The sequence below is a fragment of the Serratia sp. CC22-02 genome (genome assembly GCF_900182895.1).
Classification (GTDB): Bacteria; Pseudomonadota; Gammaproteobacteria; order Enterobacterales; family Enterobacteriaceae; genus Serratia; species Serratia nevei.
Genome location: NZ_FXUD01000006.1, coordinates 57,071 through 169,537 on the forward strand (window position 1 = coordinate 57,071; position 112,467 = coordinate 169,537).

Here is a 112,467-nt window from a genome sequence, read left to right on the forward strand (position 1 = left end):
GCGAACATCGATATCTGATGCGTTAATGGCTGTGAAAATCCGCGCTGGGCGACCCGCGCGGATTTTTTTACGCCTTTTTTGGCGCTGACAGCCGAGGCTGAAACGCGTTAGCATGAGAAAAAACCACTGGGAGAAGCGTTGAATGGCTATTGAACTGATTGCGATCGACATGGACGGCACGTTGCTGGATCCGCAGCACCAAATCACGCCGGCGGTAAAGCAGGCTATCGCGGCAGCGCGGCGCAAAGGGGTGCACGTGGTGCTGGCCACCGGGCGGCCTTATGTCGGCGTGCAGGACTATCTGCGCCAGTTGGACATTCAGGGCCCCGGCGATTTTTGCATCACCTATAACGGCGCACTGGTGCTGCGTGCGGTCGACGGCGCTTGCATCCTGCAAGAAACGCTGGACTTCGAGGACTATCTGCACTTCGAGCAGATGGCGCGCGAGTTCGGCGTTCACTACCAGGCGTTTGATTTCGACACCCTGTATACCCCGAACAAGGACATTGGCAAATACACCATACACGAGGCGGCAATGACCGGTATTCCGCTGAAATACCGCAGCGTGGAAGAGATGGATCGCCAGATGCGTTTCCCGAAAGTGATGATGATCGACGAGCCGGAGCTGTTGGACCGCGCTATCGCGCGCATCCCGGCGGAAACGCGCGAGCGTTACACCATTCTGAAAAGCGCGCCTTACTTCCTCGAAATCCTGCATAAGAACGTCGATAAGGGCGCCGGGGTGAGAATGCTGGCCGAGCACCTCGGCGTGGCGCGGGAAAACATCATGACGCTGGGGGATCAGGCCAACGATACGGCGATGATCGAGTATGCCGGCGTCGGCGTGGCGATGGGCAATGCCATTCCCGAGCTGAAAGCGGTGGCGCAGTTTGTCACCAGCGCCAATACCGAAGACGGCGTGGCGCGCGCCATCGAGAAGTTCGTGCTCAACGGCTGATAAAATGGGGCGCTGCGGCGCCCCTTTATATTGCCGCCAACACCCCTTTGGCGATCTGCAGATCCTGAATCGCCAGCCCGGTAAGATCGGCGATGGTGATGTGCTGCGACTCGCTTCGCAACCGCCCGCCCTGCGCCAAGAGGGCGCCCATTTCGACGATTGGCGTTGAAGTGAGCCTAGTTTGCCGATAAGCCGTCGCGATCTCGCCGTAGTCAGCACATTGCGCCAGCGCATCGACCAGCAGCGCGTCCGCATTGGCCACCAGATCGGTCGCCAGCTCCTGCTTGCCTGGCGCGTCGGCGCCCACGGCGGTGATGTGCGTGCCGGGCCGGATATCCGCCGCCTGCAAGATCGGTTCGCGGCTGGGCGTGGTGGTCACGATCAGCTGACAGTGCGCCGCCAGTTCCGCCGCGTCCTGCGTGGTCAGCACCCGAAAACCTTCTGCCTCGGCATCGCGCCGATACGCCGCCAGCGCCTGTTCGTTGCGGCCCCACACCCACACCTCGCGGCAATCGGTCACCGGTTTCAGGCATTGCAGCTGTAGCCGCGCCTGCAGGCCGGTGCCGACCATGCCGATCGCCTGAATATGCGGCGGCGCGCACAGCTCGGCGGCGATGCGGCCGGCCAGTGCGGTGCGCAGCGCGGTCAGCCAGCCCTCATCCTGCAGCAGCGCCCGGGGTTCGCCGGTCTGGGCGGAGAACGCCATCACCAATCCCTGATTGCTGGCCAGGCCGCGTTCGGCGTTGCGATAGAAACCGGCGGACACCTTGACCACGAACAGCTCGTCGCCTTCCAGCCAGGCGGATTTGATGCAGCAATCGCCGGCGGCCTGTTCGAACAGGAAATGCTGCACCGGCGGCTGTTGCACCTGCCGCTGCGAATAGGCGATAAACCCCTGCTTCAGCAGCGCGGTTATGGCCTCGGCGTCGAACGCGGCGAGGATTTGCTGCTGATTAAGGATGCGCATCGGCGATGGCCTTAAGGTATTTCTCCAGCACGATATTTTTGCCGCACAGCACCACCGCCACTTTTTTCCCCTGATATTCCGGCGCCAGTTTGATCGCCGCCGCCAGCGCCACGCCGGCCGCGCCTTCGATAATCCACCGATCGCTGGCGGCGATCCGGCGCATCGCGTGTTTGATCTCTGCCTCGCTGACCAGCACTTTACGGTCGATCAGCTGCTGGCACAGGGGAAAGGTCACGGCGCCCGGTTCGACGCCGCCGGCGGTGCCGTCGGACAGCGTTTCTTGCTCTTCCACCGGGAAGATATGGCCCGCTTCCAGCGCGCTGTACATGCTGGTGGCGTTTTCCGGCCAGCAGGCGATAAGCTGCGTGTTCGGCGACAATTGCCGCAGAACGGTGCCGATACCGGCGATATAGCCACCGCCACCCACCGCCACGAACACGGCGTCCAGACCGGTGAGCTGTTCAACCAGCTCCATGCCGCAGGTGCCCTGGCCGGCGATCACCTGCTCGTCGTTATACGGCGAAATATAGGTTTTTCCCTGTTCGCGGGCGGCCTGTTCCCCGGCCAGTTCGGCGTTCAGCGCATCGCCCGGCACCAATTCCACGGTGCCGCCCAGCGCGCGGATGGTGTCTAGCTTGATGCTCGCGGCCGTCTCTGGCGCATAAACCGTGACGCCAACGCCCATCAACTGCCCCGCCAGGGCGACCGCCTGGCCGTGGTTGCCGGTTGAGGCGGCAATCACGCCGCGCCGGCGTTGCTCGCTATCCAGCAACCGCAGCTTGTTGCTGGCGCCGCGAAATTTAAAGGAGCCGGTGTGCTGCAGATGGTCGCATTTCAGATACAGCTCGCAGCCGAGCTGCTGCGAAAGCAGCACGCTGCGCTCCAGGGGCGTGACCCGTACCTGAGGGCGCAGTTGCTGATGGGCAGAAACAATGGCATCGAAGAGGGGATTCATACCGGCTCCAGAGTATTTGGACTTAAAAATCCAGTTTGTACTTTTTTGTATTGATTGTAAACCCCGTCGCCCGACCGCCGGGCAACCCGGCCCGCCAGCGGCAACGGCCGGGGAAGAGCATCGCGTTGGCGTTGAAAATAATCATTAACCTGTCGTTTAGCGACACGATTTTTTATTTATTTGCGTTAAGGAAGGTGCTGCCGCTGATTTATTTTGATGAAGGAAATGAGAATGAAAAAAATAGCGCTCGCGGCATCCGCCTATACGGCATGGGCGCCGTTGAGTTTCGCCGCCAGGAATGCGAATGCCTAATCGGCCGCTTATTTCCTGCCGACGCCGTCGTTCGGTTTAAATGATAAGACGCTGAAAAATAATTGCGTCATTTCGAACCGAAAAATCCTCCCGCCTTACCCGCGCAGGCCATGTGAAACGCTGTCGCCGATCCGGTAAGATGGCGACTCAGTGCCGGCATGCGCAGGAGAACCGCCATGAGCCATCGGGAAAAACAACTGACTTTCGACCCTCGCGGGCATCAGTTAACCAATATCAACGTCTGGACGCCGGACAGCCAATGGCTGGCTTATGACGTGCGCCCGCGCGGCGCCTCTTTCACCGGTCTGAGCATCGAGCGGGTCAACGTTGCCAGCGGCGCGGTGGAGGTGGTTTATCGCGCCCAGCACGGCGCCCACGTCGGCGTGGTCACGGTCAGCCCCGATGCGCCGGCGCGCTATGCCTTTATCCACGGCCCGGAGCACCCGGACAGCGCCTGGCAGTATGATTTTCACCACCGCCGCGGGGTGATCGTCAGCGAACCGGATCGCGAGTTGGCCATCACCCTCGACGCGCTGGATATCACCGCCCCCTACACGCCCGGTGCGCTGCGCGGCGGCAGCCATGTGCACGTTTTCAGTCCGGACGGCAGCCGCCTCAGCTTTACCTACAACGACCACGTCATGCACGAACGCGATCCGGCGCGCGATCTGCGCAACGTCGGGGTGGCCGTGCCGCTGCACGGGGTCAATCCGCCGAAACAGCACCCGCGCGAGTATGACGGTAGCCACTATTGCGTGCTGGTCAGCGAGACGGTGCCGCAGCCGCAGCCGGGCAGCGATCAGATCAATCGCGCTTACGAAGAAGGCTGGATCGGCCGCGAGGGTTACCGTAAGGCCGATGGCAGCCGGCAGCGCTGGGCGTTGGCGTTCATCGGCGATACGCTGTCCGCCGCCGGCGAGAAGCTGCCGGAGGTGTTTATTGTCGATCTGCCGGAGAACGATGCCGATTACGCCAGGGCGGGCGCTTTGCCGTTGCAGGGGACGGAAAGCGAGTTGCCGGCGCCGCCGCAGGGCGTCAGGCAGCGGCGGGTAACCTTTACCGGCGATCGTCGTTATCCGGGCGTTGCCGGTGCGCCGCGCCATTGGCTGCGCAGCTCGCCGGACGGCAGCCAAATCGCATTTTTGATGAAGGACGACGGCGGCGTGGTGCAGCTGTGGACGGTGTCGCCGAACGGCGGGGAGCCGCGCCAGGTGAGCCGCAGCGAGCATGACATCCAGTCAGCGTTCAGCTGGCACCCGCAGGGCGGGGCGATTGCCTTGGTGTGCGACAACAGCGTGATGCTGTGCGAGGTCGCCGGCGGCCGCCTGCAGCGTTTAACGCAGCGCAGCGCGCAGCCGCCGTCGGCGGATGCCGTGGTGTTTTCACCGGATGGCAAGAAAGTGGCGTTTATGCGCGAGATAGCGGGGTTCAACCAGATCTTTGTGGTTGAGGTGTAAGGCGGGCCTGGCGGCCCGCTGCGTGCGCGATTAGTGGGTGGCGGTGCTGTCGTTGCCTTCGCCGGGATTGCCGGTTGCCGCCAGATTCTGCTGCTCGCTGCGCAGGATGCGCGCTTTTGGCGAGTCTGCGGTGGCGTCGTTGCCGGAACGCAGATAGTCGTAAGGCAACAGTACGGTGTCCATCACCGCTGAGAACGGCAGATCCAGCGCCACCAGCGGCATCATCGCCCAGCTGGTGTTGTCGTCCTTCAGCATGTCCACGCTGGCGCGGGTGCCGGGGTAGTAACCCTGATTCGGGCCGGTATGGCTCATCACGCTGGAGCAACCGCTGGTCGCCAACAACATGCAGCCCGTCGCTATCGCTTTCATCGTCGTCATTAATCCATCCTGCAGGGTTGCTGTTCCCCTAAATTAAGCTGATTTATAACATCCTGTTGCTGCTTTTAAAGAAGCAAAATCCCGCTCTGTGGCGGCTCTCTCACTTTAGTGTAAGTGGTAAAAAAACTTTCGCCTAATCGGTACGAAGTTTTTTTGATCCTCGCCTGTTGAATTGATGAAATCAACCCCCATTTTATCATCAGAGCCGAATTGAGAATTCGCCGTAAGGGAATTCTGGCTTAATTAGCCTGTCCAGAGTGGAAGGCGTATTTATTTCAACCTCGCTGAAGTGCCTTAGGAGGCTGTTTTATGCGTAATTTTGATCTTTCCCCGCTATACCGTTCCGCCATTGGTTTCGATCGCCTGTTCAACGCGCTGGAAGCCGGTCAGAGTCAGGGCAACGGCGGTTATCCGCCTTATAATGTCGAGCTGGTGGACGAAAATCATTACCGCATCGCCATCGCGGTAGCCGGGTTTGCCGAGCAGGAGCTGGAGATCACCACGCAAGATAATCTGCTGATCGTGCGCGGGGCGCACAATAACGAACCGGCAGAAAAAACCTATTTATACCAGGGCATCGCCGAGCGTAATTTCGAGCGTAAATTCCAGCTGGCCGAACATATTCAAATTAAAGGCGCCAAACTGGAGAATGGCCTGTTGTATATCGACATGCAACGCATCGTGCCGGAAACATTAAAACCGCGCCGCATCGAAATTAAATAAATTTCCGTTTCGCCGGCAGGTACGCTGCCGGCAAATAATACCTAGCCTGCCGTCAGGGGGCTGAATAAACACATCTCGCTTAATGAAAGGAGTTGTTCCTATGCGTAATTACGATTTATCCCCGCTTCTGCGTCAGTGGATTGGTTTTGATAAATTGGCCAGTTCAATGGGGGGCCAGGAACCCCAGGGGTTCCCACCGTACAACATCGAGAAAAGCGATGACAATCACTACCGCATTTCTCTGGCGCTGGCCGGTTTCCGGCAGAGCGAACTGAATATCGAGGTGGAAGGGCCGCGGCTGACCGTCAGCGGTAAACCTACGCCGCCGGAAAAACAGGTCGAATACCTGCATCAAGGCCTGGTGTGCAAAGAGTTCCAGCTGACCTTCACCCTGGCGGAGCATCTGCAGGTGTCCGAGGCCAAATTTGAAAACGGCCTGCTGCACATCGATCTGGTGCGTCAGGTGCCGGAAGCCTTGCAGCCGCAGCGCATCGCCATCGGTGCGACGCCGGAGCTGGAAGCCAAATAACCGACTGAAAAACGGTCATCATCATGCGGGGGAGATCCAGACGGATCTCCCCCGCTGCGTTATGTGGCGCACGCCACAGTCCCCCTGTCTGTCCGATGTCATAATCCTTGTTAATTGTGTGCTTTTAATCGCGAATTCCCGCTTCAACTTTGGCAAGGATGTGACCTATGAGCGATATCGCCCTGACCGTCAGCATGTTGGCGCTGGCGGCCGTCATTGGGTTGTGGATGGGGAACTGGAAGCTGTACGGCGTCGGACTGGGCATCGGCGGCGTGCTGTTCGGCGGCATCCTGGTCGGTCACTTCGCCCAGAGCGGGCAAATCAGCCTGAACGGGGACATGCTGCACTTTATCCAGGAGTTCGGCCTGATCCTGTTCGTCTACACCATCGGTATTCAGGTCGGCCCCGGCTTCTTCTCTTCGCTGCGCGTCTCCGGTCTGCGCCTCAACGCCTTCGCGGTGCTGCTGGTGCTGACCGGCGGCGTCGTGGCGGCGGCGGTGCACAAGCTGTTCGACGTGCCGCTGCCGATCATCCTCGGCGTGTTCTCCGGCGCGGTCACCAACACTCCGGCGCTGGGTGCCGGTCAACAAATCCTGACCGATCTCGGTTCCGATCCGGCGTTGGTGGACGGGATGGGCATGGGCTACGCCATGGCCTATCCGTTCGGCATTTGCGGCATCCTGCTGGTGATGTGGCTGATCCGGCTGTTTTTCCGCATCAACATCGAGCGCGAGGCGCAGGCGTTTGAAAGCAGCCTGGGCAATCAGCGTGAGCTGCTGCACGCCATGAACGTGGCGGTGCGCAATCCCAATCTGCAGGGCATGGCGATCAAGCAGGTGCCGCTGCTCAACGGTGAAGCGATCGTCTGTTCGCGCCTCAAACGCGGGGAGCTGCTGATGGTGCCGGCGCCGCACGAGCGGCTGGAGCTTGGCGACTACCTGCATCTGGTGGGCAAACGCGAAGATCTGGAAAATGCCCGGCTGGTGATCGGCGAAGAGGTGGACGCCTCGCTGTCGACGCGCGGCACCGCGCTGCAGGTGGTGAGGGCGGTGGTGACCAACGAGCAGGTGCTGGGCAAGAAAATCCGCGATCTGAACCTGAAGCAGAAGTATGACGTGGTGATTTCACGCCTCAACCGCGCCGGCGTGGAGCTGGTGGCCGGCAGCAACGTGACGCTGCAGTTCGGCGACATTCTCAACCTGGTCGGTCGACCGGAGGCCATCGACGCGGTGACGGCAATCGTCGGCAACGCCCAACAAAAACTGCAGCAGGTGCAGATGCTGCCGGTCTTTATCGGCATCGGGCTCGGGGTGCTGCTCGGCTCCATTCCGCTGTTCGTGCCCGGCTTCCCGGCGGCATTGCGGCTGGGGTTGGCCGGCGGGCCGCTGGTGGCCGCGCTGATCCTGGGGCGCATCGGCAGCATCGGCAAGCTGTATTGGTTTATGCCGCCGAGCGCCAACCTGGCGCTGCGCGAACTGGGCATCGTGCTGTTTCTGGCGGTGGTCGGATTGAAGTCGGGCGGCAACTTCATCGATACGTTGTTGCACGGCGAAGGGCTGACGTGGGTCGGGTACGGCGCGCTGATCACCGCCATTCCGCTGCTGAGCGTCGGTATTCTGGCGCGCACGGTGGGCAAGATGAACTACCTGACGCTGTCCGGCATGCTGGCGGGATCGATGACCGATCCGCCGGCGCTGGCCTTCGCCAACGGTCTGCATCCGACCAGCGGCGCCGCCGCGCTGTCTTACGCCACCGTGTATCCGCTGGCGATGTTCCTGCGCATCATGTCGCCGCAGCTGCTGGCGGTGCTGTTCTGGACGCTGTAACGCTGCCCGACTACAGCCGGTAAGGCATTAACACGCCGTTGTCAGTGCCGAAATCTTTGGGGTTGCGGGAGATGAGCGTCCGGAACCCCACCTGCGCGGTGGCCCAGATAATGGCGTCCGGCAGCTTCACATGCTGTGAGTGGCGCAATTCTACGGCGCGTTCGGCAACTTCATCGGTAATAGGCAGCAGCAGGAATTGCCCTAAAAACTGGCGCGTTTTCAGCTCCAGCGCCGGCCCCTGTTTTTTGGCACCCACCATCACTTCCATCCAGGTGATGGCGCTAATAGCCGGGTTGATGTGGTATTCGGTCAGAACGTCTTTGGCTTGAGGAATGCCGTTGAGATAATCGATCAGGATATTGGTGTCGAATAGCGCCCGTTGAACCACCATTATTCCCACTCCTCGCGCTGACGATTTTCGTAGTCTACGCCATCGCCCATCGCCCCGGACCAGAGCCCGAAAGCATTGCTGGGATCTTCAACGTGGTTCTCCGTCAGATAACGGGAGACGGCCTGACGGATGATTTCGGCCCGTGGAACGTGGCGGATATTTTTCAGATTGTCGAGCTGCCGCAGGTCTTCTTCAGGTAAATCGATCACGATGCGGGTCATCGCTAGCCCTCCAAAAAAAAGATATACGATATATGCATCGTATATCTTTATCGGTCGATTTTCAATCAGCTGGCGTTAGCCTTCCTGATGCGCGCGTTCGATCTCTTCCGCCAGGATCGCCACGCCTCGCTCGATTTTCTCCGGGTCGGGCACGTAGTTCATGCGCATGCACTGGTGGGTGTGCGGCCAGTCGTGCTCCAGCCCCGGGAAGAAGTAGTGGCCCGGCACCATCAGCACGCCGCGTTTTTTCAGGCGCTGATACAGCACTTCGGTGGTGATCGGCAGATCTTTGAACCACAGCCAGAGGAAGATAGCCCCTTCCGGTTTGTGGATCAGGCAGCGCTCCGGCGACAGGTAGCGGCGGATAATCTCGATGGTGTGCTCGACGCGCTGTTTGTAGAACGGGCGAATCACCTCGTTCGACAGGCGCAGCAGATCGCCGCGTGCGATCATTTCTGTCGCCATCGCCGGCCCCATGCTGCCCGGCGACAGGCTGATGATGCCGTTCATGTTGGTCAGCGCGGTGATCACCTTCTCGTCGGCGATCACGATGCCGCAGCGCGAGCCCGGCAGGCCGAGCTTGGACAGGCTCATGCACAGGATGGTGTTCGGGTTCCACAGCGGCGTGGCGTCGCTGAAGATGATGCCGGGGAACGGCACGCCGTAGGCGTTGTCGATCACCAGCGGAATATCGCGCTGCTGTGCCAGCAGGTCGAGCTTCATCAGCTCTTCGTCGGTGATCACGTTGCCGGTCGGGTTGGTCGGCCGTGAAACGCAGATCATGCCGATGTCGTCGCCGATGGTGAGGTGTTCGAAATCAACGTGATACTTGAACTGGCCGTCCGGCAGCAGCTCGATGTTCGGCTTGGCGGAGACGAACAGCCCTTCGTCCAGCCCGGCGTCGGCATAGCCGATATATTCCGGTGCCAATGGGAACAGCACGCGGCGGCGCGAACCGTCGGCGTAGCGGCCGGCGAACAGGTTGAACAAGTAGAAAAACGCGCTTTGGCTGCCGTTCGTCAGTGCAATATTCTGTGGCGAAATCTCCCAGCCGAGCTCGTCGCGCAGCAGATTGGCCAGCGCTTTCAGCAGCGCGTCCTTGCCTTGCGGGCCGTCGTAGTTGCACAGCGCTTCGGTCAGTTTGCCCTGATCGAGCATCTCCTGGCACAGCTGTTTGAAGTAGGCTTCCATCTCTGGGATCTGCGCCGGGTTGCCGCCGCCGAGCATGATGGCACCGGGGGTGCGCAGGCCTTCGTTCAGGTCGTCCATCAAACGGGTAATGCCCGCATAACGGGTAAATTTTTCGCCGAAAAGTGAGAAAGTCATAGGTGCAGCAGTACTGTTTCTTAGCAGGTAATCCCCCACCATACCGCCAGACAAATCCCGCTGCAACGCGGCCGACAAATCGACCAATGGGCACAAACTTCGCCCATTGGCCGATTAGCAGCATATTACGCTGGATTATTGTGACCGTTCGCCGGCCCACACCACCATCACCTTATCGTCGCCGAGCCGGCGGCTGAAGGCGTAGTAGGCGGCGTGCGGCTGCGGGGTTTGCACGCCGCCGCCGATCGCCGGGTGGCGAGCGCGGAACTGCCCCAACCGTTGCCAGTGGGCCAGCAGCGGGGCTTTTTCCCCCTGCAGCTCGCGCCAGTTCATGTCGGAGCGGGTGCCCTGCAGCGGATCGGAACCAGTTGGGCCGAGCGGGCGGCCGCTTTCATCGCCGTAGTAAATCTGCACCGCGCCCGGCGCCAGCAACAGCAGGTTTGCCGCCCGCTGTTGCAGCGGCAGCGAGCCTTTGGCGTCGCTGGCGAAGAACAGCCGGGTGTCGTGCGAAGAGAGGTAGCTCAGCACGTTGAAATCCTGCAGCCGCTCGGCCATCTGCCGGTAGGTGGCATCGATGTCGGCAAAGCAGCCCAATGCCTGCGCCGCCTGGTCCTGGAAGTCGAAGTTGATCATCGCGTCGAAGCCGTTTTGGTAATAGTCGCTTTTCATCACCCCGTGGCCCCAGGCCTCGCCGGTCATCCAAAACGGCGCGTCATCCAGCGCCTGCTGCGGATGCTCCGCTTTCCACGCCGCCAATGCCGCCGTGGCGCGCTGCTTCAACAGCGCCAGCGTCGGTTTTTCCACGTGCTTGGCGGTATCGACGCGAAAACCGTCGATGCCGTAATCGCGCACCCACTGGCTGAGCCAGACGGTCAGGTAATCGCGGGTGGTGGCGCCGGGCATGTCGCGCGCGGCGGTGTCGGGTTTGTGGCGATAGAACAGCGGCAGGCCGCTGGCGCCGGGCGCTTCGGTTTTGATGTCCGGCAGGAAGGCCAGCGACATCGTCAGGTCGTCATAGCCCGGTGAGTCATAGTCGCCGATGTCGGTGCGGATCCAGTTTTTCCCCCACCATTGGCGCCAGCCCGCTTTGTCGCTGAAGTTGATGTAGTCGTTGAAGCTGTGCCAGTTTTGCCCCGGTCCGGGGCGCCAGTCGCTCCAGTTTTTCCCCAGGGTTTTCTCCACTTCTGTACCCTGCAGATACAGCGAGCCGAAGTGGAACGTCTGCATATCCGCCAGCGTGGCGTAGCCGACGTGGTTCACCACCACGTCGAACAGAATGCGAATGCCGCGCCGATGCGCCTGCTCGACCAGCGTGCGCAGCTCCTGTTCGGTGCCCATGTTGGCATCGAGGCGAGTCCAGTCCAGCGCGTAATAGCCGTGATAGGCGTAATGCGGGAAATCGCCTTTGGTGCCGCCGCCAACCCAGCCGTGGATCTGCTCCAGCGGCGAGCTGATCCACAAGGCGTTGACGCCCAGCTGCTGCAGATAATCCAGTTTCTGCGTCAGGCCGGCCAGATCGCCGCCGTGAAAGGTGCCTATTTCCTGCAGGCCGTCGCTGCGGCGCCCGTAGCTGTGGTCATTGGCCGGGTTACCGTTCTCAAAGCGATCGGTCAGCACGAAGTAGACCGTGGCGTTATGCCAGCTGAACGCCGCCGGTTTCGCCGTGGCGGCGGATTCCAGCAGCAACAGGCCGCCGCTGGCGGCGGCGGGTTGCAGCGTTATTTTCCCCTGGCTCACCTGCGCCGTTTGGCCGGAATAGAAATCGCGCAGCGTTTCGCCTTCGGCGAAGGTGGAGGCGACGTCGACCGTGACCGGCTTGCCGTCCCAGCGCGGGCAGCTGCGGACGGCAACGGTGGTGCTTTCCGGCGCGCTGCTCAGGCTGAGCTGCAGCGTCGGCGTGCCGCTGCGGGTGTCGATGCGCACCTGATAATCGCCGGCGCGGAACTGCCGCCAGTTGACCGGCGGGTGAGTGCCGCAGGGCTGCAGCGACAGCGTCTGGTTAAGCTTCACTGCCTCGGCCGGCTGCCAGCAGTGGTTATCCTGATACAGCCGCAGCGGCAGCTGGCCTTTGGGCAGCGCGGCCTGGCTGGCGAACAGCCCGGCGGCCGTTTCGTCGAAGGCCGGGAAGCCCGGCAGCGTCCAGCCGGCTAGCGCCGAAGGCGACAGCAGCATCAACAAGGGCAGGGGTAAAAGCTTCATGGCTCTCCTTACGCGCGGCAGGAAGCGTTTTTTCGCAGGGTAGCGCCCAGTGTGGCAAACGGTGGAAAAATGGCCTCCTCCCTGCGGGGGTTTTTCGGGGAGGAGAGGAAGGGCGGAGCGTTTTCGGATTGATTCGGCTTGGCTTTGCGCGCGCGCTGCGGCAGATTAAACGATGAACATCAAAGGAGGTTAGCGATGACGGACAAAAACTGGCGAGAAGAGATCGTTCAGGCAATTCAGGATGCCGAATTGCAGCACTTCGCCGAAGAACATCAGCTGCAGGCGCTGTTCGCACCGCAGCAGGAAGATCAACACGGCCGGTTATCCGCAGAGCACCGGCCGCGCTGAGTTATTTCCGCAACAGCTGCGGGTTGACGCAGTTTTCTTTCACCGTGCCGGTCAACGCGGCGATCAAATTATCCACCGCGCAGGCGGCCATGCCGTAGCGCGTTTCATGGGTGGCGGAGCCGATGTGCGGCAACGCCACCACGTTCGGCATGCTGAGCAGCGGCGAGTTGGCCGGCAGCGGCTCTTTCTCGAACACGTCCAACCCGGCGGCGTGGATCACGCCGTTTTGCAGCGCTTCGATCAGCGCCTGCTCATCCACCACCGGCCCGCGGCCGGCGTTGATCAGAATGCCGCTTTTCTTCATTTTCGCCAGCTGTTCGCGGCCGATCATGTGGAAGGTTTGTTCGGTCAGCGGCAGCGTGATGCAAACGAAATCCGACTCGGCCAGCAGGGTGTCCAGATCGCAGCGGCGCGCGTTGAAGCGCTGTTCCGCCTCTTCATGCGTGCGGCGGGCGTTGTACAGCACCGGCATGCCGAAACCGAAATGCGCGCGCTGCGCCAGCGCCAGGCCGATGCGCCCCATGCCGAGGATGCCGATGGTTTTATGGTGCACGTCGACGCCGAACCAGTCCGGCCCGATGCTGCCGCGCCATTCGCCGGCCTTCACCCGCTCGGCCACTTCCACCACCCGGCGCGCGGTCGCCAGCACCAGGCTCATGATGGTGTCGGCGACGGTTTCGGTCAGCACCGTCGGGGTGTGCATCAGCAGCACGTTATGGGCGTTGAGCGCCTCGACGTCGAAGTTGTCGTAGCCGACGGAAACGGTCGAGGCCGCGCGCAGTTTGGGCGCCTGCTGCAGGAAGGCTTCGTCAATTTTACCGCCGGAACCGATGATCCCTTCGGCCTGCTGCAGCGCCTGGCGCAGTTCGTCGCGGTTCTCCGGCTGCAGGCCGTTGAAGGCGTGCACGGTGAAGTGCTGTTCCAGACGTTCACGCAGATCGGCAGGCAGGCTTTTGTACAATACGATAGAAGGCTTCATCACGAACTCCAGCTGGGCCAAAGGGGGCATGGCGCCCCCCCGGTTGGGTTAACAGATAAAAAGTATAACCGGATCAAGCCAATTGCGGCTGGATCTCGTTGCGGGCGGGTTTGACGATCAGCGTCAGCACCACCGCCACCACCAGTGCGATGGCCATAAACATGTAAGAGGCCGCCGGGCTGCCGGTGGCGCCATTCAGATAGCCGACGAACCATGAACCGAAGAACGACCCCAGCGCGCCCATGCTGTTGATCAGCGCCATGGCGCCCCCGGCGACGTTTTTCGGCAGCATTTCCGGAATGATGGCGAAGAATGGCCCGTAGGGGGCGTACATCGCGGCGCCGGCGACCACCAGCAGGCCGTAGGAGATCCAGAAGTGGTTGGTGCCGACGGCGTAAGAGCCGAAGAACGCCAGCGCGCCGATCAGCAGCAGCGGCCAGACGAACAGCTTGCGGTTTTGCATTTTGTCCGACGCCCAGGAGACCACGATCATGGCGATGGTCGCCGCCAGGTAAGGCACCGCCGACAGCCAGCCGGCTTCCACCATGCCCATCTGCATGCCGCTGCGCAGGATGGAAGGCAGCCACAGCACGAAGCCGTACACGCCGATGCTCCAGGCGAAGTACTGCACGCACAGCAGGATCACGTTGCGCGAACGGAAGGCTTCGCCGTAGTTGCGCACGGCCTTGATGCCTTTCTGCTCTTCGTCCAGCTGCTGTTGCAGCGCCAGTTTCTCCTCGGCGCTCAGCCAGCCGGCCTGCGCCGGTTTGTCTTTCGCCAGCACCCACCAGCAGAACGCCCAGATAACCGCCGGAATGCCCTCGATGATGAACATTTCGCGCCAGCCGAAAGCGTGAATGAGATAACCGGACACCACCGACATCCACAGCACCGTCACCGGATTGCCGAGGATCAGGAAAGTATTGGCGCGTGACCGTTCCGATTTAGTGAACCAGTTGCTGATGTAGATCAGCATCGCCGGCATCACTGCCGCTTCCACCACGCCGAGGATAAAGCGGATGGCGGCCAACATCGGGATATTGCTGACCACGCCGGTCAGCGAGGCGCAGCCGCCCCACAGGATCAGGCACCAGAAGATCAATTTTTTGACGCTGCGGCGTTCGGCGTAGATGGCGCCGGGAATTTGGAAGAAGAAATAACCGAGGAAAAACAGCGCGCCCAGCAGCGAGGCCATGCCTTTGGTGATGCCGAGATCTTCATTGATGCCGGCGGCAGAGGCGAAGCTGAAGTTGGCGCGATCGAGATAGGCCAGGCTGTAGGTGATAAACACGATGGGCATGATGTACCACCAGCGTTTGGCCGCGACAGTCGCTTTGTTCATGTTCAGTATCCTTCAGTGGTGTTGCATCCCCTTTGCCCGGCACGCTGGGCATGCAAGACAAAGGGGCAGATGCTCTCCCGACGCGTCCCGGTTGTAGGGCCAGAGGCTGACGTCATGCGGAGAAGTCGTTTTTTTTATTGTTATTCGGCCAGCGCCGCGCGGGTTGGCAGGCCTTCGCTGTCGCCGATGGCCTGGATCGCCAGCGAACCGATTTTGTTGCCGCGCTGCACCGCCTGTATCAGCGTTTTGCCTTCCAGCAGGGCGCTGAGGGTGCCGACGGCAAAGCCGTCACCGGCACCGACGGTATCCACCACGTTGTCGACCTTCACTGCGGCCACTGCCGCCTTGTCGCCGGCGGCGGTTTTAAACCAGGCGCCGTCCGGGCCGGTTTTGATGATCACCGCCTGCACGCCGCGTTCCAGATAGAAATCGGCGATGCCTTCCGGCGTCGATTGGCCGGTGAGGATCTGCCCCTCTTTCAGCCCCGGCAGCACCCAGTCGGCGGCGAACGCCAGCTGGTTCAACTGCTCGATCATCACCTCGCGGCTGGGCCACAGCACCGGGCGCAGATTGGGGTCGAACGAAATGGTTTTGCCCATGGCGCGCATCTCGCGCGCCGCATGGTGGCACAGCGCCAGCGACTCGCTGGACAGCGCCGCTGCAACGCCGCTCAGGTGCAGGTGGCGTGCGGAACCGAAATACTCAGGGTCGAAATCGGCGACCGACAGGTGGCTGGCCGCCGAGCCTTTGCGGAAGTATTCCACGCTGGGATCGGTACCATCGGTGGTTTTGGATTTCACCTGAAAGCCGGTCGGATAGTGGCCGTCGACCGTCACCTGCCGGTAGTTGATGCCTTCTTTTTTCAGCTGCTGCAGGGTGAAGCGGCCGAACGAATCGTTGCCGACGCGGCTGACCCAGCCGACGTTCATGCCCAGACGCGCCAGGCCGATCGCCACGTTAAGTTCAGCGCCGGCGATGCGTTTGGTGAAGGTTTCCACCTCAGCCAAATCGCCGGTTTGCGCCGCCACGAACATCGCCATGGCTTCGCCCAGCGTGACCACATCCAGGGGCGCCTGCTGCGCCGTCGTTGCCGTTAACGTTGTCATCATGGGGCTACTCCGCACGCAAAATATTGACGTAATGGCGGGTGACGGCTTCCAGGTCATCGCCCTGCAACGGGAATTCGATGCCGCGCGGCGCATCGTGCGGCAGGCGGGCCAGCAGATCGCGCCAGCTGCCGTCGGTATCGTCCAGCGCGACGGCGCGCCAGCCGCGCGGGCCTTGGGTGGCGGCTTTGACGTGCACGTAACCGACGTGGCGGGCCAGGCGTTCGGCGGCGGCAAAGGCGTCTTGCCCCACCCACAGCCAGTTGGCCATATCGAAGGTCATGCTGACCGGCAGGTGGCTATCTTCCGCGGCGTGGAAAAAGGCGTTCAGCATCGACAAAATGCCGCAGTCCGGCGTCTGATCGTTTTCGACCACCAGTTTGACCGGGTGCTGCTCCAGCGCCACTTTCAGCTCGGTAAAATCGAAGCCGGGGCGGAAATGGCCGAGGGAAAGCTTCAGCCGGCGCGCGTTCAGCGCCTGCGCTTCCGCCAGCAGCGCCGGCAGGTTAGGGTTCAGCGTATGTTGCGGGGTGAACAGCGCCTCAGGGGCGGAGTAGACGGCGAACAGCTGCTGGCGATCGATCTCTTGCGCCAGGGCCGGCAGGCTGTCCAGTTCGCCGGCGGCGAACAGTTCGCGGCGGATCTCGACCCCGTCGGCGCCTGCGCCGGCGATGATGGGCAACAGCGCGCGCTGGCCGCCGTGTTGTTTGACGGTATCGGTGCCGTAGGCACCGGTGACCACGATGATTTCTGTTTTCATTTTGACTCCTGAGGCGGCATTGTCGCCGCCGCTGCTGTTACCGGTACGTTAAATGGAACCGGTTCCAGCGGAAAGCGACAGAGTGTAAAAATATGATCGCAATCACGAAGCTGAGCAAAAAACAGCCGATGAGGGCGGGGCGGGCAACGGCCCCGGAGAAGGCGGGTTAGCGGGTGGTGGAGCCGCGGACGATCAGCTCGCCGGAGAACATCTGCTCGCCGCTGGGGGCGGCCAGGCCCTGAATGCGCTGCACCAGCCGCTCCAGCGCCGCGTGCCCCATTTGGTAGGTGGGCTGTTTCAGCGTGGTGATGCCGACGCCCGCCAGCTCCGCCCACTCCAGCTCGTCGAAGCCCAGCAGGCCGATGTCGTTGCCCCACTGAATGCCGAGCCGGCGCATGGCGCGCGCCACCTGCAGCGTCAGGGCGCCGTTAGCGGAGATCACCGCCTTGCGCATGCCGCGATGGCGGCCACTGAAATCGCTCAGTACCTGCTCCAGCTTCTGCCGATCGTTGAGCGGCGTTTCGGCCTGCTCCGCCAACAGCGTGGGGTGCTGCGCCATGGTGTGTCTGAAAGCGTGCAGGCGTTCGAGACGGGTATTGACCGTACCGAGCGGCTCGCTGAGGAACAGGATCGCTTCGAAACCTTGTTGCAGCAGATGTTCGGTGGCGACGGTGGCGGCTTCGCGGTTGTTCAGGCCCACCACGTCGCAGGCGAAGTCGGGGATTTTGCGGTCGATCAGTACCATCGGCAGCATCGACTGTTGCAGCGTGGATAACGCTTCCTCGCGCATGCCGACCGCGTTGACCACGATGCCTTCCACCCGGTAACTGCTGAGCAGCTGCAGGTAGTGCTGTTCCTGATTGACTTCGTTGTTGGTGTTACACACCAGCAGGGTAAAGCCGTGCTGGCGGCAGGCGGCCTCGATGCCGCGCATCACGTCCACCGAATAGGGGTTGGTGATATCGGCGAGGATCAGGCCGATCAGGCGGGTCTGGCCGCCTTTCAGGCTGCGCGCCATCTGGCTTGGCCGGTAGTCGAGCTGCCGGATCGCCTGTTCGATGCGCTGTTTGAGATCGTCGGAAAGCAGGTGTTGTTCACCATTCAGATAGCGCGACACGCTGGTCTTGCCGGTTTTGGCGATGTTGGCCACATCGCTGATGGTGGCGCGCCCTGAGGCGCGCGTTGCCTTGACAGTGCTCACAGCCGATCCCTCCTGCGGTTAATTGCCAAGGAGACTACCATACCCGATGTGCGGGCGGGAGTATTGAAGGGTAAGGAGAAAATCGCAGGGAGGCGGCGGGGCGCCGGTTGCGCGCCCCGCACGGGATTACTGCAGCGGGCTGAGGGTGATCTCGACGCGGCGGTTTTGCGCCTTGCCTTCCGCGGTGCTGTTGGAGGCGATCGGGTTGTCCGGGCCGGCACCGGTGGTGCGGATACGGTTTGCCGCCACGCCCTGGGTGATCAGCGCGCTGGCTACGCCGTCGGCGCGCTGCTGCGACAGGTTCATGTTGAGCGAGCGGGAGCCGGTGCTGTCGGTGTAGCCGACAACGTTGACCGCGGTTTTCGGGTACTCTTTCAGCACCATGGCGACGCCGGTCAGGGTGTTGGCGCCCGCCGGTTTCAGCGTGGCGCTGCTGCTGTCGAAGGTCACGTTGTTCGGCATGTTCAGCACGATGTTGTCGCCCTGGCGGGTGACGCTGACGCCGGTGCCTTTCATCTTGTCGCGCAGTTTAGCTTCCTGCACGTCCATGTAATAACCTGCGCCGCCGCCCAGTGCCGCACCGGCCGCCGCGCCGATCAGCGCGCCCTTGCCGCGATCTTTCTTGGAAGAGGACAGCACGCCGACACCAGCGCCCAGTGCGGCCCCGAGGCCTGCGCCGATGCCGGATTTGCCGACTTCGGATTCGCCGGTGTATGGGTTAGTGGTACAGGCCGACAGCGTGAACGCTACGCTCACTGCGCCGGCAATAATTGCAATGCGTTTTTTCATGTTCTTGTCCTTAATGGCATCAAAATCTGTACGCGCCTGCCCAAAACGGGGGCGCAAAAAATAGGCGACGCAGGTGGGGCCCGCGTCACCGCGCTACTATGACGCGTTGACTCGCCGGCAGTTCCGGAGAAAAACGTGACAAATGATGAGCGCGGGGAAGTGCTGGGGGGAGTTATGCGACAAAACGCCGGGCGGCGCCATGCAGCGGATTCCTAATTGCGCGCATCCGGGGTGCGGATGCGCCTTTTTAAGCCTAATGGGTTGAATTTTCGACTGCCGACCAGTTCATGATCAGCGTATAGGCCTGGGTTTCTTCATTGAACAGGCGCTGCGTCACCTGAAAGCCGTGCTTGTGGTAGAACGCGCAGGCACGCAGGTTCTGCTGGTACACCTCCAGGCTGAGCCGGCGGTAGCGCTGCTGCACGTGCGTCATCAGCGCCTGGGCGACGCCGCGGCCGTGAAACGCCCGATCGACAAACAGCGCGCCGATGAACTGCTCGTCCAGCACGCTGATAAAGCCGACGATCTCGTCGTGATGCCAGCAGGCCCAGCTTTGCGCGCGCGGTAGGTAGTTTTCTCGCACCAGTGCGGCGCTCTCACGCCAGTACTTTTCCGCCACGAACGGATGGGCGGCGATGGTGCTGGGCAGCCACAGCGCCATCAGCCGTTCGATATCCTCCGGTCCACAGGGGCGGATCACCGTGGCTTTGGGTAGCAGATGCACCCCGTCAGATGATCGTTCACCAGCCCGCTGGCCTGCATGAAGGCGTAACAAATGGTGGAGCCGATAAACTTGAAGCCGCGCTTTTTCAGCGCTTTGGACATGGCGTCGGACTGTTCGGTTTTGGCCGGCACCTGGTTCAGCGCCTGCCAGCGATTGAGCTGCGGCCGGCCGCCGACGAAGTCCCAAATGAAAGCGACGAAATCTTCGCCGGCCGCTTCCATCGCCAGATAGGCTTTGGCGTTGGTGATGATGGCTTCTATCTTGCCGCGGTGGCGGATGATGCCGCTGTCCTGCAGCAGGTTTTCCACGTCCTCTGTGGTCATGGCGGCGACACGCTGCGGATCGAAACCGTGGAAAGCGCGACGGTAATTCTCGCGCTTTTTCAGAACGGTGATCCAGGAAAGGCCGGCCTGTTGCCCCTCCAGACACAGCATTTCAAACAGTTCGCGCGCGTCGGTGGTGGGCGCGCCCCATTCCTTGTCGTGATACTCGAGATACAACGGATCGGCCGTCACCCAACCGCAACGTTCGTCTGCCATCCTGACTGTCCCTATGCTGTGTTTATGAACAGTAATCATCGCTCGTAGCGCCGAACTTGGCAAGCCTCTGATTGTTTTGTCATCAGCCCGCTTGACGTGACGAAAAAGCCGACAATAGTTACTACATGGCCGGTGGAAAACCGGTCAACGATAAAAACGACATTGCCTTCATTTGCAGGCTCTCAGGAGTCGATTCATGCCTCTAAAAATAACGTGCATGCCCCGCCCGGCGGCGCTTGCAGTGGCGCTACTTTGCAGTGTGACCCTACCGGCTCAGGCGTACGATCAACTGTACGTCTTTGGCGACAGCCTGAGCGATACCGGCAACAACGGCCGGTTCACCTATGACGGCAACCAGCACTTGTTGTACGACGAAGCGTTGGCGCAACGCATCGGGGCGGCGCTGGTGGCTTCGGACAACGGCGGTGAAAACTACGCCGCCGGCGGCGCCGTGGCGGTGCCGGGCCTGAACCCGGTCGACAACACCCAGGATCAGGTGCAGCGCTACCTGAACCGGGTCAATGGCCAGGCCGACGGCGACGGGCTGTATATTCATTGGATCGGCGGCAACGATCTGGCGGCGGCGGCGCTGAATGCCGCTACCGCGCCCGGCGTGGCCTATAACAGCGCTGCGGCCGCCGCTGCGCAGGTGCATTCGCTGCTGAACGCCGGCGCCGGCACGGTGATCGTGCCAACGGTGCCGAACATCGGCTCCACGCCGCAGCTGATGGAATTGATCATTCAACAGGCGCTGTCGCCGGTGCAGGGGGCGGCGATCCAGGCGGCCTATGCCACGCTTAATTCGGTGGCGACGCCGGACAACGCTTCACGCACGCAGGCGATCCACGCGGCGTTGGCCGCCGCGGCGAAGCAGGGCAGCGCCATTCCTCAGGTGCAGCAGGCGATCGCCGCGCAGCTTATCGCGGCGTATGACAGCCTGAGCGCGCAGGCCGCCCAGCTGACCGATTTCTATAATCAAAGTGAAGACCGTCTGCTGGCGCAGGGCGGCGGCAATATCGTGCGGGTGGACGTCAACAAGCTGTTCGCCGAAGCGATCGCCAATCCGGCGCAGTTCGGCTTCGCCAACACCGCCGGTATGGCTTGCCCGCCGGGCGTTTCCTCGGCGGTTTGCCGTTCTGATATGCCCGGCTTCGACGCCAGCCAGTCCTATCTGTTCTCCGACCATTTCCACCCCAGCCCGCAGGCACACCTGCTGATTGCGGATTATATCCAGGCGGTGTTGGATGGCCCGGCGCAGGTGGTGGCGCTGAATCAGGCGACCGCGGCGATGGCGCGCGACAGCCGCGCCACGCTCGACAGTCGCTTCCAGCAGCTGCGCAATGGCGACAACCCGCAGGGATCGCTGGGCGTGTTCGGCGGTTACGCCGGCCAGCACTACGACTATGCCGATAACCGGGCGGCGGGGGACGGCAATGCCACTACCCACAACCTGACCGTCGGCGTGGACTATCAGCTGACCGACGGTTGGTTAATCGGCGCGTTGATCGCCGGTTCCAACGACGATCAGCATCCTTCCAGCCGCTTTGATTACAAGGCGCGCGGGCTGCTGCTGTCGGCCTTCAGTTCGCTGGCGCTATTCGAGCATGGCTGGGTCAACGCCGATCTGCACTATGCGACGATGGATTATGACGACATCCGCCGCAGCATGCGGCTGGGGCCGCTGACGCGCACCGAAACCGGTTCGACCACCGGCAAGCAGTGGGGCGCGCGCGTGACCGCCGGCTATGACTTCCCGATTACTTCTTACCTAACCACCGGGCCGGTCGCGCAGTTCGCCTGGGATTACAGCCGCGTTTCCGGCTACGGTGAAGATGGCGATGACAGCACCGCCATGCACTTCAACGATCAAACTTACCACTCGCAGATCGGCGCGTTGGGATGGCGGCTGGATACGCAATTCGGCGTGTTTAACCCTTATGCGGAAGTGAGTTATCAGCATCAGTTCGGCGACGACGTCTACCGCGCCGGCGGTGGCCTGAAATCGACGCAAACCTCGTTCACCCGCGACAGTGCGGGCCAGGACAAAAACTGGGTGGATGTCACGCTGGGGGCCAACATGCCGTTGACGGACAGGGTATCGGCCTTCGCCACCGTGTCGCAAACCGGCGGGCTGAGCAGCGGCGAGCAGTTTATGTATAACGTCGGCGTCAGCGCGCGTTTTTGAATTGGCCATTGGCGCACTCAACGGCGCAGGAGAAGCCATAAGGGCTGATGAGGAATTTAAGCGGGGGGCGGCCTGGCGTGAATTATGCGGGCCGCAATGACGTTGGCGGAAATACAAAAAAAAACTGATCCTATGAAAGGATCAGGTAGCCACTTGGCCAACACCAGGGAAAATTTTATTTATTATTGTATAACCAAAGATTAACTGTCAATTTGTTTCTGTGGCCCGTTTGCGCCGTATTTCATCCCTGACCTTCCCTTCATACCCAGAGCCTCGGTCCGCCGTGCGCTATCGCCTTATTTTTCACGTTCATAAGAAATAATCTGGCACTTGATCACATTATCTCTCGGTGAGGGGAGTTTTTTAGTTGATAAAATTAACAAAAATAACATTGGCGCAACTTTATCTTGTGGCAAATATAAGGATATGCGTACGCAAATCAGCCTGAATTTGGCCGGCGAGGGGAGATATCGCGTTCAGCTAATTGCTTATTTAAACGGCGGTGAGTGATATTTTTGTTAAGCTCATCTAATGGATTTGGCGGCATCACGCCTTTCAGGCCGGCTCGTGGATGGCGAGGGGGCCGGCCGGAGCGCTGTGTCTTCACGCTGCGGCCGACGTGTGAAAATCCAGCGCTTCTCGCCCCGATTCGCACTTGTTGCCGGATTCTGGCTGTATATCTTACGGTCAAAGGGTATACTGGCCCATTCCATCTAAATCCACTTGTATCGCGTGCGAATTCAACATGCAAAAGTTTGATACCAAGACCTTCCAGGGCCTGATCCTGACACTGCAGGATTATTGGGCGCGCCAGGGCTGCACCATCGTTCAACCATTGGACATGGAAGTCGGCGCGGGAACCTCACACCCGATGACGTGCCTGCGCGCACTGGGGCCGGAGCCGATGGCCGCCGCCTATGTGCAGCCATCCCGCCGCCCGACCGACGGCCGCTACGGCGAAAACCCGAACCGTCTCCAGCACTACTACCAGTTCCAGGTGGTGATTAAGCCGTCGCCGGACAACATTCAGGAACTCTACCTGGGCTCGCTGAAAGAGCTGGGTCTGGATCCGACCATCCACGACATTCGCTTCGTGGAAGACAACTGGGAAAACCCGACGCTCGGCGCCTGGGGCCTGGGTTGGGAAGTGTGGCTGAACGGCATGGAAGTGACGCAGTTCACCTACTTCCAGCAGGTCGGCGGCCTGGAGTGCAAGCCGGTGACCGGCGAGATCACCTACGGCCTGGAGCGCCTGGCGATGTACATCCAGGGCGTGGACAGCGTGTACGATCTGGTGTGGAGCAACGGCCCGCTGGGTGTTACCACCTACGGCGACGTGTTCCACCAGAACGAAGTTGAGCAGTCCACCTACAACTTCGAATATGCCGACGTCGACTTCCTGTTCTCCTGCTTCGAGCAGTACGAGAAAGAAGCCCAATCGCTGCTGGCGCTGGAAAAACCGCTGCCGCTGCCGGCCTACGAACGCATCCTGAAGGCGGGCCATACCTTCAACCTGCTGGACGCGCGCAAGGCGATTTCGGTGACCGAGCGTCAACGCTACATTCTGCGCATCCGCACGCTGACCAAAGCCGTTGCCGAAGCCTACTACGCTTCCCGCGAAGCGCTGGGCTTCCCGATGTGCAACAAGAAGAACGAGAACTAAGAGGCAGCCATGACTCAACAGACTTTCCTGGTGGAAATCGGCACGGAAGAGCTGCCGCCGAAGGCGCTTCGTTCCCTGGCGGAATCTTTCGCCGCCAACTTCACCGCCGAGCTGGACAACGCCGGCCTGGAACACGGTGACGTGAGCTGGTTCGCCGCACCGCGCCGCCTGGCGCTGAAAGTGGCCAACCTGAGCGCGGCGCAGGCCGATCGCGAAATTGAAAAACGCGGCCCGGCGATCGCCCAGGCGTTCGACGCCGAAGGCAAACCGAGCAAAGCGGCCGAAGGCTGGGCGCGCGGCTGCGGCATCACCGTCGATCAGGCTGAACGCCTGGTGACCGACAAGGGCGAGTGGTTGATGTACCGCGCCCACGTCAAAGGCCAGTCGGCGCAGCAACTGCTGGCCGGCATGGTCAGCACCGCGCTGGCTAAACTGCCGATCCCGAAACTGATGCGTTGGGGCGACTCCGACGTGCAGTTCGTGCGTCCGGTACATACCGTCACGATGCTGCTGGGCGCCGATCTGATCCCAGGCACCGTGCTGGGCATCGACTCTGCGCGCACCGTGCGCGGCCACCGCTTCATGGGCGAAGCCGAGTTCACCCTCGACAACGCCGACCAATACCCGCAGATCCTGCTGGAGCGCGGCAAAGTGGTCGCCGACTATGAAGCGCGTAAAGCCCTCATCAAGCGCGATGCCGAGCTGGCGGCGCAGAAGATTGGCGGCAAGGCCGATCTGAGCGACAGCCTGCTGGAAGAAGTGGCCTCGCTGGTGGAATGGCCGGTGGTGCTGACCGCTAAATTCGAAGAGAAATTCCTGGCGGTGCCGGCGGAAGCGCTGGTGTACACCATGAAGGGCGACCAGAAGTATTTCCCGGTGTATGACGCCGCGGGCAAACTGCTGCCGAACTTTATCTTCGTGGCCAACATCGAGTCGAAAGACCCGCAACAGATCATCTCCGGTAACGAGAAGGTGGTGCGTCCGCGCCTGGCCGACGCCGAGTTCTTCTTCAACACCGACCGCAAGAAACGCCTGGAAGATAACCTGCCGCGCCTGGAAACCGTGCTGTTCCAACAGCAGCTGGGCACCCTGCGCGACAAAACCGACCGCATTCAGGCGCTGGCGGGCTGGGTTGCCGGCCAGATTGGCGCCGACGTCAACCACGCCACCCGCGCGGGTCTGCTGTCGAAGTGCGACCTGATGACCAACATGGTGTTCGAATTCACCGACACCCAGGGCGTGATGGGCATGCACTACGCGCGCCACGACGGTGAGGCGGAAGACGTCGCCGTTGCGCTGAACGAGCAGTATCAGCCGCGCTACGCCGGCGATGCGCTGCCGCAGTCGCTGGTGGCCTGTTCCCTGGCGATCGCCGACAAGATGGACACCCTGGCCGGCATCTTCGGCATCGGGCAGCATCCGAAAGGCGATAAAGACCCGTTCGCGCTGCGCCGCGCCGCACTGGGCGTGTTGCGCATCATCGTCGAGAAAAACCTGCCGCTGGATCTGCAGACCCTGACCGAAGAGGCCGTGCGCCTGTACGGCAGCAAGCTGACCAACGCCAAGGTGGTCGACGAGGTGGTGGAATTCATGCTGGGCCGCTTCCGCGCCTGGTATCAGGAAGAAGGCCACGCGGTCGATACCATTCAGGCGGTGCTGGCGCGCCGTCCGACCAAGCCGGCCGACTTCGACGCACGCGTCAAGGCGGTGTCTCACTTCCGCACGCTGGAAGCGGCGGCGGCGCTGGCAGCGGCCAACAAACGCGTCTCCAACATTCTGGCCAAGTCCACCGAAACGCTGAACGACAGCGTGCGTGCCTCGGTGCTGAAGGACGCGGCGGAGATCCAGCTGGCGACTCACCTGGTGGTGCTGCGCGACAAGCTGCAGCCGTACTTCGCGGCGGGCAACTACCAGGAAGCGCTGGTGGAGCTGGCCGCGCTGCGCGAGCCGGTGGATGCGTTCTTCGATAACGTGATGGTGATGGCGGACGATGCGGAAGTGCGCGTGAACCGCCTGACGCTGCTGAGCAAGCTGCGTGAACTGTTCCTGCAGGTGGCGGACATCTCCGTGCTGCAGTAAGCGATTCTCTGCCGTGAAAAGGCGCCTGCGGGCGCCTTTTTTTATTTCCGTTTCCTGGGCGCGAAGGCAAGGTCGCCTGGCGACTTGGGGGGCGACTTGGGGGGCGACTTGGGGGGCGACTTGGGGAAATTGAAGCGTCCGGTCGCCGACGGCAATGAACCTCAGTGCGTTTTGCGCACGATTTTCAACCGCATCCGGCCGGGGTAATGCTCACCGCAGGCGGAATCGCGTATCGGAACGCCGCCAGTTGATCTATTCTTATAGGCGCACGGAGTGCGGAAAAAGGGGCGGAGTCCAATGAAAAAGCAGGTTTATAACAGGAGTTATGTCACATGGCGGTAGGGATCCAGAGCAGAGGTTTCGCGCGTTGGTTGGCACCGGTATTGGCATTGTTGGTGGTCATGCAATTGACCGCCTGCGGCGATAAAGAGCCGGAACAGCGCAAAGCATTTATCGATTACTTACAGAATACCGTGATGCGCAGCGGGGCGAACATCCCCACGCTGAGCGAAGATCAGAAGCAGAAGTTCGGCAACTATGCCGGCGATTACGCGATTTTGGTCGGCTTCTCGCAGCAGTTGTCCAAGTCGGTCGGCGCCAGCCTGACCCCGGCGCTGGATCAGATTAACCAGATCCGCACCGCGCAGGACTATCTGAACAAACGCGATGCGCTGCAGCAATCGGTCGGGGCGTTGAACCTGCTGGGCCAGCAGATCCAGTCCGCCAAATCACAGGCGGATACCGCCCGTGCGGCGCTGAAGCAGCCCGACGATCTGAAGGCGGTGTACAACCAGGCCTATGACAAGATTGTCACCGCACCGGCCAACGCCCTGATGCCGGCGATCCCGACCACCGCCAGCTTCGTGCAGGATCTGGTGCAGGTTGGCGATTTCCTGCAGAGCCAGGGCAATCAGGTCAGCTTCAACAACAACGGCGTGCAGTTCCGTACCGCGCAGCAGGTGGCGCAGTACAACACCATGATGTCGAATCTGGTGGCCAAACAGCAGAACCTGGTAAACGCGCAGAAAGCCATTCAAAGCGTGACGCAATAACGCCTCCACGCACGCAGCAGGCCGGCATTGCCGGCCTGTTTTATTTCCCCTCAGCGTTTCCAATAGCTTGCTGGTTTATTGCGCAGGCTTCTGTACTACACTTCAATTAATCCATTCATTCGGCAATGTAGTTTTCTTTCATTCATCACTTCGCTAGTTCCCGGCGGGATGAGTGCTCACAGGGAAGATCAAACAGAGCGTCGCGATCGGGCGCTGCAGCCAAAAATAAATTGTGATGTTTGTCACAATTTAAAAACAAACAACCAAGTTAAAAATGTGACAAATATCACATTATGACGGGTTTCAAGGCGGTTTTTTTCTCACTGTGCTTTTTTTACACGCCATAAATGTGATCTTTGTCACTATAAAGGGTGGTTTGTTGGGGTGTTGTATGTGATTTGTATCACAAAAAATCCGTGAAGTTCGCGTGACAAAAACAGCGTGATAGAGTCCGTTTCGCATACAGCGGCAACACGGCTGGATCGTCACAACAATAATCACGCGCTCTATTGTCAGCGCGTAACAATAGGGGTGTGTTTTATGTTTTCACCAGACATCAAGGTCAAAGTACAAAACTTTGGCCGCTTCCTGAGCAACATGGTGATGCCCAACATCGGCGCCTTTATCGCCTGGGGGATTATCACCGCGCTATTCATTCCAACCGGCTGGCTGCCGAATGAAACCTTAGCCAAGCTGGTCGGCCCGATGATCACCTACCTGCTGCCGCTGCTGATCGGTTATACCGGCGGGCGGCTGGTGGGCGGCGATCGCGGCGGCGTCGTCGGCGCCATCACCACCATGGGCGTCATCGTTGGCGCCGACATGCCGATGTTCCTCGGCGCGATGATCGCCGGCCCGCTGGGCGGCTGGGCTATCAAGCACTTTGACCGCTGGGTGGACGGCAAGATCAAAAGCGGCTTTGAAATGCTGGTGAATAACTTCTCCGCCGGCATCATCGGCATGCTGCTGGCGATCCTGGCCTTCCTCGGCATCGGGCCGCTGGTGGAGGTGCTCTCCAAGCTGCTGGCGGCGGGCGTACACGTCATGGTGACGAACAACCTGCTGCCATTGGCGTCCATCTTCGTTGAACCGGCGAAAATCCTGTTCCTGAATAACGCCATCAACCACGGCATCTTCTCGCCGCTGGGTATCCAGCAGGCTACGGAAGCCGGTAAGTCGGTGTTCTTCCTGATTGAAGCCAACCCAGGCCCGGGCATGGGCGTACTGATGGCCTACATGTTCTTCGGCCGCGGCAGCGCCAAGCAATCCGCCGGCGGTGCGGCAATCATTCACTTCCTGGGCGGCATCCACGAAATCTACTTCCCTTACGTGCTGATGAACCCGCGCCTGCTGCTGGCGGTGATCCTGGGCGGCATGACCGGCGTCTTCACCCTGACGATGCTGAACGGCGGCCTGGTTTCTCCGGCTTCTCCGGGTTCGATCCTGGCGGTGCTGGCGATGACGCCGAAAGGCGCCTACTTCGCCAACATTGCGGCGGTGTGCGCAGCCTTTGCCGTCTCCTTCGTGGTGTCCGCTTTCCTGCTGAAAACCTCCAAGGTGAAAGAGGATGACGATCTGGAAGCCGCAACCCGTCGCATGCAAGAGATGAAATCGCAGTCCAAAGGCGGCGCAGCGGCGCCGGCATCGGTCGACGGCGATCTGAGCACCGTGCGCAAAATCATCGTCGCCTGCGATGCGGGCATGGGCTCCAGCGCCATGGGCGCCGGGGTGCTGCGCAAGAAAGTGGCCGACGCCGGGCTGAAGAACATCTCGGTGACCAACAGCGCCATCAACAGCCTGCCGGACGACGTGGATCTGGTGATCACCCACCGCGATCTGACCGAGCGCGCGATGCGCCACGCGCCGCAGGCCCAGCACATCTCGCTGACCAACTTCCTCGACAGCAAGCTGTACAGCGATCTGGTCGATCGCTTGGTGGCGGTCAACAAAACCAGCGACAACCAGCAGAAGGTGCTGGGCGCGCTGGACGACAGCTTCGAAGCCGGTGAGCCGAACCTGTTCAAGCTGAGCGAGAGCAACGTGTTCCTCAACCTGCAGGCCAGCGACAAAGAGCAGGCGATCCGCTTCGCCGGCGAGCAGCTGGTGAAAGGCGGCTACGTCGAGGCGGAGTACGTGCCGGCGATGCTGGAGCGCGAGAAACTCACCTCCACCTACCTGGGCGAGTCGATCGCCGTGCCGCACGGCACCATCGAGGCCAAAGACCGGGTGCTGCGCACCGGCGTGGTGTTCTGCCAGTACCCGCAGGGCGTGCGCTTCGGCGAGGAAGAGGATGAAGTGGCCCGCCTGGTGATCGGCATCGCCGCGCGCAACAACGAGCATATCCAGGTGATCACCAGCCTGACCAACGCGCTGGATGACGAGAGCGTGATCGAGCGGCTGGCGAATACCACCAGCGTGCAGGAAGTGCTGGACCTGCTCGGCGGCAAAAAAGCCGGATAACAGAATCATTTTAAAGGGTGCAGCTTGCTGCACCCTTCGACATTAAGAAGGTAGAGTTATGAAAGCATTACATTTTGGCGCAGGGAACATCGGCCGCGGTTTTATCGGCAAGCTGCTGGCGGACGCAGGGGTTGAGCTGACCTTCGCCGACGTCAATCAAACGGTGCTGGATTTGCTGAACAGCCGTAAAAGCTACGCGGTGCACGTGGTGGGCGAGCAAGAACGCGTGGAGAACGTCAACAACGTCAGCGCCGTCAACAGCGGCAGCGAGGCGGCGGTGGCGCTGATCGCTGAGGCGGATCTGGTGACCACCGCCGTTGGCCCGCAAATTCTCGGTAAAATCGCCGGCACGATCGCTAAAGGGCTGGTGCTGCGTCATCAGCAGGGCAATGTGCAGCCGCTGAACATCATCGCCTGCGAGAACATGGTGCGCGGCACCAGCCAGCTGAAACAGCATGTGTTCGCCGCGCTGCCGCAGGACGAGCAGGCATGGGTTGAGCAGCACGTCGGCTTCGTCGATTCGGCGGTCGACCGCATCGTGCCGCCGGCGGACAGCAGCGATCCGCTGGAAGTGACGGTGGAAACCTTCAGCGAATGGATCGTCGATCAGACCCAGTTCAAAGGCCAGCCTCCGGCGATCGCCGGCATGGAGCTGACCGACAACCTGATGGCGTTCGTCGAGCGCAAGCTGTTCACCCTCAATACCGGTCACGCCATCACCGCCTACCTCGGCCAACAGGCCGGGCTGCAAACCATTCGTGACGCCATTCTCGACCCGGCGATCCGCCGCGTGGTGAAAGGGGCGATGGAAGAGAGCGGCGCGGTGCTGATCAAGCGCTACGGCTTCGACGCCGACAAGCACGCCGCCTACATCAACAAAATCCTCGGCCGCTTCGAAAACCCTTATCTGCACGACGACGTCGAGCGCGTGGGCCGCCAGCCGCTGCGCAAACTGAGCGCCGGCGATCGCCTGATCAAACCGCTGCTGGGCACGCTGGAATACGGCCTGCCGCACGCCAACCTGATCCAGGGCATCGCCGCCGCCATGAGCTACCGCAGCGAACAGGATCCGCAGGCGCTGGAATTGGCGGAATTGCTGAACACGCTCGGGCCGAAAGCCGCGCTGGCGCAAATTTCCGGCCTGCCGGCGGAAAGCGAGGTTGTAGAAGAGGCCGTTGCTGTGTATAACGCCATGCACAAGTAGAATCGTGATGATGAACACCCGAGCGCAGCTTGCTGCGCTCCTGCAACCCGAGTTCGGCATCGACGGCCCTCCCCACGCCTTTCGAAAAGCGACGATGGAAGAAGCACAGGCATTTGAAAACCAGGTTCTGGAAAAGCTGAACGCGGGCAAAACGGTGCGCAGCTTCCTGATCGCGGCGGTAGAGCTGCTGGCGGAAGCGCTCAACGTGCTGGTGGTGCAGGTATTCCGCAAGGATGACTACGCGGTGAAATATGCCGTCGAACCGCTATTGTCCGGCAGCGGCCCGCTCGGGGAGCTGTCGGTGCGCCTGAAGCTGATGTACGGGCTGGGGGTGATCTCCCGCCACGAATATGAAGACGCCGAGCTGCTGATGGCGATGCGCGAAGAGCTGAACCACGACGGCTCGGAATACCGCTTCGTCGACGACGAAATTCTCGGGCCCTTCGGCGAGCTGCACTGCGTGGCCGCGCTGCCGCCGGTGCCGACCTTCCTGCAGCCGGGCGAAGCGGATGAAGCGCTGATCGCCATGCAGCGCCAGCGCTATCAGCAGATGGTGCGCTCCACCATGGTGCTGTCCATTACCGATCTGATCGCCGGTATCGGCGCCAAACAACCTTCCCGACTCTCTCCTCTCGGCCGCGGCTAAGCAAAGGCCGCGCGCCACTCGTCGAACAACAACCACAGCGCGGTGGCGGCCATCAGGCCGGACATCACGCCGTTGAAGGCGCGCAGTTTCCAGGTGACCCGCAGCGCGTTGCGCAACCGGTCGCCCAGCACCGCCCACAGCAGCACGCACGGCAGGTTCAGCAGCGCGAAGCCGGCGATGACCGACAGCGTATGGACAAAGGTGGCGCCTTCGCGCGGGGTGAACAGGATCGCCACGTTGATCACCATCAGCCAGGCCTTGGGGTTGACCGCCTGAAACAGCGCGCCATTGAGCAGGCTCATCGGCTGCGCCTGCTCTTTGGCGTCCGGCGAGGCCGCCTGGAACAGTTTCCATGACAGCCACAGCAGGTAGGCGCAGCCGATCACCGCCAGTGGGAGGCGGATGACGCCGGCCCAGCTCAGCGCCAGCGCCAGCAGTGGAATAATGATCGCCAGCTGCACCGCACAGCCGACGCAGATGCCAAGCAGCATCGGCAGGGTGCGGCGCAGGCCGAAGTTGACGCCCGACGAGGCCAGCAGCAGGTTGTTGGGGCCGGGGGTAATCGACATGACGGTGACGTAGCTGACAAAGGCGGAGTCCAGCATGACAGGTTCCTTGAAAATGGCGGTAATCACGAGAGGATCAGCATAATCGCTGCGATGGGATGGTGACAGAACCACAAATCGGATATTGTCATGGTTACAGTTGTGCAAAATGTAAACTGTACCCATTGCCTGGAGAGAAACTGTGACCCTGCTCGATGAAACCCCGGATACCCGTTACCTGCAGCTGGCGGATACGCTGGCCGAGGCCATTCGCCGCGGCACGCTACGGCCCGGCGACCGCCTGCCGTCGGTACGGCGCTGTGCGCAAACTCATCGCGTCAGCATCAATACGGTAGTATCGGCTTACCGCACGCTGGAGGATCGCGGGCTGATCGAAGCGCGGCCGCAGTCGGGGTTTTATGTTCGCAGCACGCTGCCGGCGCTGAAGATGGCCTCGGCGCCCAGCGGGCGCATCGAACCGCCGGCGGACGACGTGCTGGCGCTGATCGACACCGTGTTTGCCGCCCAGCAAAACCCGGCTTTCACCAACATTGCGCTGGCCTGCCCGCAGACCAGCGATTTTTATCCCGGCGGCAAGTTGGGGCGCATGCTGTCCTCACAGCTGCGCCGTCAGCCGGATCTGATCGGGCAGTACCCGTTGCCGCCCGGCAGCCTGCGGCTGCGTCAGCAGATCGCCCGCCGCTCGATGACGCTGGGCATGCTGCTGGAGCCGGGCGACGTGGTGCTGACCCACGGCTGCATGGAAGCGCTGCAGCTGGCGCTGCGCGTCACCACCAAACCGGGTGACTGCGTCGGGCTGGAGTCGCCAACCTATTTCTATCTGCTGCCGCTGCTGGCCAGCCTGGGGCTGAAAGCGCTGGAAATCCCCACCGATCCGCAGCTGGGGCTGTCGCTGGACGCGCTGGAACTGCTATTGAACGAGAAACGGCTGAACGCGGTGATCGCCATGCCGACGGTGCAAAACCCGCTGGGCTGCACTATGCCGCTGGCGGCGAAAAAGCGGCTGGCGCGGCTGATGAACGATCATCAGGTGCCGTTGATTGAAGACGGGCTGTATGCCGAGATCCAGTTCGGCGGCGCGTTGTCGCCGGCGGTGAAGGCGTTCGATCGCGACGGCTGGGTGCTGTTTTGCTCCAGCTTTACCAAAACGCTGGCGCCGGACTTTCGCGTCGGCTGGATCTGCGGCGGCCGTTTCCACGAGGCGTTGCGCAAGCTGAAGGCGGTGTCATCGATGTCCGAGTCGCAGCTGCTGTCGGAAACGCTGGCGACCTTCCTGGAGAGCGGCGGCTACGATCACCATTTGCGCAACCTGCGCAAGCGTTATGCGGCGCAGGTGGACGAGGCGCGGGCGCTGATCGCCCGGCATTTCCCGCGCGGCACGCTGGCCACGCAGCCGGCGGGCGGATTCGTGTTTTGGGTCGAATTTCCCCCCGGCGTGGACAGCGTGGCACTGTTCCATCAGCTGTTGGAGGAGCAGATTTGTTTGACGCCGGGCACCCTGTATTCCCCGAGCGGGCGCTACCGCAACGCGCTGCGGCTCTCCTGCTGCTACCCGTTCAACGCGCGCTACACCCAGGCGTTGGCCCGGCTCGGCGCCAGGGCCTGCGAGATGAGCGGCCTGCCGCCCGGCATTGCGCAGGACGGGTAACGGCGCGCGCCTTTTGCTACAATGCCGGTATCATTGATTAGCGTGCCATTTTGGGCACAACGGGCCAGAGACCATGAAAGAGAAAGAAAAGGCAGAGATCAAGCGCCTGAGCGACCTGCTGGACGCCTTGAACCACAAAGACGCCACCGTGATCCAACAGGGCAACCCTGAGTTGATCGCGCAGCACACCAAAGAGAAAGAGAAACTGGCGACGGAGATCGAACGCCTGAAAAACGTGCGCGGCGAGAAGCTGAGCGCCGAAGCGCAGAAGCTGAGCAAGCTGCCGTTCAGCCGCGAGATCACCAAGAAAGAGCAGGCCGATATGGGTGCGCTGAAGAAGAGCGCGCGCGGGCTGATCGTGGTGCACCCGATGACCGCGCTGGGCCGCGAGATGGGCCTGAAAGCGGTCACCGGTTACGCCAAGAAAGCGTTCTGAACCCCCGGGCATCAGACCTTGGTGGTGAAATACGCCTTGGTCTGATAGGGCACGGTGACCGTGTCCTGGCCCCGCAGTTCCTCTTCTTCCGCCACCAGCTGGCGCAACTGCTCGATAACCTGCTCCTGTTGCGGCTGCGGCAGCGCGGCGATAAAGCTGGTTGAACGCACCCGGTTGTAGATCACGTCCTCCACCGCGCCGCGGTGACCCAGCATAAACACCTGCTCCTGCAGCGGTTCAAAGCCTTTGAACGGGAAGAATTTGCGCCATTCGCCGGTATAGAAACGCGGCGCATCGCCTTCGTGGCTATCGACGATCTGATTCAATTTACGCACCCAACCGACGCGCGCATCGCGCATGTTCCACACCAGACCGAGTTTGCCGCCGGGCTTGAGGATGCGCTGGATTTCCGCCAGCGCCTGCGGCGTGGCGAACCAGTGGAAGGATTGGGCGCAGACCACCGCATCGACGGACTCGTCCGGCAACGGGATCGCCTCGGCGGTGCCCGCCAGCGTTTTCACCTGCGGCAGCGCCGCCGACAGTTTTTCCAGCATTTGCGGCACCGGTTCGACGGCGATCACCTGCGCGCCGGTTTCCAGCAGGCGCGGGGTAAACTTGCCGGTACCGGCGCCGAGATCGATGACCGTCATGCCGGCGTGCAGGCCGATAGTTTCACGCAGCCAGACGGCGATTTCCGGCGGGTAATCCGGCCGGCCTTTCACATAGCGATCGGCGTTGGCCTGATAGCCTTCGGCGGCGGCGTGATGAATCGAATGGATCGGGGTGGTCATTACCTGGCTCCTGGCTGAAAAAACGTGCGGCTACAGTATAGGCGGAAGAATAGGGTTAACGCGGCATTCGGCGCACGTTTTTCATCTTTTCCGCCCGCGATTTCAACGGCCGAGCAGGCGGCGGTTGAAGTCCTCGAGGCGCCCTTCGGCAAGCCGCGTGAGCATGGTCTTGCTCCAGCTGGCGGAGAGGCCGGCCACCGCCAACAGGCGGCGATACTGTTCCGCGTCGAACGGCATGTGCCAGGCGATGGCGATGGCTTCGGCGACCGACACGTCGCTGTTGCGCGCCGCCAGCTCCAGCGGACGATCGCCGCTGACCGCGCCCGGCGACACCACCCGATACAGCCAGCCGCAGCGGCCGCTTTGCTGCATCAGCACCGAAATGTCCTCGATGGCGAAGTGATAATTGAGCTTGAAGCACGGTGAGCGCGGCTGGGTGACCTGGATCAGCGCTTCGCCCCAGCGGAAGATGTCGCCCATAAACACATTGTGTTCGGTCAGCCCTTCGGTGGAGATATTCTCGCCGAAGGCCGGGGCGCAAAACTGCTCTGCCTGCGCCGGAAACTGCTCGCGCCAGTGGACGTAATGCTCGCGCGGGTAGTGGCACAGCGCGCGATCCGGCCCGCCGTGGTAGCTTTTTTCCGCCTGTTCGTCGCCTTCCAGGCCGAGCGGCGTGAGCCGGATGGCGCCATCCACCTGGCGTTTGGCGATGGCGCTGGGGCGCCCGCCTTCGTAGGGTTGAATATTGCCGATGTAAACGTCTGGGTGATGCATGTGCGCCTCCGTGTCTCGCGTCGAGGGCTCAGCATAGCCTGAGTTGTGCCGGGGGGACATAACAACCCGCCCGAAAATCCTCGGGCGGGCGGCGGGGCATCAGAAGGTGGTCCAGTTCTCTTCCGCTGCGGCGTTGGCGGCCGCGGGTTTTACCGCCGGCGCTTTCGGCGCGGCGGCTTTCACGGCGGCGGGTTCGGTCTGCTCCGCCAAACGGAACACCGAGACGCTCTGCAGCAGCATGTCGGCCTGTTCTTCCAGCGAATCGGCGGCGGCGGCGGACTCTTCCACCAGCGCGGCGTTCTGCTGGGTGGTGTGGTCCATCTCGACGATCGCCTGGCCAATCTGGGCGATGCCGCGCGTCTGCTCATCGGAGGCGGCGGCGATCTCGGCCATGATGTCGCGCACGTGGGTGACCGAGCGGACGATCTGTTCCATGGTGTTGCCGGTGCTTTCCACCAGTTCGGTGCCGGTTTTCACCCGGCTGACCGATTCGGCGATCAGCCCTTCGATCTCCTTGGCCGCCTGGGCGCTGCGGCTCGCCAGGCTGCGCACTTCGCTGGCAACCACCGAGAAGCCCCGACCCTGTTCGCCGGCGCGCGCCGCTTCTACCGCGGCGTTGAGCGCCAGGATGTTGGTCTGGAAGGCAATGCCGTTGATCAGGGTGGTAATTTCGGCGATACGCTGCGAACTGCTGGAGATATCGCGCATGGTGCTGACCACGTTTTCCACCAGCTTGCCGCCCTGCTGCGCGGTCTGCGAGGCATCGGTGGCCAGCTGATTGGCGTGATGGGCGTTGTCGGCGTTCTGTTTCACCGTGGCGGTCAGCTGTTCCATGCTGGCGGCGGTTTCCTCGACCGCCGCCGCCTGCTGCTCGGTGCGGGAAGAGAGATCGGTGTTGCCGGCGGCGATTTCCGCAGAGGCGGTAGAAACCTGGCTGACCCCCATCTGGATCTTCTCAATCATGGTGCGCAGGTTTTGGCTCATGGCCGCCACCGCGTTCAGCAACTGCCCCAGCTCGTCGCGGCGGGTGCTGGTCTGCGCCTGGCGCAGGTCACCGCCGGCGATGCGTTCCGCCATCGCCAGCGTACTGTGCAGCGGACGGGTGATCTGCAGCGTGATGCGCCAGGCGATAAGCACCCCGGCGATGATGGCGATCAGGGTGGTGATGCCCATTTGCAGCTGCGCCAGATTGATGTTGTTGCGCGTCTGCACCAGCTCGTCCTGCATAAAGGCGTTGACCAGCATGCCGATCGCTTGCGCGCGTTCGCCGAGCTGCCGGCTGATCTGCTGCTCGTGCTCATAGGCCGGCAGGTAAGCCGCGATGCGGTTTTTGTAATCGTCCAGGGCGGCTAGCAGCGGCTGCAGCTGCGGGCGCTGCGCGTCGCTCACCCTGCGGCTCAGGGCGTTGGCCGCGTCGCGCGCGTCGTCGATGGCCGCCATCAGCGGGGCTTCGGTTTCCTTGTTCAGGCTCAGCAGCAGGCCGCGCGCGCCGTAGCGCACCTGGGTCAGCTTCTGGTTCAGCTGGATGAAGGCCAGCTGCAGATCGCCGTTGGTCAGCTGGCGTTCCACCTGGCTCAGGCTGGCCTGCACTTCCGACATGTTCCAGCTCTGGCGCACCGCGTCTTTCGCCGTGACCGCCTGCTCAAAGACTTTTTGCTGCTGTTGATATTCCCCGATCAGCGTCACCAGACGCTGCAGATCCTTGCGGCTTTGGGCGTCCCAGTCCAGCGCCTGCCCCTGGTCTATCAGTTTGACGGCGTTCTCAATATTGGCGCGGTTGTTCTGAATGTACTCCGGCCGGTAGGTCTGGCCGTACATGGCGCGATTGTATTTGGCCTGGTTGATCTCCTCGTTCAGCCGGTTGCTGAAGTCGATGCGATCGGCGCGGGATTCGATGATGTGCAGATATTGCGCCCCGGTGCCGGCGATGACGACCGCCAACAGCAGCAACAGCGCGAAGCCGAGACCGAGCTTTTTACCTACGGTGAGATGAGTGAACTTTCCTGCCAATGCTTGCAATGCCGCCATAGCGTTTTTCCTTCTCCGGGCGAACGTCAATTGAACAAACCATCGGCAAGAAGTGGTCAAACTTTAGCGGATTTCAGGCAAAAAAATACCCGCCGGTGGCGGGCATCTTCATCAACGGGGGCGAATTACTTCTTCGCGGCGAAGCGTGCGGCGGCTTCATCCCAGTTGACCACGTTCCAGAACGCCTTGATGTAGTCAGGGCGTTTGTTCTGATATTTCAGGTAGTAAGCGTGTTCCCACACGTCCAGACCGATGATTGGGAAACCGGAAGCGCCGGCGACGGCTTCGCCCATCAGCGGGCTGTCCTGGTTAGCGGTAGACACCACGGCCAGTTTGCCGTCTTTCAGCACCAGCCAGGCCCAACCGGAACCGAAGCGGGTGGCTGCGGCTTTCTCGAACTCTTCCTGGAATTTCTCAACGCTGCCGAAATCGCGCTCGATGGCCGCTTTCAGATCGCCGCCCAGCGTGGTGCCGGTTTTCAGGTTTTTCCAGAAGAAGCTGTGGTTGGCGTGGCCGCCGGCGTTATTGCGCATGAAGGTGCGTTTGTCGGCAGGCACTTTATCCAGATCCTGGATCAGCTCTTCAACGCTGTATTTGGCCAGCTCAGGGTAGGCTTCCAGCACGGTGTTGGCGTTGTTGACGTAGGTCTGGTGGTGTTTGGTGTGATGGATTTCCATCGTCTGCTTGTCGAAATGCGGTTCCAGTGCGTCGTAAGCGTACGGCAGGGATGGCAGTGAATAACTCATAATCATCATCTCCAGTGGTGTATGGGCGGCGCAAAGGGCGAGCACCGCGTAAGCAGTCGGATCATTATAGTTAATTAAATGATATTGAAAATGATTATCAATGCCCTGTGAACTGTGTGGTTAATGAACAAATCGCTGCGCTAACATACTGATAGAAGAGGGCGGCGGGGGCCGCGTCAAGCCGTCGATCCGGCGCGTGGGTTACTCTCTATACTGTAGGGAGCGCCAACGCCGAAATGTATCGAAATGTGCCAATGCGTTCACTGAATGAGCACGAGTGTGTAACAACCACAAGCACGCTGTGGTAATATGGCCGGCGTTCGTAGCAAGCATAACAACAGTGACATTCGCGTTTGCCGCGCTAGCGGGGCAGGCGCATTTGAACAATGTGACAATCGAGAGTGAAAGGAGACCCCCATGCAGGTCAGCAGAAGGCAGTTCTTTAAGATCTGCGCTGGCGGTATGGCAGGAACGACGGTGGCCGCGCTGGGCTTTGCCCCCGAAGTGGCGTTGGCGGAAACCCGGCAGTACAAACTGCTGCGCGCCCGCGAGACCCGTAATACCTGTACGTATTGTTCCGTCGGCTGTGGGCTGTTGATGTACAGCCTTGGTGATGGCGCCAAGAACGCCAAAGAAAGCATTTTCCATATCGAAGGGGATCCGGATCATCCGGTAAACCGCGGCGCGCTTTGCCCGAAAGGCGCCGGCCTGGTTGACTTCATCCACAGCGAAAGCCGCCTCAAGTACCCGGAATATCGGGCTCCAGGGTCGGACAAATGGCAACGCATCAGCTGGGACGACGCCTTTACCCGCATCGCCAAGCTGGTGAAAGAAGACCGCGACGCCAACTTCATCAAAACCAACGACCAGGGCGTTACCGTCAACCGTTGGCTGACCACCGGCATGCTGTGCGCCTCGGCCGCCAGCAACGAAACCGGTTTTCTGTCGCAAAAATTTAGTCGCGCTCTCGGCATGCTTGCCGTAGACAACCAGGCGCGTGTCTGACACGGACCAACGGTAGCAAGTCTTGCTCCAACATTTGGTCGCGGTGCGATGACCAACCACTGGGTTGATATCAAGAACGCGAATTTGATTATCGTCATGGGCGGTAATGCGGCGGAAGCGCATCCGGTGGGGTTCCGCTGGGCGATGGAAGCCAAAATACACAACAATGCCAAGCTGATCGTGATCGATCCGCGCTTTACCCGAACCGCATCGGTGGCGGACTTTTACACGCCGATCCGCTCCGGGACCGACATCGCTTTCCTGTCGGGCGTGTTGCTGTATCTGATGACCAACAACAAGTTCAACCGCGAATACGTCGAGGCCTACACCAACGCCAGCCTGCTGGTGCGGGAAGACTTTGCCTTCGAAGACGGCTTGTTCAGCGGCTACGACGCGGAAAACCGCAAGTACGACAAAACCACCTGGAACTACCAGTTCGACGAGAACGGCTTCGCCAAGCGCGACGTCACGCTGCAGGATCCGCGCTGCGTGTGGAACATGCTGAAACAGCACGTGAGCCGCTACACGCCTGACGTGGTGACCAACATCTGCGGCACGCCGAAGGACGATTTCCTCAAGGTGTGCGAATACATCGCCGAAACCTGCGTCGCGGATAAAACCGCTTCGTTCCTGTATGCCCTGGGCTGGACTCAGCACTCGGTCGGCGCGCAGAACATCCGTACCATGGCGATGATCCAGCTGCTGCTCGGCAACATGGGCATGGCGGGCGGCGGCGTCAACGCGCTGCGCGGCCACTCCAACATCCAGGGGCTGACCGATCTCGGCCTGCTGTCGCAGAGCCTGCCGGGTTACATGACGCTGCCGTCGGAGAAACAGACCGATCTCGAGACCTACCTGAAGGCCAACACGCCGAAGGCGCTGCTGCCGGGCCAGGTGAACTACTGGGGCAACTACCCGAAATTCTTCGTCAGCATGATGAAGACCTTCTACGGCGACAAGGCGCAGAAGGACAACAGCTGGGGCTTTGACTGGTTGCCGAAGTGGGACAAAGGCTACGACGTGCTGCAGTACTTCGAAATGATGGCGCAGGGCAAGGTCAACGGCTACTTCTGCCAGGGCTTTAACCCGGTGGCGTCGTTCCCAAATAAAAACAAGGTAGTGGCTTCGCTGTCCAAGCTGAAGTTCCTGGTGACCATCGATCCGTTGAACACCGAGACCTCCAACTTCTGGCAGAACCACGGCGAGTTCAACGAGGTGGATCCTTCGCAGATCCAGACCGAAGTGTTCCGCCTGCCGTCTACCTGCTTCGCCGAAGAAAACGGCTCGATCGTCAACTCCGGCCGCTGGCTGCAGTGGCACTGGAAAGGCGCAGATGCCCCGGGCGAAGCGCTGAACGACGGCGAGATCCTGGCGGGCATCTTCAGCCGCCTGCGCGAGATGTATGCGCGCGACGGCGGTGCGGTGCCGGAACAGGTGCTGAACATGCGCTGGGACTACCTGACGCCGGACAACCCGTCGCCGGAAGAGGTGGCGCAGGAGAATAACGGTAAGGCGCTGGCGGATCTGCTGGATGCCGACGGCAAAGTGCTGGTGAAAAAAGGCGAGCTGCTTAGCTCGTTCGCGCAGCTGCGCGACGACGGCACCACCGCCAGCGGTTGCTGGATCTTCGCCGGCAGCTGGACGCCGGCCGGCAACCAGATGGCGCGGCGCGACAACGCCGATCCGTCCGGCCTCGGCAATACGCTGGGCTGGGCCTGGGCATGGCCGCTCAACCGCCGCATCCTGTACAACCGCGCCTCGGCGGACCCGCAGGGTAAACCGTGGGATCCGAAACGCCAGCTGCTGGAGTGGGACGGCGCCAAGTGGGTCGGGGCCGATATCCCGGACTACAGCACCGCCGCGCCGGGCAGCGACGTCGGGCCGTTCATCATGCAGCCGGAGGGCATGGGCCGCCTGTTCGCCACCGACAAGATGGCGGAAGGGCCGTTCCCTGAACACTACGAGCCGTTCGAAACGCCGCTCGGCACCAACCCGCTGCACCCAAACGTGGTGTCCAACCCGGCGGCGCGCGTGTTCAAGGACGATCTGGCGGCGATGGGCAAATCCGACAAGTTCCCTTACGTCGGCACCACCTATCGTTTGACCGAGCACTTCCACTACTGGACCAAGCACGCGCGGCTGAACGCCATCGCGCAGCCGGAGCAGTTCGTGGAGATCGGTGAGAAGCTGGCGGAGAAGAAAGGCATCAAGCAGGGCGACACCGTGAAGGTCAGCTCCAACCGCGGCTACATCAAGGCCAAGGCGGTGGTGACCAAGCGTATTCGCACGCTGCAGGTGCACGGCCAGGAAGTCGACACCATCGGTATCCCGATCCACTGGGGTTACGAAGGGGTGGCGAAGAAAGGCTTTATCGCCAACACGCTGACGCCGTTCGTCGGCGACGCCAATACGCAAACGCCGGAGTTCAAGGCGTTCCTGGTCAACGTGGAAAAGGTGTAACGGAGACGAATTATGGCCATGCAATCTCAAGACATCATTCGTAAATCCGCCACCAATGGTTTCACGCCGGCGCCGCGCGCCCGTGACCACCAGGAAGAAGTGGCCAAACTGATCGATGTCACCACCTGTATCGGCTGCAAGGCCTGTCAGGTGGCCTGTTCCGAATGGAACGACATCCGCGACGAGGTGGGGCACAACGTCGGGGTGTACGATAACCCCGCCGATCTGACCGCCAAGTCGTGGACGGTGATGCGCTTCTCCGAGGTGGAGGAAAACGGCAAGCTGGAATGGCTGATCCGCAAGGATGGCTGCATGCACTGCGCCGATCCGGGCTGTCTGAAGGCCTGCCCGTCGGAAGGCGCGATCATTCAGTACGCCAACGGCATCGTCGACTTCCAGTCCGAGCACTGCATCGGCTGCGGCTACTGCATCGCCGGCTGCCCGTTCGACGTACCGCGCATGAACAAGGACGACAACCGGGTGTACAAGTGTACCCTGTGCGTCGACCGCGTGGACGTCGGCCAGGAACCGGCCTGCGTGAAAACCTGCCCGACCGGCGCCATTCACTTCGGCACCAAGGAAGCGATGAAGCAGGTGGCGGCAGATCGCGTCAGCGAGCTGAACACCCGCGGCTACCAGAACGCCGGTCTGTACGATCCGGCGGGGGTGGGCGGCACGCACGTGATGTACGTGCTGCACCACGCCGACAAACCGCAGCTGTACCACGGTTTGCCGGACAACCCGAGCATCAGCCCGGCGGTGACCTTCTGGAAGGGCGTGTGGAAACCCCTGGCGGCCATCGGCTTTGCCGCCACCTTCGCGGCCAGCGTGTTCCACTATGTCGGCGTCGGGCCTAACCGCGTCGACGATGAGGACGAGCACGACGAGTCGCATGACGAGGAGACGCGCAAATGAGAAAGGAAAAGCCCATTCAGCGTTACAGCGCACCGGAGCGCATCAACCACTGGATCGTGGCGTTCTGCTTCGTGTTCGCCGCCATCAGCGGGCTGGGGTTCTTCTTCCCCTCCTTCAACTGGCTGATGAACATCTTCGGGACGCCGCAGCTGGCGCGCATTCTGCACCCGTTTGTCGGGGTGATCATGTTTGCCGCGTTCCTGCTGATGTTCCTGCGCTACTGGAAGCATAACCTGATCAACCGGGAAGATATCGTCTGGGCCAAGAACATCCACAAAATCGCCATGAACGAGGAAGTGGGTGACACCGGGCGCTATAATTTCGGCCAGAAGTGCGTGTTCTGGGCGGCGATTATCAGCCTGGTGCTGCTGCTGGCCAGCGGCGTGGTGATCTGGCGGCCGTATTTTGCGCCGTCGTTCTCCATCCCGCTGATCCGCATCGCGCTGCTGGTGCATTCGCTGGCCGCGGTCGGCCTGATTATCGTGATTATGGTGCACATTTACGCCGCATTGTGGGTAAAAGGCACCATTACCGCGATGGTGGAAGGCTGGGTGCCGGCGGCCTGGGCCAAGAAACATCATCCGCGCTGGTACCGTGAGGTCCGCGAGAAACGACAGGAAGATAAACCCTGATGAGTATCCGCATCGTTCCTAAAGAGCAGTTAGGGGCACAGCGTGAGAAGTCCACAACGGCGGAGAATATCCCGCCGTTACTTTTCGCCAACCTGAAAAGCCTGTACAGCCGCCGCGCCGATCGTCTGCGTCAGCTGGCGGTCGACAATCCGCTGGGCGACTACCTGAACTTCGCCGCTGAGCTGGCGCAGGCGCAGCAGCATGCGCTGCACGATAACCCGCTGGAGCTCGATCTGAGCGAAGCGCTGGCGCAGGGCGCCGCCAGCGGCAAACCGCCGCTCGATCTGAGCGTGTTCCCGCGTAGCGAGCACTGGCGCAAGCTGCTGACGTCGCTGATCGCCGAGCTGCGCCCGCAGGCGCAGGAGCATATCCTGGCGGTGCTGGACAACCTGGAGAAAGCCTCGGCGCACGAGCTGGAGTTGATGGCCGACGCCTTGCTCAACCGCGAGTTCGGCAAGGTGGGCAGCGAGAAGGCGCCGTTCCTCTGGGCCGCGCTGTCGCTCTATTGGGCGCAGATGGCCAGCCTGATCCCCGGCAAGGCGCGCGCCGAATACGGCGAGCAGCGCCAGTTCTGCCCGGTGTGCGGCAGCATCCCGGTCTCCAGCATGGTGCACATTGGCACCGTCAACGGCCTGCGCTACCTGCACTGCAACCTGTGCGAAAGCGAATGGCACGTGGTGCGGGTGAAGTGCAGCAACTGCGAGCAGACCCGCGATCTCAACTACTGGTCGCTGGACAGCGAGCAGGCGGCGGTGAAGGCGGAGAGCTGCGGCGACTGCGGCACTTACCTGAAGATCCTCTATCAGGAAAAAGACCCGCAGGTCGAAGCGGTGGCCGACGATCTGGCTTCGCTGGTGCTGGACGCCCGCATGGAAGAAGAAGGCTTCGGCCGCAGCAGCATCAATCCGTTCCTGTTCCCGGCGGAGTAACCGCCCGGCCCCGTTCGCGCGGGGCCGGACCAGCAATTTCAGAACGGGCTTCTGGCATTCGCCCGGGCGAGTTGCTACGTTTAGGCCATAACGCGCCAAGCGAAAGGAACCACGATGTTAAACCCCCTGGCAAAATTGACCGCGGTCGCCGTGCTGGCGATGGGACTGGCGGCCTGCGACAACAAAGACGACACCAAACCGGCGGTGCCGCCACCGGACACCAAGCCGACCGTGACGCAGCCCGCGCCACCGCCGCCGCCTGCGCCGGCAGAAACCCCGTCCGCGCCACCGGGGCTGAACGTGTCGCTGCAGAAGGGCAAAATCACCTTCGAGCTGCCGCCGGGCTTTAGCGATCAGACGCTGAACAGCGGCATCATCAACGACAGCACCTCCACCATTCAGCGCTTCCTTGACGGCAAGTCGCGCCAGAGCGCGGTTTCGTCCGAGGTGATCCCGCCGGACGACATGAAGCTCAACACCAGCGACAAAATGCTGAAAGAGCTGGCGCAGAGCGCCATCACGGTGCTGGCCGAGCGCTATCAGAATATCCAGACCACCAAAGAAGAGAACTTCACCGTCGGCAAACAGAAGTTTCGCCGGGTGGATACCGAGCAGACCGTCAACGGGCAGAAGGTGGTGTCCACGCTGGTGCTGACGGTGTTCAACAAGCGGGTGGTGACGCTGCAAATGCTGTCGCCGGCCAAAACGCCGGAAGTGCACCAGGCGCTGGTGCAGAGGATTATCGATACCCTGGCGGTGAAGTAAGGGCGCCGCGCCGCGGCCAGGACGAAGCGGAGGAGAACGGATGAAGCTTATCGGCAGTTACACCAGTCCCTTTGTGCGCAAGATTTCCGTGATGCTGTTGGAGAAGGGGATCGCGTTCGAATTCGTCAACGATCCGCCGTATGAGCCCGGCAGCCGGGTGAAGGAGCTGAACCCGCTCGCCAAGGTGCCGGTGCTGATCGCCGATGACGGCGAGGTGTTTTACGACTCGCCGGTGGTGGCCGAATACCTTGAGCTGCTGGCGGTGGAACCGGCGTTCTTGCCGGCCGATCGCGCCGCCGCGTTGCGCGTCCGCCAGGTGGCGGCGCTGGCGGACGGCGTGACCGAAGCGGCGGCGACCCTGTTTCGCGAAAGCCGGCGCGCGCCGGAAAAACAGGACGAAAACTGGATGCTGCGTCAGCGTGACAAACTGACGCAGGGGTTGGATGCGCTGGAGGCGCTGGCGCGGGAAAAAACGTGGCTCAATGCCGAGCGGCTGACGCTGGCGGATATCGCCACCGGCTGCGCGCTGGGCTACCTCAATTTCCGCCGCATCCTGCCCAACTGGTGCGTCGAGCGCCCGGCGCTGGTCAAGCTGGCCGAACGCCTGTTCGCCCGCGAAAGCTTCGCCCGCACCTCGCCTCCCTGAGCTTTTTTATCCCCCGCCGCGGCGGGGTTTTGCTATGCCGATACGTCTAAACTGAAAACCGAGCGACCATGAGCACTGAATCCCACCTTCTTTACAGCCAACTGCCCGCCATCGACCGCCTGCTGCGAGAACCCGCGATTGAACCGCTGGTGGCGCAGCATGGCCAGACGCTGATCGGCGAACTGCTGCGCCGGCTGCAGGCCGAGGCGCGCGCCGCGATCAGGCAACAGCAACGTTTACCCGCCTGGTGCGACGACTGGCCGCAGGCGCTGCGGGCGGAGCTGGCCCGGCAGCAACGCCCGGCTTTGCTGCCGGTGTTCAACCTCAGCGGCACCGTGCTGCACACCAACCTCGGGCGCGCCCTGCTGGCGCAGCCGGTGAAGGACGCGGTAAGCGCGGTGATGGGGGAGGCGGTGACGCTGGAGTACGATCTGGACGGCGCCGGGCGCGGCCATCGCGATCGGGCGGTGGCGGATCTGCTGTGCCGGCTGACCGGCGCGGAGGACGCCTGCATCGTCAATAACAACGCGGCGGCGGTGCTGCTGATGCTGGCGGCGATCGCTCCCGGCAAAGAGGTGGTGGTGTCGCGCGGCGAGCTGGTGGAGATCGGCGGCGCGTTCCGCATACCCGACGTGATGCGCCAGGCGGGCTGCCAACTGGTGGAGGTCGGCACCACCAACCGCACCCATCTGAAAGATTACCGCCAGGCCATCAACGAGCAGACCGGCCTGTTGATGAAGGTGCACACCAGCAACTACAGCATTCAGGGCTTTACCGCGGCGGTCGACGAGGCCGAACTGGCGCTGCTCGGGGCCGAACAGGGCGTGCCGACCGCCACCGATCTGGGCAGCGGCTCGCTGATCGACATGGCGCAGTACGGCCTGCCCGCCGAACCGATGCCGCAGCGGCTGCTGGCCGCCGGCGTCGATCTGGTGACGTTCTCCGGCGATAAGCTGCTGGGCGGCCCGCAGGCCGGCATCATCGTCGGCAAAAAGGCGCTGATCGCTCGCCTGCAGCAGCATCCGCTCAAACGCGCGCTGCGCGTCGGCAAGCTGACGCTGGCGGCCCTGGAGGCCACGCTGCGGCTCTATCTGCAGCCGGAAAAACTGGCTGAGCAGCTGCCGACGCTGCGGCTGCTGACCCGCCCGCAGCAGGAGATGCAACAGGCGGCCGAGCGGCTGCTGGCGGCGCTGACGCCACGGTTCACCGCCGATTTCGAGCTGCGTGCCGAACCGTGCTGGTCGCAGATTGGCAGCGGTTCACTGCCGGTGGATCGCCTGCCCAGCTATGCGCTGACCTTCACGCCGCGCGACGGCCGCGGCGCCACGCTGGAGGCGTTGGCTGAACGCTGGCGCCGCCTGCCGCAGCCGGTGATCGGCCGCCTCGGCGACGGCCGGCTGTGGCTGGATCTGCGCTGTCTGGAACAGGAAGGGGCGCTGATCGAAGCGCTGAGCGCCTCATGATCATCGCCACCGCCGGCCATGTCGATCATGGCAAAACCACCCTGCTGCAGGCGATCTCGGGGATCAACGCGGATCGCCTGCCGGAAGAAAAGCGCCGCGGCATGACCATCGATCTGGGGTACGCCTACTGGCCGCAGCCGGACGGCCGGGTGCTGGGCTTTATCGACGTGCCCGGCCACGAGAAATTCCTCGCCAATATGCTGGCGGGCGTCGGCGGTATCGACCATGCATTGCTGGTGGTGGCCTGCGACGACGGCGTGATGGCGCAAACCCGCGAGCATTTGGCGATCCTGCGCCTGAGCGGGCGCCCGGCGCTGACGGTGGCGTTGACCAAGGCCGACCGGGTGGACGCGGCGCGTGTCGATGAGGTACGCCGCCAGGTGCGCGACGAACTGGCGCGCCAGGGCTGGCCCGATGCACCGTTGTTTGTTACCGCGGCGGCGGCGGGAGAGGGCATCGAGGCGCTGCGCGCGCATTTGCTGGCGCTGCCCTCCGGCGAGCACGCGCTGACGCGCCGTTTTCGTCTGGCGGTAGACCGTGCGTTCAGCGTCAAAGGGGCGGGGCTGGTGGTGACTGGCACCGCGCTCGGCGGTCGGGTGCAGGTGGGGGATACGCTGTGGCTGACCGGCGCCGACGCGCCAGTGCGGGTGCGTGGCCTGCACGCCCAAAATCAGACCGTAGAACAGGCGCAGGCCGGGCAACGCATCGCGTTGAACATCAGCGGCGATGTCGATAGAGACCGGATCGCGCGCGGCGACTGGCTGCTGGCGCAGCGTCCACCGGAGACGGCGGAACGCATTCTGGTGGCGCTGGAAGCGGATCGGCCGATCCGCCATTGGCAGCCGCTGCATCTGCACCATGCCGCCAGCCACATCACCGGGCGCATTTCGCTGCTGAACGACGGGCTGGCGGAACTGATCCTCGATCGCCCGCTGTGGCTGGCGGAAAACGATCGGCTGGTGCTGCGCGACATCGGCGCACGGCAAACGCTGGGTGCGGCCCGGGTGCTCAGGCTGAGCGCCCCCAAGCGCGGCAAGCGCCAGCCGGACTACCTGGCATGGCTGCAGGCTCTGGCACAGGCGCAAGACGATGCGCAGGCGCTGGCGCTTGAGTTGCCGCAGGGCGCGCTGTCGCTGGCGGCGTTCGCCTGGGCGCGTCAGTTGACCGACGACGGCCTGGCGGCACTGCTGGCGGACCGCGATCTGCTGATCGTCGGTGACCGGGCGCTCGCGCAGGATCAGGTGCAACAGGCGGAGAGCCGGCTGCTGCAGGTGCTGGCGGAGTACCACCAACAGCACGCCGACCAGCTGGGGTTAGGGCGCGCCCGCCTGCGGCGCATGGCGCTGCCTCAGCAGCCGGAAGCGTTGGTGTTTATGATGATCGATCGGCTGTTGAAGGCCGGTGCGCTGCGCAATACGCGCGGCTGGCTGCATCTGCCGGAACACGGTCTGGCATTCAGCGCCGAAGAGGCGCCGCTGTGGGCGCGCATCGAACCGCTGTTCGGCGACGAGCCGTGGTGGGTGCGCGATCTGGCGAGCGAGTTGGGCGAGGAAGAGAGCCGGGTGCGGGCGCTGCTGCGCAAGGCGGCTCAGCTGGGCCATGTGACGGCGGTGGTGGTGGATCGCTACTACCTCAGCCGACGCATCGATCAGTTCGCGGCGCTGATCCGCGAGCTGGATGCGGAGCGGGGCGGCGCCAACGCCGCCGACTTCCGCGATCGGCTCGGCGTCGGGCGCAAGCTGGCGATCCAGGTGCTGGAGTTCTTCGATCGCAGCGGTTTTACCCGCCGCAAGGGCAACGAGCATCCGCTGCGCGACGGCGGGTTGTTCGGCAACTGATTGCGTGTTTTTTGTTCTCTTATGGCGGTATAATCAGCTTTAATCACTTTGATTGATGTCGATTGTATTGAGGAGCAAGACGATGAATACGAAAGTCATCACCGCTCATGTGCCGCTGCCTTTGGCTGAAAAAGTGGATGAAATGGCCGCCAAACTTGACCGCTCACGGGGATGGATAGTGAAGCAAGCCCTCGCCGCCTGGCTTGAGCAAGAGGAAGAGCGCCGTCGATTAACGCTGGCGGCGCTGGCCGATGTCGAACAGCAAAACGTTATCGATCATGAGTCGGTAGAAGCCTGGGCTGCCAGCCTGGACAGTGACGATCCGCTGCCGGTACCGCGCTGATGGAGGTAAAATGGACGAGTAAGGCGCTATCGGATTTGGCGCGTTTGTTTGAGTTTCTTGCTTTGGCTAACCGTACTGCGGCAGCGAATTCGGTGAAGGCTTTGGTCGCCGCGCCTAAAGCGTTGCTCGATAATCCTCGCTTGGGTGAAAGGTTGGACGAGTTTTTACCGCAGGAGGTGAGGCGTATTCTGGTCGGCCGCTATGAGATACGTTACCAGGTGCAGCCGGCAACGATTTATGTTCTGCGTATTTGGCATACCCGCGAAGAGCGATAGGCCGAATTCCCCTAGCCGATAAACCTGACGGCGGCCCGGCTGACGTCGGGCGTTTGGGCGGTGAGAAACGCCTGTAAGCGTTCGATCAGCGGCCGTTTCGCCGACTCCGCCGGCCAAACCAGATAGTAACCGTCGCCGGTGCGCACGGCGGCGTCACAAGGCAGCGCCAATAACCCCTCCTCAATGGTTCGCAGGCTCAGCGCCAGATCCCCGATCGAGATGCCGTGCCCGGCGATGGCCGCCGCATTGCCCTGTTCCAGCGAATCAAATACCTGGCCGCGTGCAAGATCGAACGGGGCCGCTATGCCGCTTTTTTGCAGCCAGCGCCGCCAGTCGCGCCGATCGGGCGAAGGGTGGATCAGCGGGCAGGCGGCGAGATCGCGTTGCCCGTCGGCGAGCAGCGCGGGGGCGCAAATCGGGACCAGCCATTCGTCGAACAGCTTGGCGGCGGCGGTGTTGGCGCCGAAATGGCCGTTGCCGAGCAGGATGGCGCAGTCGTAGGGTTCGCTGAAAAAATCCACGCTGTCGATGTCCATCCAGACGCTGGCTGCCTGCACGTCGAACGCCTGCGCCGTTTGCCGGAACCGGCTTAGGCAGTCCAGCAGCCAGCGCATGGTCAGGGTGGAGGGCGCCTTCAGCCGCAGCAGATCGCGGTGGCTTCTGAACAGCTCGCAGGCTTGCTCGATGCGGCCAAACCCTTGCTGCAGCTCGGCGGCGAAGATTTTCCCCTGCGGCGTGACCTCGATACGCGGGCCGTTGCGCTGGAACAGCCGGCAGCCGAAGTGCTGCTCCAGCGTTTTGATGTGCTTGCTGACCGCGCTCGGGGTGAGATGCAGCTCCTTGGCGGCCAGCGTGAACGAGCCGGTGCGGGCGGCGCTTTCGAAGGCGCGCAGGGCGTAAAGCGGCGGAAGGGAACTGGCCATCTCGGCGTCTCTAATAATGAGTCTGATTCACAGTAAACGACAGGATTACTCCTTTTTCAAGGCGGGGGCGGCGGCATGATAATGGCGCGACGCCAACTGACTGAATGTGAGTGAAATAAAGATGAACCTGTCGTTACTGGCGGCGTATTTCGCCGCCATTTTGTTGCTGATCGCCACGCCGGGGCCGGTGGTGGCGATGGTGGCCAACACCGCCGCGCGCTTTGGCGCCCGGCGTGCGCTGTTGACCGCGCTGGGTAGCAACGGGGCCTCCTTGTTGCTGATCGGCATCGCCGCGCTGATTATCACCGGGCTGTTCGCCGTGGATATGCGCATGCTGCAGTGGGTAGGTCTGCTGGGTTGCCTGTTTATCGGCCGTATGGCGATCGTCTCGCTGTATGAGGATTTATCCGCGCGAACCCCCGATGCGCAGCCCGTTGCGCCGCCGCAAAAACGCTCGGCGATCCTGAACGGTTTTCTGGTGGGCATCGCCAACCCCAAAGACATTGTCTTCTTCGTCGCCTTTTTCCCGCAGTTCATCGCCGTCACCCCCTCGATCGGCGCCAGCCTGACGCTGCTGACCGCGCTGTGGGTGCTGGCGGACTTCGCCATCTTGCTGGTCTATATCACCCTGCTGTCGGGAATGGCGCTGCAGCACGCGCGGCGGGCGATCTCTGTCCTGTCGGCGTCGCTGCTGTTGGGGGTGGCGGTAGTGGGAGCGGGGTATGCGCTGTGGGGGCTGCTCGGCTGAAGCCGCATAAAAAACGCCGGTCGGGAAACCGGACCGGCGTTTTATCGTGGCATTTAAGCCGCGCCGGTCGGCTGCGGCGTGGGGTCGCCGTTGCGGCGTTTGCCGAGGAACAGCGCCACCAGCGTCAGCCAGCACAGGCCGCTGATGAGGTTGAACAGGTTGAACAGCCCGCTGCCGCCCCAGACGTAGGCGACCTTGGCCAGTTCGATGCCGACGGTGAACACCATCATGCTCAGCATGCCCATGGTGGCTGACACCGTGCCCTTGCTGACGTTGCTGGAGAACAGCGTCAGGCGATACAGCCCGGCGTTGGCGAGGCCAATGCCGAAGGCGTACAGGCTCAGGCCGGCGGTCATCCACAGGTAGGCGTGGCTGGAGAACTGGGTCGCCAGCGCGGCGATCAGCAGCCCCAACAGCATTGGGCCTGCGCCCAGCTTAATCAAACGCTCTACGCTGTTTTTGCCGGTCAGGCGCGCCAGCGTCAGGTTGCCGAGGATCAGCGCGCCGAACACCGGGATTTGCAGCAGGCCGTAGTCCAGCGTCGACAGCGACTCACCGCTGATCAGGATCACCGGCGACTGGGCGATCCAGGCCAGCAGCGGCAGGCTGGCGAAACCGATCGCCAGCGCGCCGCACAGGAAGCGGCGGTTGCCCAGCACCTGGCGGTAGTCGCGCCACAGGTTGGCGGCGGAAAACGCCTCGCCCTGCAGCGTGGCGGTTTCCGGCATCGCTTTCCACAGGCCGTAGAAGGCGATGGCCGCCAGCGCGGCGAACAGCACGAACATGCTCTGCCACGGCGCGACGTGGATCAGCGCCGCACCGGCCAGCGGCCCGAGCAGCGGGGCGATCAGCGCCACGTTGGCCATCAGCGCGGTGATCTTGATGCACACCGATTCTTCAAACGACTCTTGAATGGTGGCGTAGCCGACGGCGCCGATAAAGCACAGGCCTATGCCCTGCAGGAAACGCATGGCGATGAACTGTTCGATGGTGGTGACCAGCAGGATCGCCAGGCAGGCGACGATAAAGAACGCCACCCCGGCCAGCATCACCGGGCGGCGGCCGCGGCGATCCGACAGCGGCCCGAGCAGCCACTGCAGGAAGATGCCGCCGGCCAGATAGGCGGTCATCGAGGTGGGTACCCACTCTTCGCCGGCGTTGAAATCCGCCACGACGGCCAGCATGCCCGGCTGAATCATATCGTTGCCGATATAGGTGGCGAACTCGAACAGCACCAGACAAAGAGGGAATAAAAGCGCCTGTCGGCCCAAACGTGCCGCAGGTGGTAATGTCGTTTTCATATTATTGTACTGATAGTAAAAGAGAAAAAGGAACTGCCAGGGCGGGAAGCGCAAACTGAGCGAGTTGTGGCGGCTATTTTGCCGCCAATTGTTCACCTTCGCAATAATAAGGTGTTGTTTAAGTGCATTCTGATATTTCGCTTTTGGGTTGTCGCCGAACGCCGTGCCCGATAACCTCTTCTTAACATATCAATATGACACAAGATCGGGCGAGCGTTTGAGCGAGAAAATCGGCTGGATAGACAACCTGCGGGCGATGGCGTGCATGATGGTGGTGATGATCCACGCCACCACCTATTACGTCACCAACGGCGCGGCGATAGGGCTGCACAATTGGGATATCGCCAACGTGCTGAACTCGCTGTCACGCGTGTCGGTGCCGCTGTTTTTCATGATTTCCGGCTACCTGTTCTTCGGCGACAAGAGCGCCGGCCGGCGGCATTTCACCCGTATCGCCTGCTGCATTCTGTTCTACAGCGCCATCGCGCTGATCTATATCGCGGCCTTTACCAAGATCGGCTTCTGGCCGTCGCTGCGCGCCATCCTGCAAAAGCCGGTGTTCTATCATCTGTGGTTTTTCTATGCCATTGCGGTGATTTACCTGCTGTCGCCGCTGATCAGCGTCAAGCCGGTGTCGCGCCGTTACCTGGCCGCCGCGCTGGTGGTGTTGGCGGCGATCGCCAACCCGAATACCGACAAGCTGACCTTCGGCAACGTGCACCTGCTGCCGGTTAACCTGTATATCTACGGCGATACCTTCTACTACCTGCTGTATGCGCTGGCCGGGCGGGCGATTGGCATGATGGAGGCGCGCGGGCGCGCCGTGGGCTGGCTGGCGGCGCTGGGATTTGCGCTGTGCGTGGCGCTGATCGCGCGCGGCACCAAGCACCAGCTGTTCATCAACGGCAACTTCGCCGATACCTACTACATCTACAGCGGCCCGCTGGTGTTTATGGCGGCGGTGGCGCTGCTGGTGTGGGTGAAACACTGTCTGCCGCAGCCGATCGGCTGGCTGAGCGCGTTCTCCCGCCATTCGCTGGCGATCTACGGTTTTCACGCCCTTATCGTCAACGTGATGCGCAGCCGGCACCTGGACTTCACCGGCCACCCGCTGCTGGATATCTTCTGGGTGTTCGGCGTGGCGCTGGGGCTCAGCCTGCTGCTGTCTGTCGGCCTGCAGCGGCTGGATACCCGCCGGCTGGTATCATAGCGGCGAACGCTGGCGCTGCTGGGCGCGGCGCAGCTGCCGCCCGGAAGAAAAGCCGGCCGCCAGCGCGGCCTTCTCCAACCCATATCCTTGCTGCAGGCGCTGTTGCGCCACCGCCAGCCGCAGCTGCTCATGATATTCCCGCACGCTGATGCCGACGTGGCTGCGAAACAGCCGCGCCAGGTGGCGGCTGCTGACGTGCGCTTTTTCCGCTACCTGCGGTACCGACCAGTCGGCCTCCGGCTCGGCGGCCATCACGTCCTGCGCGCGGTGCACCGCCGGGTGCAGGTGGTTGCGGTAGCGCAGCCAGGGCGACAGCTGCGGATCGTCCCCGGCGCGGCGGAAATAGACCACCATATCGCGGGCTACGTCGCGCGCCCGGCCAGAGCCGCAGTGGCGGTGCACCAGGTGCAGCGCCAAATCGATGCCGGTGGTGATGCCCGCGCTGGTGTAGACGCCGCGATCTTCGACGAAGATACGGTTCTCTTTCACCTGCGCCGCCGGCGCCTGCAGGCGGATACGCTCGATAACGTCGTGGTGGGTGGTGCACTGATAGCCGTCGAGCAGCCCGGCCTGCGCCGCCAGCAGCGCGCCGGAGCAGATGCACACCAGGGTGATGCGCTGTCGCTGCAGATCGGGCCGCAGCGTCGCCAGCCAGCGACGCGCCTGCTCGGCCTCTTCCCCGGCGAAATAGCGCTGCGAATCGCCGACGCCCGGCAGCACCAGGATGGCGCCGTCTTCCAAGCGTTCGGGCAACGGCTGCAGGCCGCTCAGCGTCATGCCGATGGAGCAGACGATCTGTGGCGACGGGCTGAGATAACGCAGGCTGAACTGCCCCGCGAGGCGCAGGGTTTCCGCCGGGCCGCTGACGTCCAGCGACAGCACGTTGGGCAACAGCAGAAAATAGACGGCCTGAGACATGGTTACTCCTGTGCGAGTTGCGCCAGCGCCTCATCCACGCTGGCGATGCGGGCGAAACGATCGACCAGTACGGTTTCAGTATGCCGCTTCAGCTGCGCGGGGGTAAAGACTTCGCCGTCGGGATGGCGCATCGGGAAGGTCAGCGTTGCCTCGGTGACGAAGGTCACCCGATAACCGAGATCGGACGCCACCCGGGTGGTGGTTTCGCAGCACTGCTCGGTACGGATGCCGGAGACGATCAGGTGGTTGATATCCCGCTCGCGCAGCCAGGCGTCGAGGCCGGATTCGGTCAGCGCATTGTGCACATGCTTATGCACGGTGATATCCGCCTGGTGAGTGAGGAACGGCAGGCGCTGCACGTGGCCCGAAGCCAGCGAGAACGGCCCCTGCGGCGAAACGTGCAGCACATCGACCAGCGCCGCGCCGCGTTGTTGGCAGCCCGCGATCAGGCGGGTCAGCGCCTGCTGAAACGCCGGCAGATCGTCCTCCTGCCAGAATGGACGGTGCTGGAATGATTGTTGGACATCGATGATCAATAACGCGCTTTGTGACATTTTCGGCCCTCCGACAGTGTGTGTAGCGACTATCTTGCGCTGCACCTTGCTCTGGCAGAAGGCCAAAAACGGCCATCATGATGACAACAGCGGACCGACCTTAGGCTTTGCTCACCTGGCCGGCCACCAGACGCCCCTGATGGAAGGTGGCGCTGCGCGCCGGCAGACGGGCGACCGCCTCGGCGGAACAGCTGGCGTTGACCAGCACGAACTCGGCGGCGTCGCCGGCTTTCGGCCAGGCGCGCTGGCCCTTATCGTCCAGCGGCAGCACGCCGCCGGTGGAGATGGCCATGGCGCGCGACAGGTGATACTCGTCGGAGCCGCGGTACAGCTGGGCATACAGGTTAGCCTTCTCCAGAATGTCGCCGGTGCCGAACGGCGACCAGTGGTCGATCACGCTGTCGGTGCCGGTCATCACGAACACCCCTTTCTCGCTGAGCTGCGGCAACGGCATCATCAGGCCGCCGATCGGCACCGTGGAGGCGATGGTGATCTGCTGCGCCGCCAGCCGGGTGGCGGTTTCCGCCAGTTCGCCCGGCGTCAGCGTGGTCAGGGCGAAAGCGTGGCTGATGGTGACCTTGCCGCGCAGCGCCGGGTTTTGCTCCACGGTGGCGATCATGTAGTTAATGGCGGCGACCCCGGCCGGGCTGGTCTCATGCAGGTGGATATCCACGCCTTTGCCGGTATCGAGGGCGATCTGGAACATGGCGTCCAGCGATTTCTCCATCGCGCCGTCGACGTTGGTCGGATCGAGCCCGCCGACGTACTGCACGCCCATCTGCATCGCTTCGCGCATCAGCGCATCGACCCTGGAGTGCAGCAAGCCGTGCTGCGGGAAGGCGACGATTTCACAGCTGAAATCCGCCCGGTGGTTTTCCAGCGCGCGCTGCAGGTGCTCCAGGCTTTTCAGGCCGCTGACCGGATCGATATTGCAGTGGCTGCGCGCCACGGTGCTGCCTTTGGACTGCAGCAGGGCGATCAGGTTTTCCGCCCGCTGCTGCGAGGTGGGCAGCAGTTTCGGGATCAGCGTCTGCTCCAGCGCGATCATGTCCATGATGGTCTTGCCCTGGCGCGGGCGCGGCGCCTGCCACGGGCCGCTGTAGAAGGTTTTGTCCAGGTGGATGTGCATGTCGCGGAACGCTGGCAGCAGCAGCTGGCCCTGTGCCTGATAGCGGGGCACGCCGGCGGGCAGGGAGGCGTTGGCGGCGTGAATGGCGGCGATCTTGCCGTCTTTGATCTCCAGCGTGTACAGCGCGGTGCGGGTGCCGATCACCGTTTCGCCGTCGTATTCAAAGCCGTCTTCCAGCCGCACCTCACTCAGGCAGTAGTGGCGATCGGTCAGGGTCATCGGTGCCGGTGCGCACTGCCCGCCGCCCGGTGACGCGGCCTGCGCCATGCCGCCCGTCAGGCCGATCACCGCGCAGGCGGTGGTGAGTTTGCCGGTTTGGCTGAGGAAGGCTCTGCGGCCCGGTTGTTGAGGGTTTTCCACGTTCGGTTCCTTAATCCAGAGGTGAGGGGTGAAACATCCCCCAATTTAGGAGAGGAACCGGCCGGTTGGCAGCGACATTTGCCACTGGTGACTATTCGATTTGGTAATGATCGGCGTCTGCCGGCGTTTATTTCAACCCGCAAAACACCGCCAGCCGCTGGGCCAGCGCCAGCGTGGCGGCGGGAGCGCCGTCGCGGTAGTAGAGCGCCAGTTCGAAGCTGTCTATCGGCGGTAATCCTTCGGCTTCGCCCAACACCCGATGCGTGGGCAGACGGCAGCCGGCCGGCAGCAGGGTAACGCCCAGCCCGGCGGCGGAAGCGGCGGTCAGCGCCGCCAGGCTGGCGCTGCTGTAGCCGATGCGCCAGCGTTTGCCGAGGTTGTCGAGCGCCTGGCACAGCTCGTCGCGGTACAGGCCGCTGAGCGGAAATACCGCCAGCGGCACCGGCGATTGCTCGATGGCCGGGAAGGCCAGGCTGTCCAGCCACAGCAGCGGTTCCGGCCGCGCGGCGCGCGGCGGTTGCCGGCGGCGCTGCTTCACCAGGATCAGATCCAGCTCTTCACGCGCGTAGGCGCTATGCAGATCGGCGCTCAGGCCGCTGGCGACGTCCAGCCGCAGGTGCGGGTGCTCGCGGCTGAAGTCGGCCAGCAGCTCGGTGGTGGGCACGGCGAAATCCTCCGGCATGCCGATCCGCAGCACGCCGTCGCGCCAGATGCCGGTCAGCGCGTCGTGGGCTTCTTCATTCAGCGCGATGATGCGGCGCGCGTAGCTCAACAGCTTCACGCCTTCTTCGGTCAGCAGCACCTGATGCGAGGAGCGCTCAAACAGCGGCTTGCCCAGCATCTCTTCCAGCCGGCGCACCTGCTGGCTAACGGTGGACTGCGACAAAAACACCCGCTCTGCGGCGCGGGTGAAGCTGTTGCTGTCGCATACGGCGATGAAGCTGAGCAGCAGCTGCGGATTGAACATCGGGTAGCGATTCATTTTCCCACTGTCGGCTATTTTATTATTTAATTTCCCAATACTAGCGGCGTTGCCTACAGTAACGCAACGCTGTGGCGATCGCGCTGTGACGCCGCACTCTTCATTTTGCAGTACCAGGAATATACCGTGTTAAATCATTCTGTTAATTCATCCTCTTCGCGCCGCTGGTTCAACCCTCTGCTGCTGGCGCTGGTGTTGATCGGCCTGAACATGCGGCCGTTGTTGACCTCGATCGGCCCGTTGCTGCCGACGCTGCGCCAGGCTACCGGGCTGAGCTTTGGCGGCGCGGCGCTGCTGACCACGCTGCCGGTGCTGATGATGGGCCTGATGGCGTTGGCGGGTGGCGCCATCAACCGGCTATTCAGCGAACGCAGCGCCGTGGCGTTAAGTTTGTTGGCGATCGGGCTGGGCGCGCTCTGGCGCGAACTGGCCCCCGGCAGCGTGCAGCTGCTGATGAGTGCGGTGCTGGGCGGGCTCGGCATCGGGGTGATCCAGGCGGTGATGCCCGGCATCATCAAGCATCATTTCCTCAAAAGTATGGCGCTGGTGGCCGGGCTGTGGTCGGCGGCGCTGATGGGCGGCGGCGGGCTGGGTGCGGCGATCACCCCGTGGCTGATGAGTGCGGGGCACGACTGGCACAGCGCGCTGGCCTGGTGGGCGTTGCCGGCCCTGGTGGCGCTGCTGGCCTGGTGGCCGGTCAGCCGCGGGCTGTCTCGCCTGAGCGCGGCGGGTGAAAACCGCGGGCCAAGCCTGCTGCGCAACCGGCGCGCCTGGCTGCTCGGCGCCTATTTCGGCCTGATCAACGGCGGCTATACCAGCCTGATCGCCTGGCTGCCGCCGTATTACATGCAGCTCGGTTGGCAGCCGCAGGCCAGCGGTTCGCTGCTGGCGTTGATGACCTTCGGCCAGGTCGTGGGCGCGCTGCTGCTGCCGGCGCTGGCGCGCAATCATGACCGGCGGCCGCTGCTGCTGCTGGCGTTGATGATGCAACTGATCGGCTTTATCGGCTTGATTTACCTGCCGCAGACGCTGCCGTGGCTGTGGGTGCTGCTCTCCGGGCTGGGGCTGGGCGGCGCGTTCCCGCTGTGCCTGGTGCTGGCGCTTGATCACCTGCACCAGCCGGCGGCGGCCGGGCGGCTGGTGGCCTTTATGCAGGGCGTCGGTTTTCTGCTGGCGGGCGTGACGCCCTACCTCTCCGGCCTGCTGCGCGATTACAGCGGCAGCTTCATGCTGGACTGGCAGATCCATGCGCTGCTGGTGGTGGTGCTGATCGCCATCACCTGGCGCTTCCACCCGCACAGCTACCGGCGGGCGTTCGCCGAATAATATTTCTGTCATTGCCACTCCCTATAGTGACGTTGCTTTTACTTCTGGGCGATAACAACGAAAAGGGACAATGACATGCACAACACCAAAACCCGGCTGGCGCTGCTGGTCGGCTGCATGGCGCTGAGCGCCAACCTGTGGGCCGACGCGCAGCCGGTGCAAGCGACGTTGGCTGGGCATGCGCTGCTGCCGGTGAAATCCGCCGTTTCCACACCGAAGGACGCGCCGAGCGATCTGCAGCAGAGCGGCAAGTACACCAGCGGCAAACGCGTCACCGAGCTGGGCAGCGTGGCGGGCAAATCCGCCGATCGCCTGACCGGCCTCGGCCTGCCGATCGACGGTCAGCCGCTGCAGGGCCACTCCGGCATCAAACACATGCCCGACGGCACCTACTGGGTGCTGACCGACAACGGCTTCGGCAGTAAGGCCAACTCGCCGGACGCCATGCTGTACCTCAATCACTACAAGATCGATTTTAAAGACGGCACGGTCGCGCCGCTGAAGACGGTTTTCCTGCACGATCCGGATAAAAAGGTGCCGTTCCACATCATCAACGAGAGCACCGAGAAGCGTTATCTGACCGGCAGCGATTTCGATCCGGAAAGCTTCCAGTTTGCCGACGATGCCTTGTGGATCGGTGAAGAATTCGGCCCTTACCTGATCAAGGCCGACCTGAACGGCAAAGTGCTGGCGGTGTTCGACACCCTGGTGGACGGCAAGGTAGTGAAATCGCCGGACAACCCGACGCTGACCCTGCCGGGCGCGCCGGACGGCAAGCAGAACTTCCAGGTGGCACGCTCCAAAGGCTTTGAAGGCATGGCCGCCTCGCCGGACGGCAGCAAGCTGTACCCGCTGCTGGAAGGGGCGCTGTGGGACGGCGAGCAGTTCGAGAACGTCGGCGGCAAACGCTATCTGCGGGTGCTGGAGTTCGACGTCAAACAGCAGGCCTGGACCGGCCGCAGCTGGCAGTACGTGCTGGAAGACAACCAGAACGCCATCGGCGATTTCAACATGATCGACGCCACCCACGGGCTGGTGATTGAGCGCGACAACGGCGAAGGCACGCCGGATAAAGCCTGCGCCGCCGGCGCGCCAACCGACAACTGCTTCAGCCAGGTGGCCAAGTTCAAGCGGGTGTATAAAATCGCCTTCTCGGACGCCAACGTCGGCAAACCGGTCGAGAAACTGGGTTATATCGACCTGATGAACATTCAGGATCCGAACAAGCTGGCGCGCAAGCCGCTGAACGACGGCGTGCTGACCTTCCCGTTCTTCACTATCGAGAACGTGGACGTGGTGGACGCCAACCACATCATCGTCGGCAACGACAACAACTTCCCGTTCTCCTCCAGCCGCCAGCCCAATATGGCGGATGACAACGAGTTCATCCTGCTGGACGTGAAGGATTTCCTGAAGTAGCGCTCCCCGGCCGCCGAATCGCCGGCGGCCGCCATTTCCCGCTTAGCGCAGCGAACAAACTGCGCTATAATCAGCGCCTTGCTTCTTCTCTTCTCCAAGGAAGATCCTCGTCCCCGGTGGGGCGGCCGGACTTCAAATCCGGTTGGGGCCGCCAGCGGTCCTGGGCAGGTTCGACTCCTGTGATCTTCCGCCAAAGCACCTCTCTTTACGTCAATTAGAGTCTATATTTTTCATTAAAAACCAATGACTAACTTGAAATTCATCTCTTCTGGTGTCAACCTGTGTCTACTCAAATCTACCCCCATTTAGGGGTGTTTTTGGGGGTTGAAAAGTACCCCTAAAAATTGATACCCCCAGAAGGAGACGCAATGCCTTTGACTGACGTAAAGGTGCGAACAGCAAAACCCCAAGACAAACCCTACAAGCTCGCTGATGGTGGTGGTCTATACCTATTGGTTAATACTAATGGCTCTCGTTATTGGCGTTTGAAGTACCGCGTTATGGGGCGAGAAAAGCTGTTATCGATAGGAGTCTACCCTGATATATCCCTAGCTGTGGCGCGCCAGAAAAGAGATGAAGCAAGGAAAGTTCTCGCCGAGGGGAATGATCCCAGTGCGGTAAAAAAGGCGGAAAAGCAAGCGAAGAAAATAGCGGCGGAAAACACCTTTGAATCGATTGCTCGTGAGTGGCACAAAGCTAAAGCTGACCGTTGGTCACTGCGTTACCGCGATGAAATCATTGATACCTTCGAAAAGGACATTTTCCCCTATATCGGATTACGGCCTATTGCAGAAATTAAACCACTAGAGCTGTTGGAAACTCTCAAACGAATGGAAAAGCGTGGTGCACTGGAGAAAATGCGCAAAGTGCGTCAACGCTGTGGTGAAGTATTTCGCTATGCGATTATTACTGGTCGTGCAGAGTATAATCCTGCCCCTGATTTAGCCGGTGCTTTAGCCGTACATAAGAAACAACACCTCCCATTTTTGACAGCACAAGAACTGCCTGAGTTTATGAAAGACTTAGCAGGATATACAGGTAGCATCATCACTAAGAGCGCCACCTATTTAATAATGTATACTGGAGTCAGGACTCAGGAGTTGCGTTTTGCTCGTTGGGAAGACATTGATCTTGATAAAGCAATGTGGGAAGTTCCGGCCGAGCATATGAAAATGCGTCGCCCTCATAAAGTGCCCTTATCTAGGCAGGCCATATCCCTGCTAAAGCAACTCAAACCAATCACCGGCCATTATCCACTTGTATTTATTGGTAGGAACGATCCACGTAAACCGATTAGCAAGGAAAGTATTAATCAGGTTATTGAACTTCTGGGCTATAAAGGCAGGCTTACCGGTCATGGTTTTAGACATACTATGAGCACTATCCTGCATGAGCAAGGTTACGACTCCACTTGGATTGAAATGCAACTGGCACATGTAGATAAGAATGCAATTCGGGGAGCTTATAACCACGCGCAATATCTAGATGGACGTAGGAAAATGATGCAGTGGTATGCTGATTATTTATCTGGGATGGATGTAGGTTTTTAAATGAGTCCTTTTAAAATAAAGAATACAGATTATCTTTTGCGTGATTTTTATCAATTAACGGAAGCTGCTGAGATTATCGGTTGTGATGTAAAAGATATACTTTGGTTCTCGCTTAAAAAAGGGATAGAACTTTGTATGGAGTTCTATGATGATGAACTTGAGGTATCTAATGGACTTGATTCAGATATTGAAAATGCGCAATTGCTTACTGAGATAAAATCATTAAAAAAAGATGAAGATGGATATTATGTTTTATCTGAGAGTTGTACATTAAGACTTCATCCTGAACAGGAAAAATATGATGAAAATGGTTTTTTGACTTGTTATATAAAAGGGTTTTTTGCCATCAATGATGAGTATAAAGAACATCTGGTTAAGCATGAAGGTCAGCCAGATGAATGGCCGGAGTATTTTATTCCATCTGGAAATTCCAATCTTGATTTTCCTGTAAGATTGTTTGTTAACTATGATGAGAGAGAAAATTACTATTTGTTGGATACATTATGGATTACAAAAAAACAAATAGGTTTTTTCTTAAGAGAAGTTGCAGAGCAACAGAAACCTCAGAAGTCTGAGAAGAATTATCAAGCTCAATCGGAGGCTCAGAAACAGAAACATGCAGTACCTCGAGTTGAAGTCCTCATGGCCATCGTTGCTTTGTATCACCGAGATATGAATTTAAGAAGAGAAAGCCCTACCGCAATAGCTGACTATCTTTTTCTTCACGCGAGAGATTTCTGGCCAGAGAAGGGGGTGCCGCCATTGAGTTATGACACGATCGTTAATCTTTTACGGAAAAGCATGAGAAAAGGCGGGTTAACATTTCAGTAACAAATGTGGTGACTAAAGGCGATTTTCGATAGATCCTTTAGTCATGTTTTTCGTGCTTAAATAATATGATTAAATTCTCCGTGTTGAGGTTAGTTGACTTGAATACACGGAGAATTACAGATGGCTTTTGCATCAGAATATGTGAATGTACAGCGCCCACCTTTGGATGCATTGATTGATATGAAGTTCATAACAGCCGATTGTCTTCTAAGCGATAAATGGATCTACCGTCTTATTTCTCAAGAACGTTTTCCTCGTCCTATTAAGTTAGGGAGAATGTCACGCTGGCGGGCTGCTGACTATTACGATTGGCGTGACGAGCAGGAAAAAAATTCACGACAGGAATATGAAAAAGGAAGAGTAAGAGCAAAAGAGATAAGAAAAGGATTGCATTGAATGGAATAAAATAAGCGACAAGCTCGCCGCCTATTTTAACTATTTAACCTTTCGGCTCAATACCACGGCGTTTTAATTCGTTTCTGGCTAACTCTTTGAACCAGTTTCCGAGGCTCATCTCGTCTTTGGCTGCTTCGGTGTTTAGCTGTTCTCTTAGGTCTGTCGGGATTCTAATTTGAAAAGTCGGAGAAAAACCTTCGCCTTTAGGACTTTTGTCTCGTTTTGCAGTTGACATGTACGTACATAACCTCTTAGTATCATCACTGTTATGTACGTACACTATCACGGCGTGCGTATTAAACACAACGGCTCTGAACAGTGCGGCAACACTGCCAGAGCCTCACCATTCACGTAAATTGAGAGCAACGCTATGGCTACATCAAAGTGTACCTACATCTTTGCCGCAATCAACCGCACCCAGCGCAAAATCCGCCCGGTGATGTTGCGCATTACCGCCGGTGACGAACGCAGCGCCCGCCGCCAGTTGGCCGGTGACTACGTACTCCTGTTCGCCGGTCGCCTGCCACAGGGAGGCTGCCATGCGTGAGTTTCCCCAGCACGGCGAGCGCTATCGCCATCAGCAAGGCAGAACGGTGCGTATCCTGAGCCTGTATCGCGCCGATGAGGCAACGGCCCGTAACAACCCGGAGTTCGCCTATGAAGTGGTGTTTGAGTATGACCTGTCCGGCAACGTGACCTCCATGCCGCTGCCGTGGTTCAGCGAGGTGTACCGCAAAATCGCCGATGCGCCGCGCAACCTTGCTCCCCGGCCTGCCGCCGGTCAGTCGCCGCTCCAGCTGCACCCGTCTGTAAAGGTGGTCTACAGCCGCCAGTGGGAGACACGACGGCCGACGCCGGAGCACGACGACACCCATTATTCCCGCTTCCTGTAACGCGGTTTATCACGCTTCATTTTCGATTCTGACGGACAAAAATCATGACTTCATCACATGGGCAATCATCAGCTCAGGGCACGCTGTTGCCGCCATCCTGCCGCTACCTGTCTTACGGCATGACCGAAGACGCCTTTGAGAAACTTAATCGCGCCAAGCAGGCGTGTTCGCTGCTGGATATGTTGTTCGCCGGGCAGGCCGCATCAGCGCCGTTCCCGACCGGTATCACCACGCAGGAAATGGCCGCCATGGTGGCTTACCTGTCGGAGGATTTGGCCTTCGTTCAGGCGCAGTGCGCCGCAATTAACGGGGAGGTGGTCGCATGACGCTGGATAACGGTTCTGCCTCCTGCATTCCACTGGAAGTGCGCACCGCGCTGTTTCGTCGCGCGGTGGCCGAGGCCTATCTCGCCGCCTGTGCGGCGCAGGGCATGACGCTTCCCCACACGCTGGACAGCCTGCAGATGCTGATTGCCAGCGACATCGAAGCGCTGTTTGTGAAGCTGCACGGCGTTGACGAAGGCATGGCGATTGCCTGCTCGTTGCTGGGCGATATGGTGGCCCCGGACATTCTGCTGGCGGCACCGCAGCTCACGGCGCAGGGCTGCAACATCATGGCCGAGCTGTGCGGCGTGGCGGTCACGTCCGGCCATCCGGCACCGACGCTGCATTAAGGGGGCGCAATGACCAAGTTAGAACAGACCAAACAGGCCGCCCGCGGCCGCTGGGACGTTATTTTTCCGCTGCTGGGGGTCACGGTACCCCCTCACGGTCAGCACGGCCCCTGCCCGTCGTGCGGCGGCACCAAGCCGTTTCGCATGGACGACAAGAACGGCGACGGCCGCTGGATTTGCACACACTGCACACACGGCGACGGACTGGACTTGGTGGCGAAGGTCAACGGCCTCAGCCTCGGTCAGGCCGTCAACGAAGTGGCCGACGTGCTGCAACTGAGTCAGGTGCAGCAACAGCCGCCCAAGCCCGCCAGAAGAAAAGCCGTCAAACCGGCACCGGCGGTGGCCGACACGGTAGCGCAGTGGCTGGCCGCCTGCACAGAGGGGCAAAGCGAGTATCTCACCGGCAAGGGGTTTGCCAGCCTGCCGCAGCCGCTGACCACCACGGCCCGCAAAAGCGGCGGTGTGGACTTTCCGCCGGGGTCGCTGCTGCTGGCGCTGACGGACATCCACGGCGCCGTGACGGGCGCGCAGTTGATTTCTCCGCTGGGTGATAAGCGGCTGTTGCCGGGGACGGTGCAAAAGGGGGCATTTATCGCCCTCAGTGCGTCCCCACAGAGCGACGCGCCGCCGACGCAGGTGATTATCACCGAAGGCTACGCCACCGCGCTGACGGCCGCTCAGCTCGCCGCAGGCTGGGTGGTGGCCGCCATCTCGGCCAGCAATCTGCCGAACGTGGCACAGGCGGTGCACGCCCGCTGGCCGCAGGCCCGTATCGTCATCGCCGGAGACAATGACTTCTACGACGGCAAAGAGAACACCGGCAAAGTCTGGGCGGAGAAAGCCGCCAAGGTCGTCAACGGCTGCGTGACGCTGCCGCCGACCCGCCATAAGGCGGACTGGAACGACTTTATGCAGGAAAACGGCCCGGTGCGCGCCAAGGAGGCATTTAACGAAGAGCTGGTGCAACTGGGTAAGTCGGCGGTGAAGCTACCGCAGGGCTTTCGGCTGACGCAGGAATACCTGTGGTTTGACAAGCAGGTGCAGAAGTCAGACGGCGACACCGAAATCCGCAACATCAAAATCAGCAACCCGTTGCGGGTGACGGCCATCACCTGCGACGCCGACGGCGGCAACTTCGGCCGTTTGCTGGAATGGGAGGACACCTACGGCCAGCCGCGTAAATGGGCGATGCCGATGGAGATGCTGAGCGGCAGCGGCGAAGAGCTGCGCCGTATCCTGCTGGTCAACGGCCTGTCGTACATCAGCACCACCGGCGAGGCCCGCGCCCGGCTGATGGAATACATCTCCCTGTGCAAGCCGGAGCGCAAAGTCACCTGCGTGAATAAAACCGGGTGGCACGGCGATGTGTATGTGTTGCAGGACGAGGTGATCGGCGACGGTGCGGAAGCGGTGATACTGCAAACCGCCAGCGTGCAGGGCAAAGATTTTCGCGTGGCCGGGACGCTGGACGACTGGCAGGAGCAGATTGGCCGGTACTGTGTCGGCAACTCCCGCGTGGCCTTTGCGGTCAGTCTGGCATTTGCCGCGCCGCTGCTACGACTGGTGGGAATGGACGGCGGCGGGTATCACCTCAAGGGCGAATCCACCGACGGAAAGACCACCACCATGAAGGCGGCCACCTCGGTGTGCGGTGGCCCAGACTACTGGCACACATGGCGCTCCACCGGTAATGCGCTGGAAGGCACCGCCAGCCGCCGTAACGACGCAGCGATGATGCTCGATGAAATCCGGGAGGTGGACGGCCGCGAGGCCGGAAACATCGCCTATATGCTGGCGAACGGCCAAGGCAAGGGGCGGGCAGGCACCGATGGTGAGTTACGCGCCCGCAAGCAGTGGCGGCTGTTGTTCTTCTCTACCGGGGAACTGTCGCTTACCGAGCACGCCGCCCGTGCCGGCGAACGGACGTTTGCCGGGATGGAAGTGCGGATGCTCCAGATACCGAGTGACTCCGGCAAATACGGCGTATTTGAAAGCCTGCACGGGTTCGACAGCGGCAAGGCGCTGGCGGAGCATTTTGAAGTTGCTACCGCGACGGTGTACGGCACGCCGTTCCGCGCCTGGCTGAAAGCCCTCACCGCCGACCTGAACGGCATGACGGCCAGCGCCAAGGTGCTGATGAAGGAATACACCCAGTTGCTGATGCCGGATAACGCCGGTAATCAGGTCGGGCGAGCCATCAACCGCTTTGCGCTGGTTGCCATGGCCGGGGAGCTGGCGACGCGACTCGGCATCACCGGCTGGCCGGAGGGGGAAGCGCTGCGGGCAACCCAGACCTGTATGCGGGCATGGCTGGCTGACCGGGGCCACAGTGCCAATCAGGAGGACATTGCCGCGCTGGAGCAGGTGCGCACCTTCTTCACGGCCGGGCAGTTCAGCCGCTTTGCCGACTGGCATAACGAGATGAACCGCCCCGGCAACATGGTGGGTTGGCGCAAGGTGGAGAAAGGCAACCATGCCCGGCAGGTGGAGGCGGTGACGACGTTCTATGTGATGCCGTCCGGCTGGAAAGAAATCTGCAAAGGCTATGATGCGCGGAAGGTGGCAAGGTTGTGTGCGGAAGCCGGTTTTCTGGTTCCGGCCAAGGACGGCAAAATGCAAACGGCCACCCGCCCGCCAGAGATGGGCGTCAAGAAGCTGTATGTCTTCACCAGTGACGTCTTAGGGTAAGGCTTTACGCGAGTCTTATTATTAAGGGGTAACAGAGGTAACAGGGGTTACAGCGTTGTAATCACTGGAGAAAATCTGTTACCCCTTTTGTTTTGGTTGGGGTAACAGGGGTAACAACGTCGGTGTTTTTTCACCCTGTTACCCGGTGTTACCCTGGCAATTTCCACCGGGGTAACACATTTTTTCCTTTCAAATCATCTCTGTAACCTGTGTAACCCCTGTTACCCCCGCAAATCGATAAAGGCATAGGCCGATTCACCGAAACGCCCCTTCTCTGGCGGGCCATTCTTTCCCCCAAAGTGTCACCTAACCCATTGAAAAAAGGCCACGTTGTGTAGCCGGAGTGACAACCGTGTTTGATTGAGCGGTTGTGCCGGTTATCGGACACTGTTCACACAACATAACGAACTGGAGTTTTTTTCGATGACCACCAAGACCCCGCTTGTCGCACTGTCTGAACGCTTGTTGCAGCAACAACCCGGCTTTGATGACGCACGTAGCAGTTTTTACAAAAAGAAAACGGAGCTGAATGATATCCGTCAGGTCATTGCGACCACACACGATAAGAAACGCGCAGCGGAAGAGCAGGCCGTCATGGACGACAAAGGCTGGCGTAAGCGGTTCCGCAAAGCAAAAGGCGAACTGACGCCGGAGATGCAAGACCTGCATACCCAACGCATCATCAAACGTGAACTGGTGAATGAATACGACGGGCTGCTGGCCGAACTGGAAGATGATAAGGAAGAGGCGATGGTTGCGGTCTGCAACGCCGCCAGTGCTTATGACCAGAAGCACCGCGCGCTTTTGCGCACTTACTCCGAAATGACGCTGGAGGTTGCGTTGGATCAAGCCTCAATCCTGATCCGCGCGGTTGCTTTGCGACTCCATGCCCAGTCGCGTCTCGGCCACGATGAACAGCAGTTCCATAACAACAACCTGTGCGCGCGAGATCCACACGGTGTCGTGATGCAGGAAGTTATGCAGGCACTGGTTGAACGCGCCGCTAATTTCCACCTGAGCACGGAGAGTGACCCTATTCTTGAGGCGATTGGGTTGTATGGCCCGGATTTCAGTGGCCTTGACCAGAGGCTAATTAACAGTCCGGCCGCACGGATCAAACTCGGCAAGGAAATCGCTGCCCGCAAACAAGCCAAAGCGGAAGAGGAGGAATAACCATGATGCGCTGTCCTTTCTGCCGCAGCGGCGCACATACCCGAACCAGCCGCTATTTGACGGAACAGACCAAAGAGGCTTATTACCAGTGCCAGAATATTGACTGCTCCAGCACCTTTAAGACGCGGGAAAGTATTGAGCATGTGATCCGGCAACCTATACCCCCGGAAACTATTCCGCCGCCGGAACACCGAACGTTGAACCGTTACGGGAATAATAATTGTCTACATTGATTAATAGCATCCGCTCCTTTATTAAGGGGCGTTTTTTATTGCCTTCTCTTTCCGCTTTTTGTTGATTTTTCTCTGGCGGGCCTCTCATTTTGAGCATGCATGCATAGGGTGCATGAATTTGCATGCCTATAATACCCTTACGGTCTCCCTGCCGCCCCAGTGCTGGCGCGGTTTGCGGGCCATCGTGCAACTGCATGAAAAGCGACACAAGAAGCGGGCAGGCGAGGCGGGGATAGCATTGCGCGCAATGCATACGAAGCATAATTTAGGATAAATTGCTAAAACTGTGTTTATAATCATGTTTATATGATCAGTTGTTACAATGTGAGAAGTAAGCAAAGATAGTGCTAATTTCTTGTGCTGAAATGCGGACGTCCATATGGAAGATATCGATAAGTTGAAGGGTATTGACTGGTCAGAATTAATAGTTGCTAACCATGGCTGGATTGAGAAGCATCTGCATGTACATCCGATTAATAGTGAAAAGAAAATAACTGCTAGATTTTACTCTGTACCCTATGCTGGTCTTCATCAAGAGGTTTTAACACTTGCTGGCAGGATAGCTGATTCTATAGAGCATTATGTTTTTGATGAGGCATCATTAGCCGAGATGCGCAAGGAAGGGATCATTCCTTTTCGTAAAGCTGCGGAGTTTTTCGGTGATACGAACCCTATAGTAGATGGTAAGTATGGTGAACTGATTCTATATGCATTATCTGAGTTTGTTTTAAGAACTCCTATGGTAACACATAAAATAACATCGCTAACTAATGTTAATGATCAGGTCAAAGGTGGAGATGGAATATTTTTTGGTGATTATGGCGGGCGGCTATCAATCTTGATCGGTGAGTCTAAGATATATAGTGATTTTTCCCAGGCTTTAGAAAGTGCTTTTGATTCTTTAAATAGATTCAATGAGGCGTATTCTGGCTCTGCTTTGTCTCATGAAATGTTTATTGCGAGGTCGAATATATCAAAGAACTTTGATATTGACACTCTGGATTTGATCTATAAGGCTTTCACCCCAGGAACTGAATTGTATAATGAATGTGTAAAGACTCATCCGGTACTCATTATTTTTCAGGATGAATATCTTGAAAAAATTCAAGTGGACTCAATGACAAAGTCTGATGCTGAAGCTCTTTTTTCTGCGTGGTTAGAAACTAAGAGAAATGAAATATGTCAGATAATTAGCTCGAAATATAAGCGATATCCAAAAATGGCTAGCTATATTTTAGACTTTTTCTTAATTCCTATGACCGATGTCTCTCATTTTAAAAAGACCTTATATAAGGCTATTCATGCAATTGAGTTTAAAGAACCAGTAAAGAAAAACAAAACTAAAAGAGTAGTTAAGACTACAGGGACAAAAAAGAAAAACTAGTTGTATGTATAACTGTATTTTTAATAGAGAGTTATTTTAATGAATTCTACGTACACTCAAGCAATACAACATAATGATTTTATAGTTGTTTTTGATGATTTACTAAATTCACTGTTCATTAAAAATAGAGGTGAAAAGTTTTCGTCTGAGAATTTAACTTCAGAAAAAATAAAGAAGGCTGTTTGGCTGGCTTCTATTGCGGCGTTGGGTGGCGAACATGAGAAGAATATAGCTAGTTCGTTCGGCGCCCTGTTGTATCTCTATGATGAAAACAATGAGATGTATCAAAGAACTTGTTATATATTACAATCTAGAGCAGGGAATATTGTTTCAACAAAACATCTCCCAAGCATAATTTCAGATGGGAAGTATAATAGTGATTTTGGTTCATTTATGAACTTTGAATTAGTAGGAAAGAGAATTAGCTTAGAAAAAAAATTTAAAGATGAAACAAAAATTTACTTTACTGACTTTCAGAAGAATCTTTGGCTTTCTTTGGTGGGTAAGGATAATCTAGCAATATCTGCACCCACATCATCTGGAAAGTCTTTCATTATTAAAAAATATATAATTGAACTAACTAGCACATATGATGAAGGCGAGTTTATATACATAGTCCCTTCAAAAGCTCTTATAAATCAAGTTAGTAATGAGTTATCGAAGGCATTGATGGGGATAGCTACAGTAATAACTACGTATAGAGATATTAGTGAGAACCATAAAAAAGTCATATATGTTTTAACACCTGAGCGTTGCTTAAAATTATTACAAGAGAAAACATCAAAGGAACCGACGGTTGTTTTCTTTGATGAAGTGCAAAATATTGAAGATAATAGTAGAGGAAGTGTATATGAAAATGTTATTTACAGGATGACTCAGATTTGGAAAAGTACGCAATTTGTAATGGCTGGCCCATATATAGAGAATTTGAAAGCATCACTTGGGAAAATAACTGATATAAAAATAGTTGAACAAAAAACATCAGCTACACCTGTGTTACAAATGAAGGTTGTACTTACAGTATCTCCAAGAACTAAAACAGTAGGTTATAAAATAATTAGCCCGTCAGGAAATATTATAGACAGCGAGTTTAATCTAGGTAAAGGATTGTACTCAAAACTAACTGGGCAACGAGGTATTGCTTTATCACATATCATTTCTATGTTTAATAGCGAAGATCAAAATATAATTTACTCCCCGAGAAAGAATTATGCGGAGAATTGGGCTATTAAAATCTCGGAAGGTGAATCTGTTGAAGAGATTAGTGATAATGATCGTATAAATGATCTTACAGAATTTTTGTCTAATGAAATACATCCGTCATACTCTTTAATTAGAACTCTAAAAAAAGGTGTTGCCTTTCATCATGGTGGACTTCTCGATGTTGCCAGAATGGAAGTAGAGGACTTATACAGTGAAGGGGTGATTAATAATATTGTATGTACCTCAACTTTATTGCAGGGTGTCAATCTACCAGCAGATAGAATAATTATCTTATCTCCGAAAGTAGGAAACTATGAACTAACTCAATTTGAGTTTTTGAATTTGATAGGGAGAGCTGGAAGAATTAACTCATCTTTATATGGGGAGATTTTCTGTATAGATGTCAAAGATGAGGAGTGGGGTAAGGATAAAATATTAAACAATGAAAAGAAAGAAATTAAATCCTCAGTGCTTCGTAAGATTGACGAAAATAAAGAAAGTGTCATAAGTTATATTGAGTTACCGAGAGCAAGTATCATTGCCCAAGGTGGTGATGAAAAAATTATTCCGCTCGTGTCGTACCTTCGCAGTCAATATCTAGTTGATGAGAAACATTTTTCTAAAATTGTCAGCAATACCATCTTGAGTGCTAATGAACTGGCATTACTAACAAGTAGGCTGAAGAAATGTAGAAGTTCACTGGTCATACCGATGGATCTACTATATAAAAATCAGTTTATCGATCCAATTGAGCAAAATGAGCTCTATAAAATGATACAGTCAGATGGAGTAAGTAAGTGGTTGATAAATAAATACCCCAATAGCAAGGAAGGTGTTTCAGATGAATATGCTGAATTTGAAGTTATGTCGTATTATCATCAATATAGAAGTATTATTCAGAGGTTAAATGATATTTTCGATATCGAGGGTGAAGTCAAGGGTAGGGGTGATGGAGTTTTTAGAAAGTTCTATGTCAGTTATAAAAAACTGGCCAATGACTCGCATAAATGGATGCAAGGTAAAAAATATAGTTTCTTTATCGAGGATACATTATCGAAAAAATTTAAACAAAAGAATAAGAATATCGATTATAAAACTATAGATTCAGTTACTAACTTTGTTACTACTCACATCAGTACAAACTTGAACTTTATACTAGTAAAGTATCTATCACTCTGGGCAAATGTCGTGTCTTCATTTTTGAGTGAGGATGAAAAAGAGCAGTACGCTTATGTTCTAAATTTATCCTCAATGCTTGAAATGGGTAGTTATAAACCCATAGTTCTTGAGATTATGTCTTATGGTATCAATCGCTCAACTGCAATTGAGATCGAGAAAAAATACAGAGGTGACATTGATGTTGAATTGTTTTTAAAAGAACTAGATTTGAATAAATTGCCTCCATTGCATCAGAAATATTTGTTAAGGGCTGGCTTTGGAAAAATGAAGAAGAGTGATAAGGTAACGAGTTGAAAAGAAATGACTCTTGTCTACGTATTTACAGGGTGATGGTATGTATACTCCATGGGGTTGGGGTAGTAATAAGAAATATGCTGTATGATAAAATGGAGAGTCATCATATAATGTCAATTGTCAAACAATAGTTTTGGCTTTCTCCCTGTTACATACTTTATAAATTTGTACGTACCGTACCGTACCGTACCGTACCGTACCGCACCGCCTTGCTACAGCTTATGATTTATCTTTTCTACGCTTAGTTACGGCCATCATAAAGTTCCTAACAAGGTAATTTGGTGGTGCTTTTGGGGGTTTATTGAAAGTGATATTTTAAAATATGTCTATTTTACATTATGTTACTTATCAAGTGCGACTCCTGTGATCTTCCGCCAAATTATTGTTTCCCACACTTTCTTGAATTCAAAAAAATCCTATCCAAGCGAATCACCTCGCAGACATTTTTTTGAGAAAATAACCGTTGTTCGAGTAATGAGCTTCGATGAGCTTCTCTGGCATACTAAGCGAATTACAGCGTTGTAAGTCAGATTAAAGCGGAGGCGACATGGCAGACAAACACTTAACCCAATCACCGGCAGGTGAGTTTGTTATGTTTGCCAGCGATGATGGCGAAGTGCGCGTTGAATGTCGTCTTGAGCAAGAAACGCTGTGGTTGCCCCAGGCGACCATCGCGAATCTTTATCAAGTGACTCCCCAGGCGATTACGCAACACATCAAAGCGATCTACGAAGAAGCGGAACTTGAACAAAACGCAACCTGTAAGTCTTACTTACAGGTTCAAGAGGAGGGGGGCGCCAGAAAAGTCGCAATATTTAATCTAAGCGATTATGTGATATAGTAATACGCTCTTTCTTGTTGTTTGATGATGTAGTTCCTTACTTTTCTCTTAAGGGAAAGAGTAAGAGAAATACTGATTATTAACCAGAAAAGAATGATTTCTATGATGGTCAGTATTGGGTATATAATTATCTTGTCTTTTTTTACTTCATCTATGTATTTATTTAGTTCAATCTGGTTTTTTTCATCATTAAATATTTCGCAAATCAATGATGACAACTCTGGAGAGATGTTTTTTATTCTTTTTAGTTGATTGCTATTTCCAATGCATTGTTTTTTGTCAATAGACCAAGGGTGACGGGAAAAAAAAGATGATTCCTTGGCGGAATGGTTGGTGATAAAGAAGCTTTCATTTGTTGTTTTTAACGTCAAAAGAGTCCACCCATTTTGAATGCGCAATGTTTGTATGTGCATGTGAAAAACAAATAAAAGCCCAATGGTCACTGAAAAAATAATAAAGCCAGACAGTATTTTATCAATGAACGTGTTCTGGGGTGTTTTTTTTAGAGGAATAGATATGGAGAACAATCTAATTGTCCAATTGGGGATGCCTGCTTTACTCAAGTATTCAGATTCGCCGTTTAATGGTTTGTTTAAATATTTAAGTGTTATCATTCCTGCCGCGAATATACTCCCTAATATTCCAAGGATGCTTGCAAATATTTCAATAGTTGACTTGAAACTTTCGTCAGTAAATAATTCAGTGATAGATAGTGCGTTACTCATATTTTTTCCTCATTGTGACTGTTACGTTTTGTTGATTTTTATTATTCTTATGATTTTTTCAAGTTGTTAACAGCTATCTAGTCTATGATAAGTACATGGTGTTATTGATATGAAATTCATTGAGTTGGTAAATGATTAGTGGTTACTATACGAAATGTCTTCCTAATTTAGCTAAGCGGCTATTTTAGTAACAGCATAATATATCTGAAGTGCGATTTGCTATAAGTCCCCAATACCTAACCCCTTCACTCCCTTTGCAAAAAGAACTGCTTGATGGTCTGCCGCAGCCAGCGGTGCGCCGGGTCGCGATCGAGGCGCGGATGCCAGGCCTGCACGATAAACACCGATTCCAGCTCGAGCGGCAGCTCGATCTCAGCCAACGGCAGGTGGATGTTGCTTACTCCCTGCAGCACGTGGCGCGGCAGCGGCAGGATAAAGTCTGATTTCATGGTTAGCATCATCGCCGAATGGAAGCCCGGCAGGGTCAGGGCGACGTTGCGCTGCAGGCCAAGATCGCGCAGCGCGTCGTCGATCGGCCCCTGCGTGCGCCCGCGGCGAGAAACGCTGATATGCGGGTAATGGGTCAGGGTTTCGGGCGTTACCTGGCCGATGATCGGGTGACCAGGGCGCACTAGCGCCTGAAAGGTGCTGGTGAACAGGCTCTGCGTCTTAATTTCCGGGTGCCAGTCGCGTGAGGAACCGATCACCAGATCCACCTTGCCGCTGCGCAGCGCGTCATCTTCGCCGTCGCTTTCGGCGATAAACTTCAGGCCGCTTAACGGCGCCATGTCCCGCAGCGTCTCCAGCAAGCCGCCCGCCAGCGCGCCGATAAAAATGTCGTTGGCGCGAATGGTGAAGGTTCGGGTCAGCTTGCCGGGCTCGAAGGATTCACTCGGCGCGATCAGCGCGGCGGCCTGCTCGATGATCTCGCCGAGCTGGCGTTTCAACTCCAGCGCGCGCGGCGTCGGCACCAGATGCTTGCCGGCCCTGACCATGATCGGATCGTCGAACTGCCGGCGGATGCGCCCCAGAATGCGGCTCATCGCCGGGGCGCTCAGATTCATCTTCTCGGCGGCGCCGCTCACGCTCCCTTCTTCCAGCAGCAGATTCAGCGCATAGATCAGGTTGAAATCAATTTTTTGCGGCATGGCCTCTCCGGTGGTGGTGCGCTCAATGGATTGCGTTTTGTGCAACTAGTTAATTACATCATTTCATTTTAAACAATCGAAATAAGCCCGGATACTGCCCACGACAACAAAGATTGAGGCTGAAACAGCAGGAGTGGGGAATGGTTGAGGTGTCTGTTACGCCGCACCACAAAAATCGATGGCTCGCCAGCGCCGGCGAAATCAATGGCCGCACCTGGCTGGGGCTGTTCGGCGTGTTTTTGGCGGTGATGGCCAGCGGCGTGGGGGAAAACGCCAGCAAGTTCGCGCTGGCGGATATACAGGGCGGCATGCTGCTGAGCTTCGATGCCGGCAGTTGGCTGACCACCTGTTACGTCACCGGCTTTGTGATCGGTTCCGGGTTCACGCCCTGTTTTTGGCCGACTTTTTCGCTGCGCCGGGTGGCGTTGACGATGTGCGGTATTTATCTGGCCGGCGGGCTGCTGACGCCCTGGCTGGGAGAACAGTATGGCACGCTGTTGGCGGTGCGCAGCCTGCAGGGCTTCGCCGGCGGCGCGTTGCCGCCGATGCTGATGACGGTGGTGCTGCGTTTTATGCCGCCGCTGATCAAGGTGCTGGGGCTGGGCGCCTACGGCTGGGTCTCCGCCTGGAGCGCCACGCTGGGTGCCACCGCCGCCGCCTTCGCCTTCCACTGGGGCTGGAGCGGGTATTTCTACTGGAACCTGCCGCTGATGGCGATCGCCGCCTTGTGCATCGGCTACGGTCTGCCACAGGATCCGCTGCGGCTGGAGCGCCTGCGGCAGTTCAACTGGCGCGGCCTGCTGCTCGGCGGCATGGCGCTCGGCATGCTGACGGTGGGCATTTCACAGGGGGAGCGGCTCGACTGGCTGAATTCGCCGCTGATCTACGTTTTATTATTGGGCGGCGGCGGATTATTGGCGTTATTTCTGATTAACGAATGGTACCACCCGCTGCCCTTTTTTAATTTACAGCTATTAAGCAAAAGGAATTTGTCCTTCTCCTTAATTACGCTGGGTGGCGTGCTGTTAATTATGGTGTCGCTGGTCAATATCACGTCGGGATATTTATCCGCGATTCAGGGCTATCGTCAGGAACAAACTTCCGACTTAATGCTGTGGGTGGCGTTGCCGCAATTAATTACGCTGCCGATTGTTGCCATGATATGCAATACGCCGCGGGTGGATTGCCGCTGGGTGCTGGCGATCAGCCTGCTGTTGATGGCCACCGCCTGCGTGCTGGCTGCCCAGCTGACGCCGGAATGGAACGGCGACACGTTTCGCGTTATCGCGCTGTTGCAGGCGGTCGCTCAACCGATGGCGATCATCCCGTTGCTGATGCAGGCGACCGGTGGGCTGTTGCCGACCGACGGGCCGTTTGCGGCGGCCTGGTTCAACGCGGTGAAGGGTTTCGCCGCCACCGCAGCCGGCGGCGCCATCGCGCTGCTCAGCCGACAGCGCGGGGACTATCACGCCGACACGATCGCCGACGGTTTTGGCTCGGCCTACAGCCGCGCATCGGGGTCGGCGGAGCAGTTGGCGCAGCTTGCCGCTCGGCAGGGCCACGTGCTGGCCAGCGCCGATCTTTATCTGTTGGTTGCCGGCCTGGCGTTATTACTGACCGCGCTGATTTTATTTATGCCGACCCGTATTTATCCGCCGCGTTCGGTCGCCGCCTGACATTTTATCATCAGAAATAAATATTAAGTGGAGTCACTTTTATGGCTAACAAGAAAGTCGCCGTCGCCGTATTGGCGGTTACCGTCATTACGCTGGGATTATTAATCAATAAATTCCTTATTAAAGAGACACAGCAGAATACCAACGACGCCTATATTCGCGCCGATATCTCGCGTATTTCTCCGCAGATTGCCGGTGAAATTGCGCAGGTGTTGGTCAGGGACAATCAGTGGGTCAAACAGGGGGAGTTGCTGGCGGTGATCGACCCGCGTGAATTCAACGTTGCCCTAGCGCAGGCGACGGCGCAGGAGCAATCGGCCCGCGCCCGGCAGGACGACGCCAGGGCTAACCTCACCCGCCAGAGCGCGCTGATCGCCGCCGCGCTGGCGGAGCGGCAGGCGGCGCAGGCGGAGCTGGCGTTTGCACGCCAGGAGCAGAACCGCTACCAGAGAATGGCCAGCAGCGGCGCGGGTTCGCAGCAGGCGGCGCAGCAGGCGACAACGCGGGTGCACACGCTTTCCGCCAATGTGGCGCAGGCGGAGGCGACGCTCAAAGCGGCGCGAAACATGGAGCAGGTGCTACAAGCCAAGCTGGCGGACAGCGATGCCGAGCTGATGTTGGCGCAGGCGAAGAAAGCGATGGCCGAACTGAACCTGTCTTATACCCGCATCACCGCGCCGATCGGCGGTGTGGTCGGCAAGAAAAGCCTGCGGGTCGGGGAGTTCGTCAAACCGGGCGATGCGCTGCTGGCCATCGTGCCGCAGGACAAGCTGTACATCATCGCCAACTACCAGGAAACCCAGCTGGAAAAAATTGCGCACGGGCAGTCGGTAGACATCCATATCGATACCTTTCCCGGCCAAACGCTGAAAGGGCAGGTGGACAGTATTGCGCCGGCTTCCGGCGTCAGCTTCGCGGCCGTGGCGCCGGAGAACGCCACCGGCAACTTCACCAAGATCGTTCAGCGCATCCCGGTGAAGATTGTGTTCGATATCAATAAAGAGCATGCCGCCTTGCTGAGCGCCCTGCGCGTCGGCATGTCCGCAGACGTCAGCATCAATACGCTGGACGGAGGCGTGCAATGAACAGGGCTGTGATCTCGCTGCTGTTGATTGCGCTGAGCGGCTGCCGGGCGGTAGGGCCGGACTACGCTCGGCCGCAAAACGCGCTGCCCGAGAGCTGGGGTCAGCAGGCCGGCGGCGGGGCGCTGCCGGTGGCCTGGTGGTCGATATTCAACGATGCGTCGCTGACGCAACTGGTGCAGCGCGCGGCGGCCGGCAACCTGGATCTGCAGCTCGCCACGGCGCGCATGCAGCAAAGCCGCGCACTGCTGGGCGTGACCGAGGCGGCGCTGATGCCGGATCTGAGCCTGGACGGCGCCTATCAGCGCCAGCGCGCCACCTCGGTGGGCAGTATGGATCCGTCCGGCAACGGCGGAGAGGCGGATTATAACCTCTGGCGCGGCGGATTCAGCGCCACCTGGGAGTTGGACATGTGGGGCAAGCTGCGTCGCGCATCGGAAAGCGCGCGCGCCGGCTTCGCCGCTTCGCAGGAGAATCGGCGCGCGCTGCTGACGTCGGTGACGGCGGAGGTGGCGAGCGACTATCTGCGTCTGCGTGCTACGCAGCAGCAGCTGGCGGTGGCGCAGGAAAACCGCGCCACGGCGCTGCGCACGCTGCAGCTGACGCAAAGCCGTTATCAAAGCGGTGCGGGCAACGAACTGGATATCGATCAGGCGCAGGTGCAGTTGGCGCAGGTAGATGCCCTGCTGCCGACGCTGTTCGATCGACAGGAACGCTTGAACAACGCCATCAGCCTGCTGTTGGGCGAGCGGCCGGGCGCGCTGAAAGCGATGTTGTCGCCGACGGGGCCGCTGCCGGCGCTGGTGCGCGCGGTGCCGATGGGTGTGCCGTCGGATCTGGCATTGCGCCGGCCGGATATTCGCGAAGCGGCGGAGCGTTTGCATCAGGCGACCGCCGAGATTGGCGTCGCCACCGCCGACTACTATCCGCGCATCACGCTGACCGGCAACGCGGGCTACCAGGCATTGGCGCTGGCGGATATGGGCAGCTGGTCCACGCATACCTTCGCCATCGGCCCCGCCCTGTATCTGCCGCTGTTCGACGGGGGGAAAATCACCCAGCGGGTGCGCCTGAGCGAATACCGGCAGCAGGAAATGGCCATCGCCTACCAGCAAACGGTGCTGCGCGCTTGGCATGAGATCGACGACGCGCTTTCCGGTTACCGCGCCCAGCAGCGCCGCCAGACGCATCTGGCCGAGGCGCTGGCCGCCAACCGACACGCGTTTGCGCTGGCGCGCGACAGCTATCTGAACGGCGCCAGCGATTTTATCCACGTTCTGAGCACGCAGCGCGCGCTGCTGGATCTGCAGTCCGCGCAAATTGTTTCACAGGAGGAGACGGCGATCGCCGTGGTGAATATCTATCGAGCGCTGGGCGGCGGCTGGGAACACACCTACCCGTCTGCGGCGCCACAGGAGAAGGCTGATGCACAACACGCTGAATAAGATTGTCGACGAGATGCTGGAAAGGGATACCCGCCGTAAACGCGAGGCCAGGGTGAGCGCCGTGCGGCAAGTCACCGCCCGGATCCGCCGCATCACGTTGAGCGGCGACGATGTGGATAAGTTTATCGCCGACCCGCGCGCGCAGGAGCCGGCCAGTTGGATCAAGGTGTTCTTCCCGTGGCGCGACACGCTGGCCGGGCGGGCCTACACCCTGAGCGGCATCGACAAACTCGCCCGCACCTTCGATATCGATATGGTGCTGCACGGCGAAGGCCCGGCGTCGAACTGGGCGCACGACGCGATGCCGGGCGACAAGCTGGGGTTCGCCGGCCCTTGCTCCGGCGGCTTCCGGCTGTTGCCGCAAACTCGCTGGCTACTGTTGCTGGGCGATGAGACCGCGCTGCCCGCCATGCGCACTATCCTCGCCTCGCTGTCTACCCCGCTGCCGGTGCTGTGGTTCGCCGAAGTGGGCGATGCGCAGGAGATTCAGGATGTTGATTGCTCCTTTTTGCAGATGAACAGCTGGCAAATACGCACCCGGCATTTCGACAGCGTGATGAACAGCCCGCTGGTGCAGGCCGTCAGCCACTGCGAACTGCCGGCCGGGGAGGGGCAGGTGTGGCTGGCCTGCGAACACCAGGTCGCCGCGTATCTGAAGGCGCGTTTTATCAACGAAATGGGCATCTCCCGCGCCGCCTTGTTTGCCAAAGGTTATTGGAAAAAGGGCGAAGCTAATTTCAAGGGCGCGATGTAACTCGGGCGAATGAGGATGGTTATGATTGAGAGAGTGTTATTGGCGGTGGACTGCTTTGAACACAGCGGCAACGCGCTGGATTTTATGGCGCGTCTGCAAGGCAGCATCGGCGGCGTGATCGTACTGACGGTGGTCGACAATGCCTTCACGCTCAGCCGCAGCGGCCTGCGCTTCGACAGCGACGAGCGCGAAGAATATCCTGCCGCCCAGCGCGAAGAGGCGCTGGCGGAAAAGCAGGTCGGGCAGGTGACGCGGGCGTTGCAACAGATGGGCTTCAACGCCCAGGGCCTGCTGGCTGCGGGGGCGCCCATCGAGGTGATCCCGGACCAGATGGCTTTGTTCAACTGCGATTTGCTGATCATCTCGCACCGCCACCTGTCTTCGTTGGGGCGCTGGCTGAACGCCTCCGTCACGCGCGGCCTGCTGGATGAGATTGGCCAACCGGTCTTGGTGATCCCGCGCTAAGCTATGGGTAAGGGCAGCCGCATGCGGCGGCGCGCGTTCGGCGACGAAGGCCGTACATACCGGAGGTCAACATGCGAAGTCTGGAAGATCAACTTGCCGCTTATGCCGCCTATCACCGCGATGCGCGCAATATTGCCACGCATTTTATCGGCATCCCGCTGATCGTCGTCAGCCTGCTGGCGCTGCTCTCCCGGCCGGCGTGGGACGCGGGATGGCTGCCGTTTTCGCCGGCCTGCGCGGTGGTGCTCGTCGCGGCCTTCTATTACCTGCGGCTAAATCTGCGCCTTGGCGCCATGATGCTGGCGTTGCTGCTGCTGTGCCTCGGGTTCGGCGCCTGGGTGGCGTCGCTGTCGACGGCGGCGTGGCTGAGCATCGGTATCGGCGGCTTCGTCATCGGCTGGCTGTTTCAGTTTGTCGGGCATTTCTGGGAGGGGAGAAAACCGGCGTTTATGGACGATGTGACGGGCCTTATCATCGGCCCGCTGTTCGTGCTGGCGGAAGCCTGCTTCCTGGCCGGCGGGCTGCGCGAACTGCAGCGGAACATCGAAATGCGCTCGGGCAAAGTGCGTAGCGGGAGGGCATGAGGTGGGCTTGATTCCTACGGTGACGGACGCTGATGTCCGCCCCCTCCCGCCGCACTTTTAACAAATTTGCAAAAGTCTTTTAGCCTCCCGCCTGCTTATCTTTGTTGTGATCAATGTCATACTTTCGGCATCTTAACTGTTCCCGCGCTTCGGCAGCGGTAAACCGGAGTTGTTGCATGAAAGTGAATTATCCCTTGTTAGCGCTGGCGGTGGGGGCGTTCGGCATCGGCACCACCGAATTCTCTCCCATGGGCTTGCTGCCGACTATTGCCAAAGGGGTGGACGTCTCCATTCCGATGGCCGGCATGTTGATCAGCGCCTACGCCGTCGGCGTGATGGTCGGCGCGCCGCTGATGACGCTGCTGCTGTCGCACCGGGCGCGCAGAAGCGCGCTGATTTTCCTGATGGCGATCTTTACCCTGGGCAACGTGCTGTCGGCCATCGCGCCGGATTACACCACCCTGATGCTGTCGCGCATCATCACCAGCCTGAACCACGGCGCCTTCTTTGGCCTCGGATCGGTGGTGGCCGCCAGCGTGGTGCCGAAAGAGAAACAGGCCAGCGCCGTGGCGACCATGTTTATGGGGCTGACCATCGCCAATATCGGCGGGGTGCCCGCCGCGACCTGGCTGGGTGAAACCATCGGCTGGCGCATGTCGTTCCTGGCGACGGCCGGGCTGGGCGTGATCGCCATGCTGGGGCTGTGGTTCTCGTTGCCGAAAGGCAGCGCCGGCGCGCGCCCTGACGTGAAACGCGAGCTGTCGGTGCTGGTGCGGCCGCAGGTGCTGACCGCGCTGCTGACGACCGTGCTGGGGGCGGGCGCGATGTTCACGCTCTATACCTACATTTCGCCGGTATTGCAGCACATCACCGAGGCGACGCCGCTGTTCGTGACGGTGATGCTGGTGCTGATCGGCGTCGGTTTCTCGATCGGCAACTACCTCGGCGGCAAGTTCGCCGACCGTTCCGAGAGCGCGACGCTGAAGGGCTTCCTGCTGCTGTTGGTGGCCATCATGCTGCTGATCCCGCTGCTGGCGCGCAGTGACATCGGCGCCGCGGTGAGCATGGTGATTTGGGGCGCGGCGACCTTTGCCGTGGTGCCGCCGCTGCAGATGCGCGTGATGCGCGTGGCCAGCGAAGCGCCGGGGCTGTCGTCTTCGGTCAACATCGGCGCTTTCAACCTGGGCAACGCGCTGGGCGCCGCCGCCGGTGGCGCGGTGGTCTCCGCCGGTCTGGGCTACAGCTTCGTGCCGGTGATGGGGGCGATTATCGCCGGGTTGGCGCTGCTGTTGGTGTTGTTCACCAGCCGCACCGCGGCAAAAGTCGTTTACGCCAACGGCTAAGTGACAGCGTGCGGCGGTTTTTTATCCGCCGCACGCCGTTAGCCGCATAAAACATAAACGCTTATCCTCTCCCGTCCCCATTTATCTGTTCGGCATCAACTCTTAGCCGCTATCATTAACCATGTATATACATGGTGGCCGCTTGCACGGCACCTCTGGGATAATGAAAGACCTGCCTAAGGAAAGATCCACATGAGAAATATCTTCTTCTTCGACGCGATGCTGACGCCAAAAATCATCACCGCCGTTTACTGGCTGGCGCTGTTGGGCGTGTTGATCAGCGGCATCGGCATGATGTTCTACGGCGAGTTCTTCCGCGGCCTGTTCGGCATCATCGTCGGCGGCGTGTTCGTGCGCGTGGCGTTCGAGATGATCATCATTGCGTTTAAAAATAACGAATATCTGCGCAAGATCGCCGAAAAACCGTAACTATGCCAAAACGCCGGGTATTGCCCGGCGTTGTTTTCCTCTCCGGTCTTGGCTATTCGAAGCCGAGCAGGCTGAACGCATCGTCCTGCGGGGCGTAACCCAACAGGCGACGGGTCTCTTCCAGCGATAAACGCGTGTAGCGGTTATTGGAAACCCCGTGCACCACCGCATATTGCACCCCTTCGACACGAATGCAGCGCTCCAGCAGATCGGCGGCGTCGCGATGGCTGAGAAACGCGCTCATGTCGCGAGCGCTGAGCCGATCGCCTGGGCTGAGGGTAGTGAAGTTGGCGATGCGCACCGACAGGGCGGAAAGCCCTTCCTGATGGGCGAAGTAGGCGGCGATGCCTTCGCCGAAGGCTTTACTGGCGCCGTACAGGTTCTTCGGTTTCGGCGCGTCGTCCGGGCGGATTTGATAGTCGAGCGGATAGCCTTCCACCGCCTGCGCGCTGCTGGCGAACACCACCCGGCGGCAGCCGGCGTCTTTCGCCGCGCGGAAGATATTGAAGGTGCCGAGAATGTTGTTGTCCATCAACGAGCCGCAGAAGTCGGCGTCGGGAGAGGGATCGGCCGCCAGGTGCAACACGGTGTCGATATTGGCGCAGGCCGCGCGGCAGGCGTCGAGATCGGCGATGTTGAAGCTGATGACTTCGTCGCCGGGTTGCAGATCGTTCAGCAGACTGATGTCGCGTTCCGCCAGGCGCAGCGCGTAGCGATCGCCCATTGCCTGACGAAACGCCGTGGCTACCCGGCCGCCGGCGCCGGTGATCAGAATCCGTCCTACATCAGTACGCAACACCATGATGACTGCCATCCCTACTCTCGATTAAGTGTTGACCAGTAATAATCCCCCGCGTGACTTTTGTCCAGTATTTATATTAGTCATTCTGATGCTTTATGCCGGTAATGGGCACGTTTTGCCGAGCGTTTCGACCAGGAAATTCATCACCGCGCGCACGGCAGCGGTGCGCGCCAAATCGGGATACGTCACCAGCCAAAGCTCGCGCGTTGGCGCGGCATTGGCCGTGGGCAACGGGACCAGATCCGGATCGCCATCGGCGACGAAAGTCGGCAAAACGGCGGCACCCAGCCCTGAACGCGCCGCTTGTTGCAGTGAAAACAGATCGCTGGCCTGAAAAACCACCGGACGCCCCTGCAACAGCTGTTGCAGCCATTGCTGATGCGGCTGCTGTTGGTAGTGATGGTCATAGGCGAGAAAGCGGCGCGCCGCGTCGGGCAGTGCGGCGTGCTCCGGTGCGGCATACAGCGCGTAGCGCATCATGCCGATGCGCTGCGTCAGCAGCTCTGGCTGCTGCGGGCGCACCATGCGCACGGCGATGTCGGCTTCGCCGCGATCCAGCTCGGCGAGCGCCGATTCACCCGACAGCGTGACGACGATCTGTGGAAAAGCCTGGTTAAATGCGGCAATGCGCGGCGCGAGAATATGCGCGGCGATCGACGGCGGCGCACTGATGCGCACCCCGGCCTGGGGTGTTGCGCCGGCGCTGCGCGCATGGCGGGCAATCGCCTGGCTTTGCGCCTCGATCTCCGCCGCCAGCCCGGCAATCGCCTGCCCGTCCTGGGTCAAGGGCGTGCTGCGCGGCAGTCGTACGATCAAACGCAGGCCGAGCGCCTGTTCCAGCGCCGCTACGCGTCGCCCGACGGTGGCGTGATCGCAACCCAGCTCCCGCGCTGCCGCCGACAACGAACCGGTGCGCGCCAGCGCCACGAAGTGTTTTAAATCCTGCCAGTCAAACATCGGTGAATTCCTGCACATTAATGATGCGATTTTCGGGAATATTCACACGAATAACGGCGTGATTCAATGTGTGAACGTTTCCTCTTAAATTGAATTATTCAATTAAGGTTTCTTATGAATTTGCAATTACAGCAACGCACGGCATTGGTCACGGGCGCCAGCGAAGGGATCGGTGCCGGCATGGTCAGGGTATTGGCCGCTCAAGGTGTCAAGGTAGTGGCCACCGCACGACGCGGTGACCGGCTGCAGGCCTTGGCGGATGAAGTGGAACGGCAAGGGGCGGTGCGTCCGCAGGTGATCGTTGCCGATGTGACCGAGCCTGAGGCTCTCGCCCGTTTGGCGGCGCAGGCGCTGCGCCAGGTGGGGACAGTTGATATCCTGATCAACGCGGTAGGCGCGTTTCACCCCACGACGCTGAACGACAGCGATCGTAGCTGGGATGACGCTTTCGCTTTGAACTTCACGCCGGCCCGCAGATTGACTCAGGCGCTGTTGCCGGCCATGCAGGCGCAAGGCTGGGGCCGGGTGATCAACATCAGCGGATCGATGGAGCCGCGCAGCCTGAGCGCCGCCAGCGCCGCCAAGGGCGCATTGCATCTGTGGGCCAAAGGATTGGCCAGCGACGTGGCTGCGCAGGGGATTACCGTCAATACGCTGCAACCCGGACGTATCAACAGTGAACAGATCCGTGAGCGCTTATACGCTTGCGATGAAGCGCGCCAGGCGTTCATTGCGCAACATATCCCGATCGGCTACTTCGGCGAACCGGAAGACATGGCCTATCTGGCGGCGTTTCTTTGCTCCCCGCTCGCGCGATATATCACCGGCGCGGTGATCCCGGTAGATGGCGGCATGCATTATTTCGCGCATTGAGGCCGTTTTGCCCCCGCGATCACAGTTCGGCAATTTGCCGGCGCAAAGGCTTGCCTCGGCAAAATCTGCGGTGTTAACGTCATAACTCAACCGATTTAGGGTTGTTACTGCTACGGCAGGCAAAACCTAAACCTCGTGTTTCTGTTCCCCGATGGGGCAGAGGCCGCGAGGTTTAGGTTTTTTTTTGCGCCGAATTCCGCCTCAGCGCCAGGCCAGTGCGGGGAGGGGAGCGGCAGAACGCGAAGTCTAAGGATAACCGTATGAAATATGACACATTAGCCAGTGAGATTTTGGCCGGCGTCGGTGGCCGCGACAATGTGAAAAGCCTGGTGCACTGCGCCACCCGCCTGCGTTTCAAGCTGCGTGACGACACTCGCGCCAACGCGGCAGCGCTGAAGAAAAACCCCGGCGTCATCATGGTGGTGGAGAGCGGCGGCCAGTTCCAGGTGGTGGTAGGCAACCACGTGGCAGAGGTGTTCGACGCGGTTAACCGCGTTGGCGGGTTGGCCGAGGGCGCGCCGAGCGACGATGCGGGCGGCAAAAAAGACAACCTGCTCAGCCGCTTTATCGATCTGGTGTCCGGTATTTTTACCCCGCTGCTCGGGGTGATGGCCGCTTCGGGGATCCTGAAAGGCTTCCTGGCGCTGAGCCTGGCCTGCGGCTGGCTGCTGGAGAGCGGCGGCACCTTCAAAATGCTGTTCGCCGCCAGCGACTCGCTGTTCTACTTCTTCCCGATCATGCTCGGCTACACCGCCGGGAAAAAATTCGGCGGCAACCCCTTCGTCACCATGGCGATCGGCGGCGCGTTGACGCATCCGCTGATGATGGCGGCGTTCGAAGCGGCGCAGCAGCCGGGTGCGGTGCGCGAATACTTCTTCGGCATTCCGCTGACCTTCATCAACTACAGTTCGTCGGTGATCCCGATCATCTTCGCGGCCTGGGTGTCCTGCCGCCTGGAGCCGTTGTTTAACCGGGTGATCCACAGCGCGCTGCGCAATTTCATCACGCCGCTGCTGTGCCTGGCGATCACCGTGCCGTTGACCTTCCTGCTGATCGGCCCGGCGGCGACCTGGCTCAGCCACCTGCTGGCCAACGGCTATCAGAGCATTTACGCCTTTAACCCGATCATCGCCGGTGCCTTTATGGGGGCGATGTGGCAGGTGTGCGTGATCTTCGGTCTGCATTGGGGATTGGTGCCGTTGATGATCAATAACCTGAGCGTGCTGGGGCGCGACACCATGGTGCCGCTGCTGCTGCCGGCGGTAATGGGGCAGGTCGGCGCCACGCTGGGCGTGATGCTGCGCACCCGCGACGCCAAGCTGCGGGCGCTGTCCGCTTCGGCCATCGGCGCCGGGATTTTCGGCATCACCGAACCGGCGGTGTACGGCGTTACGCTGCCGAACAAACGCCCGTTCATCTTCGGCTGCATCGGCGGCGCGCTGGGCGGTGCGGTGATCGGCTACTTCCATACCTCGGTCTACTCGTTCGGCCTGGTGAGCGTATTCACCTTCGCGCAGATCATCCCCGGCGGCGGCATCGACGCCACGGTATGGGGCGCGATCGGTGGCACCCTGCTGTCGTTCGTGTTTGCCGCGCTGGCCAGCTACCTGTTCGGCGTCGCACCGGCGGAAGACGCGGCGCAGCCTGAAGCCGCCGCGCCGCTTAACCGCAAGCAGGCCATCCTCAGCCCGATCGCCGGCGACATCGTGCCGCTGGATCAGGTGAACGACGCGACCTTCGCCAGCGGCCTGCTGGGGAAAGGGGTGGCGATCGCGCCGCAGCAGGGGCGCGTGGTGGCGCCGGTGAGCGGCAGCGTGGCGTCGCTGTTCAAAACCAAACACGCCATCGGCATCGAATCGGACGACGGCGCGGAGATTCTCATCCACGTCGGTATCGATACCGTGAAGCTGGACGGGGCGCATTTCACCGCCCACGTGCGGGAAGGCGAGCGGGTTGCCCCGGGCGATCTGCTGATCGAGTTCGACCAGGCGGCGATCCATGCCGCCGGCTATGACACCACCACGCCGATCATCATCAGCAACAGCGATGACTACGTGGACGTGTTGACCAGCGGCCTGTCTCCGGTGCAGGAACAGGCGCCGCTGCTGACTTTATTACGCTAATTGAGGAGCAAGCGATGAACGGCAAGTTTCCGCAACATTTTCTGTGGGGCGGCGCGGTAGCGGCGAACCAGGTAGAAGGCGCATATCAGGCCGACGGCAAGGGGCTGTCGACCTCCGATCTGCAGCCGCAGGGCATCTTCGGCGCCATTACGCCGCGCACGGCGGGCGACAGCGGCATCAAGGATGTGGCGATCGATTTCTATCACCGCTATCCGGAGGACATCGCGCTGTTCGCCGAAATGGGCTTTAAGTGTCTGCGCACCTCGATCGCCTGGACGCGCATTTTCCCGCAGGGCGACGAAGAGACGCCGAATGAAGCCGGGCTGGCGTTTTACGATCGGCTGTTCGACGAGATGGCGAAGTACGGCATTCAGCCGCTGATCACGCTGTCGCACTATGAGATGCCTTACGGCCTGGTGAAGCACTACGGCGGCTGGGGCGATCGGCGCACCATCGATTTCTTCGAGCGCTATGCGCGCACCGTGTTCGAACGCTACAAGCACAAGGTCAAACACTGGCTGACCTTCAACGAAATCAACATGTCGCTGCACGCGCCCTTCACCGGCGTCGGCCTGCCGCAGGAGAGCGACAAAAGCGCCATCTATCAGGCGATCCACCATCAGCTGGTGGCCAGCGCCAGAGCGGTGAAGGCCTGCCACGAGATCGTGCCGGAGGGCAAAATCGGCAACATGCTGCTGGGTGGCATTCTGTATCCGCTGAGCTGCAAGCCGGAAGATCTGCTGGAAACCCAGCGGCAAAACCGCGACTGGCTGTTCTTCGGCGACGTGCAGGCGCGCGGCTATTACCCGGCCTATATGCAGCGCTTCTTCCGTGAAAACGGCATTCAGGTGGCGATCACCGAGGAAGATCGGCAAACGCTGCGCGAAACCATCGATTTCATCTCGTTCAGCTACTACATGAGCGGCTGCGTCACCGCCGACCCGGCGCAGTACGAGACGGCGCGCGGCAACATTCTCGATATGGTGCCGAACCCGCACCTGGCCAGCTCGGAGTGGGGATGGCAAATCGACCCGATCGGGCTGCGCTACCTGCTCAACGTGTTGTACGACCGCTATCAGAAGCCGCTGTTCATCGTCGAGAACGGGCTGGGCGCCAAAGATCGCGTCGAGGCCGACGGCAGCATCCACGACGACTACCGCATCAACTACCTTAATGACCATCTGGTGCAGGTGGCGGAAGCGATCGACGACGGCGTCGAGGTGATGGGCTACACCAGCTGGGGGCCGATCGATCTGGTCAGCGCCTCGAAGGCGGAAATGTCGAAGCGCTACGGCTTCATTCACGTCGACAGGGACGATGCCGGCAACGGCAGCCTCGAGCGCCGCCGCAAGAAGAGTTTCTACTGGTATCGCGATGTGATCCACAGCAACGGCGCCAGCCTGAAAGACCGGCGCTAGCCTCTAAGCCCGGCGGCAAGCGCCGGGCGTTAACCTAACGTTATTCGCTGCTGTTCATGATGGGAAATTCTCTCCCAGGGAATGCTGTTGCCCGCAGTCAGCCGTTATGCGGAGAAATATAATAATGATGAAAAGCTTATTACCTCGTTCCATGACCCTGGCGGCGCTGGCGCTGCTCTGTAGCCAGGCGCAGGCGGAAACGCTGCAAACCGGCAAGGACGTCGAAGCCCCCACCGCCAAATGGGAAGGGGTAGCGCTCGGCTTTGAGCCGCCACAGCCCGGGCTGTTGGGGGATATGCTGGGGATCAGGCCGATCCTGGAGGATCACGGCTTCCACTATAACCTCGGCTACCTCAGCCAGCTGTCGTATAACGCCGGCGGCGGTTACAACCACGACAAACAGGCGTCGTACATCGACCAGTTCTCGTTGACCTTCAGCCAGGATTTGCAGGCGCTGACCGGCATTCCGGACGCGGCGATCGAAGGCAATATCGTCAACCGCAACCATGACAACAACCTGACCCGCGATCGCTTGCAGGATCCGCGCGTCGGCCTGACCGATCTGTCGCAGGAGAGCTTTGGCGGGCAGTCGATTACCCGGCTGGGTTGGTTGACCTTCAGCCGTTCCTTCCTCGATCGCCGGCTGCAGTGGCGCATCGGCATGATGAACAAGGTGCAGGATTTCGATCAGATCATTCCCTGCGATTTTCAGACGCTGACGCTGTGCGGCGGCAAGTCCGCCAACTCGTTGACCTGGTATAACTGGAACGTGCATTACTGGGGCACCACGCTGCAATACAAGCTGACCGACGGCCTGACGCTCAAGGGCGGCGTGATGGAGCAGAACCCGAGCGCCCCCAGCCGCAGCCACGCCTGGAGTTGGTCCACCAAGGGCAGCAAAGGCTTCCTGTTGCCGATGGAGCTGGAGCTGAAAACCCACGCCGTCAACCAGCTGCCGGGGGTGTATAACCTGGGCGTGCTGTTCACCAACGCGCGCCAGAGCGATCTTTATGAAGGGGTGTCCGGTGGGCCGGGTGCCAGCGATCCGCAGGGCTATCGCAGCCACGATCGCACCTGGTTCCTGTATACCGGTTTCAACCAGCAGGTGACGCGCCATGCGGATGACGTCAACCGTGGCCTGAGCGTGTTTTACAGCCTGGGGCTGGGAGATCAGCGCAGCAACTACCTGCACTGGTCTACCTCGACCGGCATCCGTTACCGCGGGCTGTTCGATGCGCGGCCGGACGACTGGCTGGGGTTCGGTGTCTCGGTGGTGAAGCTGAGCGACCGCTACAAAGACAATCAGCGTTATCTCAACCAGATGAGCGGCATCAGCGATTATCACGATCCGAACTACCGGCCGGTGCCGGGCCACTCGGTGACGGCGGAGCTGTATTACCGGGTTAACGTCACGCCGTGGTTGCAGCTGCAGCCGGGCCTGCAGTACTGGCATCACCCGGCGGGCGTCAGCGAGACGCAGGACGCCTGGGTGACGGCGTTGAAAACGGTGGTGACCTTCTGATCAGGCCGCGTCGCTCTCGCGGTAACGCCGGCGGGCGTGTTCGAACCAGCTGGCGGGCACGTTGTGCGGCGGCTGCTGCAACCTGAGCAGCCCCTGTTCAACGATATGGCTGGCCTGGCGCCACAGCGTCGGGTCGCCTTCGGTCAGCACCTCCAGCAGGCGCTGTTTCTCGATCAGGTAGGTCTGGGCGAAGTGGCTGTCGTAGTCCAGCAGCGAGCGGGTGTTGTCGATAAGATCCGCCAGCTTGATGGTTTTGGCCTGCGGCGATGCGCCGGCGCTGTGGCGCCGATCGCGGTTTTTGCGCTCAAAGCGGTTGCCGTCCTCGGCGTGGCTGACGTTGGTTAACATCCGCACCAGCTCTGCCACCTTCGGCCCGAAATGGCTGTCGATGTCGCCGAGGGTGGTGGGCGTGTCTTCTACCGTATCATGCAGCCAGGCGGCCGCCAGCATCTCTTCGGTGTGCGGTACGCTGCGCACCAGCTCCATCACCGCCTGCGGGTGGACGATGTACGGATCGTCGGTGTATTTGCGGCGCTGATCGATGGCCGCATGCGCCTTGGTGGCGTAGCGGCGCGCGCGTTCTGCAAGCGTGTTCGTCATTTCCTTTCCCTCCGAGCATCCTCTGCATGAAAAAAATGTAGCATACCTCACAAGAAATAGCTTGCGATTACATCGTGCGCTATCTATATTCACACACATGAAAAGCACCGAGACCGAACAACCCAAGGCGAAGAACCTGCTGCAGCTCGATCAGCAGCTCTGTTTCGCGCTGTACTCCGCCAACCTGGCGCTGCACAAAGTTTATCGCAAGCTGTTGAGCCAGCTCGAACTCACCTACCCGCAATACCTGGTGATGATGGTGCTGTGGGAGCGCGATCGGGTGACGGTATCGGATATCGGCGAGCGGCTGTTCCTCGATTCCGCCACGCTGACGCCGCTGCTGAAGCGGCTGGAAACCGCCGGTTTGCTGGTGCGCTATCGCGCCACCGCCGACGAGCGGCAGGTGATCATCGCCCTGACCGAAGCCGGCCGCGCGCTGCGCGAGCGGGCGCAATCGGTGCCCGAGGCGGTGATGTGCGCCACCGACTGCAGCCTGGACGAGATCGTCTCGCTCAAACAGCAGCTGGAAAAGCTGCGCGGCAGCCTGATCGATCAGATTTGACCCGCCGCCGCCGGACGCAAGAACGGCGCGGGTGGTCTACACTGGTTAATAAGTGTCAAAAATAAGTAGTGCACGATTTAATCGCAAAAGATAAATATGTGACCGGCTTTACCTCGTGGAAGCCGTAGTCATCTCGCCAACCAGCAAGAAGGAATGAACGATGTCTATTGAGAAAGTGGTTTACCGCGCTCACGCCACCGCAACCGGCGGCCGCGACGGCCGTGCGACCTCCTCCGACGGCGTGTTGGACGTGAAACTGGGCGTGCCGAAAGAGATGGGCGGCGCCGGCGGCGAAGTCACCAACCCTGAGCAGCTGTTCGCCGCCGGTTACTCGGCCTGTTTCCTCGGCGCGTTGAAGTTTGTCGCGGCGAAAGAAAAGGTCAAAATCCCGGCCGAAGCCAAGATCGACGGCACCGTCGGCATCGGTGAGATCCCGAACGGCTTCGGCATCGAAGTGCAGCTGGATATCTCGCTGCCGGGCATCGAGCGCAGCGTGGCGGAAGATCTGGTGAAAAAGGCGCACGTGGTGTGCCCATACTCCAACGCCACCCGTGGCAATATCGACGTGACGTTGAACGTGAAATAACGTTTTTCGCCGACGCTCTGAAAAATGGAGGGGTCTCCCTCCATTTCTTGTCTTGCTTTCCCTTCCAGAGTTCGCACAACAGGGTAAAAAAAACCTGTTTTGTGAGAATTCTCTTGATTGTCGCCTGCAAAACCACGCTTATTGCCGGTTGGCTGAACCTGCAGCCGCATTGACTGTCTGAAAAACTCAGAACTGCTATCGCCCTCCGGAGCCACCGCACTACATGAACAAAATAAAATCGCTATCACAGCAGAATTTATCGTTATTGTTAGCGATCTATATCGGCATCTTTTTAAACCTGTCCGTTTTCTATCGCCGTTTTGACTCGCTTGCGCACGGCATTCAGGGGATTAAACTTATTTCGGCGGTGACGGAAGTGATCGCCATCGTTTTATTCACTTTCTTTATCATGCGATTGGTGTCGCTCGGCGGCCGGTTGTTTTATCGCATCGTCGCTTCGCTGCTGGTGCTGATTTCGGTCGCCGCCAGCTACTACATGACGTTTTTCAACGTGGTGATCGGCTACGGCATCGTGGTGTCGGTGATGACCACCGACATCGATCTGTCGAAAGAGGTGGTTGGCCTGCACTTCGTGCTGTGGATGGTGGCGCTCAGTGCCTTGCCGCTGCTGCTGATCTGGAAAAACGGCCTGCGTTACACCCTGATCGAACAGCTGAAAACCCCTGGTCATCGCATCAAGCCGCTGCTGGTCTTGCTGGCGGTGGTGGCGCTGGTCTGGCTGCCGCTGCGCATGCTGGACGACGAGCAAAGCGTGCAGGAGAAGCTCGCCAACGTTGATCTGCCGAGCTACGGCGGCGTGGTGGCGCACTCGTATCTGCCGTCCAACTGGCTGTCGGCGCTGGGGCTGTTTGCCTATACCCGCTATGACGAAAGCCAGGACCAGAGCACGATGTTCGATCCGGGCAAACACTTCACCTATGTACCGCCGGCGGATATCGACGATACCTACGTGGTGTTCATCATCGGCGAGACCACGCGCTGGGATCACATGGGTATGCTGGGCTATGAGCGCGATACTACGCCGCGGCTGTCGAAAGAGAAGAACCTGGTGGCGTTTCGCGGCGAGTCGTGCGACACCGCCACCAAGCTGTCGCTGCGCTGCATGTTCGTGCGCGAAGGTGGCACCGAGGATAACCCGCAGCGCACGCTGAAAGAGCAGAACGTGTTCGCGGTGCTGAAGGATCTGGGCTTCTCTTCCGAGCTGTTCGCCATGCAGAGCGAGGTGTGGTTCTACAACAACACCGAGGTGAACAACTATTCGTTCCGCGAGATGATCGCGTCCGAGAAGCGCAACGACGGCAAGGCGGTCGATGACATGCTGTTGGTGGACGAAATGAAGGAGTCGCTGGCGCGCTATCCGAAGGGCAAACACCTGGTGATCCTGCATACCAAAGGCTCGCACTACCTGTACTCGCAGCGTTATCCGCGCAGCTATGCGCGCTATCAGCCGGAGTGCATGGGGGTGGATGATTCCTGCACCAAGGCGCAGCTGATCAACGCCTTCGACAATACGGTGCTGTATACCGACAGCTTTATCAGCAATGTGATCGACCAGGTGCGCGACAAGAAGGCCATCGTGTTCTATGCCGCCGACCACGGCGAATCGATCGGCGAGAACACGCACCTGCACGGCACGCCGCGCGAAATGGCGCCGCCGGAGCAATTCCGCGTGCCGATGATCGTATGGGCGTCGGACAAGTTCCTCGAGAACCCGCAGCACCTCAGCGCCTTTGAGCAGCTGCAGGCGCAGCAGCGCATCGGCAAAACGCATCGCCACGTCGAGCTGTTCGACACCATCCTCGGTTGCCTCGGCTACACCTCGCCGAACGGCGGCATCGTGGATAAAAACAACTGGTGCTCTCTGCCGCAGCATAAAACGGCGCCCGCCCGCCTGTAATCCTTCCCGCCGGGTGCCTTGCGCACCCGGTAATTTCACTCAATACATTCTCTTCATCAATTATTCCGGTGTGTGCATACGGTATACTTGCGCACTTCCCTTCTAACCGGAGATTTCCATGACCCTGCGCGTGGCGTTTATCGACGATCATGACATTGTGCGCTCGGGCTTTGTGCAGCTGCTGTCGCTGGAGGCCGATATTCAGGTGGTGGGCGAGTTCAGCAGCGCGGCGCAGGCGCGCGCCGGCCTGCCGGGGCTGGAGGCGGAAATCTGCATCTGCGACATTTCGATGCCGGACGGCAGCGGGCTGGATCTGCTGGCGGACATTCCCTCCGGCATCCGCGTGGTGATGCTGTCGATGCACGACAACCCGGCGCTGGTGGAAATGGCGCTGGAACGCGGCGCCAGCGGCTTCCTCTCCAAGCGCTGCAAGCCGGAAGATCTGATCACCGCGGTGCGCACCGTCGCCGGCGGCGGCGTCTACCTGATGCCGGAAATCGCCCAGCAGCTGGCGCGGGTGAGGGTCGATCCGTTGACCCGCCGCGAGCGCGAAATCGCGCTATTGCTGGCGCAGGGCCAGGAGGTGCGCGAGATCGCCGCCGCCTTGGGGCTGTCGCCGAAGACGGTGCATGTGCATCGCGCCAACCTGTTCGCCAAGCTGGGTATCAACAATAACGTCGAGCTGGCCAGACGGATGCTGAACCTGTGACGCAGCGCCTGATCACCCAGCTGGCGCTGTTTTTCATCTACGCCGCCAGCGCCTTTTGCCTGTGGGGCATCGGCACCGCGCTGATCGACCCTCCCTGGCAGGCGCTGCTGCTGTTCCCGTTCGGCCTGCGCATGGGCATTTTGCTGCAGAGCCCGTACCGTTTCTGGCCGGGGATCCTGCTGGCCGACCTGCTGCTGATGGCGCTGCTGGCGGACCAGTTCGGTTACGGCCCGGCGCTGTGGGCGTCGGTGGCGGTGCTGGTGTTGACGGTGCTGCTCAGCCTGCTGGCCTCGCCGTGGCTGTTGCGCCATCAGCAGAGCGACAGCGAATGGCGGTGGCCGCTGTTGCAGGGCGCGGTGGTGGCCGCCGCCGCCTTGCTGCAGGCCCTGGTATGGCAGCTGGTGAGCGGCGAAGGCGCCCGCGCGCTGCTGCTCGGCCTGACCGGCGGTTTCACCATCGCGCCGACCTGCCTGCTGTTGTGGCACTATCTGGCGCGCCAAATCTGGGTGCCGCTGGAGCCGGGGCTGATCCACAAGCCGGTGGAGCTGCGCCTCGGCCACTTGGCCAGCTATCTGCTGTTGTTTGCGTTCAGCATCTGGCTGCAGCAGCAGGTGAACGCCGCCGAGCTGCGCCGTTTCGCGCCGTTCTGCCTGGCCATTCCTATCGTGTTCATGTCTTACCGCTACGGCTGGCAGGGCGCGCTGTTGGCGACGCTGCTCAACGGCGTGGCGCTGATGGTCAACGAGCCGCCGCAGCCGGAGTCGCACCGCGATCTGCTGCTGTCGCTGCTGGCCCAAAGCCTGACCGGGCTGCTGCTGGGCGCCGGCATTCAGCGCCAGCGCGAGCTGAATCAGCAACTGCGGCTGCGGCTGGCGGAGAACCGCCAGCTGGCGCGGGCGCTGGTGACGGCGGAGGAGCAAACCCGGCGCGAGGTGGCGCGCGAGCTGCACGATGAAGTGGGGCAGACCATCACCGTGATCCGCACCCAGGCCAGCATCGTCAAACGCCTGGCGCCGGAGCCGGCGGTGATCGGCTGCGCCGACGCCATCGATGCGTTGGCGCTGCGGGTCTACGACGGGGTGCACGACGTGCTGACCCAGCTGTGGCCGGCGGCGCTGAACAACCTGCCGCTGTCGGCGGCGGTGGCGGCGATGCTGCGGGAGTCGCTGCCGCAGGACGCGTCGCTGGTGAGCAGCCTGCAGTGGCAGGTGCCGGACGAGCTGCTGGATGAAACGCTGAAAATCACGCTGTACCGGGTGTGTCAGGAAGGGGTGACCAATGTGTGCCGCCACGCCGGCGCCAGCCGCCTGGAGCTGGACGCGCGCCTGCAGCCGCGCAAAGGCGCTGCGCCGCTGATCGCCCTGACCATCCGCGACAACGGCGTGGGTTTCGATGCGGAAAACCATCAGCCGGGGTATGGCCTGCGCGGTATGCAGGAGCGCATCAGCGCCCTCGGCGGCAGCCTGCGGTTCACCGCTGAACGGGGCGCCTGTTTGAGTGTGATCTTGCCCACAGTTTCACCGGCGCAAGCGCCAAACTAGGAAAAACTCCTAGCCGCGTCGGGAATCCGGCGTAAGCCTCCCGCGCGCGCGAGGAGCATCATAGCGGCACTTTATTCAATCCTCTGAGGTTCCACATGTGGTCTTTCCTTAAAAGCCGCTCGGACGCGCCGCAGGTCACCGATCAACGGCAGATCGACGCCAGCTACAAATACTGGCGCATCCAGCTGATGTGCACCATGTACATCGGCTACGCCGCGTTTTACTTCACGCGCAAAAGCTTCAACTTCATCATGCCGGCGATGCTGAGCGATCTGGGCCTGACGATGTCCGACGTCGGCATCCTCGGCACGCTGTTCTACATCACCTACGGCTGCTCGAAATTCATTTCCGGCATGATCAGCGATCGCTCCAACCCGCGTTACTTTATGGGGCTGGGCCTGATCATGACCGGGGTGCTGAATATCTTCTTCGGCCTCAGTTCGTCGCTGCTGATGCTGGGCACGCTGTGGATCCTCAACGCCTTCTTCCAGGGCTGGGGCTGGCCGCCGTGCTCCAAAATCCTCACCAGCTGGTATTCGCGCTCCGAGCGCGGCAGCTGGTGGGCGATCTGGAACACCTCGCACAACGTCGGCGGCGCGCTGATCCCGCTGCTGGTGGGCTTTATCTCGCTGCACTTCAGCTGGCGTTACGGCATGATCATTCCCGGCATCATCGGCGTGGTGCTCGGCCTGCTGATGTGCTGGCGCCTGCGCGACAAGCCATCCACCCTGGGGCTGCCGAGCGTCGGCAAATGGCGTAACGACGCCATGGAGCTGGTGCAGGAATCGGAAGGCCAGGGGCTGAGCAACCGCGAGATCATCAAACGCTACGTGCTGACCAACAAGTACATCTGGCTGCTGGCGGTCTCTTATGTGCTGGTGTACATCGTGCGCACCGCGATCAACGACTGGGGCAACCTCTACCTGACGCAGGAAAAGGGCTATTCGCTGATGACCGCCAACTCGGCCATTTCGCTGTTTGAAGTGGGCGGCTTTATCGGTTCGCTGGTGGCCGGTTGGGGCTCCGACAAGCTGTTCCGCGGCAACCGCGGCCCGATGAACCTGATCTTCGCCATCGGTATCTTCCTGTCGGTGGCGGCGCTGTGGCTGATGCCGGGCGTGACCTACCTGCTGCAGGCCTGCTGCTTCTTCGCCATCGGCTTCTTCATCTTCGGCCCGCAGATGCTGATCGGCATGGCGGCGGCGGAGTGCTCGCACAAGGATGCGGCGGGTGCGGCGACCGGTTTCGTCGGCCTGTTCGCCTACCTGGGCGCGGCGCTGTCCGGCTACCCGATTGCGCGGGTGATGGAGATCTGGCACTGGAACGGCTTCTTCGTGGTGATTTCCATCGCCGCCTGCCTGTCGGCGCTGTTCCTGCTGCCGTTCCTGCGTGCGCAGACGCCGGCGCTGAAAACCGCCAATGCCTGAGTGAAATACGCTGCGCAACCCCCGGCGCAGCGCATTATGGCGCTTTTATCACCACTTGAAATGCAGGGGTAAAAAAGTGATTGACGCCTATAACCGCCAGCAGTAAGATGCGCCCCGCATCGGCGAGTAGCGCAGCTTGGTAGCGCAACTGGTTTGGGACCAGTGGGTCGGAGGTTCGAATCCTCTCTCGCCGACCACATTCGAAAAACCTGCTTTTAAAGCAGGTTTTTTTTCGCCCGTCGTTTATGAGGATGAGCACCTCTGCAGGAGGTTCGAGCCTCGCGAAGCGAGACAACGTTGCTTCAGCAACGGCCCGCAGGGCGCGCATCAAAGATGCGCGTAATCCTCTCTCGCCGACCACCATTCGAAAACCTGCTTTTTAAAGCAGGTTTTTTTTCTTCCGTCGTTTATGAGGATGAGTACCTCCTCCGATACGGTCGGCTGCGCTTTATGGCGTGCCTCAATCTGCCGTCCTCGTGAAATATATTTATCCTTTACGCTTAATTAATTCACACTCCTTATTCCCATTAGGTTCTTATTTTTATATTTAAATAAATTCATGCTTGCCAAATAAAACCCGGTTGATAGCGCTCTTGTTTTCACGTTTTTTTTACCTATAGTCTGAATGGACAACGCGGGAGCTCTTATTCCCGCTGCGTGGGAAATACCGTGATTATTTATTAACGTTAATCTTCGTGGATTATTGCGGGATCATTTTGCTCCGGCAATGCGTGGCGTCGATTAACTCTTTTATGTTTATCCTCTCGGAATAAAGGAATCAGTTATGCGCAAATTTAATAAACCGCTGTTGGCGCTGTTGATCGGCAGCACGCTGTGTTCCGCGGCGCAGGCCGCCGCACCGGGCAAACCGACCATCGCCTGGGGCAACACCAAGTTCGCTATCGTCGAAGTCGATCAGGCGGCCACCGCTTATAATAATCTGGTGAAGGTAAAAAATGCCGCCGACGTTTCTGTCTCCTGGAATTTATGGAATGGCGACACCGGCACGACGGCAAAAATTTTATTAAATGGCAAAGAGGCGTGGAGCGGCCCTTCAACCGGATCTTCCGGTACGGCGAATTTTAAAGTGAATAAAGGCGGCCGTTATCAAATGCAGGTGGCACTGTGTAATGCCGACGGCTGCACCGCCAGCGACGCCACCGAAATTGTGGTGGCCGACACCGACGGCAGCCATTTGGCTCCGTTGAAAGAGCCGCTGCTGGAAAAGAACAAACCTTATAAACAAAACTCCGGCAAAGTCGTCGGTTCTTATTTTGTCGAGTGGGGCGTTTACGGGCGCAATTTCACCGTCGACAAGATCCCGGCGCAAAACCTGACCCACCTGCTGTACGGATTTATCCCGATCTGCGGCGGCAACGGCATCAACGACAGCCTGAAAGAGATCGAAGGCAGTTTCCAGGCATTGCAGCGCTCCTGTCAGGGCCGCGAGGACTTCAAAGTCTCGATCCACGATCCGTTTGCCGCGCTGCAAAAAGCGCAGAAGGGCGTCACCGCCTGGGATGACCCCTACAAGGGCAACTTCGGCCAGCTGATGGCGCTGAAGCAGGCGCGCCCTGACCTGAAAATCCTGCCGTCGATCGGCGGCTGGACGCTGTCTGACCCGTTCTTCTTCATGGGCGACAAGGTGAAGCGCGATCGCTTCGTCGGCTCGGTGAAAGAGTTCCTGCAGACCTGGAAGTTCTTCGACGGCGTGGATATCGACTGGGAGTTCCCGGGCGGCAAAGGCGCCAACCCGAACCTGGGCAGCCCGCAGGATGGGGAAACCTATGTGCTGTTGATGAAGGAGCTGCGGGCGATGCTGGATCAGCTGTCGGCGGAAACCGGCCGCAAGTATGAGCTGACCTCCGCCATCAGCGCCGGCAAGGACAAGATCGATAAGGTGGCTTATAACGTCGCGCAGAACTCGATGGATCACATCTTCCTGATGAGCTACGACTTCTACGGCGCCTTCGATCTGAAGAACCTGGGGCACCAGACCGCGCTGAATGCGCCGGCCTGGAAACCGGACACCGCCTACACCACGGTGAACGGCGTCAATGCGCTGCTGGCGCAGGGCGTCAAGCCGGGCAAGATCGTGGTCGGCACCGCCATGTATGGCCGCGGCTGGACCGGGGTGAACGGCTACCAGAACAATATTCCGTTTACCGGCACCGCCACCGGGCCGGTTAAAGGCACCTGGGAGAACGGCATCGTGGACTACCGCCAAATCGCCAGCCAGTTCATGAGCGGCGAGTGGCAGTACACCTACGACGCCACGGCGGAAGCGCCTTACGTGTTCAAGCCTTCCACCGGCGATCTGATCACCTTCGACGATGCCCGCTCGGTGCAGGCCAAAGGCAAGTATGTGCTGGATAAGCAGTTGGGCGGCCTGTTCTCCTGGGAGATCGATGCGGACAACGGCGATATTCTCAACAGCATGAACGCCAGCCTGGGCAACAGCGCCGGCGTTCAATAATCGGTTGCAGTGCGTTGCCGGGGGATATCCTTTCGCCCCCGGCTTTTTCACCGCCGAAAGTTTTTTTACGCCGCACAGATTGTGGCCCTCGCCGGCGCAAAGCGCGGCCATCGGACTCACCCTTTTGGGTAATCCTTCAGCATTTCCTCCTGTCTTTAACGGCGATCACAAAAATAACCGTTCAGATATTCATCATTCAGCAACAAAGTTTTGGGGTTTTTTAACGGAGTTAAAAACCAGTAAGTTTGTGAGGGTCAGACCAATGCGCTAAAAATGACCGCTTAGCATAAATTTTCATGCTGGAACTGTTAACAAAAGGTTTTTTTTATGTTTGTTTGCTGTTTCTCACAGTCTGCGTAAATCCCCACTGGTTATATTGACGACACCCCAAACAGTTGGCAACTTGATAGCCTCAGGGGTAAGAGCGAGAGTTGTTTGAGTGAATTCCACGCGCTCAGACGTCCCCGCCGCGATGCGTTCCATCCGGCATTCTCTCCTCGTACGCCTTCTGCCTTCGGGCGCCGATCGCACAGGCCACGCAATAAAAAATACAGGTCTGGCGGCAATTACACACATCACATCACACAATGGAGCACTAACGATGACACGTTCCTTGGGTAAATCGGGGGTTCTGAAATTCGGCATTGGGCTGATCGCGCTGACCGTGGCGGCCAGCGTTCAGGCCAAGACGTTGGTTTACTGTTCTGAAGGTTCCCCGGAAGGGTTCAACCCGCAGCTGTTTACCTCCGGCACCACCTACGACGCCAGCTCGGTACCGATCTACAACCGCCTGGTCGAATTCAAAATCGGCACCACCGAACTGCAGCCGGGCCTGGCTGAGAAGTGGGACGTCAGCGAAGACGGCAAAACCTACACCTTCCACCTGCGCAAAGGCGTGAAGTGGCAGAGCAGCAAAGACTTCAAGCCGACGCGCGACTTCAACGCCGACGACGTGGTGTTCTCCTTTGAGCGCCAGTTGGATGCGAACAACGCCTACCACAAAGTGTCCGGCGGCAGTTACGAATACTTTGAAGGCATGGACATGCCTAAGCTGATCGCCAAGATTGAAAAAGTGGACGACAACACCGTGCGCTTCGTGCTGAACCGCCCGGAGGCGCCGTTCCTGGCTGACCTGGGCATGGACTTCGCGTCCATCCTGTCCGCCGAATATGCCGACGTGATGATGAAAGCCGGCACGCCGGAGAAAGTCGACCTGAATCCGATCGGCACCGGTCCGTTCCAGCTGCTGCAATACCAGAAAGACTCCAAGATCCTGTACAAGGCATTCGACGGTTTCTGGGGCACCAAGCCGAAGATCGATCGCCTGGTGTTCTCCATCACGCCTGACGCCTCCGTGCGCTACGCCAAACTGCAGAAAAACGAATGTCAGGTGATGCCGTACCCGAACCCGGCCGATATCGCCCGCATGAAGCAAGACAAGTCCATCAACCTGATGGAACAGCCGGGCCTGAACGTGGGTTACCTGTCGTTCAACGTCGAGAAAAAGCCGCTGGATAACCTGAAGGTGCGCCAGGCGTTGACCATGGCGGTCAACAAGCAGGCGATCATCGACGCGGTTTATCAGGGCGCGGGCCAGGCGGCCAAGAACCTGATCCCGCCGACCATGTGGGGCTATAACGACGCGGTGCAGGATTACGCTTACGATCCGGCCAAGGCGAAAGCACTGCTGAAAGAAGCGGGCATGGCCGACGGCTTCAGCATCGACCTGTGGGCGATGCCGGTACAGCGTCCTTACAACCCGAACGCGCGCCGCATGGCGGAAATGATCCAGGCCGACTGGGCCAAGATCGGCGTGAAAGCCAAAATCGTGACCTATGAGTGGGGTGAATACCTCAAGCGCGCCAAAGCGGGCGAGCACCAGACGGTGATGATGGGCTGGACCGGCGACAACGGAGATCCGGACAACTTCTTCGCCACGCTGTTCAGCTGCGCGGCGGCGAAAGACGGCTCCAACTACTCCCGCTGGTGCTACAAGCCGTTTGAAGATCTGATTCAACCGGCGCGCGCCGAATCCAACCACGACAAGCGCATCGAACTGTACAAGCAGGCGCAGGTGGTGATGCACGATCAGGCTCCGGCGCTGATTGTCGCACACTCCACCGTGTACGAGCCTGTGCGTAAGGAAGTGAAAGGCTACGTCGTGGATCCACTCGGTAAGCATCACTTCGAGAATGTCTCTGTAGACTGATTTCGACCGCGTTACCGGAGACGCACGAATGGACTTGCAGGGGCGCAACAGGTTTGCGCCCCTGCTGACCAGTCTCCGGCGTATGGCCGTCGAATCGTTCAAAGGCATGTGAGCGTTAATAAGCCTGGCGGACGATGAGCTGCCGGGCATTGATACAGAGAGTTCGGGATATGTTGCAGTTCATACTCCGACGTTTGGGGTTAGTTATCCCAACGTTTATCGGCATTACGTTGCTGACTTTTGCATTCGTCCATATGATCCCCGGCGACCCGGTGACCATCATGGCCGGGGAACGCGGTATCTCCGCCGAGCGCCACGCGCAGCTGATGGCGGAAATGGGGCTGGACAAGCCGCTCTATCAACAATATTTCTCCTACGTGTCCAACGTGCTGCACGGCGATCTGGGCACCTCACTCAAAAGCCGCATCTCCGTCTGGAGCGAGTTCGTTCCGCGCTTTCAGGCCACGCTGGAGCTGGGCTTCTGCGCGATGCTGTTCGCGGTGCTGGTAGGCATCCCGGTCGGGGTGCTGGCGGCAGTCAAGCGCGGCTCGGTCTTCGATCACACCGCGGTGGGCATCTCGCTGACCGGCTATTCGATGCCGATTTTCTGGTGGGGCATGATGCTGATCATGCTGGTGTCGGTGCAGCTTAACCTGACGCCGGTGTCGGGCCGCATCAGCGACACGGTCTTCCTCGACGACAGCCATCCGCTGACCGGCTTCATGCTGATAGACACTCTGATCTGGGGCGAGCCGGGCGACTTTATCGACGCAGTGATGCACATGATCCTGCCGGCCATCGTGCTGGGCACCATCCCGCTGGCGGTGATCGTGCGCATGACCCGCTCCTCGATGCTGGAAGTGTTGGGTGAAGACTACATCCGCACCGCGCGCGCCAAGGGCGTGAGCCGCATGCGGGTGATCGTCGTCCACGCGCTGCGCAACGCGCTGCTGCCGGTGGTGACGGTGATCGGGCTGCAGGTCGGCACCATGCTGGCCGGCGCCATCCTGACGGAAACCATCTTCTCCTGGCCGGGACTGGGCCGCTGGCTGATCGACGCGCTGCAGCGCCGCGATTACCCGGTGGTGCAGGGCGGGGTGTTGCTGGTCGCCTGTATGATCATTCTGGTTAACCTGCTGGTAGACGTGCTCTACGGCGTGGTCAACCCGCGTATTCGCCACAAGAAATAAGGGGCGCTCTCATGTCTCAAATCACTGAGTCTGCAGTTAAAGGTGCGCCGAAGCCGATGACCCCGTTTCAGGAATTCTGGCACTATTTCAAGCGCAATAAAGGGGCCGTGGTCGGCCTGGTGTATATCGTTCTGATGCTGGTGATCGCGCTCGGCGCCGGGGTGCTGGCGCCGCATGCGCCGGCGGATCAGTTCCGCGACGCGCTGCTCAAGCCGCCGGTGTGGCAAGAGGGTGGCAGCTGGCAATATCTCCTCGGCACCGACGACGTGGGCCGCGACGTGCTGTCGCGCCTGATGTACGGTGCGCGCCTGTCGCTGCTGGTCGGCTGCCTGGTGGTGGTGCTGTCGCTGATCATGGGCGTGGTGCTCGGTCTGCTGGCTGGCTACTTCGGCGGTGCGGTGGATGCGGTGATCATGCGCGTCGTCGACATCATGCTGGCCCTGCCGAGCCTGCTGCTGGCGCTGGTGCTGGTGGCGGTGTTCGGGCCGTCGATCGTCAACGCCTCGTTGGCGCTTACCTTCGTCGCCTTGCCGCACTATGTGCGTCTGACGCGCGCGGCGGTGCTGGCGGAAGTGAACCGCGATTACGTCACCGCTTCGCGGGTGGCGGGCGCCGGCGCGCTGCGCCAGATGTTCGTCAACATTCTGCCTAACTGCCTGGCGCCTTTGATCGTGCAGGCTTCTCTCGGTTTCTCGAACGCCATTCTGGACATGGCCGCTCTCGGCTTTCTGGGCATGGGCGCGCAACCGCCGACGCCGGAGTGGGGCACCATGCTCTCCGACGTGCTGCAGTTCGCGCAAAGCGCCTGGTGGGTAGTGACCTTCCCCGGCCTGGCGATCCTGCTGACGGTGCTGGCATTTAACCTGATGGGGGACGGTTTGCGTGACGCTCTCGACCCCAAACTCAAGCAGTAACAGAGGACGAGAGAGATGGCGTTATTGAATGTAGACAAGCTTTCGGTGCACTTCGGTGACGAAGGCACCCCGTTCCGCGCGGTAGACCGCATCAGTTACAGCGTGGAGCAAGGCCAGGTGGTCGGCATCGTCGGTGAATCCGGCTCCGGCAAATCCGTCAGCTCGCTGGCGATCATGGGCCTGATCGATTTCCCCGGCAAGGTGATGGCCGACAAGCTGGAGTTCAACGGCCAGGATCTGCGCAAGATCTCCGAAAAAGAGCGCCGCCAGCTGGTGGGTTCTGAAGTAGCGATGATCTTCCAGGATCCGATGACCAGCCTGAACCCGTGCTATACCGTCGGTTACCAGATCATGGAGGCGCTGAAGGTGCATCAGGGCGGCAACCGCCGCACTCGCCGCCAGCGCGCTATCGATCTGCTGACCCAGGTGGGCATTCCCGATCCGGCCTCGCGGCTGGACGTGTACCCGCACCAGCTTTCCGGCGGCATGAGCCAGCGCGTGATGATCGCCATGGCCATCGCCTGTCGGCCGAAGCTGCTGATCGCCGATGAGCCGACGACCGCGCTCGACGTGACCATCCAGGCGCAGATCATCGAACTGCTGCTGGACCTGCAGCAGCGCGAAAACATGGCGCTGGTGCTGATCACCCACGATCTGGCTCTGGTGGCCGAAGCCGCGCACCACATCATCGTGATGTATGCCGGCCAGGTGGTGGAATCCGGCAAGGCGGCGGAGATTTTCCGCGCGCCGCGCCATCCTTATACCCAGGCGCTGCTGCGCGCGCTGCCGGAGTTCGCCGCCGACAAGGCGCGCCTGGCTTCGCTGCCGGGCGTGGTGCCGGGTAAATACGATCGCCCGACCGGTTGCCTGCTCAACCCGCGTTGTCCCTATGCCAACGAGCGCTGCCGTAACGAGGAGCCGGAACTGCGCAGCATTCCCGGCCGTCAGGTTAAATGTCACACACCGCTGGATGATGCGGGGAGGCCGACCGTATGAGCCAGAATCAACCTTTACTGCAGGCGATCGACCTGAAGAAGCATTACCCGGTGAAAAAGGGCCTGTTCGCGCCGGAGCGGCTGGTCAAGGCGCTGGACGGCGTCTCCTTCACCCTGGAGCGCGGCAAAACGCTGGCGGTGGTCGGCGAGTCGGGCTGCGGCAAATCGACGCTCGGCCGCCTGCTGACGATGATCGAAGTGCCGACCGGCGGCGAGCTGTACTATCAGGGGCAGGATTTGCTGAAGCCGGACGTCTCGGCCGAGAAACTGCGCCGCCAGAAGATCCAAATCGTGTTCCAGAATCCTTACGGATCGCTCAACCCGCGCAAGAAGGTCGGGCAGATCCTCGAGGAACCGCTGTTGATCAATACCCCGCTCAGCGCCGCCGAACGGCGGGAAAAAGCGCTGGAGATGATGGCGAAGGTCGGCCTGAAGACCGAGCATTACGACCGCTACCCGCACATGTTTTCCGGCGGTCAGCGCCAGCGTATCGCCATCGCCCGCGGGCTGATGCTGAACCCGGACGTGGTGATCGCCGATGAACCGGTGTCGGCGCTGGACGTGTCGGTGCGCGCTCAGGTGCTGAACCTGATGATGGATCTGCAGCAGGAGCTGGGGCTGTCCTATGTGTTCATCTCGCACGATCTGTCGGTGGTGGAACACATCGCCGACGAGGTGATGGTGATGTACCTCGGCCGCTGCGTGGAAAAGGGCAGCAAAGAGGCGATCTTCAACAATCCGCGCCATCCTTATACCCAGGCGCTGCTGTCGGCGACGCCGCGGTTGAACCCGGATATGCGCCGCGAGCGCATCAAGCTGACCGGCGAACTGCCCAGCCCGATGAACCCGCCGCCGGGCTGCGCGTTCAACGCCCGCTGCCGCCGCGCCTTCGGCACCTGCGTGCAGCTGCAGCCGCAGCTGAAACAGTACGGTGAGCAGATGGTGGCCTGCTTTGCGGTCGATCAGGACGAGCATCCGGGGACGTAAAGCGTCGGATTTTCCTGCTTAAACCAAACGCCGGCACTGCGCCGGCGTTTTTTATTATTCAATCAATGTGTTAGTCAGTAAACGATCGCGACAACCCGTTTTTTAAATTCTGCCCTTAACGCTATTCTGACAAATCGTTATTTTTTTAAGAATCTTCGTATGGAAATAATAATCGAATAATATAATTCAACGATTTGTTGTTAATAACATTCTTTCGGTCGAGCGGTTTCACTGTTTTTATTATAAAAACCCAATAAAAAAGCACGCCGGCGGCGTGCTTTGGGGGGATGAGGCCGCGCTTATTGTGGGTAAGGCACCCAGTCACCGCCGTTCAGGCGAATGTAGGGCTTGCCCTGATACTGCATCACAATGGCGTTGTCGTTTTCGGAGATGACCGGGGTCTGCGGCAGCCCCTGGGTCAATGCCTGCCAATCGACGCTGGACTCGCTGAAGACCTTGCCGTCCACCAGGCGCGACACCAGTTCAGACAGCGCCAGATAGCTGCTCGGCGTTTTGATCTGCAGCGGGCTGCCCTGATGCGGCGCCTTCATCCCAATCAGTTTGATGCCGACCGGCGTATGGGTGATGTTCGGGCTGGGAATATCGCGCAGGCCGGACATCTGCATCTTGTCGCCCACCAACGCCGCGCCGTGCTCCGGCACGATCACCACCACCACTTTGCGGCCGGATTTCTCCAGCTGGTCAAGGAAGGTGTTCAGCTGATCGAACAGTTTCTGCGCGCGCGGTTGATAGTCGGCGCTCTTGCTGGAGCCGACGAAGCGGTTGCCGTCGTGCAGCGGAATGATGTTGAAGAAGGTGGCGGTGCGGCCGTCACCGCCTTTTTGCTGTTGATCCAGCCAGCGGGTCAGCAATTCGAGATCGTTATAAATCGGCTCGCCGTCGAACGAGGTCAGCTCGTTGCCGATGCCGGCCTGTGACATCAGCGGTGCCTGCATGTCGCCCTGTTCACGCAGTTCTTTCAGGAAGTTGCCGAATACCCCGGAGTGATCGAGCATCAGCTGTTCCTTGAAGCCGAGCTTTGCCAGGTTATCGAACAGGTAACACTGCTGGTTCACCGGTTGATACAGGTCGTGATGCGAAAGCTGGCCGCAGCTGGCGCGCAGCAGGCGGATGGCCGCCGGGCCGCTGTAGGCGGTGGCCGAGTTGAAGCTGTCGAACATGATGTCCATCTTCGACCACAGCGGGTGATTCTGCAGGTTGACCGCCTCCATATCGGCCCAGGCCAGCGAACAGATGTTGATCACCAGCAGATCGAACGGCTGGGCGTCGGCGGGCAAGGTGGCCGGGAACGCGGTGACGCGGCCTTTTTCCCGCTCGTAGAACTGATTCAGGTAGGCCGTCAGATTGGCGCTGGTCGGCGGCAGGCTGTCTGCCGGGGCAGCATCCCCCGCCGCTGGCACCGACGTGGCCGGCGTATTGGCGCCCCCGGCCGAGGCCGTGGAGGTGGCGGGCAGCAGTGAGACCGCCGGCCCGGCGATGTTGACGATATTGAGCCACACCAGCGCCGCCACGGTGAACACCGTGACGCGCACCCACTGCGCGACGAACAGATAGGCGATAAGCAGCACGAAGGCCGCGCCGACCATCTGCCAGTTGATAAAGCGGTTGATCAGCTCCAGCAGATACTGGGCGCTGAAGCCGGCCAGCTGCGAGCCCTGGCTGAGAATGCTGTTGATGCCCGGCAGCCAGGTGTCGTGGTAGAACAGCGCGATGCCAATCGGAATAGCGAGGTAATGGCGCCAACGGTGCAGGCGCGGCGATGGGATCGGCATCAGCAGAAATGCCATGAACACCAGGTTCGGCAGCGCGTGGAAATTCAGGTAGCCGAACCACAGCAGGGCGAATTTGGCCAGAAAGTAGAGGTTCCAGCCGCCCAGCCCGCGCCAGTAGCGCCACAGAGCGTTATCGGATTGCGTCTTCGAGTTTGGATTCATGGCTGCTTCTTACGTTTAATCTGAGATGAGGAGCCTGTGCGCACCCACAAACCGGCGGATTTCAAATAGCGCGGCGATAACAACAGGTTTTGCCAGTATTGACGCAAATGCGGAAAACGCCGGTGAAAGGCGTAGCCCAGCGGAATGAAGATCAGCGCGCACAGCAGGATCAGTTGCACGATGTCGTTAAGGTTCAGCATGCGGTTCCTCCTGCGGGCCGAGCGGCAGCGTGAAGGCGACCGGCTGCCGCCGTTCTGTGGGCACCTCGGCCGCTTTCACGCTGGGGCGCGGCGCGGCGCCGGCGGTGCCGGTGGCCGAAATCTGCCAGCGCCCCTGGGCCATGCGTTTGATTTCCGAAATGATATCGACGTCCTGGTGCCACACCACCCGGTTACTGAAGGCTTCATCCACCGGCAGGCGGAAGATGAACTTCAGCGCGGTATCCAAATCGTTGATGCGGCAGGTGGAGAGGAACAGCACCAGCCGCCCCTGCACGACGGTCATCACGTCGCCGAAGCGCCGCAGGTGGCACAGGGTCATCGCTTGTTCGGCGCGCAGGCCGGTGGCCGGTCGCAATGCCACCATCACCCCTTTGCCGTCCTCGGGCAGCAGCGTGTTGCCCATCAGCGACAGCACCGCCTGGCTGAACGGTTCCGGCCGCATATAGCCTTTGAGCTGCAGCGGGCGCAAGCCGGCCAGCAGCGCATCGATGTCGGCGGGGACATGGCGCGAGAAGCGCTGCCCCTGAATGCCTTCGAGCATGGTCAGAAAACGCGACAGCGGCGCGACGTGCGGTACGATCAGGTTGGCGCCGCAGGCCAGCAGCAGCCGCTCGTCGCTGTAGCGCAGGCTGGCGCTCATCTCGCGCACCGCGATTTTCAAGCCGTTGCCGCGGCTGCGGCGCAGGGTGTGGATTTGGTGCGCCAGGTGATCGATTTGGTCGCTTTGGTACAGCGCGAAAATCAACGTCGCCGAGAGTCTCAGCATGCCGTGCTGCGCCAGTTCGTCGTTGCTCTCCAGCAGCTGCCAGTTGGCGGACAGCGGCGGCGCGCCTTCCAGGATGCTGCGCTCGGCCAGATACAGGCCTTCGTCGCTGCGCAAGGCGGTGGGGGAGGGTTGGCTATTTTCATCCTCACCCTGCCAGCCGCCTTCCGCGGCGTACAGCGTCAGCAGCTGATTGGCATTGATGCCGTTTTCGGTGCTCCACCAGTTAACCAGATACTGCGCGCTGTCCTGCTGCCATTGCAGGCTGGACAGGCCGTTCAGGATGCGATGCTGCGCGCTGAGCTGCCCCTTGAGCTTATTGATGCCGCCGCCGTGGCTGAGGATCAACAGCGTACACCCCTGCCGCCGCAGCCAGGCGGCGAGGGTACGGGTCCACTCGCGCAGCTCTTCGGTGGTGAAGGTTTGCCACAGGCTGGCGTGGGCCAGCAGGATAAGTAAGCGATTTTGCGGCCGCAGGGCGCGCATCAGATCGTCGCTCAGCTGCGTCAGCGCGGCTTTTTTCTCCGGTAATTGATACAGCGGCAGCTTCTGCAAAGCAGGCGAAGCCAGCTCGGCCAGCAGGCGATCGGGTTTATCGCCGCTGCAGATCAGGGCGACTTTATGGGTGGCCGGCTGGGCGGCGATGACCTGGCGACACAGCAGCGCGGCGTCGCTTTGCCTGTCGATATTGATCCAATAAAGCCCGGGGGCCTGCATCACCGACAGCTCTTCCCAAATCTGCCGAATGCCTAGAGAAAAAGAGTGCGCCATAGGATGTGTTCTACTTTCGTTGAAAGCCGACTAAAGGCGTTTATATTTAAAGATAGCCATTTTTACTCTGGCAATAACAAATCTCCGACGCTCTGCAACAATATTTGTTGAGAATCATCTTATTGCCTCTCTCTTTTTGTATCGTTGCTATAGTTAATTAACATAGCCTATTTTCGCCAAGGCGGAAGAATGAATAACGCACCCACCCATTTTCGTGCAGCGGCACCTGGGGAGAGCCAGGATGACCTGCAGGCGCTCAGCCAGGCTTTTTCATTGCCGAAATTAAGCTATGTCGATATTTCGCGGCAGGAGCGGTTAACGCAAATGATGACGCGCTGGCCGCTGTTGGCCGAATTGGCGCAGACCACGGGGAGCCACTGATCTATGCCGGTGATCGCGCTGCAAGGGTTGCGGGGTGGAATGGGGACGACGTCGGTCACGGCGGCGCTCGCCTGGGCGTTGCAGCAGCTGGGCGAGTCGGTGTTGGCGATCGATTTCACGCCGGACAATCTGCTGCGCCTGCATTTCAACACGCCGTTCGAGCTGGCGCGCGGCTGGGCCCGCGCGGAGCGGGACGGCGGGCGCTGGCAGGAAGGGGCGCTGCGTTACTGTGAAAACCTCAACTTTCTGCCCTTTGGCCGCCTGAATGCAGCGGAACGGCTGGAAGTGCAGCGCCAGTGTCAGCAACAGCCGGAACGCTGGCGCGACAATGTGCGCCAGCTGATCGCCGGCGATCCGCTGCGCTGGATCCTGCTGGATGTTCCGGTCGGGGACGGCGTGCTGGCGCAGCAGGCGCTGCAGCTTGCCGACAGCGTGTTCGTGCTGTTGAACCCCGACGCCAACTGCCAGGTACGGCTCCATCAGCAGACGCTGCCGAACGACTGCCGTTTCTTGGTCAATCACTACTCCTCCGCCAGCCAGCTGCAGCAGGATCTGCATCAGCTGTGGCTGCAAACGCTGAGCGGCCTGTTGCCGGTGGTGATCCATCGCGACGAAGCGTTGGCGGAAGCGCTGGCGGTCAAGCAGCCGTTGGGCGAGTACCGCCCCGAGAGTCTGGCGGCGGATGAAGTGCTGACGCTGGCCAACTGGTGCCTGATCAACCTCAAGCGGGGCGTTGCGCCATGAGCCGGGTGCTGAGCCTGCTGCTGGTGCCGCCGGTGCGTCAGGCGGTGCAGACGCGCTACCGCGGCTATCGGCGCAACGGCGCGTCGGCGCTAACCGCCTTTTTCGCCACGCTGCTGGTGGCGTTGGGCTGGCTGCTGCTGCGCTTCGAATCGCCGGCCTGGCAGCGCGTGCGCGCCGGCCGCGCTTATTGGTTCCCGCATCTCTCCGCCGACCGCCCGCGCCCGGCGGATGCGCTGCGTTATCTGCTGCAGGGGCTGTGGCTGCTGCTGTTTCGCAGCGGCCGCGCGCCGGTGCAGCGCGACTATTTCGCCGGTTGGCGCCGCCTGCAGCAGCGCTATGCCGACTGGCTGCAGGGCCTGCCGCAACGGCTGAAGAACGCCGG

Annotated in this window: 106 protein-coding genes, 2 tRNA genes, 1 other RNA gene and 1 pseudogene (2 of these 110 only partly in view); 74 read left to right on the forward strand and 36 right to left on the reverse strand. The window is 59.9% G+C overall.

All coding sequences use genetic code 11. The features are described 5' to 3' along the window. Together gyrB and yidA are read left to right on the forward strand one after the other, a co-directional pair. Positions 1 to 18, forward strand: partial view of a DNA topoisomerase (ATP-hydrolyzing) subunit B gene (gyrB, locus tag QOL81_RS18885; RefSeq protein ID WP_060424357.1) — the 3' end only. Its footprint begins 2,397 nt before the window's first position; only the last 18 of its 2,415 coding nucleotides appear in the window; its start codon lies beyond the left edge, outside the window; its stop codon occupies positions 16 to 18. Positions 19 to 142: 124 nt separating this feature from the next. Further along, positions 143 to 958: a sugar-phosphatase gene (gene yidA / locus QOL81_RS18890; RefSeq protein ID WP_169317904.1), complete on the forward strand. Its 816-nt coding sequence runs from the start codon at positions 143 to 145 to the stop codon at positions 956 to 958. 25 nt (positions 959 to 983) lie between these two features. Here the strand turns inward: yidA and QOL81_RS18895 are convergent, their stop codons facing one another. Beyond that, positions 984 to 1,925: an ornithine cyclodeaminase family protein gene (locus tag QOL81_RS18895; RefSeq protein ID WP_169317905.1), complete on the reverse strand. Its 942-nt coding sequence runs from the start codon at positions 1,923 to 1,925 to the stop codon at positions 984 to 986. Beyond that, entirely contained in the window at positions 1,912 to 2,880 is a 969-nt protein-coding gene (locus QOL81_RS18900; RefSeq protein ID WP_149571846.1) for a threonine/serine dehydratase, read from the reverse strand. Before QOL81_RS18900 ends, QOL81_RS18895 begins: the two co-directional genes overlap by 14 nt. A gap of 35 nt (positions 2,881 to 2,915) precedes the next feature. Between QOL81_RS18900 and QOL81_RS18905 the strand changes: the two genes are divergently transcribed. Next, complete coding sequence (locus QOL81_RS18905; protein WP_142109031.1) at positions 2,916 to 3,236, forward strand: hypothetical protein; 321 nt, start codon at positions 2,916 to 2,918, stop codon at positions 3,234 to 3,236. 132 nt (positions 3,237 to 3,368) lie between these two features. Further along, positions 3,369 to 4,649, forward strand: coding sequence for a YidR family protein (locus QOL81_RS18910; RefSeq protein WP_055316928.1), 1,281 nt, complete (start codon positions 3,369 to 3,371; stop codon positions 4,647 to 4,649). A gap of 30 nt (positions 4,650 to 4,679) precedes the next feature. On the opposite strand, the gene QOL81_RS18915 is transcribed toward QOL81_RS18910, so the two are convergent. Further along, positions 4,680 to 5,027, reverse strand: a complete 348-nt coding sequence (locus QOL81_RS18915; protein WP_016929593.1) for a YceK/YidQ family lipoprotein — start codon at positions 5,025 to 5,027, stop codon at positions 4,680 to 4,682. A gap of 309 nt (positions 5,028 to 5,336) precedes the next feature. Here QOL81_RS18915 and ibpA point away from each other — a divergent pair, with 309 nt between their 5' ends. The 3 genes from ibpA to QOL81_RS18930 all read left to right on the forward strand — a co-directional run bounded on the left by ibpA (position 5,337) and on the right by QOL81_RS18930 (position 8,105). Further along, entirely contained in the window at positions 5,337 to 5,750 is a 414-nt protein-coding gene (gene ibpA, locus QOL81_RS18920; RefSeq protein WP_004933919.1) for a small heat shock chaperone IbpA, read from the forward strand. Between the two features lie 100 nt (positions 5,751 to 5,850). After that, complete coding sequence (gene ibpB, locus QOL81_RS18925; protein ID WP_004933922.1) at positions 5,851 to 6,279, forward strand: small heat shock chaperone IbpB; 429 nt, start codon at positions 5,851 to 5,853, stop codon at positions 6,277 to 6,279. A 167-nt stretch (positions 6,280 to 6,446) separates the two neighbouring features. Beyond that, the gene (locus tag QOL81_RS18930; protein ID WP_047729572.1) at positions 6,447 to 8,105 is read left to right on the forward strand and encodes a putative transporter; all 1,659 of its coding nucleotides are present in this window, start codon (positions 6,447 to 6,449) and stop codon (positions 8,103 to 8,105) included. A gap of 10 nt (positions 8,106 to 8,115) precedes the next feature. Here QOL81_RS18930 and QOL81_RS18935 read toward each other — a convergent pair whose 3' ends face one another. The 4 genes from QOL81_RS18935 to QOL81_RS18950 all read right to left on the reverse strand — a co-directional run bounded on the left by QOL81_RS18935 (position 8,116) and on the right by QOL81_RS18950 (position 12,242). Continuing rightward, complete coding sequence (locus QOL81_RS18935; protein WP_060424343.1) at positions 8,116 to 8,496, reverse strand: type II toxin-antitoxin system VapC family toxin; 381 nt, start codon at positions 8,494 to 8,496, stop codon at positions 8,116 to 8,118. Continuing rightward, entirely contained in the window at positions 8,496 to 8,717 is a 222-nt protein-coding gene (locus tag QOL81_RS18940; RefSeq protein WP_004933932.1) for a ribbon-helix-helix domain-containing protein, read from the reverse strand. Before QOL81_RS18940 ends, QOL81_RS18935 begins: the two co-directional genes overlap by 1 nt. A gap of 75 nt (positions 8,718 to 8,792) precedes the next feature. Beyond that, entirely contained in the window at positions 8,793 to 10,043 is a 1,251-nt protein-coding gene (locus tag QOL81_RS18945) for a valine--pyruvate transaminase (protein ID WP_004933935.1), read from the reverse strand. 135 nt (positions 10,044 to 10,178) lie between these two features. Further along, the gene (locus tag QOL81_RS18950; protein WP_283439986.1) at positions 10,179 to 12,242 is read right to left on the reverse strand and encodes an alpha-amylase; all 2,064 of its coding nucleotides are present in this window, start codon (positions 12,240 to 12,242) and stop codon (positions 10,179 to 10,181) included. A 195-nt stretch (positions 12,243 to 12,437) separates the two neighbouring features. Between QOL81_RS18950 and QOL81_RS18955 the strand changes: the two genes are divergently transcribed. Next, positions 12,438 to 12,590: a hypothetical protein gene (locus QOL81_RS18955; RefSeq protein ID WP_169317907.1), complete on the forward strand. Its 153-nt coding sequence runs from the start codon at positions 12,438 to 12,440 to the stop codon at positions 12,588 to 12,590. 1 nt (position 12,591) lies between these two features. Here the strand turns inward: QOL81_RS18955 and ghrB are convergent, their stop codons facing one another. From ghrB to QOL81_RS18995, 8 genes are all read right to left on the reverse strand, one after another. Further along, on the reverse strand, positions 12,592 to 13,569 hold the full coding sequence (ghrB, locus tag QOL81_RS18960; protein ID WP_060424337.1) for a glyoxylate/hydroxypyruvate reductase GhrB: 978 nt from the start codon (positions 13,567 to 13,569) through the stop codon (positions 12,592 to 12,594). 73 nt (positions 13,570 to 13,642) lie between these two features. Next, complete coding sequence (locus tag QOL81_RS18965) at positions 13,643 to 14,911, reverse strand: MFS transporter (RefSeq protein ID WP_060424334.1); 1,269 nt, start codon at positions 14,909 to 14,911, stop codon at positions 13,643 to 13,645. A gap of 140 nt (positions 14,912 to 15,051) precedes the next feature. Further along, positions 15,052 to 16,017, reverse strand: coding sequence for a sugar kinase (locus QOL81_RS18970; protein ID WP_060424404.1), 966 nt, complete (start codon positions 16,015 to 16,017; stop codon positions 15,052 to 15,054). 7 nt (positions 16,018 to 16,024) lie between these two features. Next, entirely contained in the window at positions 16,025 to 16,777 is a 753-nt protein-coding gene (locus QOL81_RS18975) for a sugar phosphate isomerase/epimerase family protein (protein ID WP_060424332.1), read from the reverse strand. Between the two features lie 166 nt (positions 16,778 to 16,943). Beyond that, positions 16,944 to 17,978, reverse strand: coding sequence for a LacI family DNA-binding transcriptional regulator (locus QOL81_RS18980; RefSeq protein ID WP_060424330.1), 1,035 nt, complete (start codon positions 17,976 to 17,978; stop codon positions 16,944 to 16,946). Positions 17,979 to 18,104: 126 nt separating this feature from the next. Further along, entirely contained in the window at positions 18,105 to 18,767 is a 663-nt protein-coding gene (locus QOL81_RS18985) for an OmpA family lipoprotein (protein ID WP_197757454.1), read from the reverse strand. A 253-nt stretch (positions 18,768 to 19,020) separates the two neighbouring features. Next, on the reverse strand, positions 19,021 to 19,467 hold the full coding sequence (locus QOL81_RS18990; protein ID WP_049200599.1) for an N-acetyltransferase: 447 nt from the start codon (positions 19,465 to 19,467) through the stop codon (positions 19,021 to 19,023). Beyond that, positions 19,464 to 20,030, reverse strand: coding sequence for a DNA-3-methyladenine glycosylase I (locus QOL81_RS18995; RefSeq protein ID WP_038875986.1), 567 nt, complete (start codon positions 20,028 to 20,030; stop codon positions 19,464 to 19,466). Before QOL81_RS18995 ends, QOL81_RS18990 begins: the two co-directional genes overlap by 4 nt. Positions 20,031 to 20,226: 196 nt before the next feature. Between QOL81_RS18995 and QOL81_RS19000 the strand changes: the two genes are divergently transcribed. The 7 genes from QOL81_RS19000 (at position 20,227) to QOL81_RS19030 (ending at position 31,319) form a co-directional block, all read left to right on the forward strand. Beyond that, positions 20,227 to 22,215 carry an autotransporter outer membrane beta-barrel domain-containing protein gene (locus tag QOL81_RS19000; RefSeq protein ID WP_060424328.1) on the forward strand — a complete coding sequence of 663 codons (1,989 nt, stop codon included), beginning with the start codon at positions 20,227 to 20,229 and terminating at the stop codon, positions 22,213 to 22,215. Positions 22,216 to 22,960: 745 nt separating this feature from the next. Continuing rightward, positions 22,961 to 23,878 (forward strand): glycine--tRNA ligase subunit alpha, encoded by a 918-nt coding sequence (gene glyQ, locus QOL81_RS19005; RefSeq protein WP_004933966.1) that lies wholly within the window; start codon positions 22,961 to 22,963, stop codon positions 23,876 to 23,878. Positions 23,879 to 23,887: 9 nt separating this feature from the next. Continuing rightward, complete coding sequence (glyS, locus tag QOL81_RS19010) at positions 23,888 to 25,957, forward strand: glycine--tRNA ligase subunit beta (RefSeq protein ID WP_038875981.1); 2,070 nt, start codon at positions 23,888 to 23,890, stop codon at positions 25,955 to 25,957. Positions 25,958 to 26,289: 332 nt separating this feature from the next. Then, on the forward strand, positions 26,290 to 27,009 hold the full coding sequence (locus tag QOL81_RS19015; RefSeq protein ID WP_016929578.1) for a DUF3053 domain-containing protein: 720 nt from the start codon (positions 26,290 to 26,292) through the stop codon (positions 27,007 to 27,009). Positions 27,010 to 27,549: 540 nt separating this feature from the next. Next, positions 27,550 to 29,469 (forward strand): PTS mannitol transporter subunit IICBA, encoded by a 1,920-nt coding sequence (locus QOL81_RS19020; RefSeq protein WP_049200647.1) that lies wholly within the window; start codon positions 27,550 to 27,552, stop codon positions 29,467 to 29,469. A gap of 58 nt (positions 29,470 to 29,527) precedes the next feature. Further along, positions 29,528 to 30,673, forward strand: coding sequence for a mannitol-1-phosphate 5-dehydrogenase (locus QOL81_RS19025; protein WP_060424325.1), 1,146 nt, complete (start codon positions 29,528 to 29,530; stop codon positions 30,671 to 30,673). A gap of 94 nt (positions 30,674 to 30,767) precedes the next feature. Continuing rightward, the gene (locus tag QOL81_RS19030; RefSeq protein WP_016929575.1) at positions 30,768 to 31,319 is read left to right on the forward strand and encodes an MltR family transcriptional regulator; all 552 of its coding nucleotides are present in this window, start codon (positions 30,768 to 30,770) and stop codon (positions 31,317 to 31,319) included. Here QOL81_RS19030 and QOL81_RS19035 read toward each other — a convergent pair. Continuing rightward, positions 31,316 to 31,924 (reverse strand): LysE family translocator, encoded by a 609-nt coding sequence (locus QOL81_RS19035; RefSeq protein WP_038875972.1) that lies wholly within the window; start codon positions 31,922 to 31,924, stop codon positions 31,316 to 31,318. The genes QOL81_RS19030 and QOL81_RS19035 overlap by 4 nt on opposite strands. A gap of 142 nt (positions 31,925 to 32,066) precedes the next feature. Between QOL81_RS19035 and QOL81_RS19040 the strand changes: the two genes are divergently transcribed. Both QOL81_RS19040 and QOL81_RS19045 read left to right on the forward strand, forming a co-directional pair. Beyond that, positions 32,067 to 33,533 (forward strand): aminotransferase-like domain-containing protein, encoded by a 1,467-nt coding sequence (locus QOL81_RS19040; protein WP_038875970.1) that lies wholly within the window; start codon positions 32,067 to 32,069, stop codon positions 33,531 to 33,533. Between the two features lie 73 nt (positions 33,534 to 33,606). Beyond that, positions 33,607 to 33,969 carry a YibL family ribosome-associated protein gene (locus QOL81_RS19045; protein ID WP_004933989.1) on the forward strand — a complete coding sequence of 121 codons (363 nt, stop codon included), beginning with the start codon at positions 33,607 to 33,609 and terminating at the stop codon, positions 33,967 to 33,969. Between the two features lie 11 nt (positions 33,970 to 33,980). Here the strand turns inward: QOL81_RS19045 and QOL81_RS19050 are convergent, their stop codons facing one another. The 4 genes from QOL81_RS19050 to sodA form a co-directional block, all read right to left on the reverse strand. Continuing rightward, positions 33,981 to 34,760, reverse strand: a complete 780-nt coding sequence (locus QOL81_RS19050; protein WP_060424323.1) for a class I SAM-dependent methyltransferase — start codon at positions 34,758 to 34,760, stop codon at positions 33,981 to 33,983. 102 nt (positions 34,761 to 34,862) lie between these two features. After that, positions 34,863 to 35,534 carry a 6-hydroxyaminopurine reductase gene (gene yiiM, locus QOL81_RS19055; RefSeq protein ID WP_060424321.1) on the reverse strand — a complete coding sequence of 224 codons (672 nt, stop codon included), beginning with the start codon at positions 35,532 to 35,534 and terminating at the stop codon, positions 34,863 to 34,865. Between the two features lie 99 nt (positions 35,535 to 35,633). Continuing rightward, a complete protein-coding gene (locus tag QOL81_RS19060; RefSeq protein WP_060424318.1) occupies positions 35,634 to 37,562 on the reverse strand; it encodes a methyl-accepting chemotaxis protein in 1,929 nt (642 codons plus the stop codon). A 125-nt stretch (positions 37,563 to 37,687) separates the two neighbouring features. Next, entirely contained in the window at positions 37,688 to 38,308 is a 621-nt protein-coding gene (gene sodA / locus QOL81_RS19065) for a superoxide dismutase [Mn] (protein WP_004934003.1), read from the reverse strand. Positions 38,309 to 38,725: 417 nt separating this feature from the next. Here sodA and fdnG point away from each other — a divergent pair, with 417 nt between their 5' ends. From fdnG to QOL81_RS19115, 10 genes are all read left to right on the forward strand, one after another. Continuing rightward, entirely contained in the window at positions 38,726 to 41,773 is a 3,048-nt protein-coding gene (fdnG, locus tag QOL81_RS19070) for a formate dehydrogenase-N subunit alpha (RefSeq protein WP_100396610.1), read from the forward strand. Positions 41,774 to 41,785: 12 nt separating this feature from the next. Beyond that, the gene (gene fdxH / locus QOL81_RS19075; RefSeq protein ID WP_033649532.1) at positions 41,786 to 42,688 is read left to right on the forward strand and encodes a formate dehydrogenase subunit beta; all 903 of its coding nucleotides are present in this window, start codon (positions 41,786 to 41,788) and stop codon (positions 42,686 to 42,688) included. Beyond that, positions 42,685 to 43,320 carry a formate dehydrogenase cytochrome b556 subunit gene (gene fdoI, locus QOL81_RS19080; protein WP_004934017.1) on the forward strand — a complete coding sequence of 212 codons (636 nt, stop codon included), beginning with the start codon at positions 42,685 to 42,687 and terminating at the stop codon, positions 43,318 to 43,320. The genes fdxH and fdoI overlap by 4 nt, the downstream gene beginning before the upstream one ends. Then, on the forward strand, positions 43,320 to 44,249 hold the full coding sequence (fdhE, locus tag QOL81_RS19085; protein ID WP_169317910.1) for a formate dehydrogenase accessory protein FdhE: 930 nt from the start codon (positions 43,320 to 43,322) through the stop codon (positions 44,247 to 44,249). The genes fdoI and fdhE overlap by 1 nt, the downstream gene beginning before the upstream one ends. A 114-nt stretch (positions 44,250 to 44,363) precedes the next feature. Next, complete coding sequence (locus QOL81_RS19090) at positions 44,364 to 45,014, forward strand: DcrB/PsbP domain-containing protein (protein ID WP_142109056.1); 651 nt, start codon at positions 44,364 to 44,366, stop codon at positions 45,012 to 45,014. A gap of 40 nt (positions 45,015 to 45,054) precedes the next feature. Further along, on the forward strand, positions 45,055 to 45,660 hold the full coding sequence (locus tag QOL81_RS19095; protein ID WP_038875954.1) for a glutathione S-transferase: 606 nt from the start codon (positions 45,055 to 45,057) through the stop codon (positions 45,658 to 45,660). Positions 45,661 to 45,728: 68 nt separating this feature from the next. Continuing rightward, a complete protein-coding gene (gene selA, locus QOL81_RS19100; RefSeq protein ID WP_197757456.1) occupies positions 45,729 to 47,123 on the forward strand; it encodes an L-seryl-tRNA(Sec) selenium transferase in 1,395 nt (464 codons plus the stop codon). Further along, positions 47,120 to 48,961, forward strand: coding sequence for a selenocysteine-specific translation elongation factor (selB, locus tag QOL81_RS19105; protein WP_187321890.1), 1,842 nt, complete (start codon positions 47,120 to 47,122; stop codon positions 48,959 to 48,961). Before selA ends, selB begins: the two co-directional genes overlap by 4 nt. A gap of 82 nt (positions 48,962 to 49,043) precedes the next feature. Continuing rightward, positions 49,044 to 49,304 carry a CopG family ribbon-helix-helix protein gene (locus QOL81_RS19110; RefSeq protein ID WP_041037283.1) on the forward strand — a complete coding sequence of 87 codons (261 nt, stop codon included), beginning with the start codon at positions 49,044 to 49,046 and terminating at the stop codon, positions 49,302 to 49,304. Further along, positions 49,304 to 49,579 (forward strand): type II toxin-antitoxin system RelE/ParE family toxin, encoded by a 276-nt coding sequence (locus QOL81_RS19115; RefSeq protein ID WP_070914481.1) that lies wholly within the window; start codon positions 49,304 to 49,306, stop codon positions 49,577 to 49,579. The genes QOL81_RS19110 and QOL81_RS19115 overlap by 1 nt, the downstream gene beginning before the upstream one ends. An 11-nt stretch (positions 49,580 to 49,590) precedes the next feature. Here the strand turns inward: QOL81_RS19115 and QOL81_RS19120 are convergent, their stop codons facing one another. After that, positions 49,591 to 50,502 (reverse strand): LysR family transcriptional regulator, encoded by a 912-nt coding sequence (locus QOL81_RS19120; protein WP_283439987.1) that lies wholly within the window; start codon positions 50,500 to 50,502, stop codon positions 49,591 to 49,593. Between the two features lie 121 nt (positions 50,503 to 50,623). Here QOL81_RS19120 and QOL81_RS19125 point away from each other — a divergent pair, with 121 nt between their 5' ends. Further along, the gene (locus QOL81_RS19125) at positions 50,624 to 51,250 is read left to right on the forward strand and encodes a LysE family translocator (RefSeq protein WP_070914483.1); all 627 of its coding nucleotides are present in this window, start codon (positions 50,624 to 50,626) and stop codon (positions 51,248 to 51,250) included. A 53-nt stretch (positions 51,251 to 51,303) separates the two neighbouring features. Here the strand turns inward: QOL81_RS19125 and QOL81_RS19130 are convergent, their stop codons facing one another. Beyond that, positions 51,304 to 52,551 carry an MFS transporter gene (locus QOL81_RS19130; RefSeq protein WP_038875940.1) on the reverse strand — a complete coding sequence of 416 codons (1,248 nt, stop codon included), beginning with the start codon at positions 52,549 to 52,551 and terminating at the stop codon, positions 51,304 to 51,306. Between the two features lie 217 nt (positions 52,552 to 52,768). Here QOL81_RS19130 and QOL81_RS19135 point away from each other — a divergent pair, with 217 nt between their 5' ends. Next, positions 52,769 to 53,761, forward strand: coding sequence for an acyltransferase (locus QOL81_RS19135; protein WP_070914484.1), 993 nt, complete (start codon positions 52,769 to 52,771; stop codon positions 53,759 to 53,761). Here QOL81_RS19135 and QOL81_RS19140 read toward each other — a convergent pair. The 4 genes from QOL81_RS19140 to QOL81_RS19155 all read right to left on the reverse strand — a co-directional run bounded on the left by QOL81_RS19140 (position 53,756) and on the right by QOL81_RS19155 (position 57,704). Beyond that, positions 53,756 to 54,679, reverse strand: coding sequence for a GlxA family transcriptional regulator (locus QOL81_RS19140; protein WP_070914485.1), 924 nt, complete (start codon positions 54,677 to 54,679; stop codon positions 53,756 to 53,758). The two genes, QOL81_RS19135 and QOL81_RS19140, sit on opposite strands and share 6 nt — an antisense overlap. A gap of 2 nt (positions 54,680 to 54,681) precedes the next feature. Beyond that, positions 54,682 to 55,233, reverse strand: coding sequence for an isochorismatase family protein (locus tag QOL81_RS19145; RefSeq protein WP_060441240.1), 552 nt, complete (start codon positions 55,231 to 55,233; stop codon positions 54,682 to 54,684). A 100-nt stretch (positions 55,234 to 55,333) separates the two neighbouring features. Next, a complete protein-coding gene (locus QOL81_RS19150; RefSeq protein WP_070914486.1) occupies positions 55,334 to 56,722 on the reverse strand; it encodes an amidohydrolase family protein in 1,389 nt (462 codons plus the stop codon). A gap of 127 nt (positions 56,723 to 56,849) precedes the next feature. Further along, entirely contained in the window at positions 56,850 to 57,704 is an 855-nt protein-coding gene (locus QOL81_RS19155; protein WP_283439988.1) for a LysR family transcriptional regulator, read from the reverse strand. Positions 57,705 to 57,830: 126 nt separating this feature from the next. Between QOL81_RS19155 and QOL81_RS19160 the strand changes: the two genes are divergently transcribed. The 6 genes from QOL81_RS19160 to QOL81_RS19185 all read left to right on the forward strand — a co-directional run bounded on the left by QOL81_RS19160 (position 57,831) and on the right by QOL81_RS19185 (position 63,226). After that, positions 57,831 to 59,030 carry a cyanate transporter gene (locus tag QOL81_RS19160; RefSeq protein ID WP_197830661.1) on the forward strand — a complete coding sequence of 400 codons (1,200 nt, stop codon included), beginning with the start codon at positions 57,831 to 57,833 and terminating at the stop codon, positions 59,028 to 59,030. Positions 59,031 to 59,105: 75 nt separating this feature from the next. After that, complete coding sequence (locus QOL81_RS19165) at positions 59,106 to 60,449, forward strand: esterase-like activity of phytase family protein (protein WP_049274344.1); 1,344 nt, start codon at positions 59,106 to 59,108, stop codon at positions 60,447 to 60,449. A 98-nt stretch (positions 60,450 to 60,547) separates the two neighbouring features. Next, positions 60,548 to 60,642 (forward strand) — tRNA-Sec (locus tag QOL81_RS19170). Positions 60,643 to 60,817: 175 nt separating this feature from the next. Continuing rightward, a complete protein-coding gene (locus QOL81_RS19175; protein ID WP_208093661.1) occupies positions 60,818 to 61,999 on the forward strand; it encodes a tyrosine-type recombinase/integrase in 1,182 nt (393 codons plus the stop codon). Then, positions 62,000 to 62,830, forward strand: coding sequence for a hypothetical protein (locus tag QOL81_RS19180; RefSeq protein ID WP_208093660.1), 831 nt, complete (start codon positions 62,000 to 62,002; stop codon positions 62,828 to 62,830). It abuts the gene before it with no gap. Positions 62,831 to 62,950: 120 nt separating this feature from the next. Further along, the gene (locus QOL81_RS19185) at positions 62,951 to 63,226 is read left to right on the forward strand and encodes a helix-turn-helix transcriptional regulator (RefSeq protein ID WP_089181507.1); all 276 of its coding nucleotides are present in this window, start codon (positions 62,951 to 62,953) and stop codon (positions 63,224 to 63,226) included. Positions 63,227 to 63,269: 43 nt separating this feature from the next. Here QOL81_RS19185 and QOL81_RS19190 read toward each other — a convergent pair whose 3' ends face one another. Beyond that, positions 63,270 to 63,461 carry a toxin-antitoxin system HicB family antitoxin gene (locus tag QOL81_RS19190; protein ID WP_089181508.1) on the reverse strand — a complete coding sequence of 64 codons (192 nt, stop codon included), beginning with the start codon at positions 63,459 to 63,461 and terminating at the stop codon, positions 63,270 to 63,272. A gap of 135 nt (positions 63,462 to 63,596) precedes the next feature. On the opposite strand from QOL81_RS19190, the gene QOL81_RS19195 reads away from it, so the two are divergent. The 7 genes from QOL81_RS19195 to QOL81_RS19225 all read left to right on the forward strand — a co-directional run bounded on the left by QOL81_RS19195 (position 63,597) and on the right by QOL81_RS19225 (position 68,889). Continuing rightward, the gene (locus QOL81_RS19195; protein ID WP_021807316.1) at positions 63,597 to 63,773 is read left to right on the forward strand and encodes a host cell division inhibitor Icd-like protein; all 177 of its coding nucleotides are present in this window, start codon (positions 63,597 to 63,599) and stop codon (positions 63,771 to 63,773) included. Further along, a complete protein-coding gene (locus QOL81_RS19200) occupies positions 63,766 to 64,119 on the forward strand; it encodes a hypothetical protein (protein WP_208093659.1) in 354 nt (117 codons plus the stop codon). Before QOL81_RS19195 ends, QOL81_RS19200 begins: the two co-directional genes overlap by 8 nt. A 44-nt stretch (positions 64,120 to 64,163) precedes the next feature. Further along, the gene (locus tag QOL81_RS19205; protein WP_164053483.1) at positions 64,164 to 64,445 is read left to right on the forward strand and encodes a hypothetical protein; all 282 of its coding nucleotides are present in this window, start codon (positions 64,164 to 64,166) and stop codon (positions 64,443 to 64,445) included. Further along, the gene (locus QOL81_RS19210; protein ID WP_033636586.1) at positions 64,442 to 64,792 is read left to right on the forward strand and encodes a DUF5375 family protein; all 351 of its coding nucleotides are present in this window, start codon (positions 64,442 to 64,444) and stop codon (positions 64,790 to 64,792) included. The genes QOL81_RS19205 and QOL81_RS19210 overlap by 4 nt, the downstream gene beginning before the upstream one ends. Positions 64,793 to 64,801: 9 nt before the next feature. After that, complete coding sequence (locus tag QOL81_RS19215) at positions 64,802 to 67,483, forward strand: TOPRIM and DUF927 domain-containing protein (RefSeq protein ID WP_208093657.1); 2,682 nt, start codon at positions 64,802 to 64,804, stop codon at positions 67,481 to 67,483. Positions 67,484 to 67,906: 423 nt separating this feature from the next. Beyond that, positions 67,907 to 68,656: a capsid size-determining scaffold Sid gene (sid, locus tag QOL81_RS19220; protein WP_208093656.1), complete on the forward strand. Its 750-nt coding sequence runs from the start codon at positions 67,907 to 67,909 to the stop codon at positions 68,654 to 68,656. 2 nt (positions 68,657 to 68,658) lie between these two features. Continuing rightward, positions 68,659 to 68,889 carry an ogr/Delta-like zinc finger family protein gene (locus QOL81_RS19225; RefSeq protein ID WP_208093655.1) on the forward strand — a complete coding sequence of 77 codons (231 nt, stop codon included), beginning with the start codon at positions 68,659 to 68,661 and terminating at the stop codon, positions 68,887 to 68,889. Here the strand turns inward: QOL81_RS19225 and QOL81_RS19230 are convergent. Next, the gene (locus tag QOL81_RS19230; protein WP_208093662.1) at positions 68,828 to 69,085 is read right to left on the reverse strand and encodes a hypothetical protein; all 258 of its coding nucleotides are present in this window, start codon (positions 69,083 to 69,085) and stop codon (positions 68,828 to 68,830) included. The genes QOL81_RS19225 and QOL81_RS19230 overlap by 62 nt on opposite strands. Positions 69,086 to 69,268: 183 nt before the next feature. On the opposite strand from QOL81_RS19230, the gene QOL81_RS19235 reads away from it, so the two are divergent. From QOL81_RS19235 to QOL81_RS19245, 3 genes and pseudogenes are all read left to right on the forward strand, one after another. Then, the gene (locus QOL81_RS19235; protein ID WP_208093654.1) at positions 69,269 to 70,273 is read left to right on the forward strand and encodes a Hachiman antiphage defense system protein HamA; all 1,005 of its coding nucleotides are present in this window, start codon (positions 69,269 to 69,271) and stop codon (positions 70,271 to 70,273) included. Positions 70,274 to 70,312: 39 nt separating this feature from the next. Next, complete coding sequence (locus tag QOL81_RS19240; RefSeq protein ID WP_208093653.1) at positions 70,313 to 72,949, forward strand: DEAD/DEAH box helicase; 2,637 nt, start codon at positions 70,313 to 70,315, stop codon at positions 72,947 to 72,949. 547 nt (positions 72,950 to 73,496) lie between these two features. Continuing rightward, positions 73,497 to 73,742, forward strand: a pseudogene (locus QOL81_RS19245) (virulence RhuM family protein); the annotation flags it as partial. A 35-nt stretch (positions 73,743 to 73,777) separates the two neighbouring features. Here QOL81_RS19245 and QOL81_RS19250 read toward each other — a convergent pair. Together QOL81_RS19250 and QOL81_RS19255 are read right to left on the reverse strand one after the other, a co-directional pair. Further along, positions 73,778 to 74,515: a DUF6216 family protein gene (locus QOL81_RS19250; protein ID WP_283439989.1), complete on the reverse strand. Its 738-nt coding sequence runs from the start codon at positions 74,513 to 74,515 to the stop codon at positions 73,778 to 73,780. Positions 74,516 to 74,760: 245 nt separating this feature from the next. Beyond that, positions 74,761 to 75,663 (reverse strand): LysR family transcriptional regulator, encoded by a 903-nt coding sequence (locus QOL81_RS19255; RefSeq protein WP_060424403.1) that lies wholly within the window; start codon positions 75,661 to 75,663, stop codon positions 74,761 to 74,763. A 140-nt stretch (positions 75,664 to 75,803) separates the two neighbouring features. Between QOL81_RS19255 and QOL81_RS19260 the strand changes: the two genes are divergently transcribed. From QOL81_RS19260 to QOL81_RS19295, 8 genes are all read left to right on the forward strand, one after another. Beyond that, positions 75,804 to 77,339: an MFS transporter gene (locus QOL81_RS19260; protein ID WP_060441235.1), complete on the forward strand. Its 1,536-nt coding sequence runs from the start codon at positions 75,804 to 75,806 to the stop codon at positions 77,337 to 77,339. Between the two features lie 41 nt (positions 77,340 to 77,380). Continuing rightward, positions 77,381 to 78,424 (forward strand): HlyD family secretion protein, encoded by a 1,044-nt coding sequence (locus QOL81_RS19265; RefSeq protein ID WP_060424277.1) that lies wholly within the window; start codon positions 77,381 to 77,383, stop codon positions 78,422 to 78,424. Continuing rightward, entirely contained in the window at positions 78,421 to 79,866 is a 1,446-nt protein-coding gene (locus tag QOL81_RS19270) for an efflux transporter outer membrane subunit (protein WP_283439990.1), read from the forward strand. The genes QOL81_RS19265 and QOL81_RS19270 overlap by 4 nt, the downstream gene beginning before the upstream one ends. Further along, on the forward strand, positions 79,847 to 80,620 hold the full coding sequence (locus QOL81_RS19275) for a siderophore-interacting protein (RefSeq protein WP_060424273.1): 774 nt from the start codon (positions 79,847 to 79,849) through the stop codon (positions 80,618 to 80,620). Before QOL81_RS19270 ends, QOL81_RS19275 begins: the two co-directional genes overlap by 20 nt. A gap of 21 nt (positions 80,621 to 80,641) precedes the next feature. Further along, complete coding sequence (locus tag QOL81_RS19280; RefSeq protein ID WP_060424270.1) at positions 80,642 to 81,085, forward strand: universal stress protein; 444 nt, start codon at positions 80,642 to 80,644, stop codon at positions 81,083 to 81,085. 71 nt (positions 81,086 to 81,156) lie between these two features. Further along, positions 81,157 to 81,669 carry an Mpo1 family 2-hydroxy fatty acid dioxygenase gene (locus QOL81_RS19285; protein WP_283439991.1) on the forward strand — a complete coding sequence of 171 codons (513 nt, stop codon included), beginning with the start codon at positions 81,157 to 81,159 and terminating at the stop codon, positions 81,667 to 81,669. A gap of 176 nt (positions 81,670 to 81,845) precedes the next feature. Then, the gene (locus tag QOL81_RS19290) at positions 81,846 to 83,012 is read left to right on the forward strand and encodes an MFS transporter (protein WP_039568202.1); all 1,167 of its coding nucleotides are present in this window, start codon (positions 81,846 to 81,848) and stop codon (positions 83,010 to 83,012) included. Between the two features lie 192 nt (positions 83,013 to 83,204). Then, the gene (locus tag QOL81_RS19295) at positions 83,205 to 83,441 is read left to right on the forward strand and encodes a DUF4282 domain-containing protein (protein WP_019452598.1); all 237 of its coding nucleotides are present in this window, start codon (positions 83,205 to 83,207) and stop codon (positions 83,439 to 83,441) included. 52 nt (positions 83,442 to 83,493) lie between these two features. Here the strand turns inward: QOL81_RS19295 and QOL81_RS19300 are convergent, their stop codons facing one another. Next, positions 83,494 to 84,243 (reverse strand): NAD-dependent epimerase/dehydratase family protein, encoded by a 750-nt coding sequence (locus tag QOL81_RS19300; protein ID WP_159318815.1) that lies wholly within the window; start codon positions 84,241 to 84,243, stop codon positions 83,494 to 83,496. Positions 84,244 to 84,336: 93 nt separating this feature from the next. Beyond that, positions 84,337 to 85,200: a LysR family transcriptional regulator gene (locus QOL81_RS19305; protein ID WP_033636600.1), complete on the reverse strand. Its 864-nt coding sequence runs from the start codon at positions 85,198 to 85,200 to the stop codon at positions 84,337 to 84,339. A gap of 114 nt (positions 85,201 to 85,314) precedes the next feature. On the opposite strand from QOL81_RS19305, the gene QOL81_RS19310 reads away from it, so the two are divergent. The 4 genes from QOL81_RS19310 to QOL81_RS19325 all read left to right on the forward strand — a co-directional run bounded on the left by QOL81_RS19310 (position 85,315) and on the right by QOL81_RS19325 (position 91,136). Beyond that, complete coding sequence (locus QOL81_RS19310; RefSeq protein ID WP_149571866.1) at positions 85,315 to 86,073, forward strand: SDR family NAD(P)-dependent oxidoreductase; 759 nt, start codon at positions 85,315 to 85,317, stop codon at positions 86,071 to 86,073. 260 nt (positions 86,074 to 86,333) lie between these two features. Further along, positions 86,334 to 88,196: a PTS beta-glucoside transporter subunit IIABC gene (gene bglF, locus QOL81_RS19315; RefSeq protein WP_060424259.1), complete on the forward strand. Its 1,863-nt coding sequence runs from the start codon at positions 86,334 to 86,336 to the stop codon at positions 88,194 to 88,196. A 14-nt stretch (positions 88,197 to 88,210) separates the two neighbouring features. Continuing rightward, entirely contained in the window at positions 88,211 to 89,614 is a 1,404-nt protein-coding gene (locus QOL81_RS19320; protein WP_038875902.1) for a glycoside hydrolase family 1 protein, read from the forward strand. 151 nt (positions 89,615 to 89,765) lie between these two features. After that, complete coding sequence (locus QOL81_RS19325; protein ID WP_371935064.1) at positions 89,766 to 91,136, forward strand: carbohydrate porin; 1,371 nt, start codon at positions 89,766 to 89,768, stop codon at positions 91,134 to 91,136. Here QOL81_RS19325 and QOL81_RS19330 read toward each other — a convergent pair whose 3' ends face one another. Beyond that, positions 91,137 to 91,736, reverse strand: coding sequence for an HD domain-containing protein (locus QOL81_RS19330; RefSeq protein ID WP_049274352.1), 600 nt, complete (start codon positions 91,734 to 91,736; stop codon positions 91,137 to 91,139). It lies immediately after the preceding gene. Positions 91,737 to 91,833: 97 nt separating this feature from the next. Here QOL81_RS19330 and QOL81_RS19335 point away from each other — a divergent pair, with 97 nt between their 5' ends. The 14 genes from QOL81_RS19335 (at position 91,834) to dppF (ending at position 107,250) form a co-directional block, all read left to right on the forward strand. After that, positions 91,834 to 92,298, forward strand: a complete 465-nt coding sequence (locus tag QOL81_RS19335; protein WP_060424257.1) for a MarR family winged helix-turn-helix transcriptional regulator — start codon at positions 91,834 to 91,836, stop codon at positions 92,296 to 92,298. Positions 92,299 to 92,458: 160 nt separating this feature from the next. Beyond that, on the forward strand, positions 92,459 to 92,884 hold the full coding sequence (locus QOL81_RS19340; RefSeq protein WP_004934114.1) for an organic hydroperoxide resistance protein: 426 nt from the start codon (positions 92,459 to 92,461) through the stop codon (positions 92,882 to 92,884). Between the two features lie 223 nt (positions 92,885 to 93,107). Then, entirely contained in the window at positions 93,108 to 94,802 is a 1,695-nt protein-coding gene (gene eptB / locus QOL81_RS19345) for a kdo(2)-lipid A phosphoethanolamine 7''-transferase (RefSeq protein ID WP_060441225.1), read from the forward strand. A gap of 118 nt (positions 94,803 to 94,920) precedes the next feature. Then, on the forward strand, positions 94,921 to 95,511 hold the full coding sequence (gene uhpA / locus QOL81_RS19350; RefSeq protein ID WP_004934117.1) for a response regulator transcription factor UhpA: 591 nt from the start codon (positions 94,921 to 94,923) through the stop codon (positions 95,509 to 95,511). Further along, a complete protein-coding gene (gene uhpB / locus QOL81_RS19355) occupies positions 95,508 to 97,052 on the forward strand; it encodes a signal transduction histidine-protein kinase/phosphatase UhpB (protein ID WP_049202602.1) in 1,545 nt (514 codons plus the stop codon). Before uhpA ends, uhpB begins: the two co-directional genes overlap by 4 nt. 95 nt (positions 97,053 to 97,147) lie before the next feature. Beyond that, positions 97,148 to 98,479 (forward strand): MFS transporter, encoded by a 1,332-nt coding sequence (locus QOL81_RS19360; protein WP_038875891.1) that lies wholly within the window; start codon positions 97,148 to 97,150, stop codon positions 98,477 to 98,479. A gap of 120 nt (positions 98,480 to 98,599) precedes the next feature. Further along, a tRNA-Pro gene (locus tag QOL81_RS19365) sits at positions 98,600 to 98,676 on the forward strand. Between the two features lie 34 nt (positions 98,677 to 98,710). Continuing rightward, positions 98,711 to 98,839, forward strand: a non-coding RNA gene (locus QOL81_RS19370) — RtT sRNA. 424 nt (positions 98,840 to 99,263) lie between these two features. Then, a complete protein-coding gene (gene chiA / locus QOL81_RS19375) occupies positions 99,264 to 100,955 on the forward strand; it encodes a chitinase ChiA (RefSeq protein WP_049198206.1) in 1,692 nt (563 codons plus the stop codon). A gap of 601 nt (positions 100,956 to 101,556) precedes the next feature. Further along, the gene (dppA, locus tag QOL81_RS19380) at positions 101,557 to 103,164 is read left to right on the forward strand and encodes a dipeptide ABC transporter periplasmic-binding protein DppA (protein WP_047729481.1); all 1,608 of its coding nucleotides are present in this window, start codon (positions 101,557 to 101,559) and stop codon (positions 103,162 to 103,164) included. Between the two features lie 170 nt (positions 103,165 to 103,334). Then, a complete protein-coding gene (dppB, locus tag QOL81_RS19385; RefSeq protein ID WP_043129106.1) occupies positions 103,335 to 104,354 on the forward strand; it encodes a dipeptide ABC transporter permease DppB in 1,020 nt (339 codons plus the stop codon). An 11-nt stretch (positions 104,355 to 104,365) separates the two neighbouring features. Next, positions 104,366 to 105,268, forward strand: a complete 903-nt coding sequence (dppC, locus tag QOL81_RS19390) for a dipeptide ABC transporter permease DppC (RefSeq protein WP_038874021.1) — start codon at positions 104,366 to 104,368, stop codon at positions 105,266 to 105,268. Between the two features lie 15 nt (positions 105,269 to 105,283). Then, positions 105,284 to 106,264 (forward strand): dipeptide ABC transporter ATP-binding protein, encoded by a 981-nt coding sequence (dppD, locus tag QOL81_RS19395; RefSeq protein ID WP_038874024.1) that lies wholly within the window; start codon positions 105,284 to 105,286, stop codon positions 106,262 to 106,264. Continuing rightward, positions 106,261 to 107,250 (forward strand): dipeptide ABC transporter ATP-binding subunit DppF, encoded by a 990-nt coding sequence (dppF, locus tag QOL81_RS19400; protein ID WP_060424251.1) that lies wholly within the window; start codon positions 106,261 to 106,263, stop codon positions 107,248 to 107,250. Before dppD ends, dppF begins: the two co-directional genes overlap by 4 nt. A gap of 299 nt (positions 107,251 to 107,549) precedes the next feature. Here dppF and bcsG read toward each other — a convergent pair whose 3' ends face one another. Genes bcsG through bcsE form a run of 3 tightly spaced genes read right to left on the reverse strand, consistent with a single transcriptional unit; the run spans position 107,550 to position 110,960 of the window. Further along, on the reverse strand, positions 107,550 to 109,205 hold the full coding sequence (bcsG, locus tag QOL81_RS19405; protein ID WP_070915629.1) for a cellulose biosynthesis protein BcsG: 1,656 nt from the start codon (positions 109,203 to 109,205) through the stop codon (positions 107,550 to 107,552). Beyond that, a complete protein-coding gene (gene bcsF, locus QOL81_RS19410; RefSeq protein WP_004934139.1) occupies positions 109,202 to 109,405 on the reverse strand; it encodes a cellulose biosynthesis protein BcsF in 204 nt (67 codons plus the stop codon). The genes bcsG and bcsF overlap by 4 nt, the downstream gene beginning before the upstream one ends. Continuing rightward, entirely contained in the window at positions 109,392 to 110,960 is a 1,569-nt protein-coding gene (gene bcsE, locus QOL81_RS19415) for a cellulose biosynthesis protein BcsE (protein WP_060424247.1), read from the reverse strand. Before bcsE ends, bcsF begins: the two co-directional genes overlap by 14 nt. A 189-nt stretch (positions 110,961 to 111,149) precedes the next feature. On the opposite strand from bcsE, the gene bcsR reads away from it, so the two are divergent. The 3 genes in view from bcsR to bcsA are tightly spaced (at most 3 nt apart) and all read left to right on the forward strand, a layout consistent with a single transcriptional unit that may run on beyond the window. Continuing rightward, entirely contained in the window at positions 111,150 to 111,341 is a 192-nt protein-coding gene (gene bcsR / locus QOL81_RS19420; protein ID WP_033649881.1) for a cellulose biosynthesis protein BcsR, read from the forward strand. Positions 111,342 to 111,344: 3 nt separating this feature from the next. Beyond that, on the forward strand, positions 111,345 to 112,085 hold the full coding sequence (gene bcsQ, locus QOL81_RS19425) for a cellulose biosynthesis protein BcsQ (RefSeq protein ID WP_060424245.1): 741 nt from the start codon (positions 111,345 to 111,347) through the stop codon (positions 112,083 to 112,085). After that, positions 112,082 to 112,467, forward strand: the 5' end (the start) of a protein-coding gene (gene bcsA, locus QOL81_RS19430; RefSeq protein WP_060424243.1) for a UDP-forming cellulose synthase catalytic subunit. 2,218 nt of this gene lie beyond the right edge of the window; 386 of the gene's 2,604 nt are visible here — the first part of the coding sequence; it begins with the start codon at positions 112,082 to 112,084; the stop codon falls past the right edge of the window. Before bcsQ ends, bcsA begins: the two co-directional genes overlap by 4 nt.

What these genes read in the sequence shown, in the direction of transcription:
- dppA (WP_047729481.1), top strand. Translation starts at nt 101,557, where the DNA reads ATGACACGTTCCTTGGGTAAATCGGGGGTTCTGAAATTCGGCATTGGG.
- QOL81_RS18915 (WP_016929593.1), bottom strand. Translation starts at nt 5,027, where the DNA reads ATGACGACGATGAAAGCGATAGCGACGGGCTGCATGTTGTTGGCGACC.
- uhpA (WP_004934117.1), top strand. Translation starts at nt 94,921, where the DNA reads ATGACCCTGCGCGTGGCGTTTATCGACGATCATGACATTGTGCGCTCG.
- QOL81_RS18940 (WP_004933932.1), bottom strand. Translation starts at nt 8,717, where the DNA reads ATGACCCGCATCGTGATCGATTTACCTGAAGAAGACCTGCGGCAGCTC.
- QOL81_RS19260 (WP_060441235.1), top strand. Translation starts at nt 75,804, where the DNA reads ATGGTTGAGGTGTCTGTTACGCCGCACCACAAAAATCGATGGCTCGCC.
- QOL81_RS19015 (WP_016929578.1), top strand. Translation starts at nt 26,290, where the DNA reads ATGGCGGTAGGGATCCAGAGCAGAGGTTTCGCGCGTTGGTTGGCACCG.
- QOL81_RS19265 (WP_060424277.1), top strand. Translation starts at nt 77,381, where the DNA reads ATGGCTAACAAGAAAGTCGCCGTCGCCGTATTGGCGGTTACCGTCATT.
- sodA (WP_004934003.1), bottom strand. Translation starts at nt 38,308, where the DNA reads ATGAGTTATTCACTGCCATCCCTGCCGTACGCTTACGACGCACTGGAA.
- yidA (WP_169317904.1), top strand. Translation starts at nt 143, where the DNA reads ATGGCTATTGAACTGATTGCGATCGACATGGACGGCACGTTGCTGGAT.
- fdhE (WP_169317910.1), top strand. Translation starts at nt 43,320, where the DNA reads ATGAGTATCCGCATCGTTCCTAAAGAGCAGTTAGGGGCACAGCGTGAG.
- QOL81_RS19295 (WP_019452598.1), top strand. Translation starts at nt 83,205, where the DNA reads ATGAGAAATATCTTCTTCTTCGACGCGATGCTGACGCCAAAAATCATC.
- dppC (WP_038874021.1), top strand. Translation starts at nt 104,366, where the DNA reads ATGTCTCAAATCACTGAGTCTGCAGTTAAAGGTGCGCCGAAGCCGATG.
- QOL81_RS19090 (WP_142109056.1), top strand. Translation starts at nt 44,364, where the DNA reads ATGTTAAACCCCCTGGCAAAATTGACCGCGGTCGCCGTGCTGGCGATG.
- QOL81_RS19165 (WP_049274344.1), top strand. Translation starts at nt 59,106, where the DNA reads ATGCACAACACCAAAACCCGGCTGGCGCTGCTGGTCGGCTGCATGGCG.
- QOL81_RS19230 (WP_208093662.1), bottom strand. Translation starts at nt 69,085, where the DNA reads ATGCAGTTGCACGATGGCCCGCAAACCGCGCCAGCACTGGGGCGGCAG.
- QOL81_RS19000 (WP_060424328.1), top strand. Translation starts at nt 20,227, where the DNA reads ATGCCTCTAAAAATAACGTGCATGCCCCGCCCGGCGGCGCTTGCAGTG.
- bcsQ (WP_060424245.1), top strand. Translation starts at nt 111,345, where the DNA reads ATGCCGGTGATCGCGCTGCAAGGGTTGCGGGGTGGAATGGGGACGACG.
- dppB (WP_043129106.1), top strand. Translation starts at nt 103,335, where the DNA reads ATGTTGCAGTTCATACTCCGACGTTTGGGGTTAGTTATCCCAACGTTT.
- bglF (WP_060424259.1), top strand. Translation starts at nt 86,334, where the DNA reads ATGAAATATGACACATTAGCCAGTGAGATTTTGGCCGGCGTCGGTGGC.
- QOL81_RS19125 (WP_070914483.1), top strand. Translation starts at nt 50,624, where the DNA reads ATGAACCTGTCGTTACTGGCGGCGTATTTCGCCGCCATTTTGTTGCTG.
- yiiM (WP_060424321.1), bottom strand. Translation starts at nt 35,534, where the DNA reads ATGCATCACCCAGACGTTTACATCGGCAATATTCAACCCTACGAAGGC.
- QOL81_RS19190 (WP_089181508.1), bottom strand. Translation starts at nt 63,461, where the DNA reads ATGTCAACTGCAAAACGAGACAAAAGTCCTAAAGGCGAAGGTTTTTCT.
- QOL81_RS18975 (WP_060424332.1), bottom strand. Translation starts at nt 16,777, where the DNA reads ATGAAAACAGAAATCATCGTGGTCACCGGTGCCTACGGCACCGATACC.
- QOL81_RS18900 (WP_149571846.1), bottom strand. Translation starts at nt 2,880, where the DNA reads ATGAATCCCCTCTTCGATGCCATTGTTTCTGCCCATCAGCAACTGCGC.
- bcsF (WP_004934139.1), bottom strand. Translation starts at nt 109,405, where the DNA reads ATGCTGAACCTTAACGACATCGTGCAACTGATCCTGCTGTGCGCGCTG.
- QOL81_RS19175 (WP_208093661.1), top strand. Translation starts at nt 60,818, where the DNA reads ATGCCTTTGACTGACGTAAAGGTGCGAACAGCAAAACCCCAAGACAAA.
- QOL81_RS19335 (WP_060424257.1), top strand. Translation starts at nt 91,834, where the DNA reads ATGAAAAGCACCGAGACCGAACAACCCAAGGCGAAGAACCTGCTGCAG.
- QOL81_RS18945 (WP_004933935.1), bottom strand. Translation starts at nt 10,043, where the DNA reads ATGACTTTCTCACTTTTCGGCGAAAAATTTACCCGTTATGCGGGCATT.
- QOL81_RS19235 (WP_208093654.1), top strand. Translation starts at nt 69,269, where the DNA reads ATGGAAGATATCGATAAGTTGAAGGGTATTGACTGGTCAGAATTAATA.
- selB (WP_187321890.1), top strand. Translation starts at nt 47,120, where the DNA reads ATGATCATCGCCACCGCCGGCCATGTCGATCATGGCAAAACCACCCTG.
- QOL81_RS19305 (WP_033636600.1), bottom strand. Translation starts at nt 85,200, where the DNA reads ATGTTTGACTGGCAGGATTTAAAACACTTCGTGGCGCTGGCGCGCACC.
- QOL81_RS19360 (WP_038875891.1), top strand. Translation starts at nt 97,148, where the DNA reads ATGTGGTCTTTCCTTAAAAGCCGCTCGGACGCGCCGCAGGTCACCGAT.
- QOL81_RS19285 (WP_283439991.1), top strand. Translation starts at nt 81,157, where the DNA reads ATGCGAAGTCTGGAAGATCAACTTGCCGCTTATGCCGCCTATCACCGC.
- QOL81_RS19205 (WP_164053483.1), top strand. Translation starts at nt 64,164, where the DNA reads ATGACTTCATCACATGGGCAATCATCAGCTCAGGGCACGCTGTTGCCG.
- dppD (WP_038874024.1), top strand. Translation starts at nt 105,284, where the DNA reads ATGGCGTTATTGAATGTAGACAAGCTTTCGGTGCACTTCGGTGACGAA.
- QOL81_RS19020 (WP_049200647.1), top strand. Translation starts at nt 27,550, where the DNA reads ATGTTTTCACCAGACATCAAGGTCAAAGTACAAAACTTTGGCCGCTTC.
- QOL81_RS18955 (WP_169317907.1), top strand. Translation starts at nt 12,438, where the DNA reads ATGACGGACAAAAACTGGCGAGAAGAGATCGTTCAGGCAATTCAGGAT.
- QOL81_RS19025 (WP_060424325.1), top strand. Translation starts at nt 29,528, where the DNA reads ATGAAAGCATTACATTTTGGCGCAGGGAACATCGGCCGCGGTTTTATC.
- QOL81_RS19200 (WP_208093659.1), top strand. Translation starts at nt 63,766, where the DNA reads ATGCGTGAGTTTCCCCAGCACGGCGAGCGCTATCGCCATCAGCAAGGC.
- eptB (WP_060441225.1), top strand. Translation starts at nt 93,108, where the DNA reads ATGAACAAAATAAAATCGCTATCACAGCAGAATTTATCGTTATTGTTA.
- QOL81_RS19320 (WP_038875902.1), top strand. Translation starts at nt 88,211, where the DNA reads ATGAACGGCAAGTTTCCGCAACATTTTCTGTGGGGCGGCGCGGTAGCG.
- chiA (WP_049198206.1), top strand. Translation starts at nt 99,264, where the DNA reads ATGCGCAAATTTAATAAACCGCTGTTGGCGCTGTTGATCGGCAGCACG.
- QOL81_RS18930 (WP_047729572.1), top strand. Translation starts at nt 6,447, where the DNA reads ATGAGCGATATCGCCCTGACCGTCAGCATGTTGGCGCTGGCGGCCGTC.
- glyQ (WP_004933966.1), top strand. Translation starts at nt 22,961, where the DNA reads ATGCAAAAGTTTGATACCAAGACCTTCCAGGGCCTGATCCTGACACTG.
- QOL81_RS19340 (WP_004934114.1), top strand. Translation starts at nt 92,459, where the DNA reads ATGTCTATTGAGAAAGTGGTTTACCGCGCTCACGCCACCGCAACCGGC.
- QOL81_RS19310 (WP_149571866.1), top strand. Translation starts at nt 85,315, where the DNA reads ATGAATTTGCAATTACAGCAACGCACGGCATTGGTCACGGGCGCCAGC.
- glyS (WP_038875981.1), top strand. Translation starts at nt 23,888, where the DNA reads ATGACTCAACAGACTTTCCTGGTGGAAATCGGCACGGAAGAGCTGCCG.
- QOL81_RS18965 (WP_060424334.1), bottom strand. Translation starts at nt 14,911, where the DNA reads ATGAACAAAGCGACTGTCGCGGCCAAACGCTGGTGGTACATCATGCCC.
- QOL81_RS19210 (WP_033636586.1), top strand. Translation starts at nt 64,442, where the DNA reads ATGACGCTGGATAACGGTTCTGCCTCCTGCATTCCACTGGAAGTGCGC.
- QOL81_RS18970 (WP_060424404.1), bottom strand. Translation starts at nt 16,017, where the DNA reads ATGACAACGTTAACGGCAACGACGGCGCAGCAGGCGCCCCTGGATGTG.
- QOL81_RS19280 (WP_060424270.1), top strand. Translation starts at nt 80,642, where the DNA reads ATGATTGAGAGAGTGTTATTGGCGGTGGACTGCTTTGAACACAGCGGC.
- QOL81_RS19115 (WP_070914481.1), top strand. Translation starts at nt 49,304, where the DNA reads ATGGAGGTAAAATGGACGAGTAAGGCGCTATCGGATTTGGCGCGTTTG.
- QOL81_RS19275 (WP_060424273.1), top strand. Translation starts at nt 79,847, where the DNA reads ATGCACAACACGCTGAATAAGATTGTCGACGAGATGCTGGAAAGGGAT.
- selA (WP_197757456.1), top strand. Translation starts at nt 45,729, where the DNA reads ATGAGCACTGAATCCCACCTTCTTTACAGCCAACTGCCCGCCATCGAC.
- QOL81_RS19325 (WP_371935064.1), top strand. Translation starts at nt 89,766, where the DNA reads ATGACCCTGGCGGCGCTGGCGCTGCTCTGTAGCCAGGCGCAGGCGGAA.
- QOL81_RS19130 (WP_038875940.1), bottom strand. Translation starts at nt 52,551, where the DNA reads ATGAAAACGACATTACCACCTGCGGCACGTTTGGGCCGACAGGCGCTT.
- QOL81_RS19290 (WP_039568202.1), top strand. Translation starts at nt 81,846, where the DNA reads ATGAAAGTGAATTATCCCTTGTTAGCGCTGGCGGTGGGGGCGTTCGGC.
- QOL81_RS19250 (WP_283439989.1), bottom strand. Translation starts at nt 74,515, where the DNA reads ATGAGTAACGCACTATCTATCACTGAATTATTTACTGACGAAAGTTTC.
- QOL81_RS19035 (WP_038875972.1), bottom strand. Translation starts at nt 31,924, where the DNA reads ATGCTGGACTCCGCCTTTGTCAGCTACGTCACCGTCATGTCGATTACC.
- QOL81_RS19030 (WP_016929575.1), top strand. Translation starts at nt 30,768, where the DNA reads ATGGAAGAAGCACAGGCATTTGAAAACCAGGTTCTGGAAAAGCTGAAC.
- QOL81_RS19240 (WP_208093653.1), top strand. Translation starts at nt 70,313, where the DNA reads ATGAATTCTACGTACACTCAAGCAATACAACATAATGATTTTATAGTT.
- fdxH (WP_033649532.1), top strand. Translation starts at nt 41,786, where the DNA reads ATGGCCATGCAATCTCAAGACATCATTCGTAAATCCGCCACCAATGGT.
- QOL81_RS19050 (WP_060424323.1), bottom strand. Translation starts at nt 34,760, where the DNA reads ATGACCACCCCGATCCATTCGATTCATCACGCCGCCGCCGAAGGCTAT.
- QOL81_RS19060 (WP_060424318.1), bottom strand. Translation starts at nt 37,562, where the DNA reads ATGGCGGCATTGCAAGCATTGGCAGGAAAGTTCACTCATCTCACCGTA.
- QOL81_RS19330 (WP_049274352.1), bottom strand. Translation starts at nt 91,736, where the DNA reads ATGACGAACACGCTTGCAGAACGCGCGCGCCGCTACGCCACCAAGGCG.
- QOL81_RS18985 (WP_197757454.1), bottom strand. Translation starts at nt 18,767, where the DNA reads ATGAAAAAACGCATTGCAATTATTGCCGGCGCAGTGAGCGTAGCGTTC.
- QOL81_RS19185 (WP_089181507.1), top strand. Translation starts at nt 62,951, where the DNA reads ATGGCTTTTGCATCAGAATATGTGAATGTACAGCGCCCACCTTTGGAT.
- QOL81_RS19255 (WP_060424403.1), bottom strand. Translation starts at nt 75,663, where the DNA reads ATGCCGCAAAAAATTGATTTCAACCTGATCTATGCGCTGAATCTGCTG.
- QOL81_RS19145 (WP_060441240.1), bottom strand. Translation starts at nt 55,233, where the DNA reads ATGTCACAAAGCGCGTTATTGATCATCGATGTCCAACAATCATTCCAG.
- dppF (WP_060424251.1), top strand. Translation starts at nt 106,261, where the DNA reads ATGAGCCAGAATCAACCTTTACTGCAGGCGATCGACCTGAAGAAGCAT.
- QOL81_RS18895 (WP_169317905.1), bottom strand. Translation starts at nt 1,925, where the DNA reads ATGCGCATCCTTAATCAGCAGCAAATCCTCGCCGCGTTCGACGCCGAG.
- ibpB (WP_004933922.1), top strand. Translation starts at nt 5,851, where the DNA reads ATGCGTAATTACGATTTATCCCCGCTTCTGCGTCAGTGGATTGGTTTT.
- QOL81_RS18950 (WP_283439986.1), bottom strand. Translation starts at nt 12,242, where the DNA reads ATGAAGCTTTTACCCCTGCCCTTGTTGATGCTGCTGTCGCCTTCGGCG.
- ibpA (WP_004933919.1), top strand. Translation starts at nt 5,337, where the DNA reads ATGCGTAATTTTGATCTTTCCCCGCTATACCGTTCCGCCATTGGTTTC.
- QOL81_RS19225 (WP_208093655.1), top strand. Translation starts at nt 68,659, where the DNA reads ATGATGCGCTGTCCTTTCTGCCGCAGCGGCGCACATACCCGAACCAGC.
- bcsE (WP_060424247.1), bottom strand. Translation starts at nt 110,960, where the DNA reads ATGGCGCACTCTTTTTCTCTAGGCATTCGGCAGATTTGGGAAGAGCTG.
- QOL81_RS19045 (WP_004933989.1), top strand. Translation starts at nt 33,607, where the DNA reads ATGAAAGAGAAAGAAAAGGCAGAGATCAAGCGCCTGAGCGACCTGCTG.
- ghrB (WP_060424337.1), bottom strand. Translation starts at nt 13,569, where the DNA reads ATGAAGCCTTCTATCGTATTGTACAAAAGCCTGCCTGCCGATCTGCGT.
- QOL81_RS19155 (WP_283439988.1), bottom strand. Translation starts at nt 57,704, where the DNA reads ATGAATCGCTACCCGATGTTCAATCCGCAGCTGCTGCTCAGCTTCATC.
- QOL81_RS18935 (WP_060424343.1), bottom strand. Translation starts at nt 8,496, where the DNA reads ATGGTGGTTCAACGGGCGCTATTCGACACCAATATCCTGATCGATTAT.
- bcsR (WP_033649881.1), top strand. Translation starts at nt 111,150, where the DNA reads ATGAATAACGCACCCACCCATTTTCGTGCAGCGGCACCTGGGGAGAGC.
- QOL81_RS18995 (WP_038875986.1), bottom strand. Translation starts at nt 20,030, where the DNA reads ATGGCAGACGAACGTTGCGGTTGGGTGACGGCCGATCCGTTGTATCTC.
- fdoI (WP_004934017.1), top strand. Translation starts at nt 42,685, where the DNA reads ATGAGAAAGGAAAAGCCCATTCAGCGTTACAGCGCACCGGAGCGCATC.
- sid (WP_208093656.1), top strand. Translation starts at nt 67,907, where the DNA reads ATGACCACCAAGACCCCGCTTGTCGCACTGTCTGAACGCTTGTTGCAG.
- QOL81_RS19095 (WP_038875954.1), top strand. Translation starts at nt 45,055, where the DNA reads ATGAAGCTTATCGGCAGTTACACCAGTCCCTTTGTGCGCAAGATTTCC.
- bcsG (WP_070915629.1), bottom strand. Translation starts at nt 109,205, where the DNA reads ATGAATCCAAACTCGAAGACGCAATCCGATAACGCTCTGTGGCGCTAC.
- QOL81_RS19215 (WP_208093657.1), top strand. Translation starts at nt 64,802, where the DNA reads ATGACCAAGTTAGAACAGACCAAACAGGCCGCCCGCGGCCGCTGGGAC.
- QOL81_RS19270 (WP_283439990.1), top strand. Translation starts at nt 78,421, where the DNA reads ATGAACAGGGCTGTGATCTCGCTGCTGTTGATTGCGCTGAGCGGCTGC.
- QOL81_RS19195 (WP_021807316.1), top strand. Translation starts at nt 63,597, where the DNA reads ATGGCTACATCAAAGTGTACCTACATCTTTGCCGCAATCAACCGCACC.
- QOL81_RS19180 (WP_208093660.1), top strand. Translation starts at nt 62,000, where the DNA reads ATGAGTCCTTTTAAAATAAAGAATACAGATTATCTTTTGCGTGATTTT.
- QOL81_RS19140 (WP_070914485.1), bottom strand. Translation starts at nt 54,679, where the DNA reads ATGTCTCAGGCCGTCTATTTTCTGCTGTTGCCCAACGTGCTGTCGCTG.
- QOL81_RS18910 (WP_055316928.1), top strand. Translation starts at nt 3,369, where the DNA reads ATGAGCCATCGGGAAAAACAACTGACTTTCGACCCTCGCGGGCATCAG.
- QOL81_RS19300 (WP_159318815.1), bottom strand. Translation starts at nt 84,243, where the DNA reads ATGGTGTTGCGTACTGATGTAGGACGGATTCTGATCACCGGCGCCGGC.
- QOL81_RS19120 (WP_283439987.1), bottom strand. Translation starts at nt 50,502, where the DNA reads ATGGCCAGTTCCCTTCCGCCGCTTTACGCCCTGCGCGCCTTCGAAAGC.
- QOL81_RS19110 (WP_041037283.1), top strand. Translation starts at nt 49,044, where the DNA reads ATGAATACGAAAGTCATCACCGCTCATGTGCCGCTGCCTTTGGCTGAA.